At 53.2% G+C, this 115,343-nt stretch carries 67 protein-coding genes and 2 pseudogenes (1 of these 69 running past the window's edge); 31 read left to right on the top strand and 38 right to left on the bottom strand.

The window, feature by feature from the left end:
- The 4 genes and pseudogenes from CA13_RS35115 to CA13_RS13855 form a co-directional block, all read right to left on the bottom strand.
- Window positions 1-37 (bottom strand): annotated as a pseudogene (locus CA13_RS35115) (DUF1269 domain-containing protein) (it extends 248 nt beyond the left edge of the window).
- A 385-nt stretch (window positions 38-422) separates the two neighbouring features.
- Window positions 423-2,867, bottom strand: a complete 2,445-nt coding sequence (locus CA13_RS13865) for an arylsulfatase (protein ID WP_473087459.1) — start codon at window positions 2,865-2,867, stop codon at window positions 423-425.
- A gap of 81 nt (window positions 2,868-2,948) precedes the next feature.
- Window positions 2,949-3,242, bottom strand: a complete 294-nt coding sequence (locus CA13_RS13860) for a hypothetical protein (RefSeq protein ID WP_146397565.1) — start codon at window positions 3,240-3,242, stop codon at window positions 2,949-2,951.
- A gap of 612 nt (window positions 3,243-3,854) precedes the next feature.
- Window positions 3,855-5,693 (bottom strand): patatin-like phospholipase family protein, encoded by a 1,839-nt coding sequence (locus tag CA13_RS13855; RefSeq protein WP_146397563.1) that lies wholly within the window; start codon window positions 5,691-5,693, stop codon window positions 3,855-3,857.
- A gap of 326 nt (window positions 5,694-6,019) precedes the next feature.
- Between CA13_RS13855 and CA13_RS13850 the strand changes: the two genes are divergently transcribed.
- Both CA13_RS13850 and CA13_RS13845 read left to right on the top strand, forming a co-directional pair.
- Window positions 6,020-7,648 (top strand): alpha/beta hydrolase, encoded by a 1,629-nt coding sequence (locus CA13_RS13850; protein ID WP_419194324.1) that lies wholly within the window; start codon window positions 6,020-6,022, stop codon window positions 7,646-7,648.
- Window positions 7,649-7,706: 58 nt separating this feature from the next.
- Complete coding sequence (locus CA13_RS13845; protein WP_146397560.1) at window positions 7,707-8,108, top strand: hypothetical protein; 402 nt, start codon at window positions 7,707-7,709, stop codon at window positions 8,106-8,108.
- Between the two features lie 26 nt (window positions 8,109-8,134).
- On the opposite strand, the gene CA13_RS13840 is transcribed toward CA13_RS13845, so the two are convergent.
- Entirely contained in the window at window positions 8,135-8,326 is a 192-nt protein-coding gene (locus CA13_RS13840; RefSeq protein WP_146397558.1) for a carbon storage regulator, read from the bottom strand.
- Between CA13_RS13840 and CA13_RS13835 the strand changes: the two genes are divergently transcribed.
- The gene (locus CA13_RS13835) at window positions 8,325-8,543 is read left to right on the top strand and encodes a hypothetical protein (protein ID WP_146397556.1); all 219 of its coding nucleotides are present in this window, start codon (window positions 8,325-8,327) and stop codon (window positions 8,541-8,543) included. The two genes, CA13_RS13840 and CA13_RS13835, sit on opposite strands and share 2 nt — an antisense overlap.
- Window positions 8,544-8,994: 451 nt before the next feature.
- Here the strand turns inward: CA13_RS13835 and CA13_RS13830 are convergent, their stop codons facing one another.
- A complete protein-coding gene (locus CA13_RS13830) occupies window positions 8,995-9,261 on the bottom strand; it encodes a sensor histidine kinase (RefSeq protein WP_146403648.1) in 267 nt (88 codons plus the stop codon).
- 182 nt (window positions 9,262-9,443) lie between these two features.
- Here CA13_RS13830 and CA13_RS13825 point away from each other — a divergent pair.
- The 12 genes and pseudogenes from CA13_RS13825 to CA13_RS35105 form a co-directional block, all read left to right on the top strand.
- Window positions 9,444-10,190: pseudogene (locus CA13_RS13825) on the top strand (beta-L-arabinofuranosidase domain-containing protein); the annotation flags it as partial.
- Between the two features lie 9 nt (window positions 10,191-10,199).
- Window positions 10,200-10,439 (top strand): hypothetical protein, encoded by a 240-nt coding sequence (locus CA13_RS35110; protein WP_419195113.1) that lies wholly within the window; start codon window positions 10,200-10,202, stop codon window positions 10,437-10,439.
- A 95-nt stretch (window positions 10,440-10,534) separates the two neighbouring features.
- The gene (locus tag CA13_RS13820; RefSeq protein ID WP_146403647.1) at window positions 10,535-11,944 is read left to right on the top strand and encodes a sulfatase family protein; all 1,410 of its coding nucleotides are present in this window, start codon (window positions 10,535-10,537) and stop codon (window positions 11,942-11,944) included.
- Between the two features lie 43 nt (window positions 11,945-11,987).
- Window positions 11,988-15,206, top strand: coding sequence for a GH116 family glycosyl hydrolase (locus CA13_RS13815; RefSeq protein ID WP_419194323.1), 3,219 nt, complete (start codon window positions 11,988-11,990; stop codon window positions 15,204-15,206).
- A gap of 335 nt (window positions 15,207-15,541) precedes the next feature.
- Window positions 15,542-17,617, top strand: coding sequence for a glycoside hydrolase family 172 protein (locus CA13_RS13810; RefSeq protein WP_146397552.1), 2,076 nt, complete (start codon window positions 15,542-15,544; stop codon window positions 17,615-17,617).
- Window positions 17,618-18,431: 814 nt separating this feature from the next.
- Window positions 18,432-19,778: a 4Fe-4S dicluster domain-containing protein gene (locus CA13_RS13805; protein WP_146397550.1), complete on the top strand. Its 1,347-nt coding sequence runs from the start codon at window positions 18,432-18,434 to the stop codon at window positions 19,776-19,778.
- 14 nt (window positions 19,779-19,792) lie between these two features.
- Entirely contained in the window at window positions 19,793-20,347 is a 555-nt protein-coding gene (locus CA13_RS13800) for a BMC domain-containing protein (RefSeq protein ID WP_146397548.1), read from the top strand.
- Window positions 20,348-20,987: 640 nt separating this feature from the next.
- Window positions 20,988-22,412 carry a sulfatase-like hydrolase/transferase gene (locus CA13_RS13790; protein WP_146397547.1) on the top strand — a complete coding sequence of 475 codons (1,425 nt, stop codon included), beginning with the start codon at window positions 20,988-20,990 and terminating at the stop codon, window positions 22,410-22,412.
- Between the two features lie 30 nt (window positions 22,413-22,442).
- Complete coding sequence (locus CA13_RS13785) at window positions 22,443-23,435, top strand: alpha/beta hydrolase (RefSeq protein ID WP_146397545.1); 993 nt, start codon at window positions 22,443-22,445, stop codon at window positions 23,433-23,435.
- Between the two features lie 587 nt (window positions 23,436-24,022).
- Entirely contained in the window at window positions 24,023-25,372 is a 1,350-nt protein-coding gene (locus tag CA13_RS13780; protein WP_419194322.1) for a Gfo/Idh/MocA family oxidoreductase, read from the top strand.
- 136 nt (window positions 25,373-25,508) lie between these two features.
- A complete protein-coding gene (locus CA13_RS13775; protein WP_419194321.1) occupies window positions 25,509-27,947 on the top strand; it encodes a DUF5703 domain-containing protein in 2,439 nt (812 codons plus the stop codon).
- A gap of 262 nt (window positions 27,948-28,209) precedes the next feature.
- Window positions 28,210-28,938, top strand: coding sequence for a hypothetical protein (locus CA13_RS35105; RefSeq protein ID WP_419194320.1), 729 nt, complete (start codon window positions 28,210-28,212; stop codon window positions 28,936-28,938).
- 332 nt (window positions 28,939-29,270) lie between these two features.
- Here the strand turns inward: CA13_RS35105 and CA13_RS13765 are convergent, their stop codons facing one another.
- The 5 genes from CA13_RS13765 to CA13_RS13745 form a co-directional block, all read right to left on the bottom strand.
- Window positions 29,271-30,908 (bottom strand): sulfatase-like hydrolase/transferase, encoded by a 1,638-nt coding sequence (locus CA13_RS13765; protein WP_146397538.1) that lies wholly within the window; start codon window positions 30,906-30,908, stop codon window positions 29,271-29,273.
- Window positions 30,909-31,063: 155 nt separating this feature from the next.
- Window positions 31,064-33,442 carry a protein-disulfide reductase DsbD family protein gene (locus CA13_RS13760; protein ID WP_146397537.1) on the bottom strand — a complete coding sequence of 793 codons (2,379 nt, stop codon included), beginning with the start codon at window positions 33,440-33,442 and terminating at the stop codon, window positions 31,064-31,066.
- Window positions 33,439-35,703 (bottom strand): FAD-dependent oxidoreductase, encoded by a 2,265-nt coding sequence (locus tag CA13_RS13755; RefSeq protein WP_419195112.1) that lies wholly within the window; start codon window positions 35,701-35,703, stop codon window positions 33,439-33,441. The genes CA13_RS13760 and CA13_RS13755 overlap by 4 nt, the downstream gene beginning before the upstream one ends.
- 66 nt (window positions 35,704-35,769) lie before the next feature.
- Window positions 35,770-37,104, bottom strand: a complete 1,335-nt coding sequence (locus tag CA13_RS13750; RefSeq protein ID WP_419194319.1) for a FecR domain-containing protein — start codon at window positions 37,102-37,104, stop codon at window positions 35,770-35,772.
- Window positions 37,101-37,664 (bottom strand): sigma-70 family RNA polymerase sigma factor, encoded by a 564-nt coding sequence (locus tag CA13_RS13745; protein ID WP_146397531.1) that lies wholly within the window; start codon window positions 37,662-37,664, stop codon window positions 37,101-37,103. The genes CA13_RS13750 and CA13_RS13745 overlap by 4 nt, the downstream gene beginning before the upstream one ends.
- A 1,319-nt stretch (window positions 37,665-38,983) precedes the next feature.
- On the opposite strand from CA13_RS13745, the gene CA13_RS13740 reads away from it, so the two are divergent.
- The 9 genes from CA13_RS13740 to CA13_RS13705 all read left to right on the top strand — a co-directional run bounded on the left by CA13_RS13740 (window position 38,984) and on the right by CA13_RS13705 (window position 55,525).
- The gene (locus tag CA13_RS13740) at window positions 38,984-40,495 is read left to right on the top strand and encodes a sulfatase family protein (protein ID WP_146397529.1); all 1,512 of its coding nucleotides are present in this window, start codon (window positions 38,984-38,986) and stop codon (window positions 40,493-40,495) included.
- A 17-nt stretch (window positions 40,496-40,512) separates the two neighbouring features.
- Window positions 40,513-42,885: a beta-agarase gene (locus CA13_RS13735; protein WP_146397527.1), complete on the top strand. Its 2,373-nt coding sequence runs from the start codon at window positions 40,513-40,515 to the stop codon at window positions 42,883-42,885.
- Between the two features lie 330 nt (window positions 42,886-43,215).
- Window positions 43,216-44,490 carry a glycoside hydrolase family 117 protein gene (locus tag CA13_RS13730; protein ID WP_146397525.1) on the top strand — a complete coding sequence of 425 codons (1,275 nt, stop codon included), beginning with the start codon at window positions 43,216-43,218 and terminating at the stop codon, window positions 44,488-44,490.
- A gap of 128 nt (window positions 44,491-44,618) precedes the next feature.
- Window positions 44,619-45,062, top strand: a complete 444-nt coding sequence (locus tag CA13_RS13725) for a transposase (protein WP_146397523.1) — start codon at window positions 44,619-44,621, stop codon at window positions 45,060-45,062.
- 570 nt (window positions 45,063-45,632) lie between these two features.
- Window positions 45,633-48,326, top strand: coding sequence for a glycosyl hydrolase (locus tag CA13_RS13720; RefSeq protein WP_419194318.1), 2,694 nt, complete (start codon window positions 45,633-45,635; stop codon window positions 48,324-48,326).
- Between the two features lie 432 nt (window positions 48,327-48,758).
- Window positions 48,759-49,496: a hypothetical protein gene (locus CA13_RS13715; RefSeq protein ID WP_146397518.1), complete on the top strand. Its 738-nt coding sequence runs from the start codon at window positions 48,759-48,761 to the stop codon at window positions 49,494-49,496.
- A 1,338-nt stretch (window positions 49,497-50,834) separates the two neighbouring features.
- On the top strand, window positions 50,835-54,092 hold the full coding sequence (locus tag CA13_RS35100; protein WP_419194317.1) for an endo-1,4-beta-xylanase: 3,258 nt from the start codon (window positions 50,835-50,837) through the stop codon (window positions 54,090-54,092).
- 105 nt (window positions 54,093-54,197) lie between these two features.
- Window positions 54,198-54,992 carry a hypothetical protein gene (locus tag CA13_RS35095; RefSeq protein ID WP_419194316.1) on the top strand — a complete coding sequence of 265 codons (795 nt, stop codon included), beginning with the start codon at window positions 54,198-54,200 and terminating at the stop codon, window positions 54,990-54,992.
- A gap of 8 nt (window positions 54,993-55,000) precedes the next feature.
- Entirely contained in the window at window positions 55,001-55,525 is a 525-nt protein-coding gene (locus CA13_RS13705) for an EAL domain-containing protein (protein WP_419195111.1), read from the top strand.
- Here the strand turns inward: CA13_RS13705 and CA13_RS13700 are convergent.
- Window positions 55,478-57,073 (bottom strand): DUF4261 domain-containing protein, encoded by a 1,596-nt coding sequence (locus tag CA13_RS13700; protein WP_146397515.1) that lies wholly within the window; start codon window positions 57,071-57,073, stop codon window positions 55,478-55,480. The two genes, CA13_RS13705 and CA13_RS13700, sit on opposite strands and share 48 nt — an antisense overlap.
- A gap of 290 nt (window positions 57,074-57,363) precedes the next feature.
- On the opposite strand from CA13_RS13700, the gene CA13_RS13695 reads away from it, so the two are divergent.
- From CA13_RS13695 to CA13_RS13685, 3 genes are all read left to right on the top strand, one after another.
- A complete protein-coding gene (locus tag CA13_RS13695) occupies window positions 57,364-57,675 on the top strand; it encodes an alpha-L-fucosidase C-terminal domain-containing protein (protein ID WP_146397513.1) in 312 nt (103 codons plus the stop codon).
- An 88-nt stretch (window positions 57,676-57,763) separates the two neighbouring features.
- On the top strand, window positions 57,764-60,031 hold the full coding sequence (locus CA13_RS13690; RefSeq protein ID WP_146397510.1) for a right-handed parallel beta-helix repeat-containing protein: 2,268 nt from the start codon (window positions 57,764-57,766) through the stop codon (window positions 60,029-60,031).
- 530 nt (window positions 60,032-60,561) lie between these two features.
- Window positions 60,562-61,938 (top strand): hypothetical protein, encoded by a 1,377-nt coding sequence (locus tag CA13_RS13685; RefSeq protein ID WP_146397508.1) that lies wholly within the window; start codon window positions 60,562-60,564, stop codon window positions 61,936-61,938.
- A gap of 267 nt (window positions 61,939-62,205) precedes the next feature.
- Here CA13_RS13685 and CA13_RS13680 read toward each other — a convergent pair whose 3' ends face one another.
- From CA13_RS13680 to CA13_RS13660, 5 genes are all read right to left on the bottom strand, one after another.
- Complete coding sequence (locus CA13_RS13680; RefSeq protein ID WP_419194315.1) at window positions 62,206-63,627, bottom strand: sulfatase-like hydrolase/transferase; 1,422 nt, start codon at window positions 63,625-63,627, stop codon at window positions 62,206-62,208.
- A 170-nt stretch (window positions 63,628-63,797) separates the two neighbouring features.
- Window positions 63,798-66,821 (bottom strand): glycosyl hydrolase, encoded by a 3,024-nt coding sequence (locus CA13_RS13675; protein WP_146397506.1) that lies wholly within the window; start codon window positions 66,819-66,821, stop codon window positions 63,798-63,800.
- 37 nt (window positions 66,822-66,858) lie between these two features.
- Entirely contained in the window at window positions 66,859-68,373 is a 1,515-nt protein-coding gene (locus CA13_RS13670; RefSeq protein ID WP_419194314.1) for a sulfatase family protein, read from the bottom strand.
- Between the two features lie 58 nt (window positions 68,374-68,431).
- Window positions 68,432-71,122, bottom strand: coding sequence for a family 78 glycoside hydrolase catalytic domain (locus CA13_RS13665; RefSeq protein ID WP_419194313.1), 2,691 nt, complete (start codon window positions 71,120-71,122; stop codon window positions 68,432-68,434).
- A gap of 81 nt (window positions 71,123-71,203) precedes the next feature.
- A complete protein-coding gene (locus tag CA13_RS13660; RefSeq protein ID WP_146397500.1) occupies window positions 71,204-72,634 on the bottom strand; it encodes an arabinose isomerase in 1,431 nt (476 codons plus the stop codon).
- On the opposite strand from CA13_RS13660, the gene CA13_RS13655 reads away from it, so the two are divergent.
- Window positions 72,612-73,610: an AraC family transcriptional regulator gene (locus CA13_RS13655; RefSeq protein WP_146397498.1), complete on the top strand. Its 999-nt coding sequence runs from the start codon at window positions 72,612-72,614 to the stop codon at window positions 73,608-73,610. The two genes, CA13_RS13660 and CA13_RS13655, sit on opposite strands and share 23 nt — an antisense overlap.
- Here CA13_RS13655 and CA13_RS35090 read toward each other — a convergent pair.
- The 13 genes from CA13_RS35090 to CA13_RS13595 all read right to left on the bottom strand — a co-directional run bounded on the left by CA13_RS35090 (window position 73,607) and on the right by CA13_RS13595 (window position 95,872).
- Window positions 73,607-73,777 carry a hypothetical protein gene (locus CA13_RS35090; protein ID WP_419194312.1) on the bottom strand — a complete coding sequence of 57 codons (171 nt, stop codon included), beginning with the start codon at window positions 73,775-73,777 and terminating at the stop codon, window positions 73,607-73,609. The genes CA13_RS13655 and CA13_RS35090 overlap by 4 nt on opposite strands.
- Window positions 73,778-73,837: 60 nt before the next feature.
- Complete coding sequence (locus CA13_RS13650) at window positions 73,838-75,718, bottom strand: endo-1,4-beta-xylanase (RefSeq protein WP_146397496.1); 1,881 nt, start codon at window positions 75,716-75,718, stop codon at window positions 73,838-73,840.
- A gap of 143 nt (window positions 75,719-75,861) precedes the next feature.
- A complete protein-coding gene (locus CA13_RS13645; RefSeq protein ID WP_146403644.1) occupies window positions 75,862-77,202 on the bottom strand; it encodes a sulfatase family protein in 1,341 nt (446 codons plus the stop codon).
- Between the two features lie 153 nt (window positions 77,203-77,355).
- Window positions 77,356-80,301, bottom strand: a complete 2,946-nt coding sequence (locus tag CA13_RS13640) for an alpha-L-rhamnosidase (RefSeq protein WP_146397494.1) — start codon at window positions 80,299-80,301, stop codon at window positions 77,356-77,358.
- Between the two features lie 66 nt (window positions 80,302-80,367).
- Window positions 80,368-81,792, bottom strand: coding sequence for a BNR repeat-containing protein (locus CA13_RS13635; protein ID WP_146397492.1), 1,425 nt, complete (start codon window positions 81,790-81,792; stop codon window positions 80,368-80,370).
- 244 nt (window positions 81,793-82,036) lie between these two features.
- Window positions 82,037-86,230 (bottom strand): glycosyl hydrolase, encoded by a 4,194-nt coding sequence (locus tag CA13_RS13630; protein WP_419194311.1) that lies wholly within the window; start codon window positions 86,228-86,230, stop codon window positions 82,037-82,039.
- A 70-nt stretch (window positions 86,231-86,300) separates the two neighbouring features.
- Window positions 86,301-87,203, bottom strand: coding sequence for a hypothetical protein (locus tag CA13_RS13625; RefSeq protein ID WP_146397488.1), 903 nt, complete (start codon window positions 87,201-87,203; stop codon window positions 86,301-86,303).
- Between the two features lie 102 nt (window positions 87,204-87,305).
- Window positions 87,306-89,282, bottom strand: a complete 1,977-nt coding sequence (locus CA13_RS13620; RefSeq protein WP_419194310.1) for an ulvan lysase-like protein — start codon at window positions 89,280-89,282, stop codon at window positions 87,306-87,308.
- Between the two features lie 151 nt (window positions 89,283-89,433).
- Window positions 89,434-90,774: a sulfatase-like hydrolase/transferase gene (locus CA13_RS13615; protein WP_146397486.1), complete on the bottom strand. Its 1,341-nt coding sequence runs from the start codon at window positions 90,772-90,774 to the stop codon at window positions 89,434-89,436.
- Between the two features lie 45 nt (window positions 90,775-90,819).
- Window positions 90,820-91,371, bottom strand: coding sequence for an alkaline phosphatase family protein (locus CA13_RS13610; RefSeq protein ID WP_419194309.1), 552 nt, complete (start codon window positions 91,369-91,371; stop codon window positions 90,820-90,822).
- A 91-nt stretch (window positions 91,372-91,462) separates the two neighbouring features.
- Window positions 91,463-93,808, bottom strand: coding sequence for a family 78 glycoside hydrolase catalytic domain (locus CA13_RS13605; RefSeq protein WP_146403643.1), 2,346 nt, complete (start codon window positions 93,806-93,808; stop codon window positions 91,463-91,465).
- Between the two features lie 392 nt (window positions 93,809-94,200).
- A complete protein-coding gene (locus CA13_RS13600) occupies window positions 94,201-94,389 on the bottom strand; it encodes a putative periplasmic lipoprotein (protein WP_146397483.1) in 189 nt (62 codons plus the stop codon).
- A 217-nt stretch (window positions 94,390-94,606) separates the two neighbouring features.
- Entirely contained in the window at window positions 94,607-95,872 is a 1,266-nt protein-coding gene (locus tag CA13_RS13595) for a DUF1559 domain-containing protein (protein WP_146397481.1), read from the bottom strand.
- Window positions 95,873-96,163: 291 nt separating this feature from the next.
- Here CA13_RS13595 and CA13_RS13590 point away from each other — a divergent pair, with 291 nt between their 5' ends.
- Together CA13_RS13590 and CA13_RS13585 are read left to right on the top strand one after the other, a co-directional pair.
- The gene (locus CA13_RS13590) at window positions 96,164-96,691 is read left to right on the top strand and encodes a sigma-70 family RNA polymerase sigma factor (protein ID WP_146397479.1); all 528 of its coding nucleotides are present in this window, start codon (window positions 96,164-96,166) and stop codon (window positions 96,689-96,691) included.
- Window positions 96,688-98,523 carry a LamG domain-containing protein gene (locus CA13_RS13585; protein WP_146397477.1) on the top strand — a complete coding sequence of 612 codons (1,836 nt, stop codon included), beginning with the start codon at window positions 96,688-96,690 and terminating at the stop codon, window positions 98,521-98,523. Before CA13_RS13590 ends, CA13_RS13585 begins: the two co-directional genes overlap by 4 nt.
- A 70-nt stretch (window positions 98,524-98,593) precedes the next feature.
- Here the strand turns inward: CA13_RS13585 and CA13_RS13580 are convergent, their stop codons facing one another.
- The gene (locus CA13_RS13580) at window positions 98,594-98,950 is read right to left on the bottom strand and encodes a hypothetical protein (RefSeq protein ID WP_146397475.1); all 357 of its coding nucleotides are present in this window, start codon (window positions 98,948-98,950) and stop codon (window positions 98,594-98,596) included.
- Window positions 98,951-99,528: 578 nt separating this feature from the next.
- On the opposite strand from CA13_RS13580, the gene CA13_RS13575 reads away from it, so the two are divergent.
- Window positions 99,529-100,902: a carbohydrate porin gene (locus CA13_RS13575; protein ID WP_419194308.1), complete on the top strand. Its 1,374-nt coding sequence runs from the start codon at window positions 99,529-99,531 to the stop codon at window positions 100,900-100,902.
- 617 nt (window positions 100,903-101,519) lie between these two features.
- Here the strand turns inward: CA13_RS13575 and CA13_RS13570 are convergent.
- From CA13_RS13570 to CA13_RS13540, 7 genes are all read right to left on the bottom strand, one after another.
- On the bottom strand, window positions 101,520-104,279 hold the full coding sequence (locus tag CA13_RS13570; RefSeq protein ID WP_146397471.1) for a cation-transporting P-type ATPase: 2,760 nt from the start codon (window positions 104,277-104,279) through the stop codon (window positions 101,520-101,522).
- A 697-nt stretch (window positions 104,280-104,976) separates the two neighbouring features.
- Window positions 104,977-106,608 (bottom strand): LamG-like jellyroll fold domain-containing protein, encoded by a 1,632-nt coding sequence (locus CA13_RS13565; RefSeq protein WP_146397469.1) that lies wholly within the window; start codon window positions 106,606-106,608, stop codon window positions 104,977-104,979.
- The gene (locus tag CA13_RS13560) at window positions 106,605-107,144 is read right to left on the bottom strand and encodes a sigma-70 family RNA polymerase sigma factor (RefSeq protein WP_419194307.1); all 540 of its coding nucleotides are present in this window, start codon (window positions 107,142-107,144) and stop codon (window positions 106,605-106,607) included. Before CA13_RS13560 ends, CA13_RS13565 begins: the two co-directional genes overlap by 4 nt.
- A 468-nt stretch (window positions 107,145-107,612) precedes the next feature.
- Complete coding sequence (locus CA13_RS13555) at window positions 107,613-109,013, bottom strand: alpha-L-fucosidase (protein ID WP_146397465.1); 1,401 nt, start codon at window positions 109,011-109,013, stop codon at window positions 107,613-107,615.
- Window positions 109,014-109,063: 50 nt separating this feature from the next.
- Window positions 109,064-110,584 carry a sulfatase family protein gene (locus CA13_RS13550; RefSeq protein ID WP_419194306.1) on the bottom strand — a complete coding sequence of 507 codons (1,521 nt, stop codon included), beginning with the start codon at window positions 110,582-110,584 and terminating at the stop codon, window positions 109,064-109,066.
- A 112-nt stretch (window positions 110,585-110,696) separates the two neighbouring features.
- On the bottom strand, window positions 110,697-112,106 hold the full coding sequence (locus tag CA13_RS13545) for a beta-agarase (RefSeq protein ID WP_146397461.1): 1,410 nt from the start codon (window positions 112,104-112,106) through the stop codon (window positions 110,697-110,699).
- Window positions 112,107-112,170: 64 nt separating this feature from the next.
- Window positions 112,171-114,756: a WD40/YVTN/BNR-like repeat-containing protein gene (locus tag CA13_RS13540; RefSeq protein ID WP_146397459.1), complete on the bottom strand. Its 2,586-nt coding sequence runs from the start codon at window positions 114,754-114,756 to the stop codon at window positions 112,171-112,173.
- Between the last annotated feature and the right edge of the window lie 587 nt (window positions 114,757-115,343).

Genomic DNA, 115,343 nt, shown 5'->3' with positions numbered 1-115,343 from the left:
CAGAGAAGGGGACGAAGACGATCATCCCAAACAGCATCCCCCAAAAATACGCCGCTGAGCGTTCCCGCTGTGGGCAGGTCGGCGGCGTGTCCCGTTTTGGGTTTCTTTATTCCTTTCGGCCATTCAACGATGGCGGCATCGGCAATTTCAATGAGTTATTGTTTTTAGAGTTCTGTCATTTTGGGCGAACGCTTCACCAGCGTCGGTCGCTGATTCAAATTTCTAAACGGTTAAAGCTGTCATGTGTATGTTCCATCTTTATGAAAATTTAGAACTGGATTCTTATCTGTTTGCGTGATGGGCAAACGCCAACGCGGGCGCCAACGGCGCCGCGGTGTTGTGGTCATGCATCTCGATGAAGCCCGGCGCCACCACGTGCTCTTTATTGTCGATGGCTTCCTTGCCCTCGATTTTTTACTTGCTTAGTCTTTCAGCGTGATGGTCACCTTTTCAATCTTGCCGGTGTACTTGCTACCCTCGCGGTCGTACTCTTCGGAAACGGTCGTTTCCATGTCGATGCCGACTCCGGCCGATTCGTCGGCTGAGAAGACTGAAAATTCCGTTTTGGGAACCTTCACGGTAGCCACGGACTTGTCGTTGACGTACAGAGTCGCCGTGCCACCGGCACCGGGTTTCTCTCCACCGTCGTAGGCAAAGTTCATCTTTACCGCTGCCTTGCCGGTGGGCAATTTGGCAGTGCCCGCGGCGACCGAGTGCTTGAGGCCGAGATAGTTGTACGTGTATCTCGGCACTCCGTCTTTCACATGCAGCGCCCAACCGCCGAAGCGTCCGCCCTGAGCGACGATGACCCCGTTGGCCGGTTTGTCTCCGCTGTCAACTTCGGCCACGATTTCAAACGACGTGTTCTTGATATTGATGAAGTCATTTTCGAGCAGTCCGTTCATGCCCTCGTATAACGTCAGGCTCTCGCGTCCGAACATCAGATCAGGGCGACCGGCCAGTTTGGGGTTGAACAACTCCTGCCGTCGATCGTCCAGTGGCAACACTTTGTATTTGACCGCTTCGGCCAGAAAAGCTTGCTGTAATTTGGCCAGGATGTCGGGGTGTTGTCTGGATAGATCTGTCGACATACTGAAATCTTCGGCAACGTGATAGAGCTCCCAAGTGTCCTCGGTGAATCGCGTTTCGGGGTTCGCCCACGGCTTCATGTGCAACGTGCCAGCGAACCACCCGTCGAAATAGATTCCGCGGTTCCCGAACATCTCAAAGTACTGGATCGAATGCTGACTTGGCGCATTGGGATATTCCCAGGTGTAGGCCATACTGGTTCCCTCGATCGGCCGTTGTGGCGTGCCATTGACGATTCGCGGTTCCGGGAGGCCAGCGGCTTCAAGGATGGTCGGCGCAACATCGATCACGTGGTGCCACTGATTACGGATTTCACCTTTCGCTTTGATACGATCCGGCCAGGAAACCACCATGGCGTTGCGAGTACCGCCATAATTGGAAGCGACTTGCTTGGTCCACGTGAACGGCGAATCAAATGCGACTGCCCAGCCCGCTGCCATGTGCGGATACGTGGATGGGCCACCCCAATCGTCGTAGTGCTTCAACATGAAATCGATGTCCGACCCCTGTGGTTCTCCATTGAAGTACGTCATCTCGTTGTACAATCCGGACATCCCGCCTTCGGCGCTCGTGCCATTGTCACCAGCGATATAGAAGATCAGCGTGTTGTCGAGTTCACCCATATCTTCGATTGATTGAATCACGCGCCCCGTTTCATGGTCGGTCATATCCAGGAAGGCAGCAAAGACTTCGGCCTGCCGGGCGTAGAGCTTTTTCTCTTTGGCCGAAAGATCCGCCCAGTCTTTGATATCATCCGGCTTCTTCGCCAGCTTGGTGTCTTTAGGAATGACGCCCAGCTTCTTCTGTTGTTCGAAGATTCGCTCGCGGATCACGTCCCAGCCTTGGTCGAAATTACCCCTTTGTTTTTGGATGTAAGATTTTGGTACGTGATGCGGTGCATGCACGGCTCCCGGGGCGAAGTAAACGAAGAACGGCTTGTCCGGCGTGAGTGCCTGCTGGAATCGCATCCACTCGATGGACTTCGTGGCCATGTCATTCATAAAGTGATAGTCCGGGTCTTCTGGCGTCTCGACACGGTTGAGATTGTGATAGACAGCCGGCGACCATTGGTTGGTCTCACCGCCCAAGAACCCGTAGAACTCATCAAAGCCTGTGAAGTTTGGCCAGCGGGTGAACGGCCCTGAGGGACTAATCTCCCAGACAGCTGTTTCATGGTGTTTGCCATACGCAGCGGTGCTATAACCGTTTAGTCGCAGCGTCTCGGCGATGGTCGCGATGTCGTTGGGCAGCATGCCGGTCGCGCCGGGAAAGGCGGTCGCGACTTCCGTAATCTTGGCCTGGTTGCATGAGTGGTGATTGCGACCGGTAATCAGAGCTTGCCGAGTCGGTGAGCAAAGTGCCGTGGTGTGGAATTGGTTGTACAGCAATCCGCTCTTGGCGAGCTTGTCGAATTGTGGTGTTGGCAGGATACTTCCCGTCGCGCCCGTTCCGCCGAAGCCAAGATCATCAAGCAGGATGACGACAACGTTCGGTGCATCCTTCGGTGCTTTAACCTCGAACACAGGCGGCGCCTTGGCGTCGCGGGCGTCCAAGGTGGTGATCGGCGGATACCACGGCGCCTTGATCGGCAATTCGGTGCGGTCAACTTGTGCCTTTTCCTGAGCCATGACGACCGTTGTCGTTACTCCAGACACGAAAAGCATCGCGACGAGGACTATGATGTTGACGCCGCTAAGCACATCTACTGTGCGTACAACGTCTGTCCTGTCATCATCCAGTGCGAGTGCGTTCGGATGCGTTTGTTGTCTTATTTTCATACTGACGTTCTCCCCGAGTTCCATTTGTTTCAACTTTCAATAACCCGGTCATTATTACCGAGTTGTCGTGACTTGTCACTTTTACGATGACGTTTCGTGATTGGCGTTTGGTTGGTTACATGGTGAACCGTTCACCGACAGGATGTTCATGTGCGGTTGGTACAGGGTATTGAGTATGCCAATGAGTTCGGCTTGATCTCGCACTTCACCATTCAGGATCGTGACCGCTTGTTGATCGTCTTCTATCTGGCTGGCAATCCGCATGCCGCTCAAGCGTCCAGACCATTTTTGCTCGTCCAGGCACCCCTGAACTGCGATGCGGTAGCAGCCCGGCTTAGCCGGTGCAAACTGTGGCCGCTGTTCGCTTGGCATCATCAACGCCTCCACCCATTCACTGCGTCCGGTGTTCCTCGCCCTAATTCAACGTTCATGATGCGACTGTATGAAGAAGATCGCATCACTCACAACGAGTGATAAACAAGGGAGTCGGCGAAAAAGAAGGGCCCGCGTCGTCGACTTTCGCGCGTGCAACCGCTATTTACCGCGAAGCGGTTACAGCCATGAAGGTTTCGCCCTCGAAAGGCCGGCCTGATGAAAAAGTATTTGGAGTAGGATTCGCGTGACCCGTAGTTTATCCCGAAGGGATTAAAAGCAATTAGCCCCGGATCGCGATAGCGCATCCGGGGACGCCTGTGAAACAGAACGCACGTCTACCCCGGAGGGGTTGCAGCGATCGTGCTGCGACCCTTTCAGGGTCGATGGTTTGATGTTTCCTGCACATCCGGTGGTGGCGCTAGCGCTTACCACCGGCTAATGGCTTGCAATCCCTTCGGGATAAAAATGTGGGTTTGACAAGGCTAATAGCTGCGACGCCCTTCGGGGTCGACATGCCCACGTTTCCTCGTCACCGGTGGTGTTCGCTCGCGCTCTCACCACCGGCTAATGGCTTGGATCCCTTGGGGATGAAAATGTGGGTAATGGCAAGGCCTATTCGTTGGCAAAAAGTTGTGGGTCGACTTCAGCCAGGAGTTCTTTTAGTTTGGGAATCGCCTCCAGTGCCGTCGCTGCGCCAGTGGCCGCCATTTCGTCGGCCCGCACAAACTCGGCAAGGTCGAATTCGGTCACATCCGGCTGAATTACAAAGTCTGCGGGCGCGACGCCGACCGAATTCATGTTTACATTTTGCACGACATAGGTCCTCAAAATTGTGTTGATCGCCGATGCCGATTTCATGTTGGAAGTTGGGGTGTCCGAACGATTCTTGGCAAATTGTTTTTCCAAACTTGCGGTCACACTGGCGGCGATGACAAAATTGCATCCGTTGGCGACCAACAGGTCAGCCGGCACGTTGTTGACAATCCCACCATCAACTAACGACCTGCCATCACGATTAATGGGTGTCGAGAGTACGGGCAAGTTAATACTTTCGGTAATGGCATGCACGGAGTCCCCTGCCGCACGTACAACCGGTTGTGCACTGATCAAGTCGACGGTTACCGATTGAACGGGAATCGCAAGTTGTTCCAGGCGGCTGTCTCTCAAATACTTTCTTAACATTGGATCAAACTGTCGGCGTCGGTATTTATAGAGGAGGTACCAGTATCCGCCATTGGGAAGATGCCGGAATAGCCAGCCAGGTTTCAAATCACTGACAAAACAGTCGACGTTGTAATCGGGATCCAATCCTGACGCATAGAGGATTCCGGTCATGGCTCCCACACTGGTGCCGGCAATCATATCGATGACGATTCCGTTCTGTTCTAGAACTTTCAGTACGCCCAGGTGAGCCATGCCTCGCGCCGCGCCACCACCGAGCGCGACGCCGATCCTGATTCCCCTTAATTGATGGATGATCCGCTCAAAACCGTTGTACAGTTCTCGGCTCTGATTTTTCGGTGGCTCTTCAAAAGAGAGCTTGAAGTTTCGCTTGGCAAGGTCGTTCAAATCCGGTGCCAAAGGAGCAAATCGACAATCTCCGGGCAGCAGCCAGACGACATTAATTTTGTTTTTCCATCCGGGCGCATGTTCGACGATCGCGTTAAGTCGAGTGACGGAATCCCGCCAATTTTCTGGTGTCACGCACCAAAAGACTTTTTCGCAAACCTGGAAGACTTTGGTTATTCGTTCAAAGTCCAGCGCGGCATCGACATCCATAAAGGTCCGCTTGGAATCCGACCACGAAGCGTATTTCTGTTGAATCTCGTTGGTCGGCAAAAAGTCTCCATCTTTGGTCAGGCTGAATTCCGGGACGTCATCGATGGACTGCCAATCCGATTGATCCGTCATGATGTGGGGTCTTTCTCCCAACTCTTTTAGTCGCTTGATCAATCGACCTGTCAGCGGGCGGGTTGCCGATGATTGATGAAATATGCCGACCAGTGTCGGCTTAAGTTGCTTGCGGTCTTTCATGATCAGATGCATCACGGCATCCGCAATCATTTTCGAGTAGTTCTGTCGAAAACCTTGATGCTTTTTTGTCAACCGAAGGGCGACTTGATAATCCATGCTAAGTAACGTGGACGGTTCCTCGGCCACGATATCCAACGGTGCCGGTTCGCCCAAGGCACATGCCAGAGCCCCGATTTGAGCACCTGCAGTTTGGTGTCGCTGCACCATCACATTGCCGCGAAAATCCAGGACCGATTGGTGAACACGGCCGTGAATAAGGAAGTACACGGACGTGAACGTTTCTTTGGCACGATGTAGATATTCACCTGGTTCGAGCCTATTCAATGTACATTGGTCGGCGATTTCGCGCGCGACTTCATCGCTTAAACCTTCCGAGCAAACATGCCGTTTCAGCAAAAGAAATTTATCGTCAGTCACTTCGATTACTCCGCGCGTAGTGTCGTATCGTCCCGCTGTTTTTCTAATCGAAGCATATCATAAAATCCATTTTGACATCGCAAGGCGACACTTTTTGGTGAGCGAGTCTGGCACTTGGGTCATGCGAAACGGCACGAACTGACAATGGGAAGACATTGAATATGACAAAACGTTGAGTCATCCTCATTGACGAGTGGTAGGGCCGTTTGAATTGCTTTTTCGATCGTAGGTTTCGGATAACATAATAGTAACCACGCGAAATCCTTGAGTAAGCAAAACAAGCATGCCGACCAAGAGCAAAGGCGATTTTCAACATGAATAATACGGTGACCAAACGATCGAAGCTGCTGCGGTTGGCGATGTGGTTACTGTTAATCGGTGCCGCGCTGGCTCCCGTGTGGCTGATCTACGAATGGTACGACTTCGCAAAATCGATGCCCGATCGAGGATGGAATTTTCAAGTCTATCGCATCATTGGGCTGGTCGTTGCGAATCTTATTTTCTCGGCCATTCTGGCGACGATGGCAATCTTGTTTTTATGGGTGCGATTGGCGAAATCACTACCCGATCTACAAGGCTGGCATCTTCAGAAACCGGAATCCGAATTTAGGGCGTCCGACGCGATCGACGGGTATAGCTTTAACGACTACCTTGCACAGGAAGATCGCGTGTTTCAGGAACTTGATGCCTATATCAACGGGCCCTGGGCCAGTCATTCGCCCGGGGACTATAGTCGCTATCATCAAGATTCGGTTTGTAATCCAGCAACGATTGCTGATCGTAACTGGAACCGATCCCATGTGCTTCGAGCGGCCAACCCGATTGGCGGCGTGCTGCTGATACATGGATTGAGCGATTCACCCTACTCGCTGAGAACGCTGGGCCAGAGGCTTCACGCCGAAGGATATACGGTAGTCTGGCTGCGCGTCCCGGGTCACGGTACGAGCCCCAGTGCGCTTGCCAAAGTGGTTTGGCAGGACTGGACCGCCGCAGTTCAGGTCGCCATGCAGGGTTTGCGCGCCGAGCTGCCGAAGGAGTGCCCATTGATTCTGGGAGGTTACTCCAATGGTGGCGCTTTAAGTATTCATTATACGCTTTGCTCCCTCGAAGACAGTTCCTTACCCAAAGTAGATGCCATCGTTTTGTTTTCGCCAATGATCGGAATTAACCCGATGGCCAGGATCACCCGTGTTTACCACACCGTCGCCCTGGTTTCACGGAACAAGAAAGCACAGTGGTCGAATATTAGCGCTGAAGTTGATCCTTATAAATTTAGTTCGTGGCCAATGAATGCCAACGTCCAGGCATGGGCGATGACGAAAACGGTAGAGAAGAAACTTGCCACGCTGGAGAAATCTGGCCGCATGGCTGAAATGCCACCGGTGCTCGCGATGCAATCGATGGTGGACTCTACAGTTGTCGTCCCCAAGTTGATAACCGTATTGTTTGATCGCCTGAAATCCGAGTCGAGTGAGTTGTTTCTATTCGATATTGATCGAGTGGACAGGCTTAGCAACCTGTTTAATTTGTCGTTCGAAAAGAAAATATTTCCCAAACTCAAGAGAACCGACCTGCCGTATACGCTTTCCGTGTTGAGAAACTCAAATCCAGAATCACGGCAGGTCCTGGTGCAGACACGAGATGGGGAATCATGGGAAGAACAAACGACGGATATGTATTGGCCAGAATCGATTGTTTCACTTTCCCATATCGCTGTACCGATTCCATCGGACGATCGAATTTACGGAACGTCTGAGGCAACTGCCGACACCGGCCTGTCACTGGGATCGCTAACTTTGCGCGGCGAGCCGAGTGCATTGCTGTTGTCCAGTTCGCTGTTTGTTCGATGTCGTCATAATCCGTTCTACAGGTTCATGGAAGACCGCGTCGTTGGCTGGTTGTCCCAGACAATCCGTGAGCAGACAGGCACAAGGAATCAGAAGATGCAGGTTTGAAGCAAGGCACCGCTTTGCAGATGATCTAAATGCCTGATAGTCGATAGTCGTTTTTTGAATGATGCGATTTGACGACACCGCCCGAAAGTCGATTGATTCCACCACCACGAATGGTCGCGATCAGCGGCATCGTGTTCGCGGTGCTAATGAGCACATCGAAAGCTACCGATTTGGCCGAGGCATGGCCTACGCCTTGATGAATACCTTTAGCATGCGAATGGCGGCCGTGTTCATGTTCGTGACTTCGACGATCGGGCTGCGCACTCAGGTTCTTTCAAAATGGATATCGGTGGCCGGCTTTGTGTTTGGATTGGTTTTACTGCTAGCCATCACCGGTTTTGCGTGGATCGCATTGCTGTTCGGGTTATGGGTTTTGCTGGTGAGCACGTATGTTCTGTTCGTTAACGTGACAACAAGACCGGACGCAATCAGATCACCAAAACAAGGAGTTCAGAACTGAAAAACGGTCATAATACTAGGTAAGGGTTATCTGCCGCCAAGCGTTTTCTCTGTCGTGTCTCGGTTCAGTCCGTTCTTGACTTCCTGTCGATGAATTGGAACATCTTGCGGAGCTTCGATGCCAAGACGAACTTTCCCACCCTGGATTCTCGCCACAACGATCGTGATGTTTCCATTGATGACGATTGAATCGTTCTCTTTCCGTGATAAGACCAACATGACTGCTCTTCTTGGCTTGGATACCGATAGTCAATTTTCTGTTTCTTTGGCGATATCGATTCCGCAATCCCGACGGCGTTTAGAGATTGACTTCCGATTCGTTGCAAGGATCACAAATCACCGACAGGATGGTCATACGCATTTGGTGCAAGGTATTGAGAACACCGATCAGGTTCGCCTGATCTTTCACTTGACCTTTATGATCGTGATCGGTTGATTATCTTGTTGCTCGCTTGCAATCTGAATTCCACCCAAGCGACCCGAACAGTGTTGATCCAAATGCCCCATCACTCACAAGGAGTGAAAAACGAGGGAGACGGCCCAGGAAAATGAGATTTCGACGGATAGTTAAGACGCTGTCAGGACTGCGCGGAATCGACATCGGAGCCGAGATGGTTCTTGCGCGGAAAGTGTTCCACCGTTTTTGCCCACCTCTTTGCATTCCTCCGAGATAGTTGATCCCGATAGGGATCGCAGCGATTGGCCCCAGGTCGCGGGAGCGCACCTGGGGTCCAGTCGCGCCCGCGCCACGCCGATCCCGACAGGGATCGCAGCCGTGCGGCTGTCATCCCTGAGAGATGAATGAATCGTTGAGGTCACCGTATTCCGGTGGTATTCGCTCGTGCTCGAATACCGGCCAATGGCTTGGATCCCTCCGGGATAGTTGATCACTGGCAAGCGTCTCGCTCTCGAGTCACTGGTAGCGTTAGGGTCACGGTGCAGCCCTGGCCCGGAGCCGAGACAACTTCCATTGAACCTGCCATGTCCGCCATTCGCTGCTGGACGCTGAACAGGCCGAAGCCGGAACCTGCTCTTGCTTTGGAGAATGTCTGATTTTGGTCGAATCCGATGCCATCATCTTTCACGACAAGACAGATAATGGTTTCGCTCTGCTGCAGGGTCACCACGACTCGCTGAGCCTGGGCGTGTTTGATAACATTCTTTGCTTGCGTGCTTTGGCTTTTCCGCGTAGCTTATTGTTCACTCGAAACCCTTGTTTGCGTGCGTGGATTGAAGTTGTGGTAACCTCTAATACACGCGTTAGGCGCCGAGGGTTTTCGAGTTTTTTCAATTGTTTACAAATCAAGCTTCGCTTGATTAAGGTCTAGAGCGGCTATGGGCTGACCTGACGGAGAAGAAGATGTACATCACCGGCGGCGTGAGCCCTGTTCACAAAGGACCGGTCACGCGCAGCTTCGTCGAAGGCGAGCGGCAGGTTTGTCGCTGGGAACCTATTCACGAAGGAATCACCACGCCGTACGATTTGCCCAATCACAATGCCTACAACGAAACCTGTGGGATGGTCGGTAACATGATGTGGAATTGGCGCATGCTACAGGCTACCGGCGATGCACGCTACGCTGAGATCATGGAGCTGAGTTGGTACAACTCGATTCTTTCCGGCGTCGAGCTTGACGGCGCACAATGGTCGTACACCAATCCGTTGCGCTGGCATGGCAAGGAACATGAACTCTGGAGCCATGACTACCACGAACGTCATGTGCCGGGATTAAGGCATATATGCTGCCCGACCAATGTCTTGCGTCACGTCGCAGCCTATCAGTGCTATCTCTTCTCGACCTCCGAAGACACGCTTTGGCTGCATCATTACGCCAATTGTGATGCTACTCTGAAAACGTTGGGGCTGAAGTTCAAGGAGACCACAAACTATCCGTGGGACGGCAAGATCCAGCTGACGATTCAAGATGCTCCTGATCGTGCGCTCGCTTTGAAGCTGCGGATTCCAGGCTGGGCCAACAAGGCATCCATCCAGGTCAATGGCAAGTCGATGTCGCTTGCAACGAAGTCTGGCAGCTATGCCAAGGTTGCGAGAGAGTGGAAAGCGGGCGATACAATCGAGCTCAACCTGGAAATGAAGACGCGTTTGTTGGCGGGCCATCCACGTACCGAACAGATCCGCAATCAGGTTGCCGTCAAACGAGGCCCGGTTGTCTACTGCCTTGAGTCGAACGATGTCAAAGGCGATGTCGCTTTCGAACCGATTGCGATGGATGCGGACGCAAAGTTCGGACCCGAACTATCGCGATCAACGTTTTCCCTCGCTAACGCATCGGATTTCCAAAGAAGTAGTATGCGGAGCTTGAAAAATTGATTTGCCGCGGATGCAAAGGAACGATTCACGTGATTGAAACGGAAATGAAGACGCTTTCTGACAAAATCCCCCCTCATTACGTCACGATCCATGAGATGCGTCTTTGTATTTCGTTTCTTTCCATTGCCTGTGTTGCCCTTGGCTTGGTGGTCCGGACAGGTGAAGCGTTCGCGAACGACCGCCCTAACATCGTTCTGCTGCTGGCAGACGATCTTGGCTACGGTGACCTCTCCTGCTTTGGGAGTCCCGCAGTAAAAACGCCTCATCTTGATAAGCTTGCCATTGAAGGGATGCGATTTTCCCGGTTCTACGCTGGGTCGGCAGTCTGCTCTCCGACGCGAGCTTCGGTGTTGACTGGTCGATATCCGCTGCGGTTCGGTATCACGAAACATTTCAACGACGTGAATCGATGGCTGCCCAAGTCGGCGACGACCGTTGCCGAACTTCTTAACGGCGCTGGCTACAACACGGCGCATGTGGGCAAGTGGCATCTGGGTGGCCTGCATGTCGACGCACAAGGGAAGCGACTGGACGATCAGCCTGGCCCGCGCCAGCACGGTTTCAACTTCTATCAAACGCAGATCGAACAGCAACCTGTTCGCGGCCGCATGGGCCGAGATCGAACGCTCTTTCGACAAGGCGGAACCGTGCTCATCCGAAACGACCAACAGGTCAACGAGGATGATCCCTACTATTCAAAACACTTAACCGACGCAAACGGCGACTATGCGATCGAGCTGATCGAAAAACTCTCTGCCGACCCGAAACCATTTTTTGTCAACTTGTGGTTTTTGGTTCCCCATAAACCCTATGAGCCTGCTCCAGAGCCGCATTGGTCTGGTACCGCAGTGGACGGCATCAGCGAGAATCAGCATTGCTTCCGCTCGATGGTGCAGCACATGGACGCCAAAGTCGGCCAGATCCTGGGCAAGCTCGACGAACTGGGAATCGCCGACAACACACTCGTTCTTTTCACGAGCGACAATGGAGCAGCGTACGAAGGATTCATCGGCGAATTGAAGGGCGGCAAGGCCGACTTGCATGACGGAGGACTTCGCGTACCGATGGTGGCACGGTGGCCGGCGACGATTCCAGCCGGCCAAACATCGGGTGCGTTTGGCCACACGAATGATCTGCTGCCCACGTTCTGCGAAGCGGCCGGAGTTGAACTGCCGAGTGAGTTGCCGATCGATGGACAAAGCCTCTTGCCTCACATGAAGGGCGAGCGTCCGCCAAGCGTCGAAGCGCGAGGAACGGTCTTCTGGCAACTCGACCTGTATAAGAAGGTTCAACGCCACTATCCAAAACCCAAACCGTATGCGACCGAAGTTACCATGCGAGGGAAATGGAAATTGCTCGCTCTCGGCGGAAAGGCAGTGGAGCTGTTCAACATCGATGCCGACCCGAACGAGCAGCGAAACGTCATCGACGACCATCCTGAACTGGTCGCTTCGTTGACTGCTGAACTTAACCAGTGGCTCAGCGCCCCACGAACAACCAAGTAGCTTAACCTTACCCGTCGAACAGTAGCATAGGCACGATCAACAAATGAACGAGAAACCAACATACCCATTGAACCTTGTCGAGAGTTCCTGCTGTGGAGAAACAGATAGTTGTGCGCCGCGGTCGATCGGACGGCGTGGATTTATCAAGGCGACGGGCCTGACCGCTGGCATGTTGATGGCGGGTCAAGCGAGCGTGATGGCAGGTCCCTTTGCCGCGGAGGATTTTGAGAAGATCATTCCCTCTGACAAAAAGTTGGGCAGTGATTGGATCGCCAGTCTGTATGCACGCGGCGAACCGTTAACCGCGACCGGAGATGATCTCAAATTCATCGGAATGCCCATTAACGGCATTTGCACCGGTCAAGTTTATCTGGGAGGCGACGGTCGGCTCTGGTATTGGAATCTGGACGGCAACAGAGATGCAAAACATACTGGGAAAGGTCCCCGGTTCACCGATCCCGATACGATCCAATCCCCCATGAATCAGGGCTTTGCGTTGCAAGTCGACTGTGACGGCGAACAGCGAGTCTTCACGCTGGATTCCAACGGCTTTGAGGATGTGGTCTTCACGAACCGGTATCCGATGGCGAGGGTGACCTATGCGGATGCGGCGTGTCCCGTGGACGTTGAACTGGAAGCGTACACCCCCTTCATCCCGTTGAACCGCGACGATTCCAGCTATCCGGTGATCGTGATGCGTTACACGATCAAAAACAACTCGGACCAGATCCAAAAGACGGCCATCGCGGGTCACGTCGAAAACTTCTCGAACTTCAGAAGCGGACAGGGGAAAAACGGCATCCGGTTAAGTCGGTATAGCGAACAAGATGGACTGTCTGCTGTGGAATGTTGGACGAAACCTGCTGACATGGATAACCGCGGCGAACAAACCGAGGTGTTCGCCGATTTTGAAGGTGACGATTACGGCGACTGGAAAGCGGAAGGCGAAGCTTTTGGCGATGCGCCGGCCTTAGGCGGTCGCACGATTCAGGTATTGTCCGGTTTCAAAGGCAAGGGCTTGGTCAATTCTTGGACTGGTAGCGATGAACTTCAGGGCAAACTGACCTCACCTGAATTTAAGATTGAAAAACCCTTCATCAATTTCCTCATTGCCGGCGGACGGGACGAGAAGTCACTGAATATCAGCTTGTGGGTCAGTGGAAAGAAAGTTCGCTCCGCGGCGGGCAAGCAATCGGACGCCATGGCATGGTCCACCTGGAACGTGACAACACTGGTCGGCAAGCAGGCGCACATTGAAATCCTAGACGCATCGTCGCGTGGATGGGGACATATTGACGTCGACCACATCGTGTTCTCTACAAAACCCACAAACCAACAAACGGAAGCGCCGTTTGAAAAGGCAACGGATTTTGGATCCATTGCGTTGGGGCTATTGGGTAAAGAAAAGCCGGACATCGTAGACATCACACGATCGGAGCCAGGCACGTCTGGGCTTTTTATTCCAAAGCAACACAGCGAGAAAGACGACGAGGTTTACAAAAGCCCCTTCAGCGAGAGGGGATTTGCCTCGATCGGGCGCACACTGACGCTTGAGCCCGGCGAAGAGGAAACCGTTTCCTTTGTACTGTCCTGGCGATTTCCCAACGCAAGATATGTCACGGCGTTCGGACGTCGTCCGGGAGCACCCGACATCAACCATTACTCCACGTTGTGGCCGACGGCGACGGATGCGGCCGGGGTCGTGGCTGTGCGGGATACGGAACTGCATACAACGACCCAGACATGGGCCGATACCTGGTACGATTCCACGTTGCCTTATTGGTTCCTGGAGCGAACGTTTATTCCCATCAATTGCATGCAGACTCAGGTGGCCGAACGGTTGGCTCTGCAAGGCGGCATGTACAACCTGGACGAAGGTGTGAATTGCTGCCCGGGCAACTGCACACACGTCTGGCAATATGCCCAGGGGTTGTCGCGAATCTTCCCGGTCATCGAACGTGAATGTCGTGACAAGGTCGAATACGGCAAGGGGTTCAGGCCTAGTGACGGCGCGATCAACTTTCGTCATTCGATCGGTAAATTCGAAGATGCCATCGACGGTCAATGTGGAACGATTCTGCGTGTCCTGCGCGAAAGCCAGATGACCACAGACTATCGGTTCCTGGAAAGCATTTGGGACCGTACGAAGCTATCGATGGATCACGTCATCCGCAAATGGGATCCAGACGAAAACGGACTGCTTGCCGGTGCCCAGCACAACACGCTGGACGAGCCCTGGTTCGGGCAAGTGCCTTGGCTGATCAATCTGTACCACGCCGCGCTCAAGGCGTCAGCAGTGATGGCGCGACAGATGAAACAGCCAATGGTGGCCCAGCGCTATGAACGGATCGTCGCGAAAGGGGCTCCGGCGATGGTTGAGATGCTCTGGAATGACGACTTTGGCTACTTCATCCATAAGCCGGGAAAAGCAGAAACGGAGAAGCACGGCTCCACCAACGGTTGCCACATCGATCAGGTGTTTGGCGATTTCTGGCTACGGAACGTGGGCCTCGACCGAATTCTACCGCAGGACAAGATCCGCCGGGCGCTCGACTCGCTTTGGACATTCAATTTTTCACCCAACGTGGGCGACTTTCGAAAAGTTATGACCGATGGGCGGTGGTATGCAGTCGAAGGCAACGCGGGACTGGTGATGTGCTCGTTCCCCCATGGGAAGATCGAACCGAAGAGCGGCAAAAAAAACTATGCGGGCTATTTGAATGAATGCATGACCGGCTTCGAATGGCAGGTCGCCGCCCACATGATCTGGGAAGGGATGCTCGAAAAAGGGTTGGCGATCGGCAAGGCGATTTACGACCGCTACCTGCCGCGCGACCGCAACCCGTACAACGAGATCGAATGCAGCGATCACTACGCTCGCGCCATGTCGAGCTACAGCGCCTTCATGGCCGTGCTCGGGTATCGATACGACGGACCAGAGGGCAAACTCGCCTTCGGGCCACGCATGCAGCAAGACAACTTCCGCGCCGCCTTTACCACCGCGGAAGGCTGGGGGCGTTTCAGTCAGACCGTCAAAGCCGGTCAGCAGAAAAACACTATCGAACTGCGATACGGCAAGCTTCATTTGACGGAGTTAACCCTTGACGGTGCGCCAGGAACCCATGCCAGCAAGATCGTAGTCACACTTGACGGCCGCGATATCGATGCCCGAATCCAGAAAGACGGTCCAAACACCGTCATTGAATTTCCGCAAGGACTTGACATCAAAGCCGGCCAAATCCTGAGTGTGCAGCCTGTCTAGCACTACGTTGAGAGAAGTAACCAGACGCGTAAGAGGACCGTTTCCAGCGAAATAACCAACTGTTGCTTGGACGCCTACGGGATAGACTTGTAGGCTGTCATGATTCACGCCATTTAATCTCCCTGCGTCCACGCAGACGCAGGCTGGAAGCCTATCCCACGACTAAATCGACAAGCCGTTGTGACAAGAACGAACCGAACCTCCATGATTGGATTCCAATGAACAAAATTTGCAACATTAAAAGTTTTGCGTGGTGCTGCCTAGCTGTAACCGCCTTGGGCTTCTCCGCAGTTCGTGCCGCCCAGCCGGTATCCATCGAATCTTTGTTGAACGAAATGGTTGATCGAGACTCGGTTGCTCGGTTCCCTGAGAACGATTTTCGGCTGAGACAAGACAGCAGCTATAATCGGGCGTCCAAAACTCCGGAGGATACCGAAGGTTGGTTCAATAACTTCGATCGAAACACAGATGACCGACACCACAATTTCATCCGCATCGAAGAAAATCATGGCCGTAAGGAATGGGTGGTGATGGAACATGAAGGCCCCGGTGTGCTGACGCGATTTTGGGCACCGTGGCGGAGTCAAACAAAGGCAGAGACCAACATCACGCTCCGCTTCTATCTCGATGGTGATTCCGAGCCTGCCTTGGAAGGGAATATGTTCGATCTTTTTCAGGGCAACGGACTGATCCCCTTTCCATTGGCCCATCAGTCCCTGCGATCCGCCGTCTCGTTTTTTCCGATCCCCTACGCCAAAGGGTGCAAGGTGACGATGTCCGATCACCCCTTTTTCTTTCAATTTACCTACCGCGATTACGCCGATGACGTAAACGTAAAAAGCTTCACGATGGATGATTTTCACGAGGCGAAAGCAACGATCGACTCGACATGCAAGTCATTGCTCGATCCGCGACTGCCTCGGCAGGGCGAGCCAATTTCATTCAATCAGACGCTCGCTCCGGGAGCCGAGCATTCGATCGATTTACCTGGCAATTTACACGGCAGCGAAGCTGCGATTCGCAAGCTGTCGTTGAAACTTGCCGACGACGACGATCCTGCGGTCACTCGGTCGGTTGTGCTCAAGATTAACTTCGATGGCAAAGAAACCGTCTGGTGCCCGATTGGCGACTTCTTCGGCAGCGGCATTGGCCTGAATCCGCTGGAGGGCTGGTATCGCACGGTCACTGACGACGGCACGATGACGTGTCGTTGGGTGATGCCCTATCAGACATCCGCAGCGGTATCGTTGGTCAATCTCGGAGAGATGCCTGTCGATGCTCAGTTGAATGTGAACGTCAGCGATTGGCAGTGGGACGACCGATCGATGTATTTTCACGCAGGCTGGCGCGGTCAATACCCCGTCGCGACCCGACCTTACTCGGATTGGAATTACATCACGACCAAGGGACGAGGCGTCTACGTCGGCGACACGCTCACGATCATGAATCCGGTCGAAAAATGGTGGGGTGAGGGTGACGAGAAAATCTGGATCGATGGTGAGGAGTTTCCGTCCATCTTCGGAACCGGTACGGAGGACTACTACGGCTATTCATGGGGTGGTGTCAGTACCGATTTTTACGAGCATCCGTTCCACGCACAGCCACGATCAAACGTTTACAACAAATTAAACCGAAAAACAACGAACGAGAGAAACACCCAAGGCTATAGCGTCGAGACTCGAACCCGATCGCTCGACACGATTCCGTTTGCCAGTTCACTGCAACTGGACATGGAAGTCTGGTCCTGGAGCGATTGCGACATGGGCTACGGGGTTGGGGCCTATTGGTATGGCTTCGCGGACACAACGTCGAACCGCAAGCCGGACGCGGCCGAGGTTCTCAATGTGCCGCCACTGCCGGACACCGACGCTGCACAGACCACCAGCACGTTTAAGAACGCAGTGGAGATTAACGCCGAGATTGTTATCTCCAAGTCCGATAACATTGTCCTCAGGCCGCAAAATTTGAAGCGGTTGAAGCTCAAGGGATCATGGAACTTGGACAATCAATTGTTGTTCAAGAATGCCCAGATTGGTGATGTAGTGGAGATCCGTATTCCGGCGTCGAGTACCGTGCCCGCAAAGAGTCCAGCGGCCGAGACGTTGACGCTGCACGCCACAAAAGCCCAGGACTACGGCATTCTAAATTTTTCGGTGAACGGCAAGCCGGTCGGGAAGAACGTGGATTTTTTCACTGCCGAAAAGGCTACGTCTTACCGCCCCATCGTGCTCGGAACGTTTAATCCTGTGGATAGCGTCTATGTACTTCGAGTGGAGGTCGTCGGGAAGAATCCGAAAAGCAAAGGCGCCCTTTTCGGACTTGATTGCGTCAGCATCGGCCCGGCTGACGGCCCGGCTGACGGCCTAGCTGACGGCCTAGCTGACGGCCCGGCAACTCCGCCCAAAGAGTAAGCCGACACTGATGTCAACATCAACTGCTGTGCCAACCATCCACCGTTGGGCAATCAGATGCCAGAAAATCAGCATCGACCCGGAGTCGACGTCACAGTCAACCTATTGATCCGTTGTTCGTTGATGCCGCAAATGGTGACTTCCGACGGAGGCCTGATTCGCCGGCACTTGAACTCGGTTTTGTGACATTGGACATGCCCAAGATCCGCCTTGTCGAAAATTTTGCCATCGATGAAACGCAGACCGAACACCCAAGCAAGCCAAGAAGCGCGGCCGATGATAGCACGACGGCTCGCGACACAGGTATCCAATTCAGCACCAACCACGGCATGTCGCAAATTATCGCTACGGTGTCGCATTTCAGACTTGAACGCGAGTCATGGCCGGTTAAAATCATGACCTCCTCCCGCCACGGGGTCAGCTGCCGTGCGATTTTGCCTTCACCCTCATGGCGGGCGGTGAAGAGAGGTCTAGCAGTAGAAACATGAAAGGCCTTGGTCGCGCGGGCCCTCCCTCAGGCTCGTTCCTCGCCTTCAACCCTCACGGAGGGAGCGTGACCGTGACACCGAAAATGCATAGACTCATTGGGCCAAGAAACGTCGACCTCGTTCGCGTGGAGGGGCTGCGGCAAAAAACAGACCTCGCGCCGGTCTTCACTCGATTGGAGTGATGCTATGGGTCCGATCAAGCCGAGAAGGAAAGAAACGCGTCGATGGAGGTTGCCGATGATGCAAAGGAATAACGGCGCATCGTCGTGCAGTAACAAGCGGCTTCGCAACAACTACAGTCCCCTTTGATAACAACACAGATCATCATGCAGAAGAAATCGAAACAGGATCTGCTAAGGCTAATCAGGGAAGCCGGCGTGATCGGGGCCGGTGGTGCCGGTTTTCCAACTTATAAGAAGTTGGACGCCACGGTCGAACACGTGATTGCCAACGGGGCGGAATGTGAACCCTTGTTGCAGAAGGACCGCGAGTCGATGCTCCAACGCCAGGACGCCTTCTTCCGCGGACTGCAAATCCTGCGCGACTTGACCGATGCCGCGACCGTTACCGTGGCCGTAAAAAAGAAAAATCAAGACGTGGTCGAGAGCTTCCAACCGGATTTGGAGTCGAATGGCTTTGAAAGTCTCGTCTATCCCGATGTCTATCCGGCTGGTGACGAGTACATACTGGTGTACGAAATCTCCGGACGATTGATTCCACCTGGAGGAATTCCGCTGCATGTTGGTTGCGTCGTGGACAACGTCGAAACGATTGTCAATGTTGCCCTCGCCGCCGAAGGGAAGCCGGTGGTCGATAAGTTCGTCACCGTTTGCGGCGCCGTCGCGGAACCGTTGACAACGGTCGTTCCGATTGGAGTCTCCATCGCTGATTGCCTCGAATTGGCAGGAGGCCTAACCGTAGACGATCCGTTGATTCTAACCGGCGGAATCATGATGGGAGGTGTCACGACGGACCTATCCATGCCGGTGGGCAAAAACATGGGCGGAATCATTGCGTTGCCACGCGATCACTATTTGGCGAAACGCAAAACTCAATCGCAGGAAACGTACACGCGGATCGGTCACGGGCAATGCGACCAGTGTTCATTGTGTACCGAGCTATGCCCGCGATACATCATGGGCTATCCGATCGAACCGCATCGCGTCATGCGGACACTGCTGATGACCGGCGAGGCCAAACAACGAAGCAGCCTGTGGGCGCAATACTGTTGCGAGTGCAATGTCTGTTCAATGATTGCCTGTCCGGAAATGCTCGACCCTAAAAACATCTGCGTGGATGCCAAACAGGTACTACGCGAAAATGAGTTGGGACGCACTGAACAGGAATTGGAAGTTCTGTTCCGCGATCCCCACCCGGCCCGGAAAGGCCGCGAGATTCCTATTCCGACACTCATCACTCGGCTGGGGCTGGCGTCCTACAATCGCAAGGCCCCCTTCGTCAGCTTCGATCATTGGCAACCGCAACGTGTCACGATTCCATTGAACTCGCACATCGGCGCACCGGCAAAACCGGTTGTGTCCGTAGGTGACACGGTCCAATGTGGCGACGTCATCGCCACCGTTGACGAGCAACAATTGGGGTGTCCAGCACACGCCAGTCTGGACGGTCAAGTGACGGCAGTCAAAGCCAACAGTATCGAAATCACAGTTTAACGAACGGCAAATAGATGGAAAACGGCAACGCAATTGGCATCGTGGAGACCTCCAGCATCGCGCGCGGATTTTTGATCGCGGACACGGTGCTCAAAACCGCAAACGTGAAGATCATTGTCAATCGGACCATCTGTCCTGGCAAATACATGGTGCTGATTGGCGGAGGCGTTGACGCCGTGACCTCGGCTATCGAAGCCGGCGCGAAGGCTGGGGCGCATACGGTGGTGGATCAGTTCGTGATCCCCAACGTACATCCCTCTGTTTTTCCGGCCATCAGCGGTATAAGTCACTTGCCCGAACTCAAAGCGCTCGGCGTCATCGAAGCATTCAGCGTGGCGTCGGTCATCGAGGCAGCCGATGCGGCAGTCAAGGCGACGCCAGTTCAACTAATCACGATTCACTTGGCCATGGCGATCGGCGGCAAAGGTTGGGTCTCGCTGACCGGTGATGTTGCGTCCGTTAGTGAAGCCGTCGAAGTTGGCGGAGCGGTGATCGAACGAAAAGGGTTGCTGGTAGACAAGATCGTCATTCCTGCTCCGCGTCCCGAGATCATTCAAGAGTTCGTTTAAGACGCACCATGCTCGTGCTTTATAGCATCTTGGGTGGTTTCCTGTTGAGTGTCGTCTAACTCCCCGAGCCGTAGCAGGCTCTGTTGCTTTCACTTGTGATCTACGTTGCTTTGCCGCTTGTTGCTCGGTATCGGGCGCGACGATGGTCGATCGCAGCCCAAGCTGCTGCATGTTTTGACGCCAATGACGATCACCGACTTACTAACGGTCGTTGACGCTCTGATGGAAGTTCCGCTAATGCTGGTCAAGGTTTGTTTGCGGACGCAGCTTTGGTTCGCGTCCGAATCGTCTCTCGCTACCGACAAGGGAAGGAGCGATTCCATGAACGCGAATCAATCCCCAGAATGTTTGGGGAGAGGTTTCCCGATGGCTTGCGATGACAGACAAACACGCCCAAATTGTGGCAAGAGTCACTGAAGCGTCCCGCGTTTTGAATCAGTAGTAGGTTTGGTTGTCACACGCATCCATGAATACACCGGATGGTGAATCGACTTCCATGATGTCCATGACGAATTTTTCGTCCAGCGACGAAATAATCATGCAATGTGTTTTGCAGAACCTGCAATGTTGCAGGCTGTATACTATCATGCGGATGGCTCTCACTTTTCGATCACTCCATCAGCATTCCTCGAAGGCGGCAATGACTTTTCAATCACTCATCCACATGACCATTCTCGGCATCATCGTGGCGTTGCCGGCGACGAAGTCATTCGCGGCGTCTGATGAGACTGCATCGCCAAACATCATTTTGCTGATGAGCGACGACCAGGGATGGGGCGATGTCGGCTTCAACGGCAACGATGTCGTGAAGACGCCTCACCTTGATGCGATGGCAGTCGGCGGGGTCCGATTCGATCGCTTTTACGCCGCAGCGCCGCTTTGTTCTCCGACGCGAGGAAGCTGTCTAACCGGGCGCTATCCGTTTCGTTTTGGCATCCTGGCTGCGCACACAGGTGGCATGCGTGTTGGGGAAATCACCATTGCGGAAATGTTGAAAAAACAAGGATATGCGACCGGCTTCTTTGGCAAGTGGCACATCGGATGGGTGAAGCCGGATGAAGTCGGCACACGAGGTTTTTATTCCCCGCCGTCCCATCATGGTTTCGACGAGTACTTCGCTACAACCAGTGCCGTGCCGACTTGGAATCCCACGATCACGCCCGACGATTGGAACAGTTGGGGCGGCGAACCGAGCGGTCCGTGGAAAGGTGGCTTTCCCTACGTTCACAACGGTCACGAAGCGAAAGAGAACCTGTCCGGTGACGACAGTCGCATCATCATGGATCGTGTGATTCCATTCGTCGAAGCGAACCAGGCCCAGCCGTTTCTCGCGACGGTTTGGTTCCACGCTCCGCATGAACCGGTGGTCGCCGGTGACGAGTTCAAGAAGCTCTACCCCAAAGCGGGGACCACGCGGAAAAACTACTACGGTTGTATCACGGCAATGGATCAGCAGATTGGCCGCCTACGAACCAAGCTGCGTGAGCTTGGTATTGAGAAGAATACGGTGATCTTCTTTTGCAGCGACAATGGTCCTTCCGACGGATTAACGCAGAAGGGTGTCGCGTCGGCGGGACCTTTCAAAGGCCATAAGCATACAATGTACGAAGGTGGCGTGATGGTTCCGGCCTGTGCTGAGTGGCCTGGTAAAATTCCGGCCGGAACCTCAACGGACGTGCGATGCAGTACAGTGGATTTCCTGCCGACGGTTGCGTCGATTGTGGGAAATTCGATGGTAAGAAAAGCTTCTCGGCCAATCGATGGTATTGATTTGATGCCGGTGATATGCGGCGAAGCCGGGAAACCAGATCGAAGTCTGTTCTTTGGCTATCGCAGGTTGCACAATGGTATTGATGGTAAAGCAATCATCTCAGGCGACTGGAAACTGCTTCAGGAAGCCAAGAAGGACGGCCGCATGCGTCTGTTTGACCTTGCGAAAGACCCGTTCGAGAAAATCGATTTATCCAAAACGTTGCCAGATCAGGTAGAAATTCTCCGTGAGCAATTGGCCGAATTGGAGGCGAGTTGCCAGCGGAGCCGCGATGGAGCAGATTACCGATATTGACCTGGTGATTAACACTTAGAGAGACAAACGATGGTTAAACTTTCCGCGACCCTGCTTATTTGTTTCGGATGCGTTTCCACCCACGCCCTGGCGAACCCAAATCAACACGATGCCGCCAAAACAAAGTCGACAAGCCAAACCACGAACGACCGCGCCAGTACGGGTTACGATCCATCGATACCCGCAGTGACAATTGCCAACGTTCGCTACGGTGATCACTCGCGACACACTCTCGATTTTTGGAAGGCTGAGTCTGACGAGCCGACGCCCTTGGTTTTCGTTATTCACGGAGGTGGTTGGCGTGGAGGCAGTAGTCAGCAAAAGCTCCACAAGCTTGTTGACACGGCACGCTTGCTTGAGAACGGCATTTCAGTCGTGTCGATCCACTACCGGTTGATGAAACACGCGCAAGATGTCCAGCCGCCGGTTAAAGCACCTTTGGAAGATGCGGCCATGGCACTTCAGTTTGTTCGTAGTAAATCGGCCGATTGGAACATTGACAAGACGAGGATTGGAGCAGCCGGCGGATCAGCGGGTGCATGTTCCTGTCTTTGGATCGGCTATCATAAAGACCTCGCCGACCCGAATAGCGCGGCTCCAGTCGCCCGTGAGTCATCCCGGCCGAATTTCCTGGCTGTGACGCGACCGCAGACAACGCTCGATCCCGTCCAAATGAAAGAATGGATAGCCAACAGCACATACGGCGCGCACGCCTTTAATTTGAATGACTTTGAAGCGTTTATCGCAGCCCGCGACAAAATTCTGCCATGGATCAGAGAGTATTCACCCTACGAACTGCTAACATCCGATGACCCGCCGACCTACATGATCTTCACTGTCGCACCATCCGAGAATCGAGTCGAAAAAGATCCAACTCACTCAGCAATCTTTGGTGTGAAACTAAAGGAGCGGTGCGATGAACTTGGCGTCCAGTGCGAGGTGTGCTACCCCGGTGCGCCGAACGTGCAGCACAAAAGTCCGACTGAATATCTGATTAACAAGTTGCAATCACCGGAAAAGTAGACGCGGGGAACATGTACAGACCCGTTCGAGAAAAACAATCTATCGGCAAACAACGGACGGACCTTGAGGCGAGTTACCACAGAGTCGCGATAGGCCGACGACCGATATCAAGCTGCACCCCTGCGACTTGTCGGCGGCGGATCTGACAATGTTCACACAACAAAGGGAACTCGGGATGCTCCAGACTATTTCAGCAGCGACATACGGCACGGTCCTGGACTGCGTCGCGACCGCAGACCGTTTGTGGTAGTGCTAGGATTTGCTTCTGAATTCCCGGCGTGCCAGCATGCCGACGGTTTTTTAGAAAGACGTGCAAGAATCTTCGGGATTCCAAGTGGCCCGACTTCCCGTCGCGAGGAAAAAACAGGCAAACAGTCAATCGATAAACGATACGTTTCATTTTCATGTTCATCTTTTGTGCTTCAGACACTATCATTAGTTGTTCCGCCATTCTTCGACGGAGCATTCATCACACTAGGGTGACAAACTTAGCAGTCTTGTTTCCTCTGGATTGACCGTTGTGGTCAGTGTCTGCATGTTTCAGGCGTTTCCCTCCCCAAAAAGCCCCCCCCTCCATGAGCAATTCGATGAAAAGAACCAACCGACGTTCGTTCCTGAAAACAGCCACTGCCGCGTCAGCCGCGATCAGCTCGTATAACATTCTTCCTGCAAGCGGGGCGGAGTCTAGCGACAAGGTCAACTTGGCCATCATTGGTTGCGGTGGCCGAGGCGCGAGTATCGGCAACGAAGCGATCAAAACGGGCATGACGAATGTGGTTGCTCTTTGTGATGTCAACCCTTCACGCACCGCGCGATTCAAAGAGCAACACCCTGACGCCAAAGTTTATGACGATTTTCGCACGATGTTCGATGAAATGGGCGACAAGATCGACGCCTGCACGGCGGGAGTGCCTGACCACGGACATTTCCCCGTAACAATGCGTGCGATGGCCGAGGGAATTGCAGTGTATGTTGAAAAACCGCTCGCACACACTTTCGAAGAATGCGAACTGTTGATCGCCGCAGAGAAGAAACACAACGGTATCTGCCAGATGGGCAATCAGGGTCACTCATCGTCGCAGCGAATGCAGTTCAAGACTTGGGTCGAGCAAGGGATCATCAAGAACGTGCGCCGTGTCGACGCCTGTATGAACAAGGGGCGCCGCTGGCATCCTTGGGGAAACGTAACCGGTTTTCCGGCGGCCGAACCAATGCCCGCCGAAATGAACTGGGATGTCTGGACGGGCACCGCGCCCATGCATGACTACAGCAAACGTTTGGACGGAGGCAATTGGCGAGGTTGGTATGACTACGGCAATGGTGCTTTCGGCGACTGGGGCCCACACACGCTCGACAGCATCCACCGCTTCCTGAAGTTGGGCCTTCCGTACGAGATCCGCGCCGACAAGCTAGAAGGCCAGAACGACTTTATCTATCCGATGGCGACAACCATCGCGTTCGAGTTCGCCGAGCGTGGTCCGGGTATGCCAGCGATGTCGATTAACTGGTATGACGGAGTCAACAACAAGCCGCCACGTCCGGATGAACTCAGCTCAGGCCAAAAATTGCCCGCATGTGGCAAGTTAATCTACAGCGACGACTTGACGTTCCTCGGTGGTACTCACAGCGGGAAGCTGAGCGTTCTTTCGGATACCGAAGCAGAAAATGAGTTGCCGGAAATTCCATCGGGAGACACCAATCAGAACCACATGAAGAACTTCTTACTCGCAGCGATGGGCAAGGAAGAATGCAACTCGAAGTTCGCCGTATCAGGACCTCTCACACAGGTCTTCATGCTAGGCTGCATTGCGCAGCGACTTGGTGGTACGCTCAAGTTCGATACCGAGAAGAAGCAGATCACCAACAACGAACGGGCCAATCAACTGCTCAAAGGGCATGCTCCTAGGAAGGGTTGGGAAGAATACTACACCATGTGAAATTCTCCTACGCGACGACGACTAGGTGTTCATCGATGTTGTAGATGATATCCGCCCTTCTTGTGGTTCCGTGTATGCGACACAGGCAATACACGAATCGATGCCATCAGGGAACCTGAATGGCCATTCAGAGGAAATGATGTTTCGAACACTGTGCGTTTTAGCCGTGGCCGGTCTGATGACCGGTGCGGCAGCCTCTGAAAACGGATTTTGGACCGACCGCTACGACATTGAGTGGACGAGCCCAAGCCAAAACGTTTCGGGCAACATGCCGGTCGGTGCCGGCGATATGGCCTGCAACGTTTGGGTCGAAAAGGCCACCGGTGACTTGATGTTCTACATCCAGCGCAGCGGTTCATTCACGGAAATTGGTGAACACATCAAGCTGGGACGAATACGCATCACACTCGCTCCCAATCCGCTGAAGGACTGCACGGACTTCTCGCAAAAACTGATCCTGAAGGACGGTTACATCGCCATCAGGGCCAAAGGGAAGGACGAAGCGGACTTTGAAATACGGATCAATCTTTGGGTCGATCAGTTGACTCATTCGGTGAACGTAACGATCGATGCCGATCAACCAGTCAGCTATCGCGCAGCGTACGAAAACTGGCGCACCGAAGATAAGAGTTTGGTTGAAAATCCAGAAAATATCGAGAAAGGAAAGATCGGGACAATTCGCTTCGGGGCGTTCTCCTACGTTCTTGCTCCGTTCGAAGTCATCAAACTGAAGGACGAAGGATTCAAGCACGACGGGGATTCCATTCTTTTCTATCACCGCAATCCCGCCGAGACGATGTCTCCCAATTTTGGCATCAAACAGCAAGGGCTGGAACAGTACAAAGACCAACTGACCAATGTGATCAAGCATCGCACGATGGGTGGCAAACTCTTTGCTGAAGACGCGTTGAGTGATGGGGCAGGTGAAGGCCGATATTACAAGACTGATTTCAAGTCCTTGATTTTAAAGAGCCGATCACCGGTGAAGAATCACCACATCTTCGTGGCGACCCACATCGCGCAGCGCGACGATGTGGAAGATTGGGTTTCAGAATTGCAAGCTTCGTGTGAGAAAGTTTTCGAGACGAAAGGAAGCTTTGCCAAGAACAAAGACTGGTGGCAAAAGTTCTGGGACCGCAGTCGGATTGTGGTTAGTCCCGATCAGAAGGACGAAAAGTCACCCATTTGGCAGATGGGGAAGAACTATAACTTGATGCGTTATCAATTGGGCGGTAACGCTTACGGCGAATTCCCAACCAAATTCAATGGCGGCAATCTGACGTTTGATGATAGACCGGGCTACGATCCGGACTGGCGGCGCTGGGGCGGAGACTTCTTCACCGGCCAGAATCAACGTCTACTTTACTGGCCGATGCTAAAGTCCGGTGACTTTGACATGATGCCGCCGCAGTTCGACCTGTATAGGAAAGCACTCCCCGGTGCGATGATTCGCGTCAAGGATGCTTTCGGACATGGCGGTGCGGCGTTTTCCGAAAACACGGACGCTTCTGGGATACACATTCCTTTTTGCTATGGCTGGGATGACCCGACCAGCAAGTACCGGCGTGGTGAAGCGATTCCTTTCTGCAGCCCAGAACTTCGCGCATACATGGGACACGGTTCTCCTGTGGAAAAGGGCGTCATGTGCAATCCTTCGGTTGCTTGGTACTACCATCTGCAACTTGAATTCGCGTACATGATCATGGAACGCTACCGGTACACCGGCGAAAGCTTCGAACAATACATGCCGCTGATTCGCGAGTCGCTCAAGTTCTACGATGAGCACTATCAAGTCCGAAAGAAGAACCGCGACGGAAGCCCGCTGGATGAAAACGGAAAGCTCGTCATCTATCCATCGCAGGCATGCGAAGCTTACAAGGGTGTTAAGAATCCGGTTGACGCGATATGTGGTCTTCGAGCGTGCCTCGACTTGCTGATCGAAATCGATGAACCCTACCTGTCGCCAAAAGACAAGGCTTACTTCCGTTCGTTTCTTGACCGCGTGCCCGAACTGCCCTTTGACGAATTGGAAGGACATCGCGTGATGAGCCCAGCGGAAGACGCCGAGCTTTACAACAGCAGCGAAGCGCCGCAGTGGTATCCGTTGTTTCCGTACAACCGTTTTTCGCTTCTCGACGACGAAATGCAGACGTTTCATAACACTTGGAAATACGACACTTCGATGCGTCGGACCCATGGCGGGTGGAACCAGATCGGCATTTTCTTGGCCCGGATGGGAATGACCGAAGAAGCACTTGAGTACCACAAGAAGAAGTTCGCCGATGATACGCGGCACCGCTTCCCGACCTTCTGGGGCCCAAATTATGACGGCATCCCGGACCACAATCACGGCGGTGCCGGCATGATCGGTCTACAGGAAATGCTGATGCAGTGCTTCGGCGATAGCATCCTTGTTCTTCCCGCATGGCCGAAAGATATCGATGTGGACTTCAAGCTGCACGCGCCAAAGCAAACGGTCGTTGAGGTGACTTTCAAACTAGGGAAGATTCAGAGCTTGAAAGTTTCCCCCAAAGAACGGGAACAAGATGTCATTACAGAATTTCAACGACCTTGAAGCACAGCGCAAATGCAATCAGGTCAGAGCAACATTCGCTATCTCGAATCCAAGCCTTCCCAATGGGACGGCGTCTTTTTTTGTTTGAATACTGGCGCACGTCGTTTGTAGTGCCGCCTTCCGTCGGATGGGCCGCGCTTGCGGAAAAACCGCCTAGAGGCGAGACAACGAAAAAAGTGGTATTCGCGTTTGCAATCCCTTCGCCGCGTACCGGTGAGTAGAGCGTTCGACTTGGCGATGTGCTTTATGTGGAACACCACAAATGGCACTTTGCGCCACGAATTCTGTCAACAAATGGATGGCCGTTCCAGCGATCTGTGTGTTGTTCATGATTGGCTATTCTGCGGCTGCCGAATCAGCGATCCGGAGCTATGACACCGGACACACGATCATTCATGTCCGCACAGGCATACTTAGCGGCCAGAGTGTCATTGGCGGCGCCAATTACGAAGACGCGATTTCAGCTATGGATTTCGATGGCAAGACTCTCTGGGACAAACCGAACCCACTCACTGGATATATGGTACGCGACCTCTGGTGTGGTGACGTCAACAACGATGGCGACAACGAAATCTTGGCTGCTCTCTCTGACGGCAAACCGCGGTGGGTGAACATGCGACCGAGATCGCCTTTAAACAAGACACCATTGTCTACATCGTGGCGACTATTCATTCGCGACATCGCCGTCAGCGAATGGGACCGTCAAGCCAGAACGGTGAGCGGTGTTGTAACGATCATTCAAGATGGAAATCCCATCGGCGAATTCAACCGGATGCTTGGCTGTGCCGTCGACCGAAACCGGGTTGTTGTTCTGCCCCGCCGCAACAATCCCAAACCATCGCGATGCCGACGTGGTGAGCGTCCCAATCGGTCCGTTTCCCGCCAGAGCATTCATACCACCAACGGAAATTGCCATGGCGATTTCGATAGTTTTTTCCTTTGTCGCCAGCACCGATCAATCCAAACTGCAATCGCTCGCTCGCTGACTTGACGACCGCTTGCGAAGTCATGAAGTGATCGGGGACCGTCGCGGCCGCATCGTCTGTCGTGCTGGTTGTTAGAAATTGGCGACGTGAAGTTTGCTTGGTATCCGTTTCGTTTCTCGGTTGGTCTTAGCGCCGAATGCTTTGGTCCGGAGGGTGAGAACCACGGATGGACGTAGATGAACACAGATAGCTTGAAAAGTATAAGCGAACAATTTCTAAATCGGTGTCTTTTTGTGTTTATCTGGGGTGATTCTCTCGCTAGCGAACGTGGGGTTTGGGACTGCGGTGCCAATTCGTTGATAGTGCGGACATTCAAGATGTCAAAATCAATGGTTGCCTATCCCTTTTTTTTCATTTTCTTGGGCGGAAGATCAACACCCGGTGCATCCGGTTCGGTGTCGAAGAGATCAAATCGCGGCAGGATTTCGTTTAATCTGTCGCGTTCGGCTTGGTGCTGCTCAGACGCTTCATCCCAGTTGGTGATTTCGGGATAACTGATTAGGTTAGCGGGTTCCTCGGAGACGTCCCACCAGCGATCATTACCGTCCTTCATCACTAGATCTCCACGAATGAGTTGTCGCTCACGGCTGTAACCGTAGATCCAATCGCGGTGCTTGACTTTGTCAGTGTACAAGAACGGCACCAAACTTTCGCCGTTGCACGCGTAGTCTTCAGGAATCTCAACGCCAACAAGATCGGCGATCGTCGGTAACATGTCGGACATATTCACCAGCACATCTTGCTCGCCATGCTTGGTCATCCCTGGGGCGTAGATGATCAGGGGAACGTGGACGCCCTTTTGTTTTTCATGGCTGTTCTTGCCATAGCCAGCCGTCCCATTATCAGCACAAAAAATGACGACGGTGTTGTCTTCGATGCCCATCGCTTTGAGTTTATTGCGATAGAGCCACATTTGGTAATCGAGATAGTTGATGTGATGATGGATCCCGGTATCGGTCACGGTTCCGTGCGGATCGTAGTCACCGTTGTCGCCGCTGATGTTGGGCTCCGTTCGTGTATAGCCCGCTCCGTCCCAATGGATGATCGGTGTGCCAGGAAAGCACTGGCCGTTCTCGGTGTTGAGCCAATCGAATGCAGCGTGCCCCAAATGCGTGGTGTGGTACACGAAGAACGGTTTGCCGTTTTCATGCTGTCGGTCCATGAAATCAAAAATGAAATCGAGTTCGACATCAGGACCATACGTACCCAGCCCGAACGAATCGATCGATTTGGGTGTGTTGGGCCACCACTGGAAATCCTTGTCGTCGTGGTGCATTAGGCGAACGTGCGGATAGAAATACCAGCTGTGTTGCGGGTAGGTGTCAAACGGCTTCCCGGTATCCTCATTGATCACCAACTTTTGGCCGTCCACTTTCTTGCTGACCATTTTAAAATCGGCAAACGGATTGTCTTGATCGGCGAGATTACCAGGGGTGAAACAGCCTTGATCAAATCCGAACCGTCGCAAATCACCCGCCATCTGCGTTTTGCCGGCCCAGTAGGTCGCATAACCGCCTTGCTGAGCAACATGTCCGATTTGCAACGGCGAGCTTTCGTACAGCGGCCACGTTGTCACATTTCCATTTTGGTCTCGACTTCGCCCCTTGTACGAGTTGTTCCACCATTTGTGCAGGTGTGCGTAGCGTCCGGTCATCATCATGGCGCGACTCGGTGAGCACACGACCGAAGCCCAAGCCGTTTTCACCCAGCAACCTTCCTGTGCCATTTGGTTCAGCACCGGTGTCTTGGCACGTACGGACAGATCGGAACTATCGTCGCCTCGATCCTTGGTCCAGGTGGAAGACCCGTAAACCGGAAGCTCGCGGGCACTGATGTCGTCGGCGAAAACAAGAATGATGTTGGGACGTTGCGCGGCGTTCGCTCGATCTATCCCGCCAAACAGCAAACTGACAAATAGTAAACCGGCAAGCGTCAAAGCGATTGCGGTGAGGTAAGTCGGTCGTCTCAAGTGCATCGTATTGTTCCCAGCCCTTGCGAGGCGTGTCCTTAAGCTGTCCGTTGGCGGTTTCGTTGTTGGTAATGTATTTTGGTTCGGCGATCGAACTGCACATCGCCACCATCGTGATGGGAAAAGGTGAACCGTCCGGCAGCAAAGCCAGTGTAGGTTGCTTACTTGGCCATGACGGTCAGCGGCAGTGTGAAGTTTAGCGTTTGAGGTCGTAAGCATTTCTTATCGGTGCAGGCCTGGAAGCGGATGCTGCCACTGATCTCCGTGCGGTCAACGGGCGTTTTGCCGAGCCGGATCACACGTTGGAAAGTGGCGTCATCGCCAAGATGTCCATCTACCGACCTAGGAACCTTCCATTCTCCGACAAATTCCATCCCCGCTGGTAGATCGACTTGGATTTCCGTCGGTATGTTTGTCCCGTTGTCTTCGGTCGATGAATAAAAGTGCCAGCCATCTTTCACTCGGGCACGTATCACCAAGGTGACCTTCCATCCAGCGTATTGGTAAGCAACACCCTCAATCGTATGAAGTGCCGCCAAACCACGTTGAAACAGAACTGGTGACACTTCGGTCAATTCTGTCTGCGATTCACCTGTGTTATCCAGTGCTTGCATCACCTTGGCAGGCGGCGTGTCTTTTGGCCTGATGACGTACCGGTAGCCTTGGTCTTCGACAAAAACCAGCTGATCTTTATTCGATGCAAACCACTCACGCCATTGCTTTGGCTTACGGCGAATGCGCTGCCGCGTGTAACGCTGGAGCAGCCCGAACGCCAACTTGGATTGATCGCCATCTAACATGTCAATCCATTTCTCGATGGACGCTGGATCTTGGATCGGGGTTCCGAGTTGCTCCGCTTCGCGGTCGATCTGCAGCAGCCCGCTGCCGGTCGGCACGTGGACAAAGTCCATCCGGTTCGCGAAATGGTTGCGGATTGCTTCTTTGTCGCCGCTTGCTTGCTCGATCAGCGATTCGGGAAACCAGCGAGGTAGGTTTTCGGCGCTCACATAAGGACTTTCCAAAACACTCTTGATGGTGTTGCGGTCATGAAGGCCCGCAAATTCTCGTTGAACCTCGCCGTCAAACTTGTGAATCCAAGCGAGCGAGTTGACGAAGACGCGGCGTCCTTCTTCGGTCATTTCGATTGGCGGAGCCACAAAGCCCCACAAAAATCGGTGGGCTTCGCGGACCAGCGGAACACCACTGACGCCCTTCATATTCACACCGCCGGAGATGATTTCCGAATCCTTGGCGGATGCAAAGTGTTTGCGGCTGGAGACGAGCCCCGGCGTCTTCTGCGGCTCTTCCACTTTCCAAGCCTGAATCTTCAGTTTGGAATGCGGACAGCGTTTTTCGACCAACGTGGGGCTGACAGGAAGCGGTCCTTGAAAGATCGCATGCGAAGTGTTGACCGAGTAGGCTTCGTTGTCCAAACATTGACACAACCAGTCAATCTTGGAACCGTAGCGTTCGCCGGTCATCGCCGCAGACGACCCCATCATCAACATCGCCTTGGTGCATCCGTCGGGAAGCGAGCGAACGACTTGGTCCAACAAAAGAACGTCGGCACGATTGACCATTTCGAGTGTTAGATCACTGGCATTCGTTGCCGCCACCGAAACAAAGTGCTCCGATAAGAACGACAGGAAGTCGTCGGCACGTGAGCCAGCTTTTCCGACGTACAGGACTTCGAGCGGAATCTTACCGTTGCCTTCGTTTGCCTGCGTTTTCTTGGACCATTGTTCGTCGAGCCACCCGATCGCCGCGCGAGTCGTCTTGGGCGGCGAGACCGAATGACCTCCGGCGAAGCAAAAGTGCTTGACCGAGCAGTTTCGTTGCTTTAGCGTTTTGGTATCAATCGTTACCCAGCCGCTCGCCCCCAGATCACGAACACCGGTCACCATGGCGACTGACATGTTCTCGCGATACGGCGCGTCCTGATAACTTGGGCCTCCGAGCCAGCCGCCAAAGGCCACGATTCCCGCGTAGGGTTCGGCACGGCGCGCAGTGATACCGTAGGCTCGCATGGCGCCACCGGAGAAACCACCGAGATAGATGCGCTGCGTGTCGTGCGGCACATGCTTTAGCACGTCGGCAAGAATCTCGTCCTCGATTTCAATCTCAAGATCATCGTCGGCCATGCCGTTTCGTAGCTTGTCACAACCCACCAGCAGCCAACCAACGGGGTCGGTAGCCAGCTTGAGTTTCTCCAACAGTGCTTTGCCGTCACCGCCGGGACTGAACGCGATCAAGATCGGACGCGCGGGCACATCCGGGTCAAAATCGGCTGGTACGTGGACGTGATAGGTCGCCGCGTGCTGCCCCTGGGCAGTCCTCGTGACCGTACGGCCGGGAACCAGCTCAAGCGTTGAGGCGGCGCGGTGAGACGCTGCCGCTTCCAAGCCTGCAATCGGACGGTTCTCCTGGGCATTGCCATGAGCCGCAACAGCGACAAGCAACAAGGAGGCGGCCAGTGATTTTGCATTCGCCATCGCATAGGAACAGATCAAAGTCGTCACTTTCATTGGTCGAAGGGTCACTGAACGGGGACCAATTGAACAGCATCTGCGTGTACGTCGCCGCCAGCACCTTCGCTGGATAGTTGGACAATAATTGAATCTCCCTCACTGAAATCGAACTGACCGATGCTGTGGAAACCGTCTTCTTGGGGTGGCTGTTTCATGTTCACGGTCATGGTCGATGACTCTTTGCCGTACTCAACGACGACGGGCACCGTCGAACCGCGATTCAGGTGCGGATGATAAGCAATGCGTATTTCGTAGCGTCCCGATGCCGGAACTTTTACGGGAAATCGAATCGTGGCTGCGTCACTCTCGCGAGCGTAGACGTACCCGGTTCCCACGAATCCCGGCAGGGCAAATGCGTCTCGCCAGCGTTTGCTCTTGTCGGCATCACGGTCATCGACAACGACGCCTTTTAGCGTGCTTGGGTCAATCCCCTTGGCTTGCCCACGTCCATCCGCCTTTGCCAATGAGTCGTCCGGAATCGCGAACGAATCTTCGACGGTTGGGCGATAGGCTTTGCCGGGTAACTCAAGCAACTTTTCCATATCGCTCCAGTAGCGCTCGTAGATATCGCGTGGCTTGCAATTTTGAAGCACGCAAATACTGGCCGCCTTTCCGACGACTTCGCCCATCATCCCACACGTCTTCATTACGCGCGTGGTGCCCAACGCTTTGTGAGTGACGCTGATGTTGCGCCCCGCCATAAACAGATTGCGGATGTTGCGAGAATAGAAACATCGATACGGAACCGGATAGCCGTACGCGCGATCAATCCGTCTGTCGTGCTCGGCGATCGAAATGAAAGGATTCTCGGAGAATTTGTCGGCATATTCTTTCTTGGGATAGTGCAAGTCAATCGACCATGTGCTGGGGACGCAACCGTCAATGAATTCACGTTTCTCAACAACGTCATCGCCAGTCAAAATCACGTCCCCCATTAATCGCCTTGACTCGCGTGGGCCACCGATAAAGGCGATCCAAGTCAGGAACGCAGTTTTGTGATCTGCCGCGCCATCACGATTTTTCATCGCGTTGAATGCGCCGTAGACGGCTCGCAGATTCCAATCGCGGATTCCCTCAGCGTCGCCGATCGCGTCCTTATCGAAACCGCTTTCCCAGAACCATTGGCCGTGATGATCACGAGGATAGGGGAAATCTTCCATCGCCAAGTCGAGTGCCCACGGCGTTTCCGGGAACGCCGCGGGTGCGTCGCCTTCATCCCATGCCCACATATTGCTCATTCCCATGCGGCCATCGGGCGTCATGTCCCAATCAGCTTTCGCCAAATAGCCAACGGTGCCGTGGCCAGTGCAATCAACAAAGAACCGCCCAGAGAAACGCTTGCGTTCATTCGTGTTTGTGTTAAATGCATGGACCGCAGTGATCTGTTTTTCTTCGGTCTCTACCTTGAAAGCGTGATAGTTCAGGAATAAATCGATATTTGGCTCGGCACGAACGATACGTTCTTTCTTGGCATCTTCAAACTCTTCGAAGGTGCCGGGCGATTTCGTTGCACGGTCGCAGAACTCTTCGACGATCTCGCCGATCCGGGGATATTTGCCACGACGAATGTGTCCCATCGCCCACACCCGAACTTCGCTGGAACCGTTGCCGCCGAGCACTGGACGGTTCTGCACGAGCGCGACTTTGCACCCCATTCGTGCGGCGGAAATCGCAGTTCCCATGCCTGCGTAGCCGCCACCGACAACCACCAAGTCATAGCCATCCATATTGGTGGGCGTCGCGTTCAAGCCCAGCAGTTCACGACGCCAATTGGGTAGAATGTCCGAGGTATTGGGCGGCGGAGAATCGTTCTTCGTAAACAGGATTGCATCACAGCGTCCGTCGAACCCGGTCAGGTCGCGAATCGCCACAGTCGCATTTTCGTTTTCAATCTGAACCGTTCCGCCATCGTGCCAGAACCACTCAACCCCCTTAGTTCCGAAGGTCTCTTGGAGCGGCGTTCCATCCACGATGAGTTGAAATCGTCCGGGCTGCCCCTTGGCTTTCCAGCGTGCCACCCAATCTTTTGTCCGCACGAACACGCGGTACTCGCCCATCTCGGGAAACGCCACTTCGGTGGTCGCATCCTCCACTGGTCTGCCCAGTCCATGAGCGAGCAGATATGGCGATCCCATTGTATCGATAAACTGTGTGTCGAGCTTCCAACCGCCACGCGAATCAAACGATTCGGCTTCCACCAGCACCTGTTGAGCGTGTGCCGGAGCGGTAAATGCGATCGCCGTTAAGAATAGAAAACTGGCAAAGCGTTTCATTTGGAGGTCCTGTGTCCTGCGTAGCATCGTAAAAAAAATAGTATTCATCGGTGGTTTCTTCAGTTGTCACTCGTCAATTATGTCAAATTCGAGTGTAGGGCCAACGGCGGATGGATGCGAGTGCGAGGCGAATGTGTGAACCAGCACGCGTCCGTCACCGGGGATTTGCTTCGTTTCTCGAACGACGACAAACGTCAGTGGCCCATCACGATGACTGCGAACAAATTCCGCCAACTCGTTCGTTTCCAAAACGCATTCGCCTGACTTGCGACTGCGAGGAATCTTGAACTCTCCTACCAACACGCCGACGTCCGGCGAGGGTGTTTCGTCCCAGGTCGATCCGCGATCCCACGATGCTTGGGGGATATTCGGTACCGCGTAGACCTGGAACACGTTGATCGGGGGAAGGCGGTTGGCAAAACCTATCTCACTTTCCACTTGATTCAACCGCAGCCGAATCGCGACGGCCGACGCGATTTCGACGCCGGACGCATCAAACGAGAAGACGGCTTTGCGATCATACAGATTGTTCTTCCAGCTCGATTTCACCATCAGCAGTTGGCTCGCCCCTGCACTGGTACCACCCCGAACGAAGGTCGCCTCGTTGCCGTCCGTCCCGATCCGAAAACGGGGCTTCATCTGCTTTGTGTTTCCAGTGTACTCCGCCGTCGAGGCTTCGGAGATACCGAAGCAATCGACAAATACTGCTTCGTTGTCTTTCAACAAAACTCGTTTGCACTGGTTTGACATCCCAACCGAAATGCTGCCCTTGAGAACCTCGAATTCCGATGTCGCCTTTGCACCGTCCACGTTGACCGCAAAACTGGTTCCAAGGTCAATCGCGTCGCCCGAGGGCGTTGTGACAACAAAGCCAATCGCGGATTCGGACACTTCCAGGACCGCCGAACCATCGTGCAAGAAAGCTCGCATATCTGTTTGCAACTCAAGACGAGCCGGGGCTTCTAAAATCATCGTCGCACCCGAATCGAAACGCAGCGTTGCAATTCCGCTAATCAACTGCAATTCACCCGCGGGAAGCTCTGACCCTACGGATGTCGGCAGATCACTCACCCATGCGGCATCTTCGCTACTCACCAACGTCGCGACGCGAGCAGGTGGCGACGAGAACAAGATCCACCCTACAACCAACAGCAGCGATGCGGCAAGCGTAACGATCACAGGCCAACGGATTAGATGTTGTCCCCAACCGGTATTCGCAGAAATCGGTACATCCGCCTGGCGGAGACCGGCAACGTCTCGCAGGTTGCAGTCGAGAACCAATTGGTTCGCGAAGAGCTTTCTGAAATCGTCGTCGGCGCACAGTTTCTCGTTCAAATGTGCGACACCGTCTTTGTCAGTTTTGCCGAGCAAATACTGATGGATTGACTCTCGATCTTTCATAGTGCAAGTCCTTCGCCCGAACCGTCCGCCTTTAGATTCCGTTCCACACATTCGGACAACTTCGCGCGAAGCCGGCCGAGTTGTTTGTAGAGTGCGTTGGCCGACTTGCCGACCCTCGCAGCGATGTCCTGGACTTCGATCCCATCACGGTACGGCGCCAAAACGAGGTCTCGTTGTTGCATTGATAGTTTTCCAAGGCAACCTTGCAGGACATAGAGGTTAGCTTCGTATCGATCGCGATCCACCGAGTCGATCTCCACGGCGAGCAACCTGACGGCTTCCTCCGACAACACCAAACGACTTCGACGCGAGGAATTGATCGTGGAATGGCACTTCAAACGCACGATGACTCTGGCCCAGGGCAAAAAACCGTCGGCGTTTTCAAGTTGACCGATCTTCTCCCACATGGTCACGCCCGCTTCCTGCAACACGTCATCGACGGCCATCCAGTCTGCCAGCATCGACCGCGCGACGCAGCGCAACACCGGCTCATGCTGGACAAACAGCCGCATGAACTGCGTTTCGTCAAGTTTTTCGTCGCCGGAAACCTTGTTCGTCATGATTATCAATGCCTCGAAAATTACCCACCTGCCGCATCATTCTGAATTTATCCAACAAACCGCGACAAGTCACTGTGTTGGCAAGCATTTAGGCTAATGACCGCTCAAGTAATTGAACCCTAAATGCTATTGAACCCTAAATGAGTGTCATCGGAAATTGAACGTCATCGGAGTTCGGGACGGGATATCATGACTACAAGCCTCGTAACTCTCGCTTGCTGGACCGACGCAGATTTTTGCATCCGCTTCGCCCGCGGAGCCGGGATAAACAAGATTCCCCAACGCCAATCTGCAAACAGTAGCTTGGTGGGGAACGTGTCTATCCGCCGACCGTCCGTCGTCGTCAAGACGAGGTTCGGCAGCGATTGCGAGTGTCCGGTCCTGCGGCAATTGCAATGAGTGCCGACGCAAACCAAGACTCGGAAATTCGCTGCAAAACGGATGCGTTACTGGATATCAGACACTCGTACTCGTGTTCGTTAAGATACCCCACGCGAGGCAGACTAGAACAAGCAAATGCGATAAAAAGCTTTGCGTTTGCGACATCCACGGAGTCGATCGCTTTTCTGATTCGACCATGTTACCGGGCTCGTGCGTCCAAGCGGTAGCGTAGCGGCGTCCGATTCGTTTCCGTTTTGAATTCCGTTGCTATGAATTAAAGACCTTCAATCGCCAAGGCTTCGGTGGATCTTTCGTGTCATGCTCTCGAGGAGGGCGAATCGAGAAGGGCGAATCGAACACATTACAAGCCGATATGCCCAGAAGGTGAAAGAGTTGGGTGTTGAGGACAATCCCATCTTCTGTATTCGCCGGATTGCGGAACGTTGGGCTGTGGAAAAACGAAGGTGATCCAGCAACACGGGATCGATGTTCCGATGATCGGCTATGCCCCGGGTATGGCCATCAACGGCGAACAGGATGTTCTTGTCCCTTTAAACGAGATGCTGCCTATCATTAGCTGATATTTTGGGAGTTCGGATTCCTGCGAATGACAAACAGGATGGCGAAAGCCTCTGGCCTTACCTGACCTCCGCTAGACATGGCCATCGTAACTGGCTTTTCTCATATCGCCATGAAAACCGAATGATTCGCAGAGAACTTGTGATGCATGATGGCGACGGAATAGGGTGGGGTGTTAGAATACTTCCGAAAGACAACACACGTATTCCGCAGATGTCCAATTGGGGTCAGGTATTCGAACGCACCGGGATGCGCGTAAAAAAGCTCAGAAAGCTTTTCCCCAAATTTGACCTCGATGAAACAGAACATGACGCTCCCGCTCTTGCATAACAATCGATGCGTAACTCAAGATAAAAATCATGAAAACTCTCCTACCGATCCTTCTTTTCGCCGTGCTGCTCGTTGGATCAGTTGGCGCCGCTGAAAAGCCGAACATCGTCTTCATTTTGGCTGATGACCTTGGTCTGGGTGATGTCAGCTTCCATGCCCGCAACATCCTGCGAAAAGAACCTCTGTTTGAGACGCCGACGATTGATGCGCTGGCATCTCAGGGTCTCTGGTTCACCGATGGCCACTCAGCAACAGCCTTGTGCGCTCCGACACGCTATGCGGTCATGAGCGGCAATAACAACTATCGTTCCTACGCGCCGGCAGGTGTCTGGAGCACCTTCGCCCCAACAGCCTTCAAGCCCGGCGAGCTGACGCTCGGCACCGTCGTTCGTGACGCTGGCTACAGCACGGGTTTCATCGGCAAGTGGCACTTGGGTGGCGACTTTTATGTTCCGGGTACAAAAGAGATCTACCGGGGACCGAAAGCCGGCGACCTGACTGGCAAAGTGGATGTGACCCGTTGGATCGACAGCGGCCCGAAATATTGCGGATTCGACTATGACTTCACGACACCTTGTGGCATTCAGGGGCCTTTGTATCTGTTCTATGAAAATCAAAAGTGGTTCCCGTGGGCAGAAGATTCCGAGATTGTGTTTTTCAACAAACAGAACGCCAAGAACCCCAAGGATGTCAGCGACAAGGGGCCGGGGCCGGGAGATTCCAATTGGAACACGCGTGAGGTAGGCAAGATTCTTTCGGCCAAGGCGGTGGACTTCATTCAAACTAGCGCAAAGAAAGACGAGCCGTTCTTCCTCTACTACTGCAGCCCGATGGTGCATCTACCACACTGTCCGACCGATGAATTCGACGGCCGGAAAATCAAAGGCAGCACGGTCTCGCCACACCTAGATATGACCGCGGACCTCGATATGCAGGTTAAACGTATCGTGGATGCTCTGAAGGCCACCGGTGAGTTTGAAAACACCCTTATCGTTTTCTCTTCCGATAACGGCGGGCTGAGGGACGGAAAGGCAACAAAGGAAATCGGATACCAACCAGGCGGCGGGTGGAACGGTTCGAAGAACTCGCCGTTGGAGGGCGGGCACCGCGTCCCAACCTTTGCGGTTTGGCCCGGGCACATTCAACCGAGCACCAGTGGCGAGCTGGTCGTCAACCAGGATATGGTCGCAACATTTGCCGCGCTCGTGGGTGCGGAAATCCCAGCGGGACAGGCACAGGATTCGAACAATCTGCTGCCACTCTTTACGGGGCAGGGCAAGTTCCAGCCGCGAGAATACTGGGTCAATCAAGCCGGCGCGAATCAGGAACTGATGCTGCGTGAGATGCCTTGGAAACTGATCATCCAAAGTAATTTCAAACGCACCAGCTTCGAGCCGAAGACCCTTTTTAATCTCGAAAGCGATCCACAGGAACAGCAGAACCTGCTCAAGAATCCAGAATATGCCGAGCGTGTAAAGCAGATGTTTGCACAGTACATGGATATCGTGCAATCGGGCCGACCGACCGCTCCAAAAAACTAACTGATGAGGAACTTGTTATGAACAACAATGCGAAATTCTCTTTGTTGATCGCGTTGGTCTCGATTGTGAGCCATACGTCCAATCTGACTGCACAGCAACTGAGCCAAGAGGGTCAGAATAGAAAGGCGATCCACGACTTCCTGTTCGACTCGTTTCTGCAAGGGCGCCAAACCGTCTACACCGGCACGGGCCGTGATCGTGGCCTGAAAGAATTGACGGTTCTGGCCCAGACACATGAGATCGGCGACGGAGATGAGATTCTGCTTCCCGAGGGAGCCGAGCGTATCGCCGAACTGTTCCGACACTTTGCGTTTCATGGAGCAGACCTGCATCGAGTCGCCGAAGTCCGCATTTTTCCTTTCTCTCCTGATAAGGCTCCGCCGCGCAGCAAACAGGTCGAGGATTTCTATCGCGTTCAGATGCCTTCGATCGCACTGAGCGATGGTCCAATCGGGCGAATGAAAATGCGATTTTTGATGAAAGAGAAAGGCGACGTCTGCCGAGTCGACGATCTCGTCTTCATTGCTCAAAAGGCGATTCCACCAGAGTTCGATACGATTCCGTACCGCGACCTCGGATCGGAGTTTCCACGTGAGCGTGTCGAAATTCACATCGATACCGATCATGAACTCTCGATCGGTGGAACAAGTAAGCTTCTGCGGGATCGTTGGTTTCGGATGCACGAAACACCCGGCACGGTCGATAAATCATTCGAAAACTGGGCGGCCGAGCGAGGTTTCCTCACCGGGCGTGGGGCCTTCAAATTCCATCCCGGTTTGACGGCCGGGTGGGGCGGAAACGCGAAACTGAAGGAACGTGAAGACAAACCCGGCGCAGCTGATCTGACGCTCTTTGATAACTTCGACGCCGGCACGCGGCTCCGCGAAGCGATCCCCTTGTTTCAAGAAAAACCGTTCGCGTGTTGCTTCAACGATTGGCCCGAATTCATGTCGGTGCCGCTGGTCGGCCGAGGCACGCCGCGGCCCGAGCACTTTGATGATGCCGCGGAACTCGCCGCCGCCTATGTCGCTGAACAAATCAAAGACGCTGGATACTCGGCTAAGTGGTGGGAGGTAAAAAACGAGAGCAGCGTTCAATCGGAGTGGGCTCACCATTGGCAAGAAGGCAAGGGCATCGATGGCTGGGGGCTGCTTGCTGATTTCCATAACCGCGTCGCTGATGCTGTGCATCGCCGTGCTCCGGACACCGAAGTCGGCGGCCCTTCCTCTGCTTACATGCAGGTTCAAGTGAAAGACTTTGCACTCTACCGAAACCAGGCTCGTTTCATCGAAGAAACACGCGGGCATATCGATTTCTTTTCTCACCATTTTTACGAGAACGCATTGATGCTCGGCGCTCATGAACGCCGCGGTATGGGCTATTCCAACTATCTACTCGGTCGATACGAGGCGATCCTCGATATGCTGCGAGCCCACATGCATAAAGTCGACAACGTCCTGCCGATCCTAATCACTGAATGTGGGTCGCTACAGAACGGACGAAAGCCGTCTGACAACTGGTTGCGAATGTATGCTTGGAACGCATACCTGAACAAATCGATGCAGCGGCCGGATCAGATCGAACTGTTCGTGCCCTTCATCTTTCTACATATGTCGTGGAACCCGAACAGCGGCGATGCCGCGTTCAAACCCAAGTCCGACCGCGAACGTCATAAGACGATCGAAGATTTTGACCGCACCACGGTCTCCCATTACCTTGATCTGTGGAGTGACTTCGACGGCAATCGTCTACCAGTCGCGTTCGACCGCGATTGGTTGGACATTGTTGCAGTGCATGATGGAAAGCGGATCTCATTGGCCGTGACCAATATGGGCGGTCGACAACTTGCTCTCGACCTGTCCGGCGTCGCTAAAAGGGTCGGCGCAACTTCGGCAATCCAGACGCGTTTGAACTATCACAAGGGCGAAGTCGTCTTCGAAGCAGATCGTACCGTTGACGCGGCTGCGGTTCCCGTTGATGTGAATGAAACAACGGTGATTCGACTGATCATGGACACCCCGCTGGTTCCATCCGATACGCTTGAACTCGATCGATGGTACGCAAGCGAAACAGCGATCAAGAGTGATGGCAAACCAGTATCTTTCGATGTCAAAGTGGATGCACCCGAAACCGTTAAGCGAGCCCGACTGGTCGTTGGCGTCCACCGTGGCGGAGGCGTGACAGAACCTCTGGTCGTGAATCTCAACGGAACCACGCTCAATGTCGACACCGGTGATGCGAGTGAATTCTCTGAGTTCTTTGCACCGTTGGATGCCGACATCGATGCTTCGTTGGTTCAAGCAAACAACAAGATAGATGTCATCGCCCAAAGCGGAACAACGATCACGTCCGTTCAAATCGTAACGCACGGCAAAACGGATCCGAAATAGAAGCCACGTAAACGATGTTGCTTCCGCAATCCCAGAAAACCAGCGGCTTGCGATTTCAAGTCTGGGGAAACCTATACCTTGATTGTGTCCAGGCGTTCGAACCGTTTCAACCTTGATCGGATTGTCCTTAATCATGAATCAGTGAGTGTGAACAACGAATCGTTGGCGATGCTCACTGAGTCCATTACGAATGCGGACGGTATGATCGATCCGCACGCGCAGCCGACGTCGCCGTAGAACGGAATCTCACGATCTGTCAATGGATCGATTCGTCATCGCGAAAAAGAAAATATTGCCCCCATTTCCCTCCATTCTCCTAGAATTTAACGCATGAAAAACCTACTCTATCTGGTCGTGTGTCTGGTCACGACAATCTGCCAAAGCTCAGAATGCACTGCGCAAGAGGCTTTCCCTTTCCTGATTCCCGCCGAGAAGCCGGACCGGCCATTGAGTGCCGCCGTGGAGCGAAACTACAACGCTTACACGTCGATCCGTCCGGAGCAAAATGAACTTTATACACAGTTCAAATACACCAAACTTAAGGGTTTTGATTACAACGGTGGCGATGGCACGGTAACCCGCCGAGACCCGTCAAAGGTGATCTTCGCCAATGGCAAATACTACGTTTGGTACACCTGTCGCAAAACGCCCGTTAAGCCCGTGGGAATGGCGCGAGCCGCAGAGGCAACCGATGTCATCCCTTCATCTGATTGGGACTTGGCGGACATCTGTTACGCCACATCAAAGGATGGTTTTACATGGGCAGAACAGGGCGTCGCTGTACCTCGTCCCCCCAAACCCAATCCTGGTTGGCGATCGGTGACAACCACAGACATTCTAGTTTGGAAAGGAAAATACTACCTGTACTACCAAGCCTTCATGGAAGCCAGCGGAACCAGAGGAGACTTCTGCCCAGTGGCCGTTTCCTATGCTGATTCTCCGGATGGACCATGGACTGCGGCCAATCAAGTCGTCATCCCCAATGGCGCCGAAGGTGAATGGGATCAATATTCGATTCATGATCCGTATCCTCTCGTCCACGACGGAAAGATCTACCTTTATTACAAGTCGGATTTTGATAAACGCCCCGAGCTGAATCCATCGAAGATCCGCATGCAAGGTCTAGCGATTGCGGACAATCCTCTGGGGCCATTCAAAAAGCACTCGCTGAATCCAGTGATCAATTCTGGACACGAGACCACGTTGTTCCCATTCAAAAAAGGAGTGGCAGCACTCGTGATCCGAGACGGCATGGAACGCAACACGATTCAATATGCCGAGGATTGGGTGAACTTCAAGATTGCCTCAATTGTCGAGTTAATGCCTGATGCCGGTGGCCCGTTTGTTCCGGATGCATTTACGGACACCAAACAAGGAAAAGGCATCACCTGGGGTTTGTCCCACTTCACGAATGCATCAGGAGACTGGAATAGGAACCATTCCATACTGACCCGATTTGACTGTGACCTAAGCCAGGATATTGTTGACCCGCAGATGAAAGGGCATCACCTCCAACATTCTCCAGAGTTCCATTACAAACATGGACTGAGCGGGAAGCAGCGAGAACGCATCACAAGGGAAACGGCTGCGTTAAAAAGCGATTGAGAGATCAAGACGACCATCTTCTACCTCGTGCGTTAGATCATGTGGCTGAGATAAAGCACCTAGAGGAATCGTTGGTCCATCACGGTTTAGTGTGGGGCTGCTAGAATTGTCCGTCACGGAGAACTGCCATGCAAGAGAAAGATTTTTGCCAACAGATCCTCGGCCTGGAGTCATCCTGGTTTGTTGCTGAAGTAGAGGATCGATACCGTCAAGCAGCAACGGGCGATGCCACGACTCGGAATCGACGAGAAGTCATTTGTCAAAGGGCAGAGCTACTTCGGGAGCTTTGGCACCACGAGACGGTCGCTCAGGCAAAGGCCTATTTCGACGCTTGGTACCGCAGTGTGATTCACACCAAACTTGCTCCGATGAAGAAGTTCGCTCGGACCATCAATGAGCGACTGTCCAACGTGGTCAGCTACTGCACTCATGGATTTACCAACGCGTTGGCCGAGGGAATCAACAGCAAGATACAGTCCGTCAAGCGACGCGTCGGTGGCTATCGCAACAAAGATAACTACAAAACAGCGATCTGTTTTTACTTCGGTGGACTGGATTTACACCCACACTAAACCGTGACGGACCTAGGCCTGACCCATTTGGTGTCTGCTGACCCATTTGATTTCGAGGCTAGGCCTCAAGGCTAGGCCTCAAGGCTAGGCCTCAAGGCTGGGCTAACTTACTGCAACGCTCGAACGCAATTCAACGCAGATTGACGAAACAACGTCGTAAACGTACTAGGAAAGACGTTGAACGCCATATCATCATGCTTTTTACGAGCCCGTCGAGCAAAACCGTGGTACCCAACGTCTGGATTCTTCGCCTTTTTTAGGTAAACTAGGCTTCGTCTCAAACCGTCGGATTCATCCCCTTTGACCCGACGGCGCTAGATGCAGGCCTCCGTTTTGCAGCGTTTTTTTTCGCAAACGTCCGTGGCTCGCACCGTTGCCTCACGTTTTGAGACAAAGGCTGGTTGTTATCGTGGATCGGCAGTCAGCCTCTCATCACTCCTCGTTACCTAATCACAAGACAGAATCTCTAACACGCCGACACATCAGTGCGTTCAACTAACGATCTGGCATTTATTCGCCAGTCGAATCATCGTGGACCGGACGGCACCAATGCTAAGAAAGGCAAAACGCGTGACGAATTTTTCTATTTCGACACCTAGCATCATTGCGTTGTTGGTCGCACTTGCTTCCCCAGTGCAATTGGCGATGGGACAGACGCTGAGCGGATCAGCGGGGTCCCAAGATCAACGAGAAAACGCGGTCAATGTGGACTGGACTTACAACTGGGGAATCAATCCGAAACATGATGTGAGTCAGGCAAACTTCGAGTTTGTTCCGATGATCTGGAGCGCAACCACAGCAGGCAATGGATTGCAAACCCAGATTAACCAGGTGCTTGACCTGGAATCAAACTATGGAATCAAAGTCAATTACCTACTTGGATTCAACGAACCGGAACTCACTGACCAGGCCAACATGACGGTGCAGAAGGCGCTGGACAGTTGGGACGTGATAACCAATGCCTTCGAAAACACCGACATCAAACTGGTCAGCCCGGCCGTTTCGGGAACCAGTGCACGCGTTTTGGATGAATGGCTCTACCCTTTCATGGATGAGGTGGTAGCCCGCAACGCAGATGCTGACCCGACGAACGACCTGAAAGTTGACGCAATCGCTTACCACTTTTACACGCCCGCCTACAATCCGCAGGCCGAGGCGACCAAGCTACTCAATGCAATCGACACGATCTGGAACAAGTACCAATTGCCAATCTGGTTGACCGAATTCGCTGGAACGAGCTTCAGCTTGGACAACCCGGTTCACTCCGTCGAAGAACGAACCGCGTTCAATGCGGAGTTCCTGGAAACGCTGATCCCGGAATTTGAGTCCCGAGAATACCTGGAGAGGTACGCTTGGTGGCAATTCGGAGCGTTGGGTCAACCCTATTCGGCACTGTCTACGTCTTCTGGCGGAATATTCACCCCCACAGAACTGGGTGAAATCTATTCAGGAACAACGCTTCAATCGGGGCAAACACATGATTTTGCTGACGGTGATTCGCGACCTACTGACGTGCATTACCTCAAAGGCGGAACGCTGACAAATACAGGATCAGAATTATCAACAGCGCTGCGAGCGATAGATGCAATGGAGGGAGACAGCATTTTGGGGGGCACTTCCGATTTTGGCTTTGAAGTTGCCGAGGATGCATTTGTCCGGGTTCGTACGGGCGCGACGTTACGTAAACAAGGCACCAACACCATCACACTCGATGGCACGTTGGTGGAGAATAGTGGAAGTTTGCGAGTCGAGGCGGGGATGTTGCAGTTGCAGGGCGGAGTGTCCGTTGGTGGCACGGGGATGCTTCATGTTGATGGCGGCACGTTGAGCCTCGGGGCTGTCGGCGATGCAGCGGGCTCGCGAGTTGATCAGGCTTTGCAGCTTCATGGTGGAACCGTTCAAGCGAATTCACTGGCCAATGGTGGGCAAAACACCATCGCCGGTTCAACGACGCTGCAAGCGACGACCACCTTTTCGGGCGAGGGAAATCTGACCGCAACTGGCCAGATCGACGGCCAGGGAGGAATCACCAAGAATGGCTCCGGCTCGCTCTATCTGACCGGCGACAACAACTATCTTGGTACGACCAGCATCCAAGACGGAAAGCTGTTTGCCGTCAATGACTCCGGTTCGGCAACCGGAACCGGGGCCGTCAATGTCATGTCCACAGGAACCCTCGGTGGGTATGGTCGAGTTGGCGGTGCGGTAACCGTTCACGACGGAGGCGCCGTTGCCCCAGGCGTTTCCGTGGGCAATCGCGGTTCGATCACGCTGCCGGCATTCGAGGAGGGCGTTGTGGTGAATGCGCTCGATTTTAACTTCCAAGGTGTGCAAGATGACGCGCCGCTCACGCAAACTTCAACACTCAGCCCGGCCCTCGAATTGGTGTCGGGGCTCGATTTTGGTGCTGGATTGAGTCCCCGAGGCGCTGCAAATAATGGGAATGAATTCAATGTCATGGGATTTTCGACTGGGACCACTTGGGGTGATGCAGCCGCTGCCAATGACTATCTGACGTTTACGGTGGATCCTGTTCCAGGTCTTTCGATGTTGCTCGACGACGTAACCTTTGAATTACGTCGCAATGGGGCTGGAGCAGCGACTCACTACCGTATCTTCACCTCGATTGACGGATTTGATCAGTGGAATGCTGGGCTGAGTCCATTGACTCTCGCGCTCGACACATCCGATACATCAACCCAAATCTTCACCGCCTCGTATACCGGCGATGAAGCGGTTTCAGGTCCCGCCGAAGTGAGACTCTATGGTTGGAATGCGAGTAGCGGCTTTGGCAATACTCACATTTATGGTGCGTCACTAGACGCCAGCTTCATTGCGGACTCGGATTTCTTCGCCGTCGCACCCACAGGTGTACTCGAATTGGGCGGCGACTACACACAGTTGGACTTCGCTACGCTTGAACTTGAGTTTGCTGGAATGCCAAGTTCTGGACCCGACAATACCGATCATGACCAGCTATTGGTTCTCGGTGATGTGATGCTCGAAGGGATTTTGGATCTGTCATTTGTTGATGGATTCACCTGGACCACCGGACAAACTTTCGACATCATCACCGGAAACTCAATCTCAGGTGAATTTGACATTGTGATGGCGCCAGAGGGCGTTGAGGCGGTCGTGAGTTATCTTGATTCGGTCGTCCGTGTTGAATTTAGCGACGTGATTGCCGTACCTGAACCCAACTCGCTCGCTCTGATCCTCGCCTGTAGCACTTTCCTTTTCAGACGCAGGAAATCGAAAAGGTAACTGTTTTTACTTCGCAATCGAAAACGCGTCTAATACGGAGAACCTGCCTAGCGCAGGGTTGAATCAGGCGGAAAACCCGGACTTCCGTCGGATCCGCAACTTCAGCGCGTGGTTTTCGGGGCATCGTGATCTCCTTGGTTTGGAAAACACCGCAGGTGGAATTCAAGGAAAACCGAGGCAATTCGGCAGTTGTTTTATCGCCCGTATCAATCCCTTTCACCGATTTTCGCAGATTCTCGTCATGCCCAGACGCTCGCAAAACATGGGGTAATTGGGCTAATTGCTACGTTTGCGTCGTCGCGTACGATTGATTATACTAAACACACTTTACTAAGCCCAATGTTGAGTTGTTTTTGATTGCATCGTGATTCGAAGCTGTTAGCTCTCCCTTGGAACATCTGGCGCCCGCCTGCAATTTGATTAGGTATGAAAATGAGACCGATCAACCTGTTTACATGGATAGCTTTTACTGCTGTTCTGACTTTGACTTCAGCCGCCAATGCGGACGTTACGCTTACATTTGATTCGACGACCCAAGGTTTTGCCCTCGATGGCGGTGCTCCAACGGGCAGCACGGTTTCATGGGAGTCCGTCGACGGAGATGGAAAATTAAAATTGACAGCCCCCGGCGGCTGGGCTGGTTCGATGTCGAAACTAGACGCCACCGCTGCAGGCACTACATGGGGATTGCTTTCGCCTGAGATCAACACTGCGTTAACAAACGGCGGCACAATTTCATTCGATGTTCTGGTTCGACGCGATGACCAAACGTTAGTCGGTGATCAGTCGCCCAATTGGTTCCAGGTCGTCTTGATTTCACAAGGTGAATTCAGCGGTTATGATTCCGAGACACTTTCCTTTGACTTGTGGGATAGCCAATGGGAAACAGGTGGTCAGCTGGAAAATCCTGGCAGTTCCTTTACCGCGAATGTAAGCGTTCCTCTCGTCAGTGGCGTTGTGTCGGCGGGCGGCAACGGAGAGGCTCAATTCAATCTCTCCGACACATGGCGTAACTTCCATCTTGGGTTGAATAACGACGGTACCGGTGTTTCAAACGCTGTTGTCTACCTCGACAATTTCACAATATCCGCCAATGCCGTTCCTGAGCCAACGGGTCTCGGATTCCTGGCATTGACTGGCGTTGTAATTGCATCGCGTCGCCGCCGCTAGACCTGAGATTGACTTCAAAAGAATCTTGATGAAGCCGGTATTTGTTGCCGGCTTTTTTGTTTGAATGTTCTGAAATGTTAGGGGAATGGAGTGAGAGCCAACCAAATCTTGGGGGCTCTTTGAAAAAGCACGCTTGCGGCTTATTGCCTCGCGGCATCCCCCACGCAACCATCATTTGTCCTGCAGTGAAGACGCAGGTTATGTCAGCCGAGCGATTCGACTGACATCGCAATTGGGTTCTCGGGTCCGCACTCGCAACCTTGACCGTACTGAATGGCTTATTAATGCAACACTCGAGCGAGTAACGCGCCGACAATCGCTGCACCAATTTGTCGCGAACTCACATGGCGTGGTTCGTATCGCGAATCCACACTTGAATCGGCTCGCGTTACGCGTACGACCTAACCAGTACCCGACGGAATTGATGCCCCCGGAGGAGGGGGCAGGGAAACTGGCAATCTGAGCCTCGTCCCTCCCGCCCGGCAATAACGGATAGCGATAGCGTGCCAAGCCTCGATCTGTTATTTACCAACGAAGATCATACAAAACCGGCGGCACCGCAGAATGGCATTTGGTTCGATCCGGTATCTCAATTCCTAGATCTTCCGACTGGCCGAATGTTAGTCGTCCACGAATCTAGTTTCTTCGAAGAGCGATTTGAACTCTTGATGTATCTCCGGATGTTTCTCCGATAGTTCGTCACTTTCACTTGGGTCCTTGTCGATCTGGTACAGCTCCACGCGTGCATCGATCCCGTAGCGGACGGCTTTCCAAGGTCCGGCAGAGCATCCTTCAGCCGAAAAAGCCACCACCCCGCCAGGAAATAGCAGAGATAAAATGGCTCGTCCGGATAGTATTGTGAAAGAAAATCGGGGAATGCCCCCGAAAAACCGAAGGGGTTCGCCAGCGACCAGCCAACAAACCCACGGGCGTGAATTAATGCAGGAAGCGTCACAAGTCCCAATGCAAATGCCAGAACGTTGAAGCGAGCCAACGTTTTGCCGATACCATCAACCTTGCTGGATGATGAACGCAAAATCAACTCAGATAACACCGTTGCAATCAATGGTCCAATCGTAACGAAGATCAGCAAGTACCACAGGAACCAAAGATGCTCGAGGCTGAAGTAGCGAGAATACTCACCAAACAACCGATCAGCCCAGTACCGAGAAGGAATTTTTGGCGCTACAAACGGTGGTGCGAACGCTTGCTTGCCAAATCCGCTCGGCGTGGTTCAGGTCTATAATAACGCCTCACAGATTTCTGCCGTATACTCCTAGTTCCAAGTATGCTCTCTAAAAATCGCTTTTGATTAACACCAGACGAGAACCTGACGAAATGACGACGACGCACAATGCAGTGATGTGGTGGGTATTAGTACTCATTAGCTCTAATTTTCTATTACAAGCAGCGGAGACGACCAAGGCTTTTGATGACTCGTCCACCGGGACCGTCAACGAGCAAGTTCTCAATGACGCCTCATTGAAGAACACGGTCGGCTCGAGATTCAAGATCGGTGTGGGCGTTAGCCATCAAGTGATAGAAAATCCGGACGATGCCGCCCTAATCACACGGCACTTCGAGATTCTCACGCCGGAAAACTGCATGAAGCCGCAAGCCGTGCATCCGGGCGAAAATGTGTGGAACTTCGAGAACGCCGATCGTTTTGCCGATTTCACGCGAAAAAGAAAACTGGAGCTTGTCGGACACTGCCTCGTTTGGGCCAAGGACGATCGTACGGACCAGTGGATGATGCAGGAAGACGGAGAGCCCGTTTCTCGCGACATACTACTGCACCGGATTGAAACCCACGTCGACACAGTGGTTGGGCGTTATGCCGACGTTGCGACGATGTGGGACGTCGTGAACGAAGCTATCGGTGATAGCGACGGAGATCTCTTGCGGGACTCGATCTATTCCCGCACCACCGGCATGGACTTCATCGTCACTGCTTTCAAAGCTGCACATGCTAAGGACCCTGATGCGCTGCTGATCTACAACGACTATAACTGCCACAAACCGGGCAAGCGTGAAAAGTTGATCAAGCTGTTGACTGAGCTTAAGAAGAAGGGAGCGCCGGTCGATGCCTACGGCATGCAGGGTCACTTCGAACTGGGCGACGATTCGATTCCTCAACTTCGCGAAACGTTCGCCGAACTTCGCAAGCTTGGTATCAAGGTCGTGGTCTCCGAACTCGATATCGACGTGGTGAAACGAGGTCGTTGGTGGGCGGAGGATGGAAAATACCGCGAAGAGTTAGCTACCTACGACCCGTACAAAGACGGTCTTCCGGAAGACATTCAACGAAAGCTGACCCAGCAGTACGTGGAGATCTTTCAGCTCTTCAGCGAGAATAGCGACGTCATCGAGCGAGTCTCATTCTGGAACCTTCACGACGGCGAAAGTTGGCTCAACGACTTCCCATGGAAGCGGGTCAACTACCCGCTTCTATTCGATCGTGATCGCCAACCCAAGCCTGCGTTCTTTGCCGTCTGCGAAGCACTCAGCAACCGAAATGCGACGAGGAAAAAGCCATCGAAGACGCACGCTGCTTGGGAGCGTACCGATGAAATGTCACAACTCGCTCACGCTGAGTTGCTCAAGAAGACAAAACAGGGAACGGTCGATATTTACTTCCAGGGCGATTCGATAACACGGCGTTGGGGTGCGACTGACTATCCCAAATTGTTGGCACATTGGAAAAAGAGCTTCCACGGGTGGAATGCTGCCAACTTCGCGTGGGGCGGCGACAACACTCACCACATTCTATGGCGGATGCAAAACGGTGAACTCGACGGTGTTGCTCCAAAGGTGATCGTTCTTCAAGCTGGAGCCAACAATCTGCCGTGGACCGATGCAGGTACCCCCGGCCACGTGGACGATGTAACCGAAGGCATTCAGGCGATCATCGCCGAGTTCCGATCTCGGTTCCCAGAGACTCCCATCGTGATGACCGCAATGTTCCCTCGCGATCAGAACATAAAGCTAATAGACACCATTGACGCCATCAACAAACGTTTGGAAACCATCGCCACCGCTGACAAGACGATCCATTGGGTCAACATTAACAAGCATCTGCTTGGCGCCGATGGCAAATTGTTGCCACAGGTTTCGTCCGATGGCATACACCTAGAAGAACCGGGCTACGAACTCTGGGCTCAGGCCTTGCGGCCAATCTTTACGAAACTTCTCGGCCCGCCCGAAACAACCGATACGTCGCCTCCACCAACAGGCATCCCGAAGGCGAGTTCCGCCACATCCGATGACACCGGACTCAAACCGCCACTCAAACCGCGAGTGGTCGTATTGACAGACGTCTCCACTTGGGAAACCGACGACAGCGAGTCACTGGTGCGTTTGCTGGTGCATGCCGACATGATCGAAATCGAAGGTCTGGTTTTCACAACGGGTTGGAGCCTCGATAAAACACGCGATGACTTCATGGGCTTAATTCACAAAGCAACCGATGCTTACGAAAAGGATCTACCCAACCTTCGCAAGCGTTCCAACCAGCCAAAGCATCGGCAGGACGAGTCTCGACAAAATCTTGGATACTGGCCGAGTCCGCAGTACTTGCGAGAACGAACGATGTACGGCAGCAGGAAACGCGGCGCCGAACACATTGGCGAAGGAAACGATTCCCCTGGAAGCAATCTGATTATCAAACTCGCCGATGAAGACGACAACCGGCCGGTGTGGGTCACCGTCTGGGGAGGCGGCAATACGCTGGCCCAAGCAATTTGGCGAGTGAAGCAAGACCGCACAGCAGCGGAACTGAAAACGTTCCTCAAGAAGTTACGCGTCTACACCATCACCGACCAAGACCGAGGTCAAAAAACTCCGTTCAGCGATAGCTCTCATCAATGGCTGCGTAAAGAATTCGAGAGCGACCTGTTCTTTATCTGGGACGAGTGCGCATGGAAGTATCAGAACGGCACCGGCAAGAAAAATTGGACACAGTATGAATCGCACATCCAAAACCACGGCAACCTGGGCCGCGTCTATCCGAAATACAAGTACGGAGTCGAGGGTGATACGCCCGCAATCCTGCACGTGATGCCGACCGGCCTAAATAATCCTAGCGAACCAACTCAAGGCGGCTGGGGTGGATATTTTGCGTTTGGAACGGCCCCAGACCAGGAAACGTCATGCTTCACAAACCACCAGGGCGCACAGTACGAAACTTGTCGCGAGCTCGAAGACCACTTCTACGCGGCAACCTTCAATAACTTCGCCGCCCGGATGGACTGGGCCAAAGATGGAGCCGGAAACCGCAACCCGATCGCAGCTATCGACAACGACAAGACCCTGAAAATCCTCACAAGAAGCCCTAGGGAAGGCACGACGGTTAAACTCGACGCGTCCACGTCGCAAGATCCCGATGATGACAAAATGACGTTCAAGTGGTGGGTCCTGACCGCCGCCGGTACCTACACTCAGGAAATCAAAATCACCGGCAGTGACTCGAAAGTCGCCGCGATCGAAGTTCCGCCCGGTTCCGCCGGAAAGACCTTCCACGTGATTTGCGAAGTGACCGACGACGGTACGCACAACCTGACTAGCTATCGCAGAATCATCTTTGAACCGACGAAGTAACGTCCTGGTCTTTCCCTAAAGCGAAAGGCTGATTCACGGTCGAAATGGTCGGCGACATTGCTAGTTCTAGGTCAAAAACGGGCGTATTTGAAAGGTTCAACTCTCATGATTCGATACATCGCGGTATTCCTTGGTCTTCTCTCCAGCCTGTCGGTGTTCGCCAATTCTCCGATCAACCGTCGCGTGGTCGTACAGAGGCATTGTCCGGTCCTTGACGAGCACGATCCGCTGGCGCCGCTGACAGTCGGAAACGGAGAGCTGGCGTTTACTGCTGACATCACCGGACTGCAGACATTCCCGGAATCCTATCGCGATGGTATTCCGCTCAGCACGCAATCCAACTGGGGCTGGCATGCATTTCCGAATCCAAAGAATTTCGGGCTAGCCAGCGCGATGAAGGAATACGATGCTCAGGGGCGAAAGGTTGCCTACGCTTCCATAACCAGCAATGACGCAGGCAAGTGGCTGCGCGAAAATCCGCACCGCCTAGGACTTGGGCATGTTGGCTTCGTGCTGACAAAGGAAGACGGAACGCGCGCGACGATCGACGATTTGCAGTCGATGGAACAGAAACTCGACCTCTGGTCGGGCGTGCTTCACAGTCGCTTCGAGTTGGAGGGACAGTCCGTGGAAGTCACAACCGTCTGTCACCCGAATTCGGATCTGCTGGCGGTTCGCGTTGAGGCGCCCCTGATTCGCCTCGGGCGTCTGCAAGTGGCGTTTCAGTTCGCATACGGTTCAGGCCGTTTTGGGAAAGAACCAGAGGACTGGACTCGGCCCGACGCCCACGAAACGCAAGTCGTCGAGGAACGCGACGGAAGCATGCAACTGCTCCGTACGCTGGACGGCGATTCGCACTATGTACTGATCACGCATCCGACGTCCAGCCAAGCCAGCTAGACTTTGAGATCACTGAAGGACTACTGATTGGCGATGTTGCCGAGGCAGTCTATAAGTTGCATCTGATTAAGGAGTTGGGTGTCAGTATCAGCATCGATGACTTCGGGACCGGGTATTCCTCACTCTCCTATTTGCGACAATTCCCGATCGATCGGCTTAAGATTGATCGTGAATTTATCAAGGACATCCCCGACGCGGATGATGGCGTGATCGCATCGAGCATCATCGTTCTTGCTAAAGCTTTAGACCTCAAGGTATTGGCCGAAGGCGTGGAGACAAAGGAGCAGCTCGAGTTTATTAAGACGCACGACTGTGATGAATACCAAGGCTACTTCTTTAGTCCTCCCGTAGAGGCAGACGAAGTCACTAAGTACTTTTGCCGGGATAAAGGGAACGTAACCGCTAGTGGGAAAACACGCAGAATGCCCTTAAACCCGCGTCGATGCGGCATCGACGTTCAACGCTGGCCAAGAAAACACTTGTTGTCACTCTTCTTTCACTGGTTCATCCGGGATCACTGGTGTGTCATCTGACCAACGCAGTTGATCGGATGTCTTCCACTCATCCCAGTTTGAACCCCAGCCCGCATACGTCACTTTAAATCGCTCTGCATCCACCTCGATGACCTCACCGTCCCACCACTTGTTTCCCCATTCAATTCGGACGGTATCGCCGATCACTGGAAGTCCGGCAGCACCGGTCGAGTGTCGCTCTTCATTCTGACGCCGATACCAGTCCTTGGCATAGTCTTGATCTTCCTCGGAGATAGAAGCGTAAGGAATCGTCACCCTTTCTCCATCGGCTCTTTGCAGCCGAATCTTGGTTTCGCCATTCTCACGATCGACACCTACGATCTTTGCATCAATCACGATCCCATCGGATCCGGTATTCCATGGTCGCGTGTCCCGAGTGTCCGTTGAAATGCGATTGGAGTTCTCCGTGTTCGAAACCGATTCAGATAGCGTCTCCGGTTCTTGATCCGTTGCGAGCGACTGCGAGATTGGTAAACGACCTGTATCAAAAGCGGGCGTAACTTTTTCATTCGGCGTCTTGGCAGAGGGCCGGAAGATAGTCGACTGTTGCTGAGCGGGTGGCGCAGGGGCCTTCTCTCCTTCTTCGGTGGATGCCACTATCGCAACAGGCTTGTCAGGAGTCGCTTGGACGGCATGAACGATGAACCCGACCAACTTGACGAGACCAAAAACCAGAAATCCTGTCACCAACAACACCGCCATCAATGCAACGATCGACTTTAGAACAGGAGGATCGGGCTGGGGCAATGTTGATTTCCCGTGGTCGTCGCCACCTTCGTAGCGGAGTTGAATCACTTTCCCTTCGCGACCAAACGCCGACTTTGTGTGAAGCACCAGGATGCGTTCCGTTTCGGATTCCCCGAGTGTATTTCCATGTTCGAGGACAGGACCATTCTTCAGCAAGTAGTCGCAAATCCCATCGATTCTGTCTCGTATTTCATCGGGCGGTTCAGGTGACCCGATACATTCGATCTCCATCAGATCAAAAGCATCCATTCCGCTTGTCAGCGCTATCGGAGGTGTATCCGGATCGCTTGGATCAGCGATGACGTTGATATCGATCCAGAGTGATGTTGGTAGTTCTTGGGGCGCAAGGGATGCAACGATTTCTCGAAAGCAACGCGACGAGAGTTTTAGGCCATGCTTATGCCAAAGAACACCAACCGCAGCGGAATGAGAACGCAGAATGGCATCGGTGACATGAGTCAGCAGCAGAGCTTCGTTGACCGGTGAGAGTTCCGAGCATGCCGTCGTGACGATCCAATGACATTGATTGCTTGCGAGCTCTTGTTGAGCAAGTGGCCAGAGTGGTGAACCCAAATCTTCTGCATCGATTTGCAATGGAGGCATCTTCGAGACAAAGACCGTCCCCGGATCCAGTTTGTCTTTCCCGGAGTTCTCAAAATCAATCTGAGAGATATCTTCGCTATTCTTTGTGACTTGAGAAACTCGTACACCACCCGGCAATGGGTCAACAAGTTGGCTCATCCAACGATCTTGATCGAAGTCTATGTTTTCGGAAAACACCACAAAGCACACCATCGTCATGCGATCACCTCGTAGTGTAAAACGGAGTTGCCTGATTCAGACTCGCTAACCATTCAACCAATCCTCTGTTAGCCCTTTCGGGGATATTTTGTGTTGCCACAAGGTATATCCGAAATCGACTCGAAGGGATGGCCCAAAAATAGCCGTCGCCGTTCCCGTCGAAAATTCTCGAGTGCCGATTGTAATGAACCAAAGCTGGATTATGTGCTGAAGACAGCACTTCGGGTTTAAAAAAAAAGATCGACCGACCACTCGACACTGAGAAATACAAACTTTGAAGCATTCTATTGATGCGAATCTGCCGAGCCGACGCGATTAGTCTCGTCCGAAATGTCTGCAACCGCTACAAAACCAAAGGCGAATACCTATATGCGTACGTACTTGCGTGGCCACCAAAGAAGCGACCTGAGGTTGAGCTTACGTTTCTTGCGTCTGGCAACACCCGGATTGGAAAGATCGAATCAGTGGAAATGCTCGGACGCGATGGCGACGTACAATGGGAGCATCATCGGGACGGTTTCCGCGTGACATGCAGCACAAGTATCACCCTGACTTCATTTGTATCGATCTATTCTACGAGGGAAAACCTTGAGAAGCTTTGACTTCAATTTGATTGCTATAGTTGTTCGAACGCGTCTTTCATCACGCAGACGAGCGTTTTGGAGTGTTCCAGCGTTGTTTGCTGTTTTGATGCTCACAACGTCCAACAAACCGCTGCAGGCGACGGAGTACTTTGTTTCCCCCGTTGGCACCGATCAAGACGATGGGAGTAAAGCCCGTCCCTTCGCGACGATCCAACGGGCTGCGATAGAAATGGGACCCGGTGACATTTGCTGGCTGCGTCATGGGCACTATCGGACCGAAGCGATCTTAAAAGGGCTCAAGGGACTGCCCGATAAGCCGCTGGTATTCAAAAGTTATCCCGGAGAGCAAGTGGTATTTGACGGAACGATCACATTGCCGCCCCAGTGGTCACCTTGGAAAGACGGAATCTACCAAATCCAATCGGGTGAGCCGGTTTGGCAACTTTTTACTGATCGCAAGCTCGTTGATGTTGCACGCTGGCCGAACGCCTCCTTCGAAGACGGTTCGATTTGGCAGATAGAAAGTTGCATGCGTTTCACCGATCGCGTTTTTGCTCGTGGCAAGACAATCGGAAAAACAACCGATGGACTGATCCATGACCGAAATCCAATCTCTCGCGACGCCGATTCATCGGAAGAAGGTTCCGAGGCACTGACAGTCAATGAAGGAATCAATCAAGTTAGCCTCGGCGAAACGGGTGTCGATTTCACTGGCGCGATCGCTGTACTGAACCTGCATCATTGGTTGACTTGGGCGCGACCGATTACCGATCACGACGCGGGACGCAACTGGTTTCACTACGACAATCAGGGCACGAAAATGAAAAAGTATGTTGCTTACTACATACTCGGTTTACCGGCTCTGGATCGGGCTAACGAATGGTGGTATGACGCTGAGTCGGAGACGATCTATTTTCGACCAGCAGACGAGATTGACCCGAATCAAGTGCAAGTGACCGCAAAAGTGCGAGACTATACGCTTCGGTTGATTGAATGTGAGCATGTTGTGTTCCAGGGGCTTGAGTTCTTTGCAAGCACGTTTTCCATGACGGATTGCGAACACGTTGTGGTCGAGGATAGTCGTTTGCTTTATCCATCGACCAACAAATTCATGCTTGGCGACTTTAGTTGGTTCAGCTCCTCTGCGGATCCTGACAAAATGCACGGGAAGGATGCGAAGGGGAAAACGAATCGAAATGTGATGACGCGTATTGTCAATCGCGATAAGGGGGTTCATGGCAATGTGATTCGCAACTGTGAAATCGCCTTTGCCAATTCACCGGCAATGGAGGTCCGTAGTGCTGGTAGTGTCATCGAAAACTGCTATATCCATGACATCGAATGGGACGTGAACTCCAGCGGGGGCAGTGGGACGCTGTCGGGCGGCGGCGGTTGCATCATTCGACGCAACACCATTCGTACCGCTGGAAATTCCGAGGGAATCCGACCGGGGCCCGATTCGATTGTGCAATACAATCGGCTCTGGGATTTGGGAAAACTGCAACACGACGGATCGGCGATCAATATCGGTACGGATGCGCAGAAAGGAACCGTGGTCCGATACAATTGGGTTCACAATACCAATCGCGCGGGCATCCGTTTTGATTCGACGACAAATCGCATGGGGGAAAGTGGCTGTGTCCACCACAACGTCGTATTTAATCTCAGCACCCACGGCAGCAAGTTCAAGGGCGACCGTCACTTGTTGTTCAATAACACGTTCTACAACAGCTATTTTTCGATCCCGAACAGGTTTGGCAACACCGACGGCCACAATCGAAACACGCTGGCACGTAATAACTTGGCCGATACAATGGTCGCTTGGAGTGTTCGACGACCAGAAGAACCGATCTCGGCGCGGATGGAGAACAATCTTCACGGAGAAGGCGTGGTTGTGAATCAATTGCGTGATCCTGCCAACCTCGATTTCCGCCCCAAGCGAGGCTCAAGGGTTATTGACGCTGGCATCGCTGTCACGAAAGCTGACAAACCAACAGATGATACCAACCTAGAGCCGCCGTCTTTCATCGGCAATTCACCCGATATTGGTGCCTACGAAAGCGGGGATAGAAGCTATTGGATCCCCGGTCGCCTGCAGAAGAGAGCCTCGACACCGATTCCACCCAACGGCGCACAGGAAGTGCAGCAAGACGTTAGCCTGATGTTCCTCGAAGCGTACGGTGCCGATCGACACATCGTCTATTTCAGCAACGAAGAAAAAAACCTTCACCACCAAGTGACGTTGGACAGATCAAATATTGTGAATCCCGGAACACTGCAACCGGGACAACGCTACTTTTGGCGCGTCGACGCAGTAATGCCAGACGGACAGATTCTCAAAGGCGAGCTCTGGTTTTTTTTCGTGGAGAACTAGTTTGGCAAATCCTGTATGAAACGTTTCGCGGTTTCAAAGGATATTTCAGGTCCACGTTTTGCATAGCAGTATGGTAACCTCAAAAAATACCATAAGGAGTGAACGATGAAGAATCCGCTGCCAAAATACTTTATTGCTACGATCGCCTGTTGAGCGTTGTCGTCGATGGTCCAGGACCAAAAAGTTGCTCAACATTCCGTGACCGCGCGCGAACCAATATGAAAACTCGAAATTCATAAACGGATGCGATAAGATATTTCATGCTTAGAAAGCGAGATGAAGCCTGGAATCACCCGAATACAATGGAGAACCGTGTGGCTAAGAAACAAAGGCGACCGTCGATAAAGAAGGTGGATCCTTCAGCAATCAGTCTCCGATCGGGATCCGTCGGTTGGTGCACGTTAATGCTCGATGAATCAAATCTAAAAAGATTGAATGATGCCAAATTCAATCTACTCGACGTGGCTTGGCGAAAGAAACCAAAATCGAAATACGATAAGATTCGACGATGGGCTGGTCGGGGAACGTGGATGGCAGTTGACTCCCACCCGGCAATAACGGATAGCGATAGCGTGCCAAGCCTCGATCTGTTGTTTACCAACGAAGATCATACAAAACCGGCGGCACCGAAGAATGGAAATTGGTTCGATCCGGTAACTCAATTTCTAGATCTCCCGACTGGCCGAATGTTAGTCGTCTACGAACCTGAATTCTTCGAAGAGGGATCTGAGCAAGAAGCTGATCACTTCGAGATCAACTCTCGCAAAGACGAAAACCTCAATAGCACGGCCTACACTGAAGCAGCCAGCTACGTTGTCAGGTGCGAGCCTGGGTTCTATCGCGCCACCGCGTTCACTCGATTTCTACATGAAGATCTCGACAAAGACGTTTTTCCACAGCTAGCGATTTTCCTTTCACACGTGAAGAAGCCAACATCGTTTCGCATGTCCGATGCGATATTGCCAATCCATCCTCCTAGTCAGGATTTTGATTTGCTGCGGCGTGCCTCAAAGGGGCTTCCGCCGAAAAAGAAACAGCCAAAGCAAAAACCAAAGTTGTTGAAAAATGGTGAGTATTGGGGAAGCGTTCGAAGCGACTCTTTTACCACCGAGATGGAGATGCCAAAGAGCCTTCAAAACAATTTCGGTCTTCATCCAGGCTTGCTGGTGAGTCTGCAGATCGACGAAATGGAACTGACGGGGGTGATCATCGAAGGAGCAGTTCCCGATCCGACTTCATGGGATTTAATTGAAAAGGAAAAACGCAAGGCGAAGAACTTTGCGACCTTTCGCCCCATCGAAGACTCGCTGCAAATTGAATTGATTAAGAAGTCGAGAAAGGCTCCGTTCAAGCTTTCAGAACATGAAACCGTAACAGGAACTTTGCGTATCTTGAAAAATGAATCCGGTGAGGCGCGATCCATTGCTGCGAAACAGTCCGCGATTGGGAACCCCACGGCGATGGAGATTCCCAAACAGATCGGCAAGCCTGGTGAATGTATTGCGAAACTGATTCCGCAGATGGAAAAGTGTTTTGCCTGGACGCAGTCTTGTCTTTTCGAAATTGACGGCAAAACGATGATAGGGGCGGTCAATGTCAATGCGCCCTTCAAACCCAAAGACTCGAACAACAAGGATCACTCGATGCCAGCAGAAATCACCGCGAGTGTCTCAGAGTTCATCAACGGCGGGCCAGCGAACGAAACGTCCAAGCATTTTCGAGGATGGCCCGACGGAGTTGGCCGAGCTTTTCTATGGGTTGCCAAACAGGGCAAAGGAGGATCGTTGTGGAGCAACCGGTTTGAATTGGATCTCAATTTTTGGGGCTTCGACGAAGAGTTGGTGACACAAAAAGACGCCCAAAAAGATGCAATCGAGGCTTGGAAAGAAATTTTCGGATTGTTATAGCCCTAAAGTTTGGACTCGCTATTTAACTTTTAATTGCACGATTTGCGAGGCTTTCATGTACTGCATGACGCGGCTTTTCATCAACGGTTGACTTCTCTATCAGTTCGATCTGGCTCGCCTAGCCCCCGATGGGATCGGATACTGAAAGCACGCATAAGAAGACGATCCCTCAAGCCCTCCTCGTTGATGTTGGTGCTATGGGCCGTGCGTTTTATTGTGGAAGTTGTTTTTTGAATTCGAATGGAATATCAAACTAGAATTTGGCGTCTAACCCTTGTATTGCTCGAAGAGGGATACGAACTCTTGATGTATCTCCGGATGTTTCTCCGATAGTTCGTCACTTTCACTTGGATCCTTCTCGATCTGGTACAGCTCCACGCGCGCATCGATCCCGTAGCGGACGGCTTTCCAAGGTCCGCGACGGGCAGCTTGAAAGACCTCCCCGATGACTCCTGAATTGGGGTCACCCGCTTGCTTGCCAAATTCCCAGTACAGCGTACGCTCGGGTAAAACGAGCGGACTGTCGTTCAAGCGACTGCGAATGGAAACTCCGTTGGTCCGTACACGTGGAACGGAATTTAACGGAACGCCAGCGATGTCAGCGAACGTTGGCAAAACGTCTGCAAAGGCCCACGGTGTAGAATCAACTCGGCCGATCCTGATCGCAGCAGGCCAATGGACGATCATCGGAACATGAATCCCGCCGTCGTAAAGATCCCGTTTCATGCCCTTGTATGGTTCAGATGCTTTGAAGAATCTTGGATCGCCGCCGCCTTCATCGTGCGGACCGTTGTCGGACGTGAAAACAATGAGGGTATTGTCGTCGATGCCTCTCTCTTTAAGCGTGGAGACGATTTTGCCCACGTAAGCATCAAACGCCGTCACCATGCCAGCCAGCGTGGCGTGCGGTCGCTCAACTGCTTCGGGATAGTACCAAGCGTATTTGTCCGCAGGCGTTCCGGTGGCCATCCCTGTGTAGGGTATTTCGGTGAACTCCTTTTCGTAGGGTCTCACAAATTCCTCTGGTGCGCCCAATTCGGCATGAGGCGAAGAAAAGGCGAGCATGATAAAGAACGGATTGTCTCGGTCGCGCCGGATGTAATCGATCGCTTCGCCTGCAAACAGTTCTTGAGCGTAAGCCCCTTTCTTACCGCCCTCGTTCGATTCAATACGCACCTTCTTTCCGTCCCGCCAAAGGACATGCGGATACTGTCGATGACCTTCCAGGATCGAATACATACCGAACCAAGTATCGAAACCCATTGCCAATGGGTCAGTAACTCCCATTTGCGAACCGATGGAGTACTTGCCAAATAAGGCCGTGTCATATCCCGCATGCTTCAGCACATGAGCGATGGTAACATCGATAGCTTCAAGCTGGACGGTGTTGGAGTTGTTGTCCATCAATCGACCGTCGCGGCCAGTAAACAGAGAAACACGCGATGGTGAACAGACCGTGTTGCCGGCGTATGCTTGTGTAAACCGAATGCCATTCTTTGCAAGAGAATCAAGGTTCGGCGTTTTGATCGGTGTGTCACCGTAAGCGCCAATTTGATTGAATCCCAAATCATCGGCGAGGATGAAGATGATGTTCGGCTGTTTATACTCAGAGAATGCTTCCGCACTTGTTAAAACCACAAAGACACAGGCGACGACGGCGGAAATCGATCGAATCATAAGATGCATCATGGTATCTCGCATAATAATGGTGCTGCATTGCATAATCATTGGGCTATCGGCGGAAAGAGTTTGGAAACGACGATATCGAAAACGCAAGTCGCCAATAAAGGAATGTTGCTAAGATTGTAAAACGGTTGTCGTGCACTGCCGTAAAAAGGCCTGAGACAAAGTGTTCTTTGCTAAGGTGTCTCCGCTGAAGATTCTACCAAGACAGTCACTGGCCCGAGCAGGCCGGCCGGCAGCAACGGTGACGCCGGCTTGTAATGTTGGTGGGTTACGAAGGAAAAACGCCCCGCTGAAAAAGTCTTGCCATCCAGTAAACCTGATTTCCATGTCACTTCGCGAACTCCCCGATCACCCTCCTGCAGATCGCCGATCAACCGGTTGGCCCAACCGTTGACCACGTCAATCTCCAACTGGTTGTCGGAAGGTTTCACCGCGGAAGCAATGTCGACTCGCCATGGTGCAGTCCAAACGACCCCGAGATCATGACCATTGAGGCGGACGCGACAAAGGTCATGCACAGTGCCAAGGTCTAAATAGAGCCTCGTGTCGTCCGAGACGTCTGGCGTTGAGAGATCAAAACGTTTGCGATAGGTGGCCACGCCCGAGTAATAGCGAACGCCGGATTCCGGGTGTTTTGTCCAATCCTGCAATCGATCAAAAGTGACATCCGCTGGACCGCCACGCACGGGATCGAAGGCAACGTCCCAGACTCCATCAAGCTGCAAGGAATTTTTCAATGTTGGGAAATTTTCGATGGCAACATTTGCTCGATCATTTCCAGAGTTGCTTTTCGGAAAAACGACAAAGAAGCTCTGGTAAGGTTCGAAGGAGAGCGGAATAGTTGTCATCCCATCGCGTGCTTCATAATTTTCAAGTTGCCGCGTGGTTCCGGTAACCGGATCCCACAGTTGCGGCTGACGTCCTTCGATCCGAAAGATCCCCTCGGTGTCGACCCGCTCTTCGGTGCGGTTGGCAACGAAATAGAAGTCGCGGTCTTCCGTTTGACGATGGATGTAACGCAGCTTGCCCGAGGGCGAGGAGAAATCTTCAGGAAGTCCCAGCCCGAACAAGATTGATTCGGTGGTGAGGTAGCTCGGAAAGAGGCCCGAACTAGGCGCAAGGGCTCCACCCCAGAACACCTCGCCCTTTCCTCGTTCGATACGAGTCACTTCCTCAGGAACTTCAGCGCCACCCCAAATCGACTCAGCCAGTCTGGACACCTCGTCGTCACACGCCGGATAGTCTACTAGGCTTGGGGACTTGACCGGCGGGTTACCGATCACAGTGGCCCCGGCTTCCACCAACTTCTTGATGGTTGCAAGTGATTCGGGAGTCATCGCCGGCACGTCGGGCAATACCAGGACCCGATATTTACTGCCGTCCGGAAAGGCGATTCTGTCGCCTTCGACCCGTGCCCGCATCGCAAGGATCCGCGGCGTGACCGCATCGAAGGCGTACCCCTTCTTGTCTCGCATCCTTGTGACTCCCTCGGTGGCATCCTCGGGGGCCTCGAAAATGTGCGGGGCGCCTTCGGGCGTGAGGTAGAGGATGTCGGCCACCGCTTCGCCCTGCCGCAAAAGATGCGAACAGCGCGCCAAGTACTCATGATAGGCGGGCAGGAATCGCCAGAACGTTTGGTTACGATGCCACTGAACGCCATAGGGTCCCATGGTCATCCCTGGCTGCTCTTTGTCGCCGAGCGTTTGGTGCTGATAGGTGTGGAAAACAATGCCGTTGATGCCGATCGCGAGAGCCCAATCGGTTTGGTTCTTCATATTAGCGGGATGCTTCGCAAAGGCATCTTCACTCGACGTAAAAGCCTCTGCCTTTACAACCTGAGGTCCCATCGTGTGCGAGATACTGACTGCTTCGATGCAGCCGTACTGCGTATCATGGGGAGCGTTCCAAAACTCACACATGGGTATGTCGGCAACGGAGCCCAGATCGATGTCGCCGGCCGGATTCATGTCGTAAGGCTCGTTCGAGTACAGCAAGCCATGCTCATGGGCGATCTGTTTAATCACGCCGGCGTACTGCTCTAGCACCAATTCTTGTGAGGTCTTGCGCATGTCCCACAAGAATCTCTCGGTCCGCTCCAAGCTATCGACGACTAGTCCGGTGTAAGCGGGATAGAAGGGCTGCGGATCGTATCCCCGGCGTTTACGAAACTCCTCGCGAAACCCCGCAGTCCAGTTTTGAGAACTCATCTCCCAACTGTCGAGGTGAATGGTTGTCAGCCCCGTGCCCGGCTTGAGCGGTCCACCCTTGGCGTCGATTTTCTTAATCAGTTTGGCATGAAAATTTTCCCAATGCCGTTGGTAACTTTCGCGATCAAACTTGTTTGTCTCGAATCCGTGGCCGGTCTGTGGAGCAGGGCGTGTGGTTTGGCCGGTGCTTCGGGAAACGAATCGCATCACCGTCCACTCGCCTTTGGGGACACTCCAGCGGATGCGACCGTCGGGCTGCATCAACGAAGTTAGATCAATGACTTGGTTCAAATCGATCACGCTGGACTTATCCGGCTCGGTGTAATCGGCGCGAGACGCGACAAACCGCTGGAGAGTCCGGCGGATTGAGTAGGGCTGCACATCCTTCAAGGTCTTGATGTTGATCTGATCAATGGTGGCTGTTTCCTCGGCAGGAGTCGGAAAGGCGATCACGGCCACATCCTCGTGCCATGCATTACGTTCGGATTCATGGACTGCATTCATTCCGGCGAAGTGGTTAGCCGGATGAGGTGGCGGGATCTCCAAAATTTCGTCGAGCATTGCTGGCCCGGTGACTTTGAGGCTGTTGCCAACCAGGTGCTTCATCGAGTCCTCGGCTTTCACCCATGACCCTCCACTGCCGCTCCAGCCAGGCCCGGTGCCGAGAATCACTTCCATCTCCATTCGTCCTGCTTCGGCAAAGGCATGTGCGATGTTGTCCTGCCACGGTTCGGTCATGAACGGTATTGGACCACGCGGCATCCCCAGATCGACTTCCAGAAACAGTACGCTGCCGATGCCGACCTCTTTCATGGCACGCAAGTCGGCGATCATCTCGTCGCGATCCTGGTTGCCGTCCATGAAGTACCAGTAAACACCCGGACGCGACGCATCAGGCGGATTCCGGAAGGCATCAACGAATTCGTCGGCGCGAAGGCCTCCGGCGATAAGTGTCAGTGCAATAAAAAGAATGGATGTGGGTTGGTTCATCGATCGGTTTCGCAATGTGTTGAATCGTATCAGGACTTCATCTTTTTCGTTGCCTGAAATTCGTCCGTTTGTGGTGAGACTTGAGAAAGGCCAACAGTTCCTGGGTCATCCTCTCGCGTGTCTCCAAGTGGACCGAAGGAGCCGAGTACAGGTCACGCCACTCTTGCGGATCATTGACCAAATCAAAAAATTCGCCACCGATAATGTCGTTTGCCGTGTACGTACTGGCGTCGTCGTCGACTCTTCGTTTCATCCTGAGAATCAGTTTGTGGTCAGCAGTTCGCCACATAAAAGCGGCTTCGGCCTCTCGTTCATGCAGGGCACAGAACGATGCCGGCCTTTTCTGACGGTCCAACAGATTTAACCCGACCGATTGTTGCGGAACTTCTATCCCGGTGGCGCTCAGCAAGGTGGGATAGAGATCCACCAACTCGGCGGCCCGATGATCGCGTGTCCCACGCAGTTGCTCGGGAATCGCGGAACCAGCGAGTACAAGAGGGACGCGGACGCTTGATTCGTAAAGACAATACTTGTTGAATCGATAGAAGCGTTCGCCCAGCATTTCGCCGTGATCGCTACAAAAGACAATGATCGCGTTGTCCAGCACCCCCTTTCGCTGTAGAGCCTTCAGGGCTCTTCCGAACATATCGTCAATCCACGTGCAGTTCGCCCGATATCGCATGGTCATCAACCGCCATTGCTCGTCCGTTGCTTTGCTCCAGTAGTCGATGTACTTGTCACGGCGATTGACACCGGCGGCATGTGGCGAGCGGTCCTCCGTCCATGGTGGCTGCGACGCGTACTGAGTGTCATTCACGTCATAGCGATCTTCGTACCCGGCAGGAACGTTGTGACCGGCGTGTGGCTTAAGGAAAGAGAGATACAGAAACAATGGTCGTTCGGGATCAATCTCGCCGTCGATAAACTCGAGGCATTTATTGGTTACCCAGCCGTCTCGGTGTTCTCCCTCCGGCAATGGACTTGTGAACCCGAGATACCCGAGGTTGTCCTCCTCGCCAGGGCCCATCGTTTTGCTCTCGGCATCGTATCGCTGTTTGGCTGCCGGTGCATCGTCGATCATCATCACGGCGTCATTTTCAAGGCACTCTGCGATATATCGGGTTTCAAAACCACGAGTCCCACAAACCAAACCCCAATGGGTTTTACCAAAGCCGGCGGTTTGGTACCCGGCGTCTCTGAACAGTTCGGGCAGCGGGCGGGCGGGCAGTTGTGCGTCTGGCATTCCGTGACCATTACGCAGTACACCAGTCTGATTCGGATAGAGACCGAACATCATCGAGTTACGACTGGCAATACACATCGGCGCCTGGCAGACGGCCTGATCGTAGAGAATGCCCGATTTTGCCAGGGCATCCAGGTTCGGCGTCTTTACAGCACCATCCACCACCCCGAGCGCGTCCCAACGGTGTTGGTCGTCCATCAAGAAAATGACATTCGGCCTGCTTTTGTCAGCAGCAAAACCGGTAGCAGGTGCGCGTGCGAATAACGCTGTGACACATAGGAGCCATAGCAGTAGCTTGTTTATCATCATTTTCAATTCCGGGTTCATTTGCCTTCGATATTAAACGACGGACGTCCACAAGTTGGATTCATGGCCGTAAACTCGATTCGAGAACGGAGGTGAACTGGTAAGCGCCCGCGTCGACACTCAACACCGCGCGCCCGTCTTCGATGCGCAACAGCGTCACACCGTCAGCATCGCGAAGAGACCTCCCGCTTTCGGACACGCGCTGCGGATCGCGCGTTGGAACGTAGACAGTCGCCCGGGAGTTTGGAGGAATCATGATATCCAGCGTGAGCCGGGGTCCGTTTCGTTCCCAGCGACTGGTGATCTCGCCGTAAGGAGATTCGGTAGAGGCTTCGGCAAAAGTCAGGTCGCCCGCCAAGACGGGATGAATAATGAAGGATTGGAAACCCGGCGCGTTAGGATCAGGGCGAATACCAGCAAGGCTCTTGGTCATCCACGACGCTACGCCGGTATAGCAGGTGTGGATACGACTGGGCACATCAACGTTCCAGTATTCGGGCCAAGTAGTCTCGCCGCGATCGAGGAAGTATCCGTAACTTGGCTGTGTCGTCATCGACAGCGCATCAAAGAACAACTCGCTTTGGCCCGATTCTTCGATCATGAACTTGAACAATACCGGCAATCCAGAACTGCCCATGTCAAGGTAGCGATGCACTTCGGTGAGGTCTTTCTCGATGTTCGCCATCACGGCTGGTCGGAGGTGTTCTGGCGTGACCCCCGTCATCAAGGCGAAAGCCTGCTGGACCTGTGTTCCCGCCGAATAATTTGACGTGGTTGGATCGAAGAAACGTTCGTGAATTGTTCTGCGTAGCAACCTCAGCCGCTCTTTGAAACGTGCCGCATCGTCGTCCTTTCCCAGAATCCTCGCCATGTCAGCGACGTTCGCGAGGTTCATGGCATAGACACAGTTGTTGAAATACTCTGCCTCCGGCGTGTCACCAAACTCTTTGCGTTGACCGGGAGCGGCCCAGTCACCAAGGAATCGACCGCCGTGCGTCGCGTAGTTCCTCAAACGTCCGCCTTCGACATGGGCGTTTAGGAATCCCAACCAGCGTGTTGCAGACGGATAGATAAGTTCGAGGATACGTGGATCGCCGTGGTGCTGATAAAAGGCCCAAGCGATATTGAGTCCGGCGCTGCTCCACATCGGCCCGCCGTAGTGCTTGTTGATTTGAGGCGCGGTGTGGTGGATCCAGCCGTTTGACTCTTGGACATCGGACCAGTCTCGCACGTGTTTGGTGTAATACGCACCGCAGTGGTAGTTCGGCAATCCGATCGCCCAAGCGTTGGCAAAGGCGACCTCGCCGTAACCGAGACGTTCACGGTGTGGGCAGTCCATTGTGAAGCCTTCGACAGTATTGGCGCGGAAGGTCCAAAGGTCGGCTTCGTAGATCTCGTTGAACAGCTCACTGGAGCAAGAAAACCGCCCCACTTGCTGCAGATCGGTCGCGAGCACCAATCCGGTGATCTGTTCGGGTTCCGGTTTGCGCCGTAGGCCATCGATTGTGACGTACCGGCCCGCGATGTAGTTGAAGCGATTTTGAAACGATTCGGTGCCTCCGCCCTTGCAGATGTACTCATTACGCTGTCCGAAATCCTGCACCGTCTGTTCATCGTCCGCGACTTGGATTTTGATCCGGTCACCGGGCTTCTGGTCACGCATGGTGATCTTCAGCCAACCGGTAAAGTTCTTGCCCATGTCAATTTGGTAGGCGCCGTCACCCGAAACGCTCTTCGCCGAAAAGGTCTCGATGATGCGTGTCGGTTCCATCATTTGCGAAGACAGCTGGGCACCAATCTCCGTTTCCTCCGCCCACGACCAAGCGACATCGTCAAAGCCAACCGCGTTCCAATCAGCGACGAATCTACCAGCGTCAAGAAGCTCGCCACCATTGTCACCGTAGCGAGTGCCGCCATCGTTTCTGCTGTTCGCCGGTGCACAGCGCCAATTAGAGCCTGTGGACAACGAGAACCGGTTGTTGTCGGCGTCCGAGCCATCAAGTTGGACGCGCAACGCATGATGCATTTTGAAAAAGCTGTATCGTGACCAGCCAGGGCCTGTCCACAACGCAATCACGTTGTCGCCCTGTCGCAGCAGATCCGCAACGTCATAGGTGACGTACAGCACGCGCTTGTCGAGTCGGCTCTGCGCCGGGGCGAGCACACGGTCATCAACCTTGTTGCCGTTCACGTAGAGTTCGTGGTATCCACACGAAGCAACATGCAGGAAAGCCGTCTGGGCGGCGGCATCAAGCTTCAGATTGTTGCGGAACCAAAGATGCTGTTCGACCGGTAGTGTCTCGCCGGAACGAACCGCGGCCTCGGTCGCTGGGGGCATCCCAGGATGCTTGATCCACCCCCCTTTCCAGTCGCTTGGATCCAGCAGCCCCATTGAAAAACTCGCCGGCTCGCTCCAATCGCTCGCCTTCCCATCCTTATCAAAAACACGGACCTGCCAGCAACAATGCTGGTTCGACGCTAATCCCACACCCTGATAATGCACCAGAACAGATTGCGCAGACAAGACCTTTCCGCTGTCCCAGAGATCACCTTGTTCGTTCTCCAGCATTTCGGGTCGGCTCGCCACAAGAACGCGATAGCCGGTCTGCACCTGACCGCGAACCAGGGACGCATCCGTGATCTGCCAACTCAAGCGCGGCTCGGCCACATCAACGCCAAGTGGATCCTGAAGATACTCGCAGCGCAGCTTCTCGACTTTCACGGACCCGGCAAGGGCGGATGTGGAAATCATGGCGAGGGTCAAAACAAGGAACAGTTTCAGACAGCTTTTGAAAGGTTGCAGGTTTGTCATTGAGCATCTTTCGCGTTCGGTTCATACCACAGTGATTACTTCGATCTCCAGCAGCTTTCCGAGCTTGTCGATTTTGTCTGCGATGTGGCCAACTCCGACCGCACAGTGGTGTGCTGGGCCCGCCGCATTCCAACGGTTTACAAACTCTCTAACGCCGCAATCGAACCGATAACGGCTGTTCGTGTTGCCAATCTCCAAAATCGGCCCGGCTACTGACTCTCCCTCGGCAACCAGCAATGCAAGTGTTCCGCCGGGCTGCTCGACAATGGACAACAGTGTCACTGGACCATGTTTGACGGCCATCTCCACCGAGACTCCACGCCCGACCTTGCCGTGGTAGACGTTGAGCGGACGCACTTTCGTTTTTCCTTCTGCGATCGCAATATGGCCCGGACCATCGTGCCCCATCAGCACGACGTCGTCGTTGAAATCCATCGCGTAGTATTCTGTGAATGAACCACCGACGCCAAACAGGTCCATGATCTTCATCGCTTGTACGTTTTTGACTTCGTACTCACCGGCGACCGGGATACCGCGGCCAGTAAGCTGCGATGTGCCGAGTATGATCGAAGCGAGCGCTGTTTCGTTTTCCGAAACCCCCGTGCCTTTGTAGTAGTACGCCATCGATCCAAGTCGATAATCGTCGACAATTGCATCCAAAGCCACAGCGGTCCGTGCTGCTTCGGACAAGTCTTCCGCTGAGCAATCCGATTGGACATCAAAAACTTCGTGGAACTCTTCCACTCTTGCCACAACCTCACTCTGCGTTACGTCGCGACGCCGAGCACCCAACTCATCCACTTCCAACAACTCAACGTGGGTACCAAAGACCGCGCACTGGAGTGTCATGTCGGTATAGATATCAAGCATTCCGCTGTAGTAATGGCCCATCAAACCGAGACGGTTTTCCGCCATGACCGCAGCCACTCGTGCGGCTTCGACCCAGGCGTCGATCTCGTCCCAGCACACGGGATCGTCATCAAGTACGCCTGTGACCTGATGAAAGGGAATCCCTGCTCTTTGAAAGACGTTGGCGATCTCCGGCACAGGACAGGCGGAACAGTGTGCTAGCCACTCGCCGGTCATTTTGGTCCGGTCGCCAAGTGAGTTAAAATGCGCGTAGTCGATCGCTGCCTCCGGTGCAAGGTTCAGTACGATCACGGGCACCTTGGCCCGTCGCACTACCGGCAGCACGGTTGAAGACAGCGCGTAGGTCGTGACGTGCAGGAAAATCACGTCCACATCGGCGCGCCGCATCTCTCGCCCCGCCTGATACGCCCGCTCAGGACTGTCCACGAGTCCAACGTTGACAATTTCAACGCCCGGACGTGCAAGTTTCCCTGCGACCGAGGTGAGGTATGCTTCGAGTCGTTCTTTCAGCCCTTCGAACTGTGGCCAGTAGGTGTCGAGTCCGATTCCGAATAGTCCGATGCGTAAAGGTGAGTTCTTCATAGTCCTAAATTTAAATCTCGCTGGTCAAAATGGAATAGCGAGGATGGCATTTAGCATATATAAAATGATCATCGCCATGAAGAACTACTTTCGCTACATCCCGACCCCACCTGAACTCCTGAACTGGGGGTTGGCGCTTTCCGCGGCAGGCTTCACTCGCATTCCGCCTCAAACACCCTATCCGCCTAACAAACACCCTGACGATCATGATCTGGACTGGCAACATGGGCGCGTCATCGAAGCTCTTCAGGTGGTCCTCATTCTGGAAGGCAGCGGCCTGCTCGAAACACGCGAGGTACGAGAGCGGAGAGTCGACGCTGGCATGGTGTTTTTGATCCTCCCCAACAGCTGGCACCGCTACCGTCCTAATCCCCAAACCGGCTGGGTCGAAAGCTGGATCGAGGTGCGAGGTCCCGTTGTCGACAAACTGCTTGAAGAAGACACGTTTCCAGCGAATTCGGTGCTCCGACGCGGTGGTTTTGATGCCGGCATCGAGGAAACACTCAATCGTATTCATCTTCGGATCGGAGACGACACGGCCGGTAGCCGACCGGAGCTCGCGGCCCTCGCGTTGCAGGTTCTTGCCCAGTGCGCTTGCATTGGAACCAGCCCAGCTCGGCTATCGAACATTCAGCGTGCAGTCCATCGTGCCGAACGATACCTGAGCGATCATTACCGCGAGGCAATTCAAATGGAATCGCTCGCAGCTAAGTTCGGCGTTGCCTACTCACACTTTCGACGAGCTTTTCGCGTCCACACCGGTCTTTCCCCCTGGCGGTACGTCATCCACCTGAGACTTACCCGCGCACGAGTGCTCATGGCTTCCAGCAACGCCACGCTCGATGAGATCGCTGCCCAAACCGGCTTCAGTTCCGGCTTTCACCTTTCTTCTTCTTTTAAACAGGCGTACGGGCTTGCTCCCAACGCATGGCGTAAATCTCTTGCGACAAAATCAAAAATCCCGTCAGCAAGCTAGAAGACCATGCTTGAATAGCCGATGCCGTTGTCGATTTCAATTTGGGTTGATGGTTTCGCTCCAGCAAACTCGACATCTTCTGCTTGGTCGCCGCGGAAGTCCGGGTTGAGGCATGCAATCTCCCAAAACAGCCCGGCGTCGCTGACAGAACGTTCTTCAATCATCATGACGGCATTCCATTGATGGTCGCCTTGACGGTCGTTCTCAACGGAATTGAATCCTTAGTCTCACTTGAGCTTGAATCGAATCATGGCGCCTTCGCGGTTCAGCGTAGCTTTCTTCATCACGATTTGACCTTCCCGTTCTACAGTGACGTGATAGTCGCCCAAGAATCCTCGAACCTGACAATTGCCGGCGGCGTTGGTTCTTGCAGTCTCGTCGGTCCACCATTGTTTGGCAACCAAATCGACGAACACCTTACCCGACGGTTTGAGACTCCAATCAGCACGCCATAATGCGGCTGCGGGCTTCCAATGAGCCTTTTCCCAAAATCCCCACTGGACGATTGAAACGAAGTTTGGATGACTGAACGTCGCGATCATCACGTCGCGAAAGTAATCTGCTTGCAACTGTTCGTCGTCGCCAGCTTCGACATCAAACTCGCTCAATTGCAACCGCGGAGCGATCTCGGCGAAACGATCATACACCTCGAGCAATTCTTCTGGCGGCGTAAGCGTCATCAGTTCAAAGTGCCCCATAAAACCAACGGTGTCCGGTGCCTGACCTTGTTCATTCAAAAAGCGAATGACACGCTTGTAGGGTTCGCGTTTGTAGCCGTCGGGCAGCACCTTGCCTTCATTGATTGCGTGGGTCGCGTTAGGGGCCAGTCGCCGAGCCTCCTTCATGATGTCCGCGTAGATCTGCATCCCACCGTATTCGATTTCATAGGTGTGCTTGCCCCAAGCGATAATGTGGTTGATTGTGTCCCACTCGGAAACAAAGAGGGATGTCTTGCGCAACACGTCAGCCATGTGCTCCCACAGCCATTGACGGTGAGCATCGGGGTTGCCGATAAATTGCTTTTCCATTGCGTTAAAATCCATCGCTGCCCAGGCTAGGTAGTGCCCACGGATGTCGACATTGTTGGCTTGTAGCCACGGAATGGCTTGCTGAGTGAACACCTTGTGCAAGCTGTTTCCGTCTGGTGTGCCACTCATTTGCTTTTTCCAAACGTGTGGCCTCAACTCGCTTTCAAAGGTTACACAGTTGAAGTACTTCTTGACGATCTCGCGGTACTTCTGTGCGTCCGACCACGTTGACGTCACGCTCGTTCCGTTGCGAACCTTTGCGTAAGGAAACATGCTCTCGTTGCCACCGAGAAGATAAGCATTGACCGCGTTGCCGAAGCCGAAAGCGTGTCGCTGCATTTGGATTGTTACTTTGGCGTCTTGAATCGGATTGTCGCGGGCGTCGACGACTTGGACGGTTATGTCCGCCTTGCGTATCTTCTCGATTCGTGCCAATGCATCTTCTCGCCACTGCGCGTCAAACTCACGGCCCTTATAGTTGACCGTGGAACGGGGAAGCGTTTTGATGTCGTAGTCTGCTCCATAGTTGATCAGCCGCAGTTCAGCAATCTGGGCGATGGTCCCCGCTTCGCCCAGTTCAAAAATGGCGTTGCTGCTGGCTGGATCACAATCGGCCGTCGCCACAAACGAGCGGACGTGCTGCTTCCATTCTCGATACGCTGACAGTTTGTATTCATATTGCGATTGTTCCGTTTCGGACTGAACGGAAAAATACACGTTGTTCGGCTGGCCACCTGCTCCAGGCCGGCAAATCCAAAAGGAGAGCAACATGACGTCCCCCTTTTTGATCGCGGCGTCGATTGGGACAATCACCTGCATGTTTTCAGGGGCGCAAAATCGGACGTCGGATTCAACCTGATAAATGGCCTCCAGCGGCACGTCCTTCACTTGCGTCCAAGCCGCCGTCGCCTCCACATTCGACTTGTGAAATCGGAGTTTGCTGTCACGTTGGAACGACAAAAGGTCTTGACCGCCCGGCGGGGGCACAATCGGATCGTCGGCGTATGTGATGCTCGTAACGAGCATCATCAAAAGTGCGAACAGAAACGTCCCGTTCACTTGCTGATTGGACTCAAACATTCTAGCGTGCTGCCTTTCGAAAAACTCAATTTCAGGGAGGAGAGCATCAGAACAGATCTTTCCTGAGGGGAACCGTGTGGTATCTGAAAAATTTGGGCTTGCGTTTTCTATTAGCACAATGGTTCGATCAAAGAAGCTGCTTGTTAGTGGGCTGAAGCTTTGAGCTGAGCGAAGCGTTTGCGCATTTCAATCAGTTTGTCTTTGTGCATCGGATTGGCCGCGAGGTCATTCTCCTCGATTGGATCATTCTTCAGATCGAACAACTGCTCCCGATCAAACTCGGGCCAGTAAAAGTACTTCCAGTCCTTTCGCACCAATGCTTCGGAAGCGGGAATAAAGTCGGTGCTCTTGAGCATCGGATGCTCATAGAAAAACTCGTCACGCCACTCGGGTTTCTCTTCTGAAAGATAAAGTGAGCCTAGGTCCGATCCTTGCATCGTCTCAGGTGCATCGATCCCGGCGGCGGCGAGAATCGTGGGTGCCAAGTCCACGTTAAGAGTGAATTCATCCTTGGTCTGACCACGTGTGCTCTTGGTCATCCGAGGATCGTTGACAATCAGTGGAACGCGAATGCTTTCTTGATGCGGATACCATTTGTCGGCTAGGCCGTGCTCGGCGTGGTAGTAACCATTGTCCGTCGTGAAGATGACCAGCGTGTTGTCGGCTAATCCCTGTTCTTTCAATTCCGCCAGAATACGCCCGCAAGTCGTATCAACCTCGGTAGCCAAACGGTAATAGTTCTTCATCATCGACTGATATTTTTCAGGCGTGTCGAAACGCCAGTGCCAGCGGTTTCGACCTTCGTTTTTCTCGTTGCCTACAAACTCAGGCAATCGTTCAAATGATTCCTGTGTAGCATTCACTGCGACCGGAATCGAGACGTTCTCGTACAGTTCCATACTTTCGGGTTGTGGCAGAAATTGCAGTGGATTGGAGTCTTCGGCATGCGTTGCAAAAAACGCGACCGTCAAACAGAAAGGTTTATCGGTTGGCCGAGTCCGTAGGAAATCCATCGCGTCATTCTCGTTCTTTTGCGTGACGTGAACCTTCGACCCGTCAGCCTGTTTGAGCCAGTGTTTCCCGTAGTAGGATCGGCTGAAATCAAAATTTTCGGCCGGAAGTTTGCCATTGTGCCACTTGCCGACGTGACCGACGTAATAACCGTTTTCACGCAACAAACCTGGGAAGGTTTCTGACCAAGCCGTCTGCCACGGCTTAAACGATCGGTTTCCATGCCGCGACATCCACTGCCCCGTAAACAGCGAAGCGCGACTAATTCCACAAATAGAAGTGGTGACGCAATTGTGAGTAAATCTCACTCCCTCCGTTGCCAATTGATCGAGCGTTGGTGTTTTTACGACCGAATTGCCGGCTACCCCAAGCGTGTTGTGCCGCCAATCATCGGCGTACAGCAAGAGGATGTTCATCGGAGTGGGTGCTGTCTGATCATCGCTGGCAGCAAACGCTTGGCTTGAGTCAAGCATTTGCTGCGCAGTCAGTATCAGAAGGGCCAAATAGGCAAAGTTCAGTTTGTTCATTTCTGTCTTTTGAGTTTCGCGATATTTCGGTTTCACGTTTGGTATGAGATTTCCACTAGGAAAGCAAGCATGCAATGCGTGCAGCTAAGCACGCGCGAGCTAATCCTGAATCGGCTTCGCAGATCCCACCATTGCCATCGTAAGTTTGTATTGGTGCTTTCCAGCACCGACGATTTCGCTTTGGCGTCCATTGGGGAATTTGATTGTTGCCGTCGTGTTAGGCGGAACCACCACTTCCATCGCGAGCGAATTCCCGTTCAATTCCCAACCACTAACCGCTTTCCCATAGATGGTTTCCAGTTCGGCGCGAACCGATGTGAGTGGTCCACCGATCAGGGGACGAATGAAGAAGTGTTTGTATCCGGGGTGATTTGGGTCGGCAGCCAGACCGGCAACCCGTTCGTACATGAACTGGCCAATTGCTCCGTAGGCATAGTGGTTGAACGAGTTCATGCCTGCGTCCCCAAATCCCTCCGCATGACTGTAGCTGTTCCAACGCTCCCACATCGTCGTGGCTCCCTGATTGATCGAATAAAACCATGATGGGTAGCTTTCTTGAAACAGCAGCTCGAAGCAGATCTCAGGGTGCCCGAGTTCATCAAAAACAGGAGCCAGCAGTGGAGTCCCAAGGAATCCCGTTCGTAGATGGCGGTCGGCTTCCTCGTATTTCTCCAGCAGTGTCGCCGCAACTTTTTTGCGAAGCTCGGGCTCGACCAGTTCGTAAGCTAATCCCATCAAGCAGGCGGTCTGTGTGTTCGCTCCCTCGGCAACTTCAGCGCCGGCAAAATACCGATTCGAGAACGCACTGCGAATGTCAGCGTGCAGTTTTTTGTAGCGTTGAGCGTCTTCCTTCTTGCCCAATGCGGTGGCTGTCCAAAAAAGGATTCGAGCGTCACGACCAAAGTAGGCCGTCGCGATCAAATCCTGAGCCGTATCGCCCTTGCGATCACCCTTGGAAAAGGGCTGTAACCAGTCACCAAAACCTTTCAGCGTAGGAATCAGACTTTCGGACTCTCGCTCGTAAACGCCAACCCACTTCTTCATCGCTTCGTAGTTGTCGCTGAGAATCCGAATATCGCCGGTTCGTTCGTAGACGTCCCAAGGAGCCGTCACCACGACGTCGGCCCAACCGGGGCTTGCGTACCCAAAATTTGTTGCCGGCACAGTATGTGGAATCTTGCCTTCCGGAGTCTGATCGTCGCGAACGGTTTGTAGCCAGCGGGCCCAAAACGAATACACGTCGTAGTTGAAGAAAGACGTGGGCAGAAAGACTTGTGCATCACCGGTCCAACCGAGTCGTTCGTCGCGTTGGGGGCAATCGGTTGGAATGTCGAGGAAGTTACTAATTTGGCCCCATCGAATGTTACTCTGCAGTTGATTCAGCTTCGCATGTGACGAAGTGAACTTTCCGGTCGAGTCAAAGTCGGTGTGATAAACGTGTGCCGTCACCGATTCAGGCCTTAGTTCTTCGCCTTTGGACAATCCGCTGATTTCCACATAGCGGAATCCAAAGAACGTCAGTGATGGTTTCCAACCGATTTGGCCGTCGGTCGCCGCAATATAAGTCGCTTGCGAACGAGCGCTTCGATAGTTGGTGGTGTAGAGCGTGCCATCTTGTTCCAGCATTTCGGCGACACGAAAAGTAATCTTTTCACCCTTCGCAACGGGCAAAGTCACTTCTGGAACGCCCACTAGGTTTTGTCCAAAGTCAAACACGTACTTGTCCGGTTCGGGCTCGGTCAATTTGACAGCCGCCACTTGTTTCATGCCCCGAACCGGCGGAATTCGCTTTGGTACGAGCAGAGGTTCCGAAGATACGGCTGTTGGCTTCACTGCGTCCCATGCAGAGTCGTCATATCCCGCGATGCTCCAATGTCCAAGTTCAAGTGCCGCGTCGTAATCTTCACCGTGATAGAAGCCGCCGGCTCGGATGGGGCCTTGATCGGTGCCGCTCCAAAATTTGTCGGTGTTGATCGTTTCAACTCGACCGTCAGCGTAAGTCAACTCCAGCTGTCCGAGCAGCTTTGGTGTTAATGCTTGAAGTTCCGTGGGTTTGCGGAGCAATAAATTCCCCGCATACCAACCTTCACCCAACAGAGCCCCAATCGCATTTCCACCATCACGAATCATTGATGTCACATCGTACGTCAACGTCTCAACGCGTTTGGAGTACGTTGTGTAGCCGGGACTCAGCAAATCATTGCCGACTCGTTTGCCATTGATTTGGAATTCGTAAATCCCGAGGGCGGATGCGTACAATCGAGCTTTAACGATCTTTTGCTCGACATTGAAATCGCGGCGAAGATAGTAGCCGGGGTGAGCCGTAAACGGTGGATATGGATTAAAGGTGCTGTTTTCCGGAACTTCCGCCTGCTTTTTAACGCCGTTGACTTCGTACTCAACCCACAACGTTTTCGGTGTTTGCGGCGCAGGGTCACCACCAAGTCGAGCATTTGTGACGCGAATCGGCATCGCTCCGTTGGTGATCGCACGCGTCAGTTTATCGGCGACGTCAACAACCTTGGGTGTTGCGCCCGTTCGACTTCCGTACTCGGCCTTTAAAATTCTGACATTGCTGCTTGCCGTTAGTCCACGATCGACTTCGATCCAATCGGCTTTCCAGTCGGAATTGGAAAGCAGGCCCATTTCAATCTTAGCTTCATTGCTCCACTGCGACTCACGGCCTTGGTTGTCCCAGAACTTGATCCGCCAAAATGCTTGCTGCCTGGACTCGAGCGAAGGTCCTTTGTAAGGCACCCAAACCGATTGATCCGATTCAACCTTTCCGGAATCCCAGAGTACCGATGAACTAGAAGCTGATTGGGTTTCGCTTGTTACCACGATTCGGTAAGCCGACTGCGCCAGCACGCCGTCCATCACTGGCAACTTCCACGACAATACGGGCAATGGATCATGGAATCCAACCGGGTCAACAAAGTCTTCACCAACGCGAAGTGAATGGGGTTGCCACTGTGCGGCGGTTGTTGTTGTAGAGCAAACGCCAATTAACAAGGCAAGCAAAAATTGGAATCGTACTATGTTCATGAGCTGTTTGGTTTTTCGAGGAATTCGTTTTTGCGAGAGGAACGGTTGAGCGTGACTGCATATTTCTTAGAAGCGATAATCCACAACATTCAGTGCCGAAGGAAATCCATCGACCGGCTCTGGTCGTTCGGTACGGATGAGCCTGGACGGTTCTTCTTGGCTGTAAACGGATAACACGTTTTCCGCCTCCCATCGCGGCAGATCCACCAACGCTTCACCGCAGATAGAATGGGCCTCAGGCAACTTGACCTGACTCCAACGCCAGCGAGTTTGGCGAGAATCAGGCAACCCCTTGGCGATAAAGAGCTCTCCGTCGTCGTTGTAGACCAGAACGAGCATGCGATCTTCGGTGCCAACCAGCTTTGGACGTTTTCCAGTGAAGGGCAGTATCTCTTGTCGCCATGCCCCCGTTTGGCTTCTCCAATAATGGTGATAGCGGCTTTCGTAGCAACCCTTGGCACGGTGCCTCATGACGATGTGAATACTACCATCATCGTAGGCATAGTGTGTGTTTTGATTCGCCACCCTAGCCTCAGGCGGAATGGGCACTACGATCAAGCCCGGCGAATCAAGATGAATGTATTTCTGACCTGTTCTTCCGATGATTTTTCCGGCCGAATTGCACCACGTTCGACCATAATCGTCGCTGTAGGCATAACAAAGATCGTGCTGATTCGCGGGATTGGTTTTCTCAAATCGATCTCGCCATACCCAAGACGCGTGCAAACGCTCACCGGCGAACGAGAGTGAATTCATGTAAGGACAGCGACAGGGACTGGTTCGGCCCCTTTCGGTAAATATTCCGATGTCACGGGCAATGAACTTTCCAAGGCCAGGCGTCCAGCCATGCTTTTCCCCATCATATTCCTCAATCATCCCGTCGCCGTTACCCGACGTAACGGCCCGGTAATAGAGCATCAGATTGCCATTCGGGGCCGAGAAAAATCGTGGGTAGGTGACTCTTTGATCCGGAATGACGGCCCCAAGCGTGTGCGTTACACCACCAAACAGATCCGCATTCCATTTCACCGAATCCGGTTGGTGCGCAGCCCCTATTTTTGAAACGCGATAGTTTAGTTGCGAGGCATGGTGATCAAAGGCCAGATGAATCGTTCCGTCACGATCACAAATGCCAATGACAGCTGTATTGTGCGAATCATTCGATTTGAATTTGTGGTCTTTGAACGAAATGACCTCCCAGGAACCACTTGGCAGTTTTCTGCGGCCGATACAAAAGCACCGATCGGAATCGACATAGGTTGCGTATTGATAACCACGATAGGTTGTTAGAGCGTCTTGTTGATGCGTGCGCCCATTGACCGTAATAGCGAAACTCGCCGCAGGGCCGATCGCAAACGTCAATGCATTTTCTTCCACCGTGGTTTTGCGAATCAGTTCAAGCTCGCTCGCCTGTATGAATGAGTTGAAGAAGACGGCACCTAAGCTCCAGAGGATGAGGGTTCGAGCCAAAGACGTTGAATTTGTTCTCATTTTCTGTTCTGCCGTTCAAGACCACGACGTGCGGACACAATTTGTTCTTTGCTCGCGGACGCAGCAAGAAACGCAACTCCAAGCCAACGCCCACGGCTGCATTCGTTGCCATCCGCTGAGCCTAATGTTGAAGTAACTTTGATAGGTTTTATTGATCCCTTGGCAACTACTGAAATTGCGTTTGCTGCCAAGCACGTAAACATAATTAGGAAACAGGACGTATTTCATCGTTTCTTGATAGTTCTTACTCGAACAATGAGAATATCAACTTCGTGACGATCTCATGTCCCTTTCGATTGGGGTGATTGGTTTGCGATAGAAACGCCGACAAATCAGTTCCTTCGGACACCAGCTTTTGAAATGCAGCGTAGGAGTCGACTACCGGAACACCGAATTCATTTCCCAGGCGACGTACCGACTGAGCGTGAGAGGCAAGGCTGGACTTAGGATCCAAGATGTCTTCGTGTGAATCTGGTGTTGGCGTCAGCAGAACAACCTTCACTCTGCTATTTAGCGTCCGCCGGATCATTGTTCGCCAATATTCCTCGGCTGCTTTGACACCGATCGCTCGATCGTTCAGGCAGTAGTCGATGAAAACCACATCTGGTTTCAGCGTCAATACGTCCTCTGCAAAACGCTGCGAACCGCCACGCGAATTTTCTCCACCAATCGCAGTCGTGCATACGTCAATCACAGCGGTCGGGTATTGCTTGCACAAGGCTTGATGGAACAGGACTGGATAGGAATCAAATCGTTGAACCGTAGGAGTTTGGAAATATCCAGCAGGTACCGAATGACCATGAAACACGAATCGCACCAAACGGTTTTTAGGCCAAACCAATTGCATTTCGTGTTTTAGATCGTCGAATGTCTGACGCTTGCGGATGTAACCTGACGATGAAACGACTGAACGTTCAATGATCGGCACAATTTTCCCGACTTTTAAACTCACGTTGCGGCTCAGTCCGGAGAATTCGATCTGCGAATCTCGCTCGGGAGCCGAGTAGGTCCATGTCTTGCGGTCCGGCATTGGCAGTGCTGCGTCATAAACAAGGCGGTTGTGCCAAGTATTGGTGACAGCTATCGAGAGAGTGTTCGTTCCCTTTTGCAACAAAGCGGTGACATCTTGGCGGAATGGCGCGGCCCAGAGCACACCTGCATCTTGTCCATTCACTTTGACACTAGCGATGTTCCCGACACGTCCCAGGTCAAGCACCAATCGATCGTCGTTATTGAGTTCATCAAGTGTGAAGGAGGTTTGATAGGTTGCCGTGCCAGAAAAATGTTTTTGGGCTTTGTCGGTTAGTCCCGACCAAGGTTGCACTTGGCCCAAATTGACCGACTGTGGTGTATCCCAGCCACTTGGAAATGAGAGTGTCCAGCCTGATTGCAGTGGGATTGTTCTGGTGCCAACAACATCGACGGAAATTTCTTTGCCACCGGATCCACCGAATTTATAATTGCCATCTTTCCAGACAACCAGATTCTGTCCACCATCGATGACGCCATAAACCAATGGCTCAGGTTCAATCCATGGTTGCAGCGGTTCGGATCGAGAGAGGCCGTAGGCGGGAAACCTTTCCGCAGTGTCGACACGTGCTTGGTCAGTCGCGTCGACTAAGATTTCACCGTTCAGCGAAATCCGCTGCAACGACGACTTGGGTTGTTCGGGACGAAAAACAATGAACGTCGATCCTGCAACTGGCAACTGCACGGGAATCGTTGTGCCTTGGTTTGTCAAATGAAAGACTGGTACAGGTTCAACGCTACCGTCGACTGGATTCCAAAACTCAGGCTTGCCCTTTGCACGAAAATGCAGATTGGCGTTGAGCGATTGCTTTCGATCGCCAATTACAAAGTAGATATCCGTCTTGCCAACACGCTGATGGCACCATCGTTCTGGCAGGGTTCCGCTGACGTCCGGAGCAATCCCCAACTTGGCGAGCGAGGTTTCCAGATCATCACCCCAAAGCAAACGTCCTTTGCCGATACGCCGATCTCCGTTGGCCAGCGTGCCGTCACCCCAAAGCTCTTTGACCAGCGCATTAAACGTCGTTTCCGAATCGGCACCACCGCTCAACGATGGATTCAACTCTGGTGCTTGACCGATGACCGTTGCACCGGAAATGAGAAGTTCCTTGACTTTTAAAAGCGTTTCAGGCGTCAGTCGCCGACACTGTTTCGGTGAAAGCCAAAGGACTCGCCAGCGTGTGCCCTCGGGATTGACCAAATCGCCGTCATCGACTTTGAGACGCGTGGTCAACACATCCGCGTTCAAATAGTCGAAATGGTAACCACTCGGAAATGGTGAATCCTGCCTTGGCTTGTGATCGACGTCATCCCCGAGGTACCACAACACGTCGGCAACCGGCTTGCCCTGTTCCAACATCGAACCGCATCGCGCAAGATACCGTGTGAAGTGCGGCATGTGCTTCCACCAAGTTTGGCCACGCAGAAATGGCGTGCCGATTCGACTGCCGAACGAAGTTCCCGGCACTTGGTCGAGTGGATTATGCGTGTAGGTATGGAACACAAGGTGCGTGACGCCGAGTGCGAAGCTGCGGTCGGCAAGATTTTTCAGCGCGAATGGATGCTCACGCCAATCCAACGGGATACTGGTGAAAGATTCTGCCGCAACGCGAGGTTTTCCGTAAAGGTGCGCGGCCGAAGCGGTCGTTGCGATGGGCTTCGTTTCCAGTCCTCCATCGTGTGGATCATTGGGCTGCCAAAACTCACACATAGGAATGTCGGCCGACTTGTAGTACTGCAAGATGTCGCCAGGTGACACGTCACCTACCGCCGTTTCAAACGACAGCTCCAACCCACGTTCGCGTCCCAGTTCGGCCAAACGGCCAAAGTAGTTTTCGACAATTAAGTCGCTGATCGTTGCCCGCCAGTCTCGCAGGAACCGTTCGCTTGAGCGGTGATCATTCACCACCCAACCGGCAAGCGCCGGCATCCAAGTTCGAAGCGAGTATCCGCGGCGTTTCTCAAACTCCTGCGCCATCGCCGGAGTCCAAGTTTGCGTATAGCATTCCCAACTGTCGATTAGCATGCCTTTGAGCCGACCATTATCAGCGGCCCCACCCGGTTTGGACAGCCGACCGATATACCCAGCAAAGTGTTGCTCGGCGCCCACTGGGGAAAGCTTGTCACATTCGAAACCCGTCGCCTCCGGCGGTGCAGGTTTGTTTTTCACGCCTGTATTCACATGACCGAAACGAACAACCGTCCAATTGCCTGCTGGTGCATTCCAAGTCAGCCGTCCTGTCTCATCGACGTTTTCGCTCAAGTCAACCACAGAGTCGCGCCCGACCCAGGCTTTGGGGGACTGCTCAGGTGGCGTTGTCCTTTCCAAACTTCGCAACGCGTAACCGGCCTGTGCCCGCCAATCCTGAATCCGTGCGGCGGAAGACAAGCGAAGTTGCGAGACCTCCATCTCTCGATTGTTGTGGAAGATGATTCGGTACCGTTTGGACATCGCATCGGGAACCGCCATCACAAACGGCACCTCCGGCTGGCGATCTTGCCAGGTTCCGCGTGGCACGACATGCGTGACCAGGTCTTTCCAGCCGCTTTCACCCGCGGCTTCAATGGTGATCCTTGAGTCCGGATCGAAGTTGGCCCGTTTCATCAAGTGTTCGATCGGCGGCAGTTCGATCGACCGAAGCGTCACCGGATCGGCAAACGTGAACTCCACCCATGCTGGCTGATCGCCAACCGCGGGGACTTGGATTTCCACGTCTTTGCCTGCTAACCAATTGTCCCAGGTCGCGTTTGCCATGTTGCTGTGCACGGCGACTGGCTGCAGCCACTGGCCGGTATCATCCGCCGGGGTCGGAAAGGAGAGCACGGCGATGTCTTTGTAGTCACGCCACGCTTCATCACTTGGTTGAGGCTGTTCCAAGTTGATCGAAACAGGTTTGCCGCCCTGAAGATTCTTGCGACTGTAGATCAAGTGCCGCATCGCTTTGTCGGGAGTGATCCAAGGTCCACCGGACATCGCCCAACCAGGGCAATTCTGCATCGTGAACTTTAGGCCCAGTCGTTTGGTCTCGTCGGCTACATGTCCGATCAGAGAGTCCCAAGTCGGGCTAAGCGTTTGAATTTGCGGTTTCACCCCAGGCCACTCTCGGCCCTTCCCATGAAACAACTGGATTCCACCAATACCGGCATCGGACACAGCCTCCAGATCCATAGTCAAAGCTTCCCTGTTGACGTTACCACCAATCAAATGAAACCACGTCTCGGGGTACGACCGTTGTGGTGGCGACCTGAACTCCTGCGAAGTCCGCGACTGGTCCGGTGTTTGAGCCGACGTCGGCCCAGCGATGAAAACAACAAACAGTCCGGCCAAGAAGACTTTGGTCGACGAAACGTGGATTGATCGACGAAGGCAGCGTTGGCAATCGACTCTCTTAAAAGGCACGGCAAACATTTGGGGGTTGGTCTTTGAATTAGATTGAAATTGCGGGCTCTCCAGTGCAGCATTGCGCATCACAACGCTGTCAGTCACTCTTCGCCACCAGATTCACAATATAGCGGTCGATCACCTTCTGGACACTATTCCCATCTGAGCCCAACTGCAAAATCCACCATACCTCTACTGTATCTGAGAAATCGAGAAACTGAATTCGCTTTTGGGGAATTGGGTGAGCCTGTATGATCTCATTTGCCAATCGCCAGATCGCGAGATTTTTATTATTGCGATCATCAGCGCCGGTCACGATTTTAATCAGAGACAAGGTCTTATCCTTATACGCGGGTGTCCGATTCGATGAATTTCCATCATCAATTTTGAAATAACTCGCATTCTGCTTGGTGTATTGAAGGTTTCCTGGCTCCGTTCTGTCCTCATTGACCTTGCTGTGCTGGACAACGACGACATGCCGTCGAAGGATCTCGCTATCCACCCCCGATTCACGCAGTGCTAGTAACCACTGCGCTGTGTAGTTCGACGTGCCAGCCTCAGCCACCCAGACAATCCCACTTTGATCGAGAACACGCTTGACCCTTTCAGCTACTCGGTTGATTGTTGCCTGGGGCCAGACGAACTCGGTCTCATCAAAGTCCTTGTGTATATTGGTCCAATTTTCACCCTCGACACCGAAGGCAAACGCCATCACCTCGTCAGACCGAGGAATGTAAGGCTTAGTATCCAATTCGCCAAAATGATAACTCCCTAGGACCAAATGGTAATTCACGTCTGCGAAGTCCGGGTGCGTTAGCATGCCCGCTTCCGTCGCGATCGCCATGATGTCGTCAGGGTCTGTTTTACAGTCGTGCTGCAATAGCAAGAGGTCGGTGCCCTTGTCGAATGATCGCACTTGTTTTCGATCCTGCGCGGTTACTGCCGAAACGGGTAAAGCACAAACCATCGCTAGTACGACGAGAAGCAGGTTTGATCGCATGGTTATTTACCTTGGATGATTTAAACTTTGTGGTTGTTCGAGCTTGCCCTGCCGTTTTCGGACCAGTACTACGGCGATCGACGGCAAGGCATCGTGAGAACGCTAAGCAACGGAGATCTCGCAGCAGACCTTGCCCAATTGCTTGGCGGGAAATTCCGCGATGATCGGCACCGCTTCCGCACCCGGCACCATGTTGAATATGCGTCCCTTCTTACTGGCTTTGATCGCCAACGGGACATTCGATTGGACGATAACAGTCCCGTCCGGTTTTGTGATCTCAATGCGTTTTTCCGATACCAGACGGACTTCTTCGCCGGAGTGCGAAATGATAGGAACGACCAACGCAACTCGATCCGATCCTGATGTTGCGCCAGAGGACGATGTTGCGTCAGAGGACGATGTTGCGTCAGAGGACACTGCGGAAATCGTCACTTTCTCGCTATCAAACTGATACGTGACGTCATAACTTGCTGCCGCATTCTCAACGACTTTCCGATCTTCATCTTGCAGGGTCGTCTTCACATCGAACGTAATATGATCATCATGGTTTTCAACACTTACATCGGCCTTCAAGTCATAGATGTTGGTGAACCAGCCATCGGCGTTGCGAATTTCAACCCGTGTGGTAAAGGGGAAATCTTCACTAGGCTGAGGCTGTTGGTTCAGCGGTTCGACTAGAATGTATCGCGCCATGCTGGACGCCAGTAAAGTGCCCACCTTCATGTGATACAGCACCGCCAACGATCCACCGGTCGGTTGCTGCAGATGGACTACTGACTTGGTTTTGTAGATCGAATCGTAAGCAGACACCGTTCCTCGCCATGGCCCTTTCGCTGCAAGCCAAACGTCGAGTTCAGGAAAGTGCTTCACTCCTTGAGCGGTCCTGCGAGGTAGTGGCGTAATTGCGTCTACCTTGGGCATCCAATGCATTTTGTCCTGCACCAGAGCCATCACCTTCGCGTGTGCAAATGTGTGGTGGATACAAGGTTTGACACCATGCGAAACGTAGTGCGGGCCACCATGCAGCAGTCCATCTGCGGTACACCGTTGCAGTAGTTCTGCATTCCTAATCGCGGCTGTCCCAAACGCTGGATTGTAGCCTGCCATCAGACTCAGCGCAGGCTGACAGCCATCCGACGTCCGACTGCCCCAGTAGCTCCACTTGGCTGACCGAGTGCCCCAACTGTTGTCCCACGCACCGTCAGGCAACATGAATTCCAAGTGGGCGTTGAGAGATTCAACCAACAGGTCCAACAACTCCGTGTCGTTTTCTTCTAAAGCGTATAGCACGACGCCGTTGAGTGATTCCTCAACGTTGTACCCAAGGTCGACTGGCAACAGACCTCGGCCGCTGCGATTGTCATTCGGTTTGCCTTCGCCCCAGAGCAGCTTATTCGGTTCTGTGAAGAACTCTTTGAGCCGTTTCGAGAATTGCTCACTTCGTTCCGTGTACTTCCGTTTTCCTAGGACTCGACCGAACAGTTTAAAACCGTAGACGCCGGTCATTCCGTAGTTCAGATTCGTGAAATCAATCTTCTTGAAATCCCGATACAAATAGCCGCCGACCGCATCGTCGAGCCGTCTTGTCCACGCCGCGCGGCGATCTTCGTCCAGCACTTCGCCGTGATAGTGCAGGGCTTCGGCAAGTGCGATCGCGCCAAAGATTGTCGTTCCACGCCACGCTTTGGGGTTGATGTCATTGGTCCAGCTGCCATCGGGCTGACTAACGTTGTTCTCTGCCCAATCGTAAACATTGATCGCAGCGTCAAGATATTTCTTCTTGCCCGTTACATGCGCCATGTGTAAGAACGGATACAGCGCATCGGAACACCGGCCATGAATGTGATCACAAGCCGGACATGCCAAGGCACCATGAAGCTCGGCATTCCCCGGATCATTGATCTGGCGCCGAATCATCCCGTCACACCATTCCGAAAGCAAGCTTTTGGTTAGTGCGTCAAAGTCGCTGTTGCCAGGTTCTTCGGCAAACGTTTGCGCATTCGCGACTGCGCCACTCGCAAAGAGCGTGGCGCATGCATAGCTCGACGTCAGCCCCCCTATGAAATCTCTGCGATCCATGTTGTCTTTCTCTCGTCGGATGTAACCAGTTGCGTGTAAGTTTTCTCGATGGAACAAATCGTGAAATAGGACTCCAGCCTGTCGTTTCCAGCAAGACAGGCTGGAAGCCTATCCCACGTTTCAAATCCAACGGCGTTTTCCCGCTTGATCCTTAACGGCGGGGTGGGCTTGAGTTTATGACCGACGTGTTGTTACCGACCCAAGCATCAAGGATGCCCGAAAGCTTCTTGACTTTCTCTGCCTTCAGCGATGCCAAATCGTTGCGATCGTCAGGGTCAGTCTTCAAATCGTATAGCTCATCGCGTTCGGGCCGAGCGATCAGTTTATCCCAACCGTCGATGACCACACGCGCCATCAAGCCACTTCCAAGATCATCGAGCTGATCCAGATCGCTGTCGTGCTCATAAACGTCGACAAAGACCCGGTTGCGTTTTTTAAGTTGTGTCGGATCACGAAGATCAAGTCCGGTCATCGCTGATGGCGGTTTGATTCCACAGGCCCGCAAAATGGTCGTAGCAATATCGATGTTGCTGGCGAGAATTTCCGTATCACGCTGCGGCTGAATCGTTTTGCCGTGAGTAATGAAGATCGGTGTTCGGATCCCTGCCTCGACCGGCTCGCGTTTCGAGCGGATGCTATTGTTGAGTTTGCCAGGATCCTGCACCCATCCGTTGTCGCAGGTGTAGACGAATATCGTGTCTTCGTAGAGCTGCTTTTTCTTCAAATAGTCAATCATCTGGCCACAACCTTCGTCCAGCCACTCCACGTTCGCCCAGTAACGCGCCGTAGGCTCATCGGGGGCGAGATCTTGGTACTTGTCCAACAGCCGATCAGGTGCATTGTGTGGTGCATGTGGCAAGAAGACGCCGTACCAAACGAAAAACGGTTGATCGTTCGCATTCGCCTTGTCGACGAAATCATAGATGGGCTTCATCGTCTCCCGACCAATCTTTAACCCGTCGTCGCCGTGCCGTCCGCCACGAAAGTGGTCTCCATGAGTCATCGCGTCGGTGAAGCCATGGTCAAGCGGATTGCCCTCCCACCATTTTCCCGTTTGTAGCGTTGCGTAACCATTTTCTTTGAGTGTCCTGATGAACGACGGGTGCTCCATCATGGGCGCGGTCATTCGATTGCGCAACTTCGCCGAGAAAGGCTTGTCTTTCTGGCTCCTGCGACTTTTCCCGATCGGAAGAAGTGGGTCATTTCCGCGAATACCGGTCTGATGGGGGTAGAGTCCGCTTACGAGACTAGCCAATGAGGGTCGACAAAGCGGCGCCGTCACATACCCGCGTTCATAGAGCAGACCGGACCGAGCCAAAGCGTCCAAGTTTGGGGTTTGAACATACGGATGCCCCATAAACCCATAGTCCGTCCACCCCTGGTCGTCGCTCAAGATAAACACAACATTTGGTTTTGCAGCCTTAGCAGCCTGACCAGCCAAAGCGAACAACACCACGGAAAGCCAGATGGAGACGCAACAAAACTGCCTCATTTCAATTTTCTCGATAATGCTTGAATTGCAAGTTGTAAAAAACGCTCATCGTCTTCTAGGAACCCAGGTTTCGGGAGCATTTAACATGAGCGGCTCATGGAAAACAGTCAGCGCGTCGCCCTGTTCTTTCATCCAGCCGTTCAGTTCTGTCAGCAGATCTCGCTGGACTTGTCTCCATTCTGGTTTACCGGCGAGATTGGTTTGCTCGTCCGGGTCTTCCTGCAAGTCGAACAACTCGTACTCAGGCCGATCGTAGTATCTTGCCACGACTTCTGCGGCATGCTTGTCGGTCTTGGCCCGCTGCGTCCACTGCTTGCAGTAGTCACCCGAGGTTTCTCGAAGCAATAGGTCGATGTAAGACGTGAACGCGAACTCGGGGTGCGGGTTGTAGATCAGCTTGTATCGATCCGTGCGAATCGAACGACTCAGATAGACATTCATCTTCAAGTTGCCACTGTGCGTCGTGAAGATTCGCTTCCGATGAGTCTTGGTTTCGCCATGCAGAACCGGCAAAAACGATCGGCCGTCTATATTCGCTGGCACATCGCCGCCGCCGACGAACAACGCGAGCGGTCGCATCCCTCTGATTCGATTCATGGTGGCGCCATGGGATTGTATGGTTGTCATGTAACTACCGGCGTGCAATCACGCCCTTGCAGCCTGTTCGACGAGTGCGAGGACGCCACGTTCACTTAACTTTGATCATCACCGAGCCGCTGACTTCATCCGTCAGGATCCATCGATCTCCGGCCTTTGTGGTTGCAACGGATTCACCATTGACCAAAACGCCTGTGGTCTCGCCCGTCGCCGGCAGATCGACTTTCGCCACCATCCCATCAGGCAATGTGAGTGACATTTCAAACGTGGCCTCGTTCTTCCAATCGATCGAAACCGGTCCGCGTGGCGTCGGAATTGTGCCGCGAGCATACGCCAGACCGCCGGGGCACGGGCGGATCATTGCGGTCGTCCATCCTGGAGCATCTGACTGAGCGCCTAGCACGAAACGTGGCAACAGGTTCGCTGGGGCGGCACCCCATGCGTGATTCCAATCTTGGTTGGGTTTGTATTTCAGATCCCAAGCCTCCCAACTGATCGTCGTTCCGCTCTCGACCATGTGCTTCCAACTACGATCACCGTCGGCAATCATCAACTCAATCGCCTTATCGTCAAGACCATTTTCGAAGAGTCCTTCCATGAAATACTGGGCCGCGTAGACGCTGCACTGCATGTCACGTTCCTTAAGCCATGAAATCACACCAGCAAGTTTATCGTCCGGCACCAGCCCGAAAGCCAAAGGAAAGAAGTTCGCATGAATGCTGCTGTGATCGGTGCCGACACCGTCGCGGTAAATTCCTGAGGTTTCGTCGAACAGAGTCCTTTGGAAGGATGCTTTGGCAAGTTCGACTCGGGATTCAAAAGCGTCCGCCTCCTCGTTCTTTCCGATCGCACGAGCCATTTCGGCCATCTGCTTAATTGCCTCGATGTGAAACGCATTAACGACGGTGTTGATCTCGGTGAAGACATAACCGTCGCGTTCCTTTTGCGGCCAATCGACAATGTCATGCCTTTTTCGATCCATCTCGGCACTACGAACCAGCCCGTCTTCGCCGCTGCGATGCATCAACGTTTTCGCTTTCAACAATTCGTAACGTTGCTTGAGCCACTGGATGTCGCCGGAATACATCCACTCGGCGTGGGCCATGAACACCATGTGCGGCGCCCACTCGGTTGGCCACGTACCATTCTCGATCAGCCAATCGAACGAAGTCGCGGCCATCTTGACGTCGTCGTCGGTGTAGTAGTGACTCAGTTGGTTCAGATACGCATCGGCTTCGTACGGAATGCGTTCACGATCGCCATCAACGTAGACCCCGGCGAACGTCGTTGCTTTGATACTGTATTTGCACAAAGCCCAGATCTTATTCAGCGTTTCGTCGGAACACTCAAACGAGCTCGCCTGATCATTCCAGTCCGTGGCAAAGGCAGCCCGGCGAACGATGTATTCAGGTTTGAACTCACCTTCCCAGCCTTCGATTTCGACCCAACGAAATGGCATAACAGGCCGCCACGTTTTCGGCGTCAATACGGCTGGCGGATGGGCTCGCTTGTTGCCTGCCTGTTCTGTGTTTCGAGAATCAACCGGAGTTGGAATCACCCAATTCCCTTTCAGCGCGACTTCCTTGCGAATCCGGGTCTCGCCATAACGAACCGTTCCAGGTGGATTGCGATCAATGCGACCATCTTTCAACTTTTCACCGAAGTGGAAAATGGCTTCTCCGCGTCCAGTATCGGGAACCCGCGTCTTGAGATTCCCATAAGCCACTTTGCCGAAGTCAACCAAGATTACCTCGTCATTGACTTTCTTGACTGACACTGGCGCCTGCTCCGTCAATGAAACGGACCTCTCCGCAGGAATGTCCGGCAGCTCTTTGATAAACAAGTTTCGAAATCGGTAAGTCTGACCGTCTTCTCCATGGTGTTGGATCCCGATATAGCCATTCGTGTCAACCGCGTCACGGAAGCTTGTGGTTGGAACTCCGTTGACTTCGATAGTGATATAATCCTCAACGCACGTGACCACAAATCGATTCCAGCCGTTTCGATTCAGCGCGTTTGCAATCGTCGGATTCTCAAATGCTGCTTTTGATTCCTCTTCGTGTTCAAGGAACTGAGCTTCAGAGCGTCCCTTGGTGCTTGGCCATATCCACCCACGTCGTCCTTCATCGTAAAGCCCGCCCGACCAACGTCGGTCCGAACCGTCGCATTCCGCTTGATAGCCATAGACTTTCTTTTTTGCATCGTCATCGACATGACAGCGGAACATTACGCCCGAGTTGGCCTTCCCCTCAGGCAAGTGAATTTCAACGCTTAAACGAAAGTCGGCGTATTTGTTTTCTGTGACCAAAAAAAACTTGTCGTTCGCCAGCAAGTGTATCTCGCCATCAACGACCTTTGCTTCGCCATGCGAATAGGGGTTCCGCCAACCTGCTAAGTCTTCCCCATTAAATAGCGGCTTGTAACCGCGACTAATCATCCCCTGAAACTGAGTGTTGGCGTCAACCGCTCCGGATGATTGCAGGCTGGAACTGCTGGACGATACCTGCCCAAAGCTGCTGCCCATCGCGAGGACCGAGGCAAGGAGGAGAGAAAGCGATCGAATCGTCATGGAGTCATCTGGGGTGTTTAGCGGAGTCTGGGATTCTTGACAGAAGGTGCTTTTCTTGCGAAACGTCACCATGCAACATAGGGACTCACCAGGGCCCAGCATCACCACTATTCGACTTGACTTTCATGGTCGCATATTTTGATCCCGGACATGGCCTCATGATCAGCGATGCCGTCGACTTGAGGGCAGCGAGCGGCGAGGCTAAGTCGCCACTTGCTTGCCCAATACTTCGTTAGCCAACCTGGCCTCTAACTAAGCGGCTATTGCCCTAGTTGGTTGCTCTCTTCGTCTGCGGCCAAATCGCCCTCGGCTTCCGCAATCAGCCTTTCGTAGTTGTCTAAATCTTCTTGTGAGGCACCTTCCGTAATGTTCGTTGTTGCGGATGAAGAACAACCGACGAGCACACACATTGGCACCGCAAGGGCCAGAGCAAAAAAGAGAGACTTCATTTTATTCCTAAACATAAAATTACACCGGGTAATATTCGCTGTCGATCGAGACAGTCCGATAGAGTTTTGATTGAAAAACGCAAGGCCCCACTCTTGTTAACCAAGAACGGGGCGATGCGATACTTAAGAAGGCCTTCGTAGAGCCCAGGGACAACATGAATGCCGGTGGCAGCGGAAACGACAGAAACCCGCGTCACCGCAACACCACCTCGGCTTCCTAAAACTCTTCACTAATAACTTCTTTACTCGCTCTTGTTCCGAGCGCACCCCATAGGCCATAGAAGCTAGCAGCCCCTGCTGCAGACGGTGGATTATTGCTATAGGAGACCTGCGGATGGTTCTTATTGCCCGCTTCAATGGAATCGGTAACGAACTTAACCGCTCCGTCCGCCATCAAAACGTGGACTCCACCCTGGTGACGGCTGGAAGGTGGCAGCACACTGTCATTCCAGCCTCGGCCGCCAGAACACATCGCGGAGTTCGGACTCAAAATTGTGTGCATCTGGGAAAACGTTGGATAGCAATCATGCCAGCGATACCCACGGCCTTCAGTCGGGTTAATCCCTGCCTGAGCAGCTGCGACCCAGAATTGAGGACGCTCTGGATCAACATGCTGTTGATTCCACGCGGGATCCCTAAAGCAACGGTCCCGCCCGCTAGCCGCACGGTCGGAATAATTGTCATTTCGCGGAAGCGAGGTTCGTGCATCAAAGTCACCGAGGTCTGTCGCAATCTCACCAGCCACGATTGTGTTCGCTAGGCCATCAAGGATGTCACGAAACTTCATCTGCTTGCACAAGACAAACGCTCCCCTATGAACTTTCCGAGACCGCTCTGCTTGACGGGACTCGTTGTCAGAGTAGGGAAGCGTAGCATTCACTTGACCATTCGAGTTTCCGCTATTTGTTTCATCAACGTTGATCGCAGCATCACGGGTCATGATCGACGAATCCCCCATGCAAGCGGCATAGTTGGTGCGTCCCAATGCTGGCAGCCCGCGACCAGGGTCGCTGGGGCAGCGATAGGTTGGGTTCTCGGTCACCCAAGGACCGTAGTTGGCGCGAGCGGGGCCTGGCCCCATGGCTTGCCACGGCGGAGACTTCGGTGATCCGTCGGCGTTAACAGCCAAGGGATTTGAAACTTGCTCCCAAAGGGCTTGCTGCTCGATGAAGGGAAGCAAAGCAATCAGAAAAGACCCTCGCATATTGATTGAGTTTTGGTCGTTCTGACCATCCCAAAGGTCATGCCCCTGCCCACCACGCGTGCGATAGGTTCCGCAGCCATGAACCGGCATATTCTTGTAGGCAGAGTGGTAATTGTGAATTCCCAAGCCAATTTGTTTGAAGTTGTTACTGCAGCTCATTCGGCGAGCTGCCTCACGGGCGGCCTGAACCGCTGGTAGAAGAAGACCGACCAAAACGCCGATGATTGCGATCACCACCAGCAGCTCGACCAATGTGAATGCCAAACGATTACGTTTCATTCGAAAATCCCAATAATAAAGGAGAGAAAAGAGAGCGACCCCGTCCCGTTACATGCGTCGCTTTGCCGCACTTAAGGTCATGCAGTGGAAGTATTCCCAACTCTATTGCTATTCTTCGCGCGAAATCTCGCTTTTTTTCCCGAATTCCAAAAGCCATTTTCATGGCAAAAAATCCCAAGAAAATTCGCAAAAACACATGCTGTCAGTGGGAATATGTTAGATGTGTAGCAGTGCTACCGCAGCGGCGGTGCCTAAATTGGCTTCATTTCCCGCTCACTTCGGACAGGGCTCATGGCAACGGAGGACTTGTCGCAAGACGATTTTGTTCAACTACTTGCGATGCACTCAAGCAAGATCATGTCGTTCATTCGTATCCTCACGATGAATCGCCAGGATGATGCGGAAGAGATTTTTCAATTGACTTGTATGGTTTTGTGGCAAAAGTTTTCAAAATACGATTCCTCTGGCAACTTCGCTGCCTGGGCGTGTCGCATAGCGCACTACGAGACGCTGAAGCACCGGGAATCCAAGCGCCGCATCAAGCTCTTGAGTGATGAAACGCTCGCATCGTTGGCCGAGGCGGCCATGCCCATCTCCACTGAGTTGAGCGAGCGTCGAACAGCTCTATCGAACTGCCTGAATAAGCTACAAGCCTCGGATCACAACTTGATTCGCGAGAGGTACTTTGACGGTTTGAGCGTCGGCCAAATCTCGGAGCGGGCTGGTCGCTCGACGCATGCGATCTACCGAGAGCTAAGTAAGATACACGGCATACTTTCGCGTTGCGTCGAACGTTCAGCTGGCGAGGTGCTTTTATGAACGCGGACAACCACCAATTCCAAACATTACGTACTTTGATTCTGAAATCGCAGTATGAATCACTGAACGAATCAGAGATCGCTGAACTCAACACATTGATCCAATCCGATGGGGGCGCCCAAGAGGCAGCAACTCTGATTGATCAACTTTGCGCCTTCACCGACTCTGGGTCATTGGACTCCTTACCAATGGCTAAGATAATGTCCGGAACATTCCGAAATGGAGTAACCGAGGGTACGCTAGCTGCTTCAGCAGAGCCAAAGTCCACAAATACTGCGCCAGTGACTTTGGCTGACGCAAACGCGGAATCGCCGCGGCATCGAGCGTTGTATTCCACGCAGTCTACTTATTGGACGAAGGCCTATTGGCTAGTCGGTATCGCTGCCAGCCATTTGTTGATCGCGTCATTGGCATGGTCCCTTGCAAAGACCTCATTAACCAACACTCCTGTCGCCGAAATCACTCTCGAAGCAACGCCACCGCAACTCCTTTCGATGACTGCATGTGTTTGGCATGCTTCGGGTAGCACCGTTCCAACGATCGGTGAGCCGATTCATACCGGCGATGTACTCAACCTAGTTGAGGGCGTTGCCGAACTGAGGATTGGCGAAGACACCCCCAGCGAAGCGCTGGTGCGAATGGAGGGCCCAGCGAGCATTTTCATACGCGCGGATGGACAACTTGGATTTCGCCACGGCACACTGACCGCCAAGTCGATCGGGACCGGAATCGAAAAGGTCACCATTGAAACCCCGATCGGTGAAGTCCTCATCGATGGACAAAGCTCAATCGGCCTTGTGTCGCATAACACCGTTAACGAGGTCCACCTGTTTGCTGGGCGAGCATTGGTGAGACCCACACGGGTAGACTCTACGGCTACTAAGTTTGTCTTAGAACAGGGAGACGCGGTTCGATACACATCGAAGCCAGGGAACGAGTTGGAAACAGTCAAGTTTGAAGCTTCTCTCGCCAACTTTGCCTCGTCGCGGTCCAACGGTTTTGACCCACTAAGACTGGACGAGAATTACGTTGACGCGGTGTTGGATTCCAAACCGAGCATCTACTGGCGATTTGAAGAACTAGCGGGCGAAGCTCCTCATTACGTGGTAAACCAAGGAAGCGCACCAAATATGGATGCGGTTCCTATTGGGAATCCGGGTTGGCACCAATATGGCGACAACCGGGTTGCTGAATTGGGTGGTTCGGCGACATCTTCAGCATTCCAAGCCTTGCAGCCTTGGCCTGAGAAGCCTCTCGATGAGTACACCGTGGAGATGTGGGTCAAGCCGCAGTTGTTTCACCACGGCGAAGTGATCTGTTTGCATGAAATTAAAGCGTTAAAAGATGGCCGTCATCAACACACAATGATGCTCGAAACCATTGCACAGCACTATTATACGCATCGACTGAAGGATTCTCCGCCCAACCGATTTCGGTTTGTCCACCGTTCACTCGGATCACGCGACCCGATAAGTGCCACCAATATGTATGCTGAAAATCCATATTTGGCTCGGGTATGGCAACACGTCGTTGCGCAAAAGCAAGGGGACCGTCAACTGTTGTGGATCGACGGGCAATTGTCGGCTGAACGGTTCAACCCGGTTCCGCTAAGTCAAAACGCACAAATCCTGGTTGGGCAAGTTTACCCAACGTCGACCTATAGACGATTCGTCGGGCAAATCGATGAAATCGCCATTTACGATCGTTGCCTTTCGCCACAAGAATTGCGAAAGCACATCAAGGCTGCTGGTCGATCTGTCGCTCCCAAGGAATTGGGTTTATCCGCAGTGACTAAACGGCGTCCTTCCCAATTACAGGCGGAGGACGAATAAGCGATCAATCGATTTGAAAACCAACTGGCGAAGCGACATCCAATTGGCACAGCAGCTGGATCGGAATCCGTTACGTGGATTCACTGAATAAGAAGTGGAAGAAAACGTTGCTGATGATTTTTAAATCTAACTCGCAAGCTACGGTGACCGTAACTTCGGGATTCGCTTGCCTCGTCTGACCTTTTACTTCCTGCAAACCGTCACGGTAGATCAGCACAGGTGCCTGATCATCCACGCCGTCGTAATTGCCTCTGCGATCGGGTCGGCATTCTCTGCTGCCGAGCGTTGGTTCTAATTGGATACTAATTAGCCGACCCAAGTTCAACTGCAACAAGAGATGCAATACACGGGTCCCCTTAAAACCATCATCGCCGATCGCAACGTCAGGTTGAAAGGGTGCTTGCTGTTGCCAAGGACTCCTGCACATCGCCTGCTATCGCTTGAACCGTACGCGTCCCAGGATTATCAAGCGAGATGTCATCACGAGGAAATTCGTCGACTCGTAACATTCCTACAAAACGCAGTAGGCATCAAAACAAAGAGTGCCTGAAAAGTGCTTGGGGAATTGGCTAGATCTGCGTAGCCCAACTCGGATGCAATTCTCATTACCGAAGCGGTCGCAGTTGCCGACAATTCAACAGCAGACTGCGAGCAAACTTGGTCAACGAACCTCGACAACGTCAATCCGAAATTTGGCCAACCCGCCGATCGAAAAGAGTAAGAGGAATCACTCGTCACTTGGAATTGGGTGATGAGTGATATGCCTACTCGAAAAGATGCGGAAGGTTTGAGACAACAAAATGAACGGTGCGTTGCCGGCGCCATCGATGGAGGGGGAGGAACCGTTATATCCATCACAAACCGCACGCCAAAACAGTCAATTCGTGCCGCGACACATGGGTGTCTGGTTAGCCTGCAAAGCTCCGACCGAAAAAAAATTCTAGCGGGCCAAATATGAACATGGTCCTGCGAAAGCCTCGTCACGCGTTTGAAAGGATTCGTTCGATGTCAAGGATTTTCTGGATCGCCGCATTTCTGGCGTTCTTTGTCGCAACTCAATCGACACCGCTTTTCGCTCAATGCGATCTGTGTGGCGCAGGCAACTCGTGTTGGATGTGCGAGCCTAGTTCAGCATGTGACTCGCTCGGCGCGTGTGATTCACAGCGAGGTGATTGCGACGCTTGCGGCTGTGCTTCGTGCAAATCGTGCCTGGGCGGCGAGCATCTGCTTGGCGACTGGGGCGGGCTGCGAAGTCGTCTAGCCCAGCGTGGTGTCGTCACCGATATCCGCGCGACTCAGTTCTATCAGGGCGTCAGCAGTGGCGGTAATAACGAGCGGTTCCGGTACGGCGGCAAGGTCGATTACAACTTTGCCTTTCTTGGTGAACCGCTAGGGCTAAACAAAGGCTTCACGTTGCTGATGCATGCGGAGACACGGTTCGGCCAGGACTCGATTCTTGATGCCGTTGGACTCGCACCGTCGAATGCGAACATGCTGATGCCGACACTTGAGAACGAGACTGCCATCACGGGCTTTCAAGTCCTTCAAGCTCTCAATGAGGACTGGGCCGTTACGTTCGGTAAGATTAACGTGCTGGACCTATTCAACACAATCTTTCCTCAAACAGGGCGTGGTATTGATCGTTTTATGAATGCCTCGTCCTTCTTTCCACTCACCGTTGCAACAACCGTTCCACTTTCATTTAACGGAGCGGGTGTTTTGAAAATGAACGAAGGAAGAATTCAAGGCGGGCTGTTGGTTCTCGACAGTAACAACATTCCGACCACCAGTGGACTTAGTCAACTGTTTGACAACGGCGCGAATATTGCTGGGCTGTGGCGATTCTTCACCAACTTTGGTGGTCAGCCGGGTTCTCACTTGTTCCTTGGAACCTATGGTACCGGAACGTTCAACTCGCTCGATCCGAACGGTTGGGCATTCGTCCCTGGAGAGGGACTGGTCGCCCCGAATGCAACAGGAAGCTGGAGTGCAACTTATTTTCTGGAGCAACAATTGTGGGCGGATCACTGCGACGCAGATCGCAACATCGGACTCTTTAGTCAGTGGGGACTCGCGGATAAAGAGACATCGCCTTACCAGTGGTGCATGAACATTTCGCTGGATGCGATGGGTCTTGTCAGAGGCCGTCCGCAAGACCGGATGGGCGCCGCCTATTTCTACAGTGGGCTCAGCAGCGATTTGAAAACGTTGGCTGCACCGCTCATTCCATTGGATGATGTGCAAGGCGCCGAACTGTACTACAATGCCGCGATTACCCCTTGGTGCTACTTGACGACCGACTTACAGATCGTTGAGCCGGCCAATGAACGCAACGATACGGCGACCGTGCTAGGGATGCGGCTCTCGATTGATCTGTAAGGTCAATCATGGTGGTGAGGGTTGTTAACGAAATCCAGTTTTTCCCAATAACTGGATCTGGCAGTCTGGCCACAGTGATCTCGTAAAAGCAATTTCTATCTTGTCTTCATCGCTCGCCGGATCGGTTGGCCAGGGTAGAGGCGTTTAAGCACTTTTGAGGCTTTGAGCACGACGGTGCCGTTGACGCCGACATCGGGAATTCCGGTGAAAGACAATCCGCCATCTTTGATGGTGGAATTTGATTGGGAAAACGTGCGGGGACAAACGTAGAAACAACATGTCTTTCGGCAAGCATCGGGGCCAAGTTCGATTCCCTTTGAGTCGAGCCGGTGACCATCTACACCATTGACTCGCCACAGTTGCGTCTGTTGTTCAATGCGTCCAGCAATTCCTGATGCTTCCCCATCTCTTCGTAAAAGTATTATCAGATTTCAGATTCGGTAGATCGACCTCGCCCGCGAAGGAGCGTTTGCTTGGCATGATTATTTCACGCAATCGCGGTAGCGATTTCGAATGTCGCTTGGTCGCAAGGGCAAACCAAAAAGGTGTCCTTAAAACCCTTCATCGAATTTGTCGGCCGTCAAATAAGTGTTTTTGACGGTTTGCCTCCGGACGCTTCACCGCGCCCTCTTGGACGTGGTTGCTTCCGCACGTTCAATCCCTTTCGATTGTCGTCGGCGCCGGACCCATTTCTCGAATCCCACGATTGCGTATGTTGCTAGCCCAGTTAGTAGAATTCGCCACCAGGCATCCCAGCCGATAGGTGCGCTGTGGAAGATGCGGTTCAGAATAGGTGCGTACGTAAATGCCAGTTGCAGCGTCACCATCACTGCGACGCCAACGCCGATCCAGCGGTTCGTCAGCAACCCCAACTCAAACATCGACTTCGTCAGCGAGCGGCAAGTGAAAAGGTAGAACAACTCTACGATGACAAAAACATTTACTGAGACGGTTCGCGCAACAGCGTCGCTGTAGCCCCTGCCTAGTGCCCACTCGAACGATCCGAATGCACCGACCAACATAACGAGCGAGACGAGTAGAATTCGGCCGATCAACTCGCCTGTCAGAATCGGCACACTCGGATCGCGTGGCGGGCGACGCATGATGTCCGGCTCTTTGGTTTCAAAGGCAAGCATTAATCCCAAAAGCACCGCCGTGGTCATGTTGATCCACAAAATCTGCACGGGCAGGATAGGCAATGTAACTCCGATCAAGATTGCGGCGAGGATGACGAACCCTTCGCCCATGTTCGTTGGCAGTGTCCAAACGATGAACTTCGTTAGATTGTCAAAGACGCTGCGGCCTTCCTCGACAGCGGCCTCGATCGACGCAAAATTTTCGTCTGTAAGAACCATATCGGCCGCTTCCTTAGCGACTTCCGTCCCACCAATCCCCATCGCAACACCAATATCCGCCTGTTTCAAGGCGGGAGCGTCGTTGACTCCATCCCCCGTCATTGCCACGATGTGCCCGTGAGCCTGAAGAGCGCGGACAAGCCGTAGTTTTAACTCAGGTGTGGCACGAGCAAAAACGGCTACTTCCTCGACAATTTCAATCAGTTGTTGGTCCGTTGTCTCGGCAAGATCATGAGACGTTTTGACCACGAGTGTATGCGGTTCGCTGAGGTCAGCTCCATCCAGACCAAGTTGTTGTGCAATGGCTTGCGCCGTACGCGCATGGTCGCCCGTGATCATCTTGACGCGGACCCCGGCGGTTTGGCACGCCTTGATCGCGGCCACAGCCTCGGTCCGTGGCGGGTCGATCATGCCCATCAAGCCAAGAAATACCAAGTCTCCGAGATCTGCGTGCGTAATCGCATTCCTATTGGAGGCGAATTGCTTGCTGGCAAAAGCCAGCACTCGCAATCCTTCGGCCGCCATCGCAGCCATCTGTTGAGTGATCGCATTCGCGTTCAAGGGTTGGGGTTCTCCGCTCGCACCCAATGCAAAGGCGCATTTGGAAATCACGACCTCGACAGCCCCCTTCACGTATATCTGCTTCGACGGATCGGATCCCATGCTATGCAAGGAAGCCATGTACTGATGTTGTGACTCGAATGGGATCGAGTCCAACCGAGTAAACTGTTCGCTGATCTGCTTAGCATTCAATCCCGCTTTCCCAGCAACCGCAATGAGAGCGCCCTCCGTTGGGTCACCTTGAACTTGCCAACGCGATTCTGCCTCTACTAACTGCGAGTCGTTACACAATAACCCCGCCAAGAGGGATTGATGTGCAGCCACGTTCGACAAAACCTCGCTCGCCTCGTCGTTGGATGTGTTGATCTCGCCGGATGGTTCGTATCCCGTGCCGGAGGCTTTGAACGCCTGTTCGCCAGCCCAGATTTCCCGCACCGTCATCTGGTTCACTGTCAATGTGCCAGTCTTGTCCGAGCAGATCACGGTCGTGCTGCCGAGTGTTTCGACGGCAGGCAATTTGCGAATGATCGCTCGACGGCGCGCCATTCGGGAAACTCCGATGGCCAACGTGATCGTCACAGCCGCTGGTAAGCCTTCGGGAATCGCCCCCACCGCTAAGGCCACGGCCGCCATAAACATCTCGAACTTCGCTTGCCCACGCCACACTCCGACGGCAAAGGTCACAGCGGCAAGAACGAGAATCACGACAAGCAGCCATCGGCTGAATTTCGCAATCTTCCGCGTCAAAGGCGTCTCAAGAACATCCGCGGTGGAAATGAGTTCGGAAATGCGTCCGACTTCCGTTTTTGCGCCGATGGCAACAACAACACCGCGTCCTTGGCCATATGTCGCCAACGTCGATGCATACAACATGTTGCGTCGTTCAGCCAATGCCGTCTCTCGCTGAAGCTCCGTTGCCATTTTTTCGACGGGTACCGACTCACCCGTCAAAGCCGACTCGTCTATCTGCAAATCCCGAGCACGAAGCACCCGCAAGTCGGCAGGTACCTTGTCACCTGATTGCAACAGCAAAATGTCGCCGGGAACCAATTCAGTGGAAGGCACATTGCGGGTCTCGCCACTGCGGACAACGCGTGCTTCGGTCAGCGTCGTGCGAGCTAGAGCCTCTAGTGCTTTTGCGGCTTTCGATTCCTGCAGAAATCCGATGGTGGCATTCACCAATACGACACCGAATATCACAGACGCATCCACCCACTCACCCAAAAATGCCGTAATTACCGCCGCTGCCATTAGGATGTAAAGCAGCGGTTGATGAAACTGCAGTAGAAAACGAGCCACCGCTCCTGGTCCACTTTGCACAGGAATCGCGTTTGGCCCGAAATGCCGTTGGCGCGCCTCCACTTCAAACCGATCCAACCCTTTTTGCAAGTCGGTAGCCAACAGCCCAACCACATCACCAGCGGGAGTGTGATGCCAGAGTCGTTCGATCAGCGTTTCCATCGATTAATCCAATTCGCCTATTAATTGAATCTGGTTGGTCACCGTATAAGTTTACTCGTCAGGCATTCGCAGCGCCAAATGAGGTGATCGGTAAATCAATCAAACGTTGTCACCGCAAATGTCGTACCCGAAAAGCCAACCCATTGGTTCGAGGGACTCGGATCGCAGTGTTTCTGCGTCGGAAATTATGAGTGTGGATGACGAAGATCGACGATTGGCCTTGTCAGGAATGCTGACGAAGATCGCTCCGCGCCAGTACACTCCCGACAAAATCGCCAAGCTGCCGATACTATCGCTGAACGAACCGATCAACCTTTCACGGCGATGTTTACCAACACCGCTCGCACACGTGAGGTGAACACGCCCTCAGAGATGGTCTTTATTTTCAATGTCCCGCGATGAAACGATTCAAACCACCGAGATCTTGGACCGAAGCAAAATCACATCGGTTCTTTAGTTCGAAGTCTAACCCATGAAGAAAACAGTTCATCCAGTTCTTACGCGAAAGTGTGCTTATTGTCGCAAACGCGGATCTGTACGGATTGTTCTTTCGTATCGCGTTGGCGTCCAATCGCCCGGCGTTGCGGTTCGGCGGGCCTCGGCCAATGGCGTTCTTGTCATGAACCGATGGCAGCGAAGACGGTTCATTGACAGACCGTTTTTCAGTTCGTCGTTGCGTTGCTCACTGCTGCTTCGGTCAGCGAAGTCCGTCGGCATAGATCGCCCTAATTTCACTCGCCGTCAACGGCTTACCGAAGATTGTCAGTTCGTCGATTTGGCCGTTGAAGTTGCGGATTTTTTGGGGACTGTATTTTGCGGGAGTTCCCCAGTTTCCGATTTCCGTTTCGCCGAATCGAAGTTTGAAATTGTCGGTGGTGATGGGCGACACGCCAACACTTTCGCCGTTGATGTAGTGAGTGACTCGGGCGGAATCACTGTCGTAGACTGTGGCCAAATGGGTCCAACGACCGAGATGCTTGATATTCAGGACCGGTTTAGAATCATAGGCGACATGACCACTGGGAGTCTGGATGCCAAGCAACAGGCGGCCATCGTCTCGCAGTTGCCAGTGCGGCTCACCGACTTCATATCCGTTGGTCAACACGAGCGCGATGAACGGACGATCGAGTCCGTCGATGCGAACCCACGCAGAATAGGTCAGTGAATCGAACTCGCCCGGAATCTGCAACCGGACGCGGTCACCGGGATGCTTGAACTCCAACGCATTCTTTCCTAACCAGCGACCCTCGGTCCACCGGCAACCGATGATGGCTCCATCAAGTCGCAGGCTATCGGAAGCGTGACTGCGTAACAATCGACTGGATATTGGGTCCTTCTCGAACGAGTAATGAATCGCAACTCGGGGATCGTCGATCAGCGATTGGCGTTTCGACTTCCACTGCTGAAGCCGTGCGGTGTTTCGCGCCGATGCCAACTGAAGCAACTCCGATGAGGAGACAAATTCGACTAGCTTCGTCTTCGATGCGACGATCTTGCCGCCTGCGGAAACCAACGCACCTTCGGTTTCCGTGAATTCCTGACGCGTCTCGGCGGACCGATCTGTCCCGGACTCGTAAAGCTCCACCTTGCCATCGAACACATGCACCGATGCGCTGCCGTCATCGGCGACATCCATACCAAACTCGGTCCCAAGGTCCACCAATTCAACGTTCGGCGAGACCACCGCAAAACCTTCTGCTTGTGGAGGAACGTGGGCTCGCAGACGCCCACGTCGACAGATCAGGCGATCCGCATTCACGAACTCCAACTCTGCCGGGCCTTCAACGACAACAACAGCACCGCGATAGAATTCCAATTGGATCAAACCGGACTGAAGCTCTACCTTTCCCGGTGAAACACTAGAACCAACCTGCAGTTGAGTTTTGCCTGTCCACCGAGTGTCGTAGCTTTGCGTGACGACTGCAACGCCTTCGTCGAACAGTTCAACGTGAAAGTCGTCCTCGACGCCTTGAGGTCTTGCCCACAGCATTGCAAAAAGAATCGTAGCGGACGATGCCAACAAGATCATCGCAATCGTTCGAAAGCGGCGTGTGTCAGCAAGAGTATTGCTCGTCGACTTTGAATGTGGCACAGGCTGGACGCCGGTGAATTCACCGACCACAGGCTGGAAGCCTGTGCCACTTATTGCTCCCGCGTCTCCTAACATGGCCGATAGGTGCATCGCCTCCGCAAAACGTCGACGCGCGCCGGGCTGAGTCTTCAAAAGATTTTGAAGTTCGACCGATTGGTCGTCGGAAAGGCTGTCATCGCGCAGTGCTCCGACAAGTTCTTCCAACCGTGTTTCCCAGTTATCAGATGACTGATTCATAAAACACCCTCCTCCTGCACCTTTTCGTTGATGCAATCCAACAACAAGGACTGAATCCGATTTAATCGTTTATAGATTGCCACTCGACTACGCCCCAATTGCTCGGCGATGGACGCAACGCTTCGAGACATCTCGAATCGCGACGCGAGCAGTTCTCGACCGGAGGCATCGACTTTTTGCAGGCACTCTCGCAGAGCAACCTGCCGAGATTCATGTTGACAACTGACTGCAACCGCCTCGTCGGCCAGTAGTGCGAACTGCTGGTCATCGAGCGGCAAGGGAACCTTCTTTTGCTTTCTCCGCCAATTGAGGATCGTCAATCGCGAAACAGCCATTCCCCACGCAGCAAAATCCGTCCCCGGTTCAAACTTGTCGAACTTCTGCCATAGCAGCGAACTGACGTCCTGCAGAATGTCATCGGCTGCGGCACGGTCATGAACCAGCGTTAAGATAAAGCCATACAGCCGCCGTTGATTCGCGACCAGTAGTCGTGAAAACTGTTCGACTTTTTCGTCGTCGTGCGTTGAAGGTGGCATCTGCTTCCAGCCTGTGAAATGTGAAAACATGAATTGCGGACGACAGGCATGATGCGTATGCCACGAAGCCGATTCTCGGCAAAAGTCGAGCCGCGTTCCAGCGAATAGGTAATGTCGCCGTCAGAGACATTGTAAACCCAGAAGCAGAACACATTGGGGAAATCTTACTGCATGTCCCGTGATCGCGGTTTCCAAACTGTGTCTGCTGACATTACCACGTTGTGAGCTAACAGAATGACTTTTCCACGCCCAGGCACTTTTCGCACAACATCAGCAGGGTCCGCTGCTCTTCAGTTGACAGGCTCAGTGCAAGATTATCCACGGTTGAGAGGAGAATTCGACATCGCCCAATTGCACACGTGTTACGGCTGAACCAAGGCCCTACCCCTTCGGCTCATGCGTCGCAAAGTTAAATCCTATTTGGTTGGCCCTGTTGTGTCGCCCTCTTCATTCAGAATGGCTTGTTCCTCAGGTAACGTTGAAAACAGCCAATCGACGTAGGTGCGGCTTCGCCCGGGCCTTGGAGATCTTCAGCCGCACGGCGGCCACGTCGACGTCGGTGAAGGTCTGAATCCTTTTATGTCCGATGCATTCACCGGAACACAGGGGCTGCCATTCTCCACCAGGCATGCGCCCTTCGAGTGTGTATTCGCGGACACGTTCACCTTCGGCAATGTCTTCCATGGCGATCATGTGGTTGATGCGTTGGGGAGTTGGAAGCTTTAACTCAATGGAATCTCCGGTTCCCGATGTTTCCGCGATGGATTTTCCGAACCGGCGTTGGATCTCCTTCCCGAATTCGGCCAGCCGGTTGATGTCATGGTCAGGCACCAGACCTTCTGATGTGACAACCTCGCCAAGAAGCAGGTTGCAGTTGTGCCCGACTGACCCGTAGTACTTCTTCATCAATTCCTGAAGCGACCACACTTTGTTGTCCTGCCCCGGCTTCCAGAACCAGTTGTGGTTGCGCAAGGGGACGTCAGCCATCCCCGGCGCCCAGACCGAGCCATCGGCGACTCCCTGAGACAGGTTCGGTTTCCAATCAGTGTGGTTGTGCCCGACGGAGCCGTCTTTGCCCTTCGGCATCGTGGCCCAGCAGGGGTAAGGCACGTGTCCGTGTTCGTTCCCTACCCAGCGGACATCGCTCCGCCGGGAGCTGTGATAGAAAACGGAATTGGGCTGGTACTTTTCGAAGATCGGAAGTGAATTGGGACCGTCCTCGTGCGGCAATTTCGTACCCGCGTCGTACCAGATCTGAACCAGCTCCCCGTATCTCGAACAGAGCTCTGTCAATTGCGCTTCCGCGATCTGGTTGTACGCTTTCTGCTTCTCCGTTTTACGACCCTTGCCCCAGTCTACATAGTGCCCCCACACGGTCTGGTAAACATTGCGGTGGGTGCTGAAGTAAATACCGGGGCGGATACCGGCCTTTCGGCAGGAGGCCACGAAATCGCCAACCACATCACCCTTACCGTTTCGCCAGGTCGCCTGCTTGACGCCGTACGGGTAGAGGTCACTCTGCCACTGCATGAATCCATTGAAATGGGTCGCGGTGAACACGGCGTATTTGGCCCCGCAGGCTTTCGCCGCCTCGATCCACTGATCCGTGTCCAGTTTCTTCGGGTTGTACCGCTTTGGATCGAAACGCTCTCTGTGAGTATTATTTCCGGCAAAATTCCCGGCCGCGATAGAGAGGTCGAAATGATACACCAGGCCGATCTCGCAATCCTGCCAAGACATCTGCGCTCTCGTTGGCAGCGGCAGCAGCGTGTCATCAGCCGTTTCCGCGCCGAGAGATAAAGAGGGATGCAGTGCCATGCCGCCGAGACATGCCGTGCCGACCTTAAGAAACTCTCGTTTAGTTATCATTCCAGTGGCCCTCTCATTCGCTGTGTCAGTGTATCAAAATGTTGCATCTGCTATTGAGTACTTTCCTTTTCAAGGCTAACCGGTTCGTTCCCTCGCTGCTGTTTCTGTTTTTTCAACCGACGCGATTGAGCATCTTCCTTCGGGGTCTTTGGATCCCACGGCGGGATCGTCGCCATCGCTTCCTTGAGTTGTTGAATTGTGATGAGATCCTGTGGTTCAGTCGATCCAGCCAAGTCCGTTCTTTCATCCGGATCGACTTTGGTGTTGAACACGCGACCATCGTGATAGAGCTTATGCGTATGGTTCCGCACCCAGCGGCCTATATAGTCATACTGCGGCGCTTGTCCGGGGTCATGCTCCACCAGAATCCATTCACGCGGCGTTCCCTTCTCACCTTTAATCTGCGGGAGAAAACTTACCCCGTCGGTATCCGCCGGAGCTGCCACGCCAGCGGCCTCGGCCAGCGTCGGCATGAAGTCCGTAAAATCGATCAAATCACCACACACCTGGCCCGCTTTCATGCTGCCTTTCCAATAGGCCAACAGAATGGAACGGGTGCCGTCATCGGTTAGATACATCTTACCGGTCGTCAACGTTCGCCCATTCAGTGAACGATTCAACCTGTGGTAGGTCCCATTGTCGCCCGTAAAAAGAACGAGCGTGTTGTCCAGCACACCTTCGGCCTCGAGGAAAGCAAGCAAACGCCCCATGAGCTTATCGACGTAGGCGACCATATCCTGCTGGTTCTTCTCTTTATCCGTACAGGTTGGATCCTCAGAATCCGGTGTTGGAATGAACGGCGCATGGGGCAGCATCATCGGGTAATAGATAAAGAAGGGCGCCTCCTTTTTGCGACGGATAAAGTTGCAGGCATAATCCATTAAGACATCGGGACCAAATCTCCCCTTCAACTCCTCATCGTAGCGCAAGACCTTCCCATTCTGCTCAATGACGGGTTTATGAAACTGATCCGGCGTGGTGTTAAAATCCAGTTTAGCATTCCACATGCAAAACTCATCGAACCCATTTTTTGAAAATCGCGGCCAGCGATCTTCCGCCGGAACTGCATATTTCCCATAGCCGTTCAGCTGGTGCTTTCCAATGATCGCAGTCGCATAGCCCGCATCTTGCATCAGGTTTCCGATCGTATAAATGTTCGGGTTCATATAGGCGAACATTTCATAGTTGCGGAAGTTATAGCGCCCACTCATCAGCTTGACCCGCGTCGGAGTGCACATCGCATTCGAATAGGCGTCCGTAAACATAACCCCCTGTTTCGCCATCCGGTCTAAATGCGGCGTTTTATACGGAGCACCTCCATGAACGGAAAGGCACTCAAACCCCATATCGTCTGCCATCACTAAAATCACATTCGGCTTCGAGGCGGTGGCTGCAGAGCACGTCCCCACCGCAAAGGCGCAGATTCCAAACAATACAGAAGACATCAGAACCCACCCTCGCTGATGGAAGAAGAACGGCTTTCCCAATCCAACTGCGTGACGGAGTTGGCTCGTTGGGAAGGCTGTTCGGACGGGAGTCCTGTGATCAAGGTTTCCTGTTGATTCAATCATGACTGGTGTTTTCCGTGAGCCTTCCGTTGGAATAGGCAATGATTCAGTGGAGCAGGTCGATGTCACAAAAATTGATCGTTTCCATTTCGTAAGCCGATTCGCTCTTGACATCTTACTTGGCCGCTTCATGCAGATCCGCCGCTTTGCTGTTGAACTCTCGAATCACGTCAGTCCACTCGGTGTAGTAGTTCTCGAACGGATCCATGAACCCGTTCTCATTCGAGTCCACATCACCTCGCAAGGCACCGTCCCATTGCTGCAGCATTCCGCAATGGTGCCAGCCGATGATGTACGGCTTTGCCATCATGCCATCGAGTGTCTCTTTATACATGGCTGACACGTCGGCGAGGTCCTTCGCATTGGTCCACCAGCCCTTGACCTTGTACTGCTGCTGGTTCGGATGAACGTACGCGTAGGAACCGTCCCCGTTGAAGATCGGTTTGCCGAGCTGCTGATAGATCCAATCGGTGGTCTCGGCGTCTTTCGACCAGCGGTTGTAGGATTGAACCACAATGACGTCTACATATTTCTTGAGCGATGGAATCAGGAACTTACGGTACATTTCGATCATCGTCTTGTCGCCGAAGATCAGGTGATTCCGGTCATGCTGCCTGATCGCATCATGGTGCAGCCGGTACCACCGGTCGGCGATGAGTTGCATGAAAGACTCCATGTCCTGCTCGGCTGCTTCCGCGTCGGACGGGTCGAACCAAGTCTGCTGATGTGCCAGTTGCTCCCAGCTTGTGCCATAAATCGCCGGTGCGGACATTCCCCATACCTTGGCCGCCGCCTCCGCCGTGGAGTAGCGGCTTTTGAGATGCTCGATCCATCGTTGCTTGCCGGGACTGGATGCCCCCAGCCGAACGATTGTATTGAGCCAAGGATAGATCATCACGCGCTCATTCTCGCGACGTTGGATATAATCGGGCATGACCCAATGAGGGATATCCGTGTAGAGGTAGCCCAAGAGGTTACGGCTCTGCTTGTGCTGGCTCACTACTTCAGCGACGCGTTGATTAAGGTACACCTCAAAATCGGAAGAAAAGATGTCCGGCATCGGGCCTTCGCCAGCCTCGTGTCTCCAAAGCGCGAGCGGCGCGGTCTCCAGAGAAGCCAGGTAGTAGACTTTGTCTTGGTAGAGTGACGGCGAGATCGATGGATGCGTATGTTTGCCAAACGTGTTGAAACGGAGATCTCTGCAGATTTCCACCTGGCGGTTAATCCACTTCTCGGCGGCCTCGCTATCGGTGTCGAATCGACCTTGCGGTGTGAGCATGTCGGCCCCATATCGCTTGAGAGTGGCCTCCTGGTTGTAGGGGGCCAGCCAAAGATGCGGTTCGATGTGGTTCACGCCCAGGCTGACGAACTTCTGCCCGTCGGGACTGATGAACCACCAGACGCCGTCGATCTGTTCGACGCGAACATAGCCGGTGCCTGAAGCCGCCGTGGCCTGCGGCGTAAGCAAAGCGGCGGCCACAAGCAGTGACGCGATCAGTATGGTTCTTAAGGAATGTGTTTTCATGCTTGTTTCTTACTTTAGCGGCGTTGGCGCCCCCGGTCCGTCCTGGGCACGCACGACGTTCTCTTTAGAAGTCAAAGTCGATTGAATTCAGGGTTATCGAAGTTCCCGTGGATTTGGCGTTCTTTGTTCCCGTACTCCTGATCGTGAATGTGTGAAATCCCTTCTTCATACCCTGCTTCGAAAAGCCACTGACATTCACTCGGAGTGAAGGGCTGTAGAGATCCACGGTGCCTTGGCTCTCTCCGTCGAGCAGAATCTCTACGATTCCCAAATCCGGTCCCATAATGCAGCGATAGTCGACGCTCGTGCCCGTGAAGCAGGCGTTGATGTCATAGCCAGGAACGTTCACGAGATACTTGTAATAGACCCCTTGCGTCGCCTTCTTGTGTCTCAACATCTGGTAGTGGCCGCGGGGTAACATTTTCGTGACTTGATCTCTTAGAGCCAAGTCGTCGCTGTTGCGATAGCTGTTGTAATTGAAGGCATCCCAATCAAGAGTGACGGACTTCCCATCGGGGTCTCGCATGTAGATATCGTGAAATCGCGGCTGGTACTGACTGCGATTTAGCACGGGCTCCCACGTCGCACCTCTGTCTCGACTTCGATGGATTCCCGCGAGGGACGCGGCAAAAATCGTTGCGTCCTCATTGTAGGCAGGCGAAAAAGTCAAACCGTCGTAGAGAAACCTGCCTCGTAATCCTACTTCTTTCCACGTGCGACCACCGTCGGACGTCTTGATCACACCGTCTCCAAGGGTGCAGACGTACAACGTATTGTCTGACTCATAGTTCGGAGAAACGGTGATGTTGTAAACATAACGACCTTCCAGCCCACTCTCCAAAGCCCGAAATGAGCCGATATTTCCACTGTCCGTGGAATAGATAATCTTGCCGGTTCTCGTCATCGCATAGACGGTCTTGTCGGTCGCGTACGTTGGTGAGATCAGAACGTTGTCGATGGCCTGACCAGCAACCTGAATCCAGGTGTCCCCACTGTCGTCGGAAGCGAACAATCCTTCCGTTGAACCACAGAAAATCCTGTTATGGCTTGGATAGGATGGTGGAAAAGCGAACCCGGTGATGTAGCCAGTTCCGCTCCCTACAGATACTTCTTTGGCGACACCTGTCTTTTCCGAATAGGTAAAGACGTGCGTGTCATTTCCTCCCAAGATGTACCTTGGCAAGACAAACAGTAACAACAGTCCGTCATGCTCGAAGTTTGGCGAGATGGCGAGTTCTCGATACAGCAAGGGAAGGTATTTACCTGCCTGATTTGGGTCAGGAAGGAGTTTGGAAAGCGTTTCATTTTGCACATACGACTGACCGCCGTCGGTCGACTTATGAACTCCCGAGGCGATGTCCATGACGAATAACGCTTTATCCTTGTCGTAGTTTGGCGAGACGAGAACGCCATTCGCGAAAAGCAACTCGATTCCCTCGGTAATGGGCAACCAGTCATTTCCACCATCTTCCGATTTGAAGATGCCTGCGTTGTAGGTGCCGAGGAAGACGTTCTGTGACGTGCTGTAGTCCGGAGCAATGCTTGCGAAGAATCCCCAATGGACAGGCCATACCGCCACGTATCTCCAGAAAGCTGCATTGTCTGTCGATTTGAACAAGCCCTCGGTCTTGCCCAGGAATATTGTGTTGTCTCTCGCGTAGCTGGGTGAGAACTCAAGTTGCGTAACATGGATATTCTTATGCTGTATCCATCGATTCAGACCGTTGGATACCAACGTCCAACTGGCACCCTGGTCGGTTGACTTGTAAGCGTATCCGTTCGCAGTTCCCATGATCATGGTTCCGTCGTTACCATAGTTGGGAGAGATTCGTACTGTCGCGGCAAAATCGCCCTTCAATTCATAGGTTGGCGTCCATGTGTCGCCCCGATCGTTGCTGGTCATGATCCGTCCATCTGTAGAGGAAGCGATCATCGTCGAATGATCAGAGTTTGCGGCGACATCGAAATCCGCAACCACCAAATCCTCCAGTTCGCTGTTCAAGGACGCCCAGGAGCCGTTGGCGAGATCGTAAACGTGAACCTGCCCTCTCTTGTAGGTAATGACCTCCTGCCCGTTTACGAAGGGAGGTTTGTCGTAATAAGCAGTGTGCACATAGAGCGAATTCGATCTCCGGCAGAGTCGCCCTATTCTCGCGGCAGCGGGAAAGGTCTTGAGTGTCTCCAAAGACGCTCCATTGCGTTTGGACAGATACAAACCCGATCTTGTTAAGACATAGGCATCTTGGGTCGCGGAGTAATTGTCGTCGAGCCAAATGCTGAGAATGGACTGTTTCCTGAGATGAGGTTGCCGTTGCCAATTGATCCCTCGATCTTCGGACTTGTAGTATCCCTGATCAGTGAAGAGATAAACGACTTTGTCGTTCTTGAAATTGGGCGAGAATGTCATGCCCGTCGCGAAGGCGCGAGTCTCAAGTCCACCATGGGCTTCCGAAAATGTCTCTCCGTGATCGGTCGATCTCAGGATGCAGACTCCAAACTGGTCAGCGCTCGCGAAGACCAAGCCGTCCGACTCATATTCTGGGCTGATACCGAGGGCGCGAATGATGTCATGGGGCACATGCCCGTACAGCGTGCTCGACACAAACATCGAAGCAATGACAAACACGCCGCACCCGCGTCTGCTTAACATCGTGCATTGCCTTCGCCATTTGGTCTGTTTGTGCTCGCGGCCAAAAAAGCGGGAACCAAGCGTCGGCATGGGGATGTCCTTCAATCACTAATAGGTATGACGGTTCAATCGTGCGACGATCGTATTGACCAACGGATCACGACAGATTGCGACCTCGCTGCCGAGCCGCCACTCTTGGGCAGCATGTGGCCATCCGTTTCTGTCACGACCTGCCTACATGTAAATGTCAATTGGGGCGGGGATGTAAACCTTCGTTCAGAGAAATCCTCAGAATTCCAACCAGGTTGTTCGACGGGCTCGTCCTGGGCTGTCAAAGAGTTGGTATTGTCAGCGATTTACTGAGGCTCGTTTCTATTCCGTGGCTTGGCTAACATCCCTGTCGGGATTGTTGATCCCAACGGGATCGCAGCCGGACCGCTGCCATCCCTCCGGGATGAACGATCGTTAGGGCACGACGCATCCCGGTGGTGTCGCTGCGCTCAACCACCGGCTAATCGCTAACATCCCTTCGGGATTGTTGATCCCAACGGGATCGCAGCGATTAGCCCCCGGTCGCGTTAGCGCACCGGGGGAAACGGTTCCGCCCA

The organism is Novipirellula herctigrandis, assembly GCA_007859835.1.
GTDB classification, from domain to species: domain Bacteria; phylum Planctomycetota; class Planctomycetia; order Pirellulales; family Pirellulaceae; genus Novipirellula_A; species Novipirellula_A herctigrandis.
The sequence above is the reverse complement of the archived record's forward strand: the minus strand, read 5'-3'. Positions and strand labels throughout refer to the sequence as shown.

Bases quoted from the DNA above. Each gene is read 5' to 3' on its own strand.
- CA13_RS13575 (WP_419194308.1), top strand. From the start codon at position 99,529: ATGTCAAGGATTTTCTGGATCGCCGCATTTCTGGCGTTCTTTGTCGCA.
- CA13_RS35100 (WP_419194317.1), top strand. From the start codon at position 50,835: ATGACGACGACGCACAATGCAGTGATGTGGTGGGTATTAGTACTCATT.
- CA13_RS13590 (WP_146397479.1), top strand. From the start codon at position 96,164: ATGGCAACGGAGGACTTGTCGCAAGACGATTTTGTTCAACTACTTGCG.
- CA13_RS13790 (WP_146397547.1), top strand. From the start codon at position 20,988: ATGACTTTTCAATCACTCATCCACATGACCATTCTCGGCATCATCGTG.
- CA13_RS13630 (WP_419194311.1), bottom strand. From the start codon at position 86,230: ATGTTTGCCGTGCCTTTTAAGAGAGTCGATTGCCAACGCTGCCTTCGT.
- CA13_RS35090 (WP_419194312.1), bottom strand. From the start codon at position 73,777: ATGATGATTGAAGAACGTTCTGTCAGCGACGCCGGGCTGTTTTGGGAG.
- CA13_RS13815 (WP_419194323.1), top strand. From the start codon at position 11,988: ATGAACGAGAAACCAACATACCCATTGAACCTTGTCGAGAGTTCCTGC.
- CA13_RS13690 (WP_146397510.1), top strand. From the start codon at position 57,764: ATGCTCACAACGTCCAACAAACCGCTGCAGGCGACGGAGTACTTTGTT.
- CA13_RS13745 (WP_146397531.1), bottom strand. From the start codon at position 37,664: ATGACGAACAAGGTTTCCGGCGACGAAAAACTTGACGAAACGCAGTTC.
- CA13_RS13560 (WP_419194307.1), bottom strand. From the start codon at position 107,144: ATGCCACCTTCAACGCACGACGACGAAAAAGTCGAACAGTTTTCACGA.
- CA13_RS13820 (WP_146403647.1), top strand. From the start codon at position 10,535: ATGCGTCTTTGTATTTCGTTTCTTTCCATTGCCTGTGTTGCCCTTGGC.
- CA13_RS13545 (WP_146397461.1), bottom strand. From the start codon at position 112,106: ATGAAAACACATTCCTTAAGAACCATACTGATCGCGTCACTGCTTGTG.
- CA13_RS13550 (WP_419194306.1), bottom strand. From the start codon at position 110,584: ATGATTGAATCAACAGGAAACCTTGATCACAGGACTCCCGTCCGAACA.
- CA13_RS13665 (WP_419194313.1), bottom strand. From the start codon at position 71,122: ATGATTTCCACATCCGCCCTTGCCGGGTCCGTGAAAGTCGAGAAGCTG.
- CA13_RS13680 (WP_419194315.1), bottom strand. From the start codon at position 63,627: ATGATGCATCTTATGATTCGATCGATTTCCGCCGTCGTCGCCTGTGTC.
- CA13_RS13640 (WP_146397494.1), bottom strand. From the start codon at position 80,301: ATGAACATAGTACGATTCCAATTTTTGCTTGCCTTGTTAATTGGCGTT.
- CA13_RS13645 (WP_146403644.1), bottom strand. From the start codon at position 77,202: ATGCTTGACTCAAGCCAAGCGTTTGCTGCCAGCGATGATCAGACAGCA.
- CA13_RS13695 (WP_146397513.1), top strand. From the start codon at position 57,364: ATGCGAATCTGCCGAGCCGACGCGATTAGTCTCGTCCGAAATGTCTGC.
- CA13_RS13635 (WP_146397492.1), bottom strand. From the start codon at position 81,792: ATGAGAACAAATTCAACGTCTTTGGCTCGAACCCTCATCCTCTGGAGC.
- CA13_RS13785 (WP_146397545.1), top strand. From the start codon at position 22,443: ATGGTTAAACTTTCCGCGACCCTGCTTATTTGTTTCGGATGCGTTTCC.
- CA13_RS13595 (WP_146397481.1), bottom strand. From the start codon at position 95,872: ATGAAACGTAATCGTTTGGCATTCACATTGGTCGAGCTGCTGGTGGTG.
- CA13_RS13840 (WP_146397558.1), bottom strand. From the start codon at position 8,326: ATGTTGGTCTTATCACGGAAAGAGAACGATTCAATCGTCATCAATGGA.
- CA13_RS13800 (WP_146397548.1), top strand. From the start codon at position 19,793: ATGGAAAACGGCAACGCAATTGGCATCGTGGAGACCTCCAGCATCGCG.
- CA13_RS13660 (WP_146397500.1), bottom strand. From the start codon at position 72,634: ATGAAGAACTCACCTTTACGCATCGGACTATTCGGAATCGGACTCGAC.
- CA13_RS13740 (WP_146397529.1), top strand. From the start codon at position 38,984: ATGAAAACTCTCCTACCGATCCTTCTTTTCGCCGTGCTGCTCGTTGGA.
- CA13_RS13585 (WP_146397477.1), top strand. From the start codon at position 96,688: ATGAACGCGGACAACCACCAATTCCAAACATTACGTACTTTGATTCTG.
- CA13_RS13735 (WP_146397527.1), top strand. From the start codon at position 40,513: ATGAACAACAATGCGAAATTCTCTTTGTTGATCGCGTTGGTCTCGATT.
- CA13_RS13675 (WP_146397506.1), bottom strand. From the start codon at position 66,821: ATGAACCAACCCACATCCATTCTTTTTATTGCACTGACACTTATCGCC.
- CA13_RS13865 (WP_473087459.1), bottom strand. From the start codon at position 2,867: ATGAAAATAAGACAACAAACGCATCCGAACGCACTCGCACTGGATGAT.
- CA13_RS13700 (WP_146397515.1), bottom strand. From the start codon at position 57,073: ATGACGATGGTGTGCTTTGTGGTGTTTTCCGAAAACATAGACTTCGAT.
- CA13_RS13605 (WP_146403643.1), bottom strand. From the start codon at position 93,808: ATGATTAGTCGCGGTTACAAGCCGCTATTTAATGGGGAAGACTTAGCA.
- CA13_RS13845 (WP_146397560.1), top strand. From the start codon at position 7,707: ATGATGCGATTTGACGACACCGCCCGAAAGTCGATTGATTCCACCACC.
- CA13_RS13715 (WP_146397518.1), top strand. From the start codon at position 48,759: ATGAGACCGATCAACCTGTTTACATGGATAGCTTTTACTGCTGTTCTG.
- CA13_RS13750 (WP_419194319.1), bottom strand. From the start codon at position 37,104: ATGAAAGATCGAGAGTCAATCCATCAGTATTTGCTCGGCAAAACTGAC.
- CA13_RS13670 (WP_419194314.1), bottom strand. From the start codon at position 68,373: ATGATGATAAACAAGCTACTGCTATGGCTCCTATGTGTCACAGCGTTA.
- CA13_RS13805 (WP_146397550.1), top strand. From the start codon at position 18,432: ATGCAGAAGAAATCGAAACAGGATCTGCTAAGGCTAATCAGGGAAGCC.
- CA13_RS13860 (WP_146397565.1), bottom strand. From the start codon at position 3,242: ATGATGCCAAGCGAACAGCGGCCACAGTTTGCACCGGCTAAGCCGGGC.
- CA13_RS13775 (WP_419194321.1), top strand. From the start codon at position 25,509: ATGATGTTTCGAACACTGTGCGTTTTAGCCGTGGCCGGTCTGATGACC.
- CA13_RS13610 (WP_419194309.1), bottom strand. From the start codon at position 91,371: ATGAATCGAATCAGAGGGATGCGACCGCTCGCGTTGTTCGTCGGCGGC.
- CA13_RS13625 (WP_146397488.1), bottom strand. From the start codon at position 87,203: ATGCGATCAAACCTGCTTCTCGTCGTACTAGCGATGGTTTGTGCTTTA.
- CA13_RS13685 (WP_146397508.1), top strand. From the start codon at position 60,562: ATGGCAGTTGACTCCCACCCGGCAATAACGGATAGCGATAGCGTGCCA.
- CA13_RS13620 (WP_419194310.1), bottom strand. From the start codon at position 89,282: ATGGATCGCAGAGATTTCATAGGGGGGCTGACGTCGAGCTATGCATGC.
- CA13_RS13730 (WP_146397525.1), top strand. From the start codon at position 43,216: ATGAAAAACCTACTCTATCTGGTCGTGTGTCTGGTCACGACAATCTGC.
- CA13_RS13655 (WP_146397498.1), top strand. From the start codon at position 72,612: ATGCGTAAAGGTGAGTTCTTCATAGTCCTAAATTTAAATCTCGCTGGT.
- CA13_RS13835 (WP_146397556.1), top strand. From the start codon at position 8,325: ATGACTGCTCTTCTTGGCTTGGATACCGATAGTCAATTTTCTGTTTCT.
- CA13_RS13725 (WP_146397523.1), top strand. From the start codon at position 44,619: ATGCAAGAGAAAGATTTTTGCCAACAGATCCTCGGCCTGGAGTCATCC.
- CA13_RS13565 (WP_146397469.1), bottom strand. From the start codon at position 106,608: ATGAATCAGTCATCTGATAACTGGGAAACACGGTTGGAAGAACTTGTC.
- CA13_RS13810 (WP_146397552.1), top strand. From the start codon at position 15,542: ATGGTTGATCGAGACTCGGTTGCTCGGTTCCCTGAGAACGATTTTCGG.
- CA13_RS35105 (WP_419194320.1), top strand. From the start codon at position 28,210: ATGGCACTTTGCGCCACGAATTCTGTCAACAAATGGATGGCCGTTCCA.
- CA13_RS13570 (WP_146397471.1), bottom strand. From the start codon at position 104,279: ATGGAAACGCTGATCGAACGACTCTGGCATCACACTCCCGCTGGTGAT.
- CA13_RS13765 (WP_146397538.1), bottom strand. From the start codon at position 30,908: ATGCACTTGAGACGACCGACTTACCTCACCGCAATCGCTTTGACGCTT.
- CA13_RS13540 (WP_146397459.1), bottom strand. From the start codon at position 114,756: ATGTTAAGCAGACGCGGGTGCGGCGTGTTTGTCATTGCTTCGATGTTT.
- CA13_RS35095 (WP_419194316.1), top strand. From the start codon at position 54,198: ATGATTCGATACATCGCGGTATTCCTTGGTCTTCTCTCCAGCCTGTCG.
- CA13_RS13755 (WP_419195112.1), bottom strand. From the start codon at position 35,703: ATGAAACGCTTTGCCAGTTTTCTATTCTTAACGGCGATCGCATTTACC.
- CA13_RS13780 (WP_419194322.1), top strand. From the start codon at position 24,023: ATGAAAAGAACCAACCGACGTTCGTTCCTGAAAACAGCCACTGCCGCG.
- CA13_RS13600 (WP_146397483.1), bottom strand. From the start codon at position 94,389: ATGAAGTCTCTCTTTTTTGCTCTGGCCCTTGCGGTGCCAATGTGTGTG.
- CA13_RS13580 (WP_146397475.1), bottom strand. From the start codon at position 98,950: ATGTGCAGGAGTCCTTGGCAACAGCAAGCACCCTTTCAACCTGACGTT.
- CA13_RS13555 (WP_146397465.1), bottom strand. From the start codon at position 109,013: ATGATAACTAAACGAGAGTTTCTTAAGGTCGGCACGGCATGTCTCGGC.
- CA13_RS13650 (WP_146397496.1), bottom strand. From the start codon at position 75,718: ATGTTTGAGTCCAATCAGCAAGTGAACGGGACGTTTCTGTTCGCACTT.
- CA13_RS13615 (WP_146397486.1), bottom strand. From the start codon at position 90,774: ATGAGGCAGTTTTGTTGCGTCTCCATCTGGCTTTCCGTGGTGTTGTTC.
- CA13_RS35110 (WP_419195113.1), top strand. From the start codon at position 10,200: ATGAAGACGCGTTTGTTGGCGGGCCATCCACGTACCGAACAGATCCGC.